The following is a 115,343-nucleotide window of genomic DNA, read 5'->3' on the forward strand; positions in this document are numbered from 1 at the left end:
ACCGCCGGGTTCCAGGGGTTGACGGTCGCGCCGTACAGGTCGTTCTCGGTGGTCCAGCGGGTGGCGAACGGCGGGCTGTTGGTGCGGCCGACGAAGATCGCCCCGGCGTCCAGCCAGCTCGACACCTGCGGGTCGTTCTCGGTCGCGACGTGCCCGGTGTAGGCGGCGACCCCTTCGGTGGTGGGCAGCCCGGCCACGTTGGTGTTCACCTTGAAGGTCACCGGCACGCCGTGCAGCGGGCCGAGCGGCGCGCCCCGGCGCAGGCGGTCGTCGGCCGCCCGCGCGGCGTGGAGCGCTTCGTCCGCGCGTACTTCGACGAGCGCGTTCGCCTTGCCGTTGACCTGCTCGATCCGGGCGAGCACCGACCGGGTCGCCTCGGCCGACGAGAAGGCGCCGGTACGCACTCCACGGGCCATGTCCATGGCGGACATCTGCCAGATCTCCATGCCGCGCCGCTCCTTGCTGATCCGCCGGCTGGGGTACAGCCCCGACCCTAGGAGCGGGCAATGATTATGGCCAGTGCATCTTTGGTAGGGGTAAATTTACCCTGGTGCAATTGGATTTGAATCTGCTCACCGCGCTGGACGCCCTGCTGGAGGAGAACAGCGTGGCGGGGGCGGCGGAACGGCTCAATCTCTCGGCCCCGGCGATGAGCCGGACGCTCGGCCGGATCCGGCGCATCATGGGCGACCAGATCCTGGTGCGCACCGGCCGTACGATGATCCCGACACCGCACGCCCTGGCGATCCGCGACGAGGTCCACCACCTGGTGCAACAGGCGCGCGGACTGCTCCAGCGGGAACACGAACTCGACCTCGCCCACCTGAACCGGGTCTTTTCGGTACGCGGCCACGACGCTGTGACGGCCGTGATCGGCCCCGGCCTGACCACCGCCTTCCGCGAACAGGCCCCCGGTGTGTCGATCAGGCTGCTGGCCGAGGCCACCACCGACACCAACGAGCTACGGCACGGCCGGGTCGATCTGGAGATCGGCTCGACGGAGCCCGCCCTGCCGGAGATCAGCCATGTCACGGTCGGTCACGACCGGCTGGTCGCGGCGGTCGGGCCCGGCCATCCGCTGGCCACGGGCGATCTCACCGCCGAACGGTTCGCCGGGGCGGACCACATCATCGTCTCCCGGCGCGGCAGGCTGAAGGACCCGCTGGACGACCTGCTCAAGCAGCGCGGGCTGCGCCGGCGGGTGGTCGCCTCGGTGCCCTCCAGCACCGCGGGGCTGTACATGGCCGCGGGCAACGAACTGGTGGTCGCGGTGCCCGAGCACATGTGCGCGCCCACGATCGGCATGCTGGGCCTGCGCGTCCGGCCGCTGCCGTTCGACCTGCCGCCGGTGCCGATCATCATGGCCTGGCACCAGCGCTACGACAACGACCGGGCGCACATGTGGCTGCGCGACCGCATCCGCGACGCGCTGGCCTTCTACGAGCGCGGCGAGACGGGCCAGGACACCTGATCAGAAGGGTCTGGGCCGCACGAACGCGCCGAGGTGGGCGTCGAGGTCGGTGCCCGCGGGGACCACCTCGACGAACAGGCCGATGAGCTTCCCGGCCAGCTCGGCGTTGAGGCCGCCGTCCCCGATGCCGCCCCGGTACTGCGCGGGTGGCACGGCGACCACGGCGTTGCCGTTCTCGATGCGCGCGTCGACCACCTCGGCCGGGCGCATGGCGTTCATCAGGTAGGTGCGCGGGTCGCTGGAGTACATGATGATCTCCAGCTTCTCCCAGGTGTGCGCGGGCCGGCGGATCTTGTGCCGGTTCAGCAGCTTGTGGGCGGCGGCCAGGCGGTAGGGGTTCTCCCCGGCGCCGAGGCAGGCGCCGACGGCGTCCAGGCGTGGCACCGTGGGCGCGACCGCCAGCTTGGTGCGGCTGCCCGGCTTGCGGGCGACGTCCTTGACCACGATCGCGCCGTCGATCACCTCCGGGACCTGCGTGGCGAGCGCGCGCACCGCCAGTTCGGGCTCGGTGATCGAGAGCCGGCAGGACCCGGCCCTGCCCGGTGTCCCCTGGTGGAACTCGGTGACCAGGGCGGTGACGCCGTCCCCCGGCAGGAGTTCGACGCCGGCGACGCCCGGCGGCAGGTTGGCGGTGTCCGGGCGCCAGATGACCGCCTCCCTCGGGTGCCCGATGCCCGCGTCGTAGATCACGCACTCGAACCGGTCGGGACGGCCCCCTGTGACGTACGCGGTGACGAGCGTGCCGGGACGCGGCGGCGTGACCAGTTCCGGGCGGCGGTAGCCGGGCGCGGGGCGGTCGATGACGCAGTCGAGTTCGAGGATGAGCGCGGCGGCCTCGTCGGGGGTGATGTCCAGCGCGCGGGCGACCAGACCGGCCGGGGGGAGGCTGTCGGCGTGGCAGGACAGGCACCTGGCCCGGTTGCGCCGGATACGCAACAGGGCCGGGAGGGTGGGGTCGTGGCCGGCCTCGGGGCAGGTCCACACCACCGGATCGTCCGTGGCGGCCGAGCCGAGCCGGGTCAGGACCGCCTCGATCGGGGTGGCGTTCGCCTCGGCCGGCCGGCGGTAGCGCGCCGGGTCGGCCGCCGGGACGATCTCGTACTCGTGGCTTTCGCGGCTCCTGCGGTGCCTGGCCGCCACCCGCACCACTTCGTACACGTCGATGCCCTGGCCAGGGGAGTTCCGTGCGACCGGTTCCGGTTCGCGGCCGGTCGAGAGGAAGGGGAACCGCTCCCGCCCCACGTGCCGGATCCCCGCCACGCGGGCCAGGCAGGCGAACGCCGCGCCGGTCGGGGCGGGCGGGACCATGCGCAGCCGGGCGCTGTACCGGATCAGTGACACGGCCTGCGGGGAAGGCACGCCCCCGGGCTCCAGTACGGCGTGCGGCAGCCCCTCCGGCGGGTCCTCGCCCCCGGCCTGCGCCCACATCAGGTGTTCGGCCCGCCGCCCGGCGTCCGGCAGGGCCCGGCTCTCCTCGTAGATCCGCTGGAAGTCCACCGGCACGCCGTCCACGTGGACGTCCACCCAGCGGTTGGTCAGCCCGTAGAGCACCATGTAGTAGACGAGGGCGTCGGGGGCGTCCCCCGCCTCGAACCGCATCGCCGAACGCCGGTCGGAGACCGCCAGTCCCTGCCCCGTCCAGGCGCCGAGCAGCGCGGCGACGTGGTCCTCCGGACCGGCGGGCAGCCGCACGATGATCGGATCGGAGGACATGGCACCCATCGGCTCGGTGACGACCACCTGGCTGACGAGAGTTGCCATCGGATCCTCCGGGTCAACGGCTTTCCCGGCATAATGCCACGAAACCCTCTTCCCTCGGAGGTACGGTGATCGAGCTTTCCAGGGTCGTGCAGGAGTTGCGCGGGGAGCTGACGAAGGCGATGCAGGCCGCCGAGGGCGAGCCGTTGCGCTTCGGCGTGGGCCCGGTGGAGCTGGAGGTGACGATGGTGATCACGCGGGAGGAGGCGGCAGGCGGCAAGGTGCGGTTCTGGGTCCTGGAGGCGGGGGCCGACGCCAAGGAGACCGACGAGCGCACGCACCGGGTGACGCTCACCCTCACGCCGGAATTCGAGGGCGGCCCGATGCGCGTCGGCGGCGCCGCGGAGGAGGGCGAGGACTGAGAGGCGACCGGGCCGGGCAGGTCATCGTCGCTCGGCGCGACCTCCCCACGTACTACGGTTCAGGCTATCGGGTGGCCGGGGACGTGGTCCTCACCGCCGCCCATGTGATCGAGCATCACCAGAGCATCCACGTGCGCTTCCCCGGCGGGTCCGGGCGCAAGGTGCCCGCCCGGTGGCTGTGGAGCGAGGGCGACATCGCCGTACTCGCCCTGGAGGACGACGACGGCGCCGGAGACGAACTCCAGCCGGTGCCCTACGGGCTCGTGGAGAAGCGCGGCGGCGGGCTCGCCTGCGGGGCGGTCGGCTTCCCCGCGTTCAAGATGCGCGACCGGCGGCGGGACAGCGTGCAGCTCAGCGGCACCATCTATCCGCTGTCCAACCTCGCCACCGATACCTTGCACATCGTCGTCGACAACGCCCCTGGCGGGGCTTCCGTCACCTCCTGGCAGGGGATGTCGGGTGCCGCCGTCTTCGTGGGCTCCCGGCTGGTCGGTGTCGTCACGGAGGTGTTCGAGCGCGAGGGCCCGCGGCACCTGACGGCCAGGCGTGCCGAGTGGGACTGGACGCCGCGGCGGCGCGACCGGATCGGCTACCACCGGCCGGTGAGCGTCAACCCCGCGCCCCCGCGCGACCTCGGCATGTACACGGCGCTGGTCCGTGACCTGGCCCCGGCGGGCGGGCTGCGCGACCGTGAGCGCGAACTCGCCGAGCTGGCCGCCTTCTGCTCCGGCGAGGAGGTCTATCAGCACTGGCAGGGCGAGCCGTGGTCGGGGAAGACGGCGCTGATGTCCGCCTTCGTACTCGATCCGCCGCCCAGGTCGCGGGTGGCGGCGTTCTTCGTCAGGGGCCGCCTGGGACACCAGCACGGCGACGTCTTCCTCCAGGCCGTGTGCGAACAGCTCCTGGCCATCGCCGGGGAGTCGCCGGGCGTGGCGGCCGGTACGTTTCGTTCCTGGCACCTGAGCGGCCTGCTGGAGCGGGCGGCCGACCGCTGCCTGGAGAACGGGGAGCGCCTGTTGCTCGTCGTGGACGGGCTGGACGAAGGGCCCGGCGTCGCCGCGTTGCTGCCGCGCCGCCCGCCGGACAACCTCCGGGTGCTGGTCACCGGCCGTCCGCGTCTCGAACTCCCGGCGGACCTGCCGCCCGACCACCCGTTGCGCACCTGCCGGGTCAGGACACTGACGCCCACCGGCCAGGCCGCGCACCGGGAGTACGAGGCCACCAGTGAGCTGGGGCGGCTGCTGGGGACGCGGCGGAAGGTCACGCTGCTGGGGTTCCTGGCCGCCGCCGGGGACGGCCTGACCGCGCGGGAGCTGGGCGAGCTGGCCGGGATGCCACGGGGAGAGGTGGAGTCCCTGCTGGACGGCCCGGTCGTGGCCAGGACGGCGGGGTACGCCTCCGACGCCGAGATGTTCGTGTTCGCCCACGAGACCCTGCTCCGCACGACCGAGCATGAACTGGCCGCCGACCTGCCCGGCCACCGGGCCCGCATTCACGAATGGGCCGACTCCTACCGGGCCCGCGGGTGGCCGCGGGACACGCCGCAGTACCTTCTGGGCGCGTACGGCGGGCTGCTGACCGACACGGGCGACGCCTCGTGGAGCGAGGAACGGCTCACCGCCTACGCCCTGGACGCGGCCCGCCACGAGCGCATGACCCGCCTGGTGGGCGGGGAGGCCGCGGCGTTGCGCGAGATCGCCGCGGCCCGGAGGCCGGCCCTCGATCGCCCGCGGGCCGATCTGGCGGCCCTGGTACGGCTGGCGATCGCGGGCGACCGCGTGCACGGCGCGGGCGCCTCCGTGCCCGCCGAGCTGCCCGTCCTCTGGGCCAGGCTGGGCCACGGCCCCCGGGCCGCCTCCCTGGCCCAGGCGATCATGGACCCGTCCGAGCGCGCCCGGGCACTCGCGGCCGTGGCCAAGACCCTCGCCGGCGAGGGCGACCCCGCCACCGCGGAAACCGTCGCGCGCACCATCGAGGCACCGGAACGGCGGGCCTGGGCGCTGGCCGCGATCGTCCACGCCCGGGCCACGGCGGGCGACCTCACCACCGCCGAGTCCCTGGCCGAATCCATCCGGACCCCCGAACGACAGGCCTGGGCCCTCGCCGCGATCGCCAGAGCCAGCCCACCGGACCGCCCGCGGCCACCTGGCCACGCCGAGGGCGTCGCGGACGCGCGCCCGCCGGATGCGGCGCGGTTGCTGGAGCGGGCTGAGGAGGCGGTGCAGGATGTCGTGGATCTGCGTCGGCGGGCATGGGCGCTGGCCGCTCTGGCCGAGGCGGCGGCCGTGTGCGGGGACGTGGAGCGGGCGGAGAGGCTGGCCGATCGGATCCCGCTCGCCGATCACCGGGTGCGGGCCCTGAGCGCGATCCTGAAGGCGACCGCCGGGGAGGACCCCGCGCTGACCCGGGCCGTGCTGGGCCGCGCGGAGGCGACGGCGCAGGTGATGGTCGGCGTGGGCGGGCAGGGCTGGGCGCTGAGCGCGCTGGCCGAGGCCGTCGCCCACTGTGGCGACACCGCGCGAGCCGAGGCCATGGCGCGCGGCCTGCCCACGCCGTACGAACGTTCCCACGCGCTGGCGGCCGTGGCGGGCGTCCTCACCGAGGCCGGAGACACCGAGCGCGCCGAGCGGGTGGCCGACTCGGCGCCCGTGTCCCTCCTGCGCGCGCAGGCGCTGGCCGCCGTGGCCGAGGGGATCGCCGGGCGGGGCGAGCGCGCACGGGCGTCGCGGGTGACCGAACGGGCCGCGGCCCTCGCGTACTCACTCGCGAAAGGGGGCAGAGGCGGGCGGGCCCTGGTCGCGGTGGCACGGTCCTTCGGCGCGTGCGGGGACGGCAGGGCCGAGCAGGTGGCCCGTTCCATCGACGCCCCGCACTACCGGGTCCAGGCACTGATCGCGGTGGCCGGGGCGGCCCTGGAGCGCGGCGAGCAGGAACGGGCACTGGCACTGGCCGGGGAGGCCGAGGACCTGGCCAGGTCCGCCACCCCCGCCTCGCGGCAGGCGCAGGCCCTGGTGGCCCTCGCCCAGGCCGTACGGGACCCGGCGCTCGCCGAGACCTTCGCCTGCGCGATCCCCCGCCCGGCCGTGCGTGCCAGAATCCTGGTCGAAGTGATCCGGACGATCGCCGCGAGCGACCCGGCGAAGGCCGAGGCGGTGGCCCGCGCCCGGTTCCCCGAGCGGGAGGAACGCGAAAGGGCGCTGACGGCGGTCGCGGAGGCGCTCGCCGTACGGGGCGACTTCGATCGCGCCGAGCGGCTGGCCCTGTCGCTGCGCGGCGCGACCGGCCGCGCCCAGGCCCTGGCCACGCTGGCGCGGGCGCTGCCCGACCCCGACCGGGCCTGGGCGGTGGCCGGGAAGATCCCGCACGCCGACCGGCGCGGGCAGTCGTGGGCCGGGGTGATCGAGGCCATGGGCGCGGCCGGGTCGCTGGGCCGGGCCGTGGGGCGGCGGCTGCGCGCGTTGCAGGCCCCCGACCAGCGCGCCCAGGCGCTGATCGGGCTGGCCAGGGTGGCCGCCGGGCAGGGCAGGGCGGCGCTCGCAGGGCAACTGGCCGAGGAGGCCGAGCCGTTGATCGACCGCACCGCCACCCCGGGCCGGAAGGTCAAGCTGCTCGCGGCGCTGGTGAAGGTCCACCTGCGTACCGGCCGGGAGGACCAGGCCAGGCGCCTGGCCCGCCGGATCTCGCCGCCCGAGGCCCACGCCGCGGCGCTGGCGGAGGTGGCGGCGGCGTCCGCCGTGCGCGGGCGGGTGAACCAGGCCCTGCGCGTGATCAGAAGGATCGAGGCCACGGAGCACAGGGCGCGGGCGTACGTGACGCTGGTCAAGGCGCTGGCGGACGGGGGCGAACCGGCCACCGCCGCGTCCATCGCCCGCAGGAGCATCCCCACGGCCGACCACATGGCCCGCGCGCTGGCCGTACTGATCCGCGCCGACCCCGGCGGCGGGCGAGTCGCCGCGGCGGCCGTCGAGCAGGCCGGGCTGCTGGTCCCCGCGCGTGTCACCAACCCGGGCGAACAGCTCATGGCCTTCACCGACCTGGTGCGGGTGATCGCGGACGGCCCCGGCCCGCGGGCGGCGGGTCCGCTCGCGGACAAGGTCGCCGCGATGGCCGAGACCGTCGAGGACCCCGAACGGCGGGCGCAGATCCAGATCGCCCTGGCCCGGGCGGCCGATCCGGACCGCGCCCGCCGCCTGCTCGCGGACGTCCTGACCGGCCCGTCCTGGGCGGCGGCGCTGGCCGCCCTGGGCGACATCGACCCGGACGCCCTCGCCGTGGCCGCCGGGGAACTGCGCCCGCCGCCGGACGGAGGTGACGGGCGGTGACATCGAGGAGGGTCTCGGCTACGCGCTGGAGGACGACCCGGCGGTGGCCGCCGCGACCCGCGAGGAACTGCTCGCGGGCGCGCGGCGGCGCGGTGCCACGCTCGCGACGGCCCATCTGACCCGCCCGTTCGTCGGCGCCGCCGAGGCCGGTGTCCAGAGGCAGGTGCCTAGCGGTACACCCTGGCGCGCTTGATCTCGGCGGGGAGCACCGGCTTGCCGTCCACCGGCGGGGTCGGGCCGTCGGGCGTGGGCTGGATGCCGCCCGCCGCGATGCGGTCCAGGGCGCCGAGCCCGGCGGCGTCGACCGTGCCGAAGACGGTGTACAGCGGCGGCAGCCCCGAGTCGCCGTAGACCAGGAAGAACTGGCTGCCGTTGGTGTCGGGCCCGGCGTTGGCCATGGCCAGCACGCCGCGGGCGTACGTCTTGCGGGTGCCCGTGGTGTCACCCGGCCACGGCGGCAGGTCGGTGGGCAGTTCGTCCTTGTAGCGGTAGCCGGGGCCGCCCTCGCCGGTGAAGCTCGGGTCGCCGCACTGCAGGACCTTCAGCCGGTCGTAGGCGGTGAGCCGGTGGCAGGCGGTGAAGTCGTAGAACTTGTGCCTGATCAGGTGGACGAAGCTCTGGACGGTGCAGGGGGCCTTGGCCGCGTTCAGGGTCAGGCCGATGGGGCCGTGGTTGGTCTTGAGCACCGCGTGGACGGGCCGTACCGGGGTGCGGCGCGGGTCGGGCGGCAGCGGCACCCTGCGCACGGGCGGGTCGTCGGGGGTCTGCGTGTAGGCGCAGGGGCCCTTGGTCGTCCTGGGCGGCTTGGGCCCGCCGGCCGAGGCGGGCAGCGCGCCCGCGGCGACCAGCGACCCGGCCGCCACCGCGGTGACCGCGAGTCGTAACAGCGCTCTGCTCGGCATGGTGTCCTCCATGGGGGGTGGCCCGACGGCTCCCTGAGGTTTATTCGATCTATTGCACGCCGTCAAGGGTCCCTGTCTCCGGGCCGTCGGCGAGGCGGGTCAGAGGTACGCCGGGCCTGCCGCCGAGGGCGGCGCTGACCAGGCCGCTGACGCCGGGCAGGGCGGTCAGCCGGATCCCGGCCCGGCGGACGAGCAGGCCGGCGGGCGAGGCGGGCAGGAACCAGGCCGCTCCGCGCCGGGCGCCGCGCTGCCGGGAGGCGACGATCGGCCGCCAGACGCGCTCGTAGGCGGCGAGCGCGGCCTGGACACCGCCGGCGGTCTCCAGCCGCCGCGCCAGCAGGTGACCGCCCGCCAGCGCGAGCGACGCGCCCTGGCCGGCCAGCGGGGACACCGCCGCGCACGCGTCGCCGAGCAGGGTGACCCTCCCCCGGCTCCACCGGGGCAGCTCGATCTGGGCCATCTGGTCGTAGTAGACGTCCCTGGCGGTGGGGAGCCGGTCGAGGGCGCGGGGCACGATCCAGCCCAGCGACCCGTACTCCTCGCGCAGTGTCCTGCGTACGTCGGCGGGGAGGCTGGGGTCGCCGGTGCGGTGCACGGCGAAGGCCGCCACCCTGCCGTCCGCGACGCCGTACACGCCGAGTTGCCTGCCGTAGGAGTCGGTGCAGCAGAACCGGCCCGCCAGCAGCCGGTGGACCTCCGGGTCCTCGAACAGCCAGGCGGCCATGTGGAAGCCGAGGTGGCGCAGGTGACGACGCTCCGGCCCGAAGATCATGCCCCGGACCGCGGAGTGGACGCCGTCCGCGCCGACCAGCAGGTCGGCCTGCTCCGCCGTGCCGTCGGAGAGGGTGAGGCGCACCGGGCTGCCCGCCTCGCCGGTGTCGTCCACGGATGCGATCGTGCGGCCGTAGCGGAGGTCGACGTCTCCGGCGATCCGCTCGCGTACCGCCAGTTCGATGTGCGGGCGCAGCACGGTCAGCAGCCGCCCGCGCATGGCCTTGGAGAAGCCGCGCTGGTCCAGCCCGGCGACCCGGACGCCGGACGCGTTCACATAGGTCCATTCGCGGACGGGGTGGCTCAGCTCCTTCAGCCGGGGCAGCGCGCCCATCAGCTCGGCCGCGTCGTATCCCAGGCCCCAGAAGTCGATCATGTAGCCCTGCTCGCGCGGCGCGGGGGCCTTCTCCACGACCACGACCCGCCAGCCCTGCGCGCCGAGCCGCTGGGCGAGGCCGAGCCCGGCGATTCCCGCGCCGCAGATCACGGCCTTCATCGGGATCGCCCTTCGGACGGGCGGCGGGGAACGAACCGCACGAACGCGATCCGGCGTCCCACCTCCTCGAAGTCGGCCGGGCCGCCGTCCACCTCGAACCCCATGAAGCGGGCGAGCCTGCCCGCCAGGCGGGGATGCCTGCTCCCGTAGCGGGCCATCAGGCGCACGCCCTCCTCGGGTGACAGCGGCTCGGCGGTCATGGGGCGCGGGCGCGCGCCGAGCCGCACGACCACCTCGGGGGTGCGCACGACGTTGCGGTACCAGTCGGAGCGGATGCCGTAGCCGGACGGGCCGATGTGCGCGCCGGTGGCCGGGTCGTGCTCGATCGCCTCGATGACGACCTGGCGGGGCTTGCCGCTGACCCGGCCGATGTGGGTGAGCAGCATGAGCCGCCCGCCGAACAGCCCGCCGAGGCCCGCCCGGAACAGCAGGACGGGCAGCCGGAACGCCAGCCGGCGCAGGCCGGTGGGCGGGGCCGGTGTCGCGATCCGCCTCATGATCACCTCCTGGTGGCTTTCTTGGACGTCCGCCTTGGGCAGTTGCCCAAAGACTAGCATGGCCTCGCCCGGTGCTACTTTCAGGCGACCGGGTGCGAGGAAGGGCGGAGATGGCGGAAAGATCGGCGGATCGGGGGCGGGCCACCCGGCAGCGCCTGCTCGTGGCGGCCGGTCCCCTGGTCGGCGAGGTCGGCTGGGGCGGCGTTACCACCCGGCTGGTCGCCGAGCGGGCGGGGCTCGCCCCCGGCCTGGTCCACTACCACTTCGCCTCGGTGACCGACCTGCTGATCGCCGCCTGCACGGCGCACGCCCGCACGATGCTCGACGAGACCGCGCGGCGATTGACCGCGCACACCGACGTGGCCGCCGGGATCACCTGGCTGCTCGGGGAACTGTCCCGCTACACCGGGGCCGACCCGTCCTCGCTCCTGCTCAACGAGGCGTTCATGGCCGCGGCCCGGGTGCCCGCGCTGCGGGCTGAACTCGCCGGGCTGCTCGCCGACTTCCGCGCTGAGGTCACCGGCTGGCTCCGCCGCGAGCGGCCCGAGGCGGACGCCGAGGCGCTGGCCGTACTGCTGGCCGCCGTGATCGACGGCATCATGCTGCACCGAGCCGTCGACCCCACGACCGACCTGCGGGCCCTGGAAGAGCCGCTACGCCTGCTGTTCACCGGACACGCCTGACCCCCCGGGACACATCGCACGCCAGGGCCGGACGCCGAAGCGCCGACCGTACTGCCGACCGCCGCCGATAACGGCACCATGCCGCACTGAGCCGTCGACCCCGCGGCCGAAAGGCCCCTGCGCCTCTGCTCACCGGACACGGCCGACCCCCCGGATATCGCACGCCGAAAGCGGGCGCCCCGGCCGATCTCGTGACCGATCTGCGGGCTCTGCTCGAAGCCGGCCGCTGGTCATATCGCCCGGCGATAACCGAAATGGATTGTTGACCGGCCTCTGACCCCCACCTAGCATCCGAGCCGCAAGGTCGATCGGCCGGAGCGGCATGTCCGGCCCCCTGTCGCGGCGGCCGGAAAGAGGCATCGTGAGGTCTTCCAAGGCATCGGCGGCGGCGTTCGCGCTCACCGCGGGAATCGGCGTCGCGGCGGTCCCGGCGCAGGCCGCGGCGGACGGCCCGGTCACGGTCACCGCGTCCGGCTACCACAACGGCCCGGTGCGGATCGACGTCACCGAGTCGGGCGACAACTACATCCTGAACGACCTGACCCGCCCTGGCACCCGGTGCGGCGCCGCGGACGGCAGGCCGTTGTCCGTCCCCAAGGACAGCCTCCCCGGGCCGGTCAACGAGACCTTCGCGGCCTGCGTGGACATCATGTACGGCGCGCAGCGCCAGTGGGACATGCTGCGCGACTGGCTGGGCCGCAACGGCCCGCAGGGCAACGGCCGCAACGCGCCCGCGGTCTACGACCCCAGCGGGCGCGGCCCGATCTGGGGCGGGTACGTGGTGTTCACCACCATGCCCACCGGCGGGCGGGCGCCCGCGACGACCCTGGATCTGGTCGGCCACCAGTTCGGCCACGTCATCTACCAGTCCACGCCGGGAGGGACGGGCTCGGGCAACGAGAGCGGCGGCCTGTTCGAGGGCGCGGCTGACATCTTCGGCGTGCTCACCGACCACTACGCCGACCATCCGCGAAACCGGCCCAACTACCTGATCGGCGACTCCCCCAGCCTGATGGGGGACCGGCCGCTGCGCAACATGTACAACCCGAGCCTGCTCGGCGACCCGAACTGCTACTCCACCGCGATCCCCAGCACCGAGGTGCACGCCGCGGCCGGCCCGCTGAACCACTGGTTCTACCTGCTGGCCGAGGGCGCGAACCCGGGCGGCGGGAAGCCGTCCAGCCCGGTCTGCGCCGGCGAGCCGACGGCCGTGACCGGCATCGGCATCCGGCAGGCGGGCCGGATCGTGATGAACGCGCTGCTGCGGAAGACCTCCCAGTGGAACTACGCCAAGATGCGGGTGGCCTCGGTGTCCGCCGCGATCGATCTGTTCGGTCCCGGTTCGCCCGAGTGCCCGGCCACCAAGGCGGCCTGGCGGGCCGTCAACGTGCATCCGCAGCCGGGTGAGCCGTCCTGCGCCGACCCCTCCCCCGCTCCCTAGCGGGCGCTCCCGCCGTGCCCGTCCGGCGAATGCGGCCGGAAACGGGCGATGGAACCGTTACGCTGTCGGCCCGAGGACTTTCAACGGCCGACCAGCCGGGCTCGCCATTCCGTGATACGCGCTAGCATTCCATTAAGCGGAATTGCGAGGAGAGAATGCAGTGGCTGATGCCCAGTCCCCCGTGGGGAGCGTCGATCGTGCCCTGTTGATCCTGCAGGAGATCGGCAAACACAGCAGAGGGATCACGCTGGACGAACTCGCGACCCGGCTCGGCCTGCCCAAGAGCTCCCTGCACCGGCTGCTCGGCGCGCTCAAGCACCGCGGGTTCGCCGCGCAGCCGGAGAGCAGCGGACCGTACTTCCTCGGCACCGAGATGCTGGCCACGGCCTTCCGGTTCTACGAGACGATGGACCTGCGCACCCTGGTCCGGCCGCTGCTGCTGCGGCTGAGCGAGGAGTTCGCCGAGACCGTGCACATGGCCACGCTCGACGGCGGCGAGGTCGTCTACCTGGACAAGGTGGAGGCGATCCGGTCGATCACGATGACCTCGGTGATCGGCGGGCGCAACTCGGCGCACTGCACCGGCGTGGGCAAGGCGCTGCTGGCCTGGACGTACCCGACGGACGAGGCGCTGCGGGCGTGGGCGGACCGGTACGGCCCGCTGGGCACCCGGACCCGCAGCACCATCACCAACCCCGCCAAGCTGGCCACCCACCTGGACCAGGTCAGGCAGCGCGGCTACGCGCTGGACCTGGAGGAGAACGAACCGGGGGTGCGGTGCGTGGCGGCCCCGGTGTTCATGGGCCGGTCCGCCCCGGTGGCCGCGGTGAGCGTCACCGCGATCAAGGACCGCATGTCCCCGGCCAGGATGGAGGAGGTCGGCCAGGGCCTGCGCCGCGCGATAGCCGAGCAGGTCTGAGCCCGCGCACAAAGGGGCCGTATGCGGCGGGGCGGGGTCCGGCGCCCCGGCCCCGCCGCGTGTTCAGCCCTTGACCGCGCCGGTCAGCGCCTGGACGAAGCGGCGCTGGCCGACCAGGAACACCACCAGCACGGGCAGCGTGACCATGACCGCGCCGGCCATGACCGCGGGCCAGTTGGCCCGGTGCAGCCCCTGGAAGGTGGTCAGGCCCACCTGAAGGGTGTAGTTGGCCTCGGAGTTGATCGCCACGAGCGGCCAGAACAAGTCGTTCCAGGCGGTGATGAACGTGATGATGGCCAGCGCGGCCAGCGCGGGCCGCGCCACCGGAAGCACGACCCGGAAGAGCACGCCGAGCCGGGAGCACCCGTCGATCCGCGCGGCCTCCTCCAGTTCGCCGGGGAAGGACCGGAAGAACGACGTCATCAGGTAGATGCCCACCGCCGAGCTGAGCTGCGGCACGATCAGCGCGCCCAGCGTGTCGGTGAGCCCCACCTTGTTGAAGATCAGGAAGGTGGGGATGACGGTGAGCTGGAACGGGATCAGCGAGGTCGCGATGACCAGCACCAGCGCGACCCTGGAGCCGATGAACCTGATCCTGGCGAACGCGTAGCCCGCCATGCTGCACAGCACGACCTGCGCGAGCACGATCGAGGCCGACACGATCAGGCTGTTGAGGAACCAGCGGGGGAAGTCGGAGCGCTCCACGACGCTGCGGTAGCCGTCCAGGTCGATGGCCTGCGGCCAGAACGCCGGGGGGAAGCGGTTCAGCTCGGTCTGCGTCATCACCGAGCTGAGCAGCAGCCACACGAACGGCAGCACGGTGACGATCGACATCGGCAGCAGGATCAGGTGCCACTTGCTGGGCAGCCTGAGGCGCCGCTCGCGTCGGCTCATGCCTTGGCCCTCCTTCGCAGCAGGACGACCAGCCCCGCCAGCAGCATCAGCAGCAACATCCCGGCGAACAGCGTGTACGCCACGGCCGCGCCGTACCCGGCCGCCGAGAACTTGAAGACCAGCTGCCAGACGTAGTAGACGATCGTCACGGTGGAGTTGGCCGGGCCGCCCTGCGTGGTGGTCATCACCAGGTCGAAGAACTGAAGCGCGTCGATCACGCCCCAGACCGCCAGGAAGATCGTCATCGGCCGCACCGACGGCACGATGATGTGCCGGAAGGTGGTCCACCGCCCGGCGCCGTCCATCGCGGCGGCGTCGAGCACCTCCTTGCTGATCTCCTGGATGGCGGCCAGGTAGATGACCACGGTGAACCCGAAGCGGGTCCACAGGAACACCGCGGTCAGCACCAGCATGGCCTGCGACGGGCTGCCGAGCAGGCCCTGCACCGGCAGCCCGAGGGTCGCCAGCACGCCGTTCAGCAGCCCGAAGTCACGGTCGAAGATGTAGCCCATCAGCAGGCCGACCGAGGTGGCCGAGACCACGTACGGGACCAGGAAGCAGGTGCGGTAGAAGCCGATCCCGCGTACCTTGCGGTTCAGCAGCACCGCGACCGCCAGCCCGATGACCAGCGACGCCGGGATGTAGAGGACCACGATGAGCCCGGTGTTGCGCAGCGCCTGGAAGAACACCGGGTCCTGCAGCAGCGCCTGGTAGTTGGCGGCCCCGACGTTGTTGCCGTCCCGCATCAGGTCGGAGTCGGTGAACGACAGGGCCAGCGCCCAGGCCATCGGGATCAGCGAGAACCCCAGCAGGATCAGCGTGGCCGGGCCCGCGAACGACCAGCCGGCCACGTGATCACCCAGCTTGCGCCGGTTCCAGCCGAGCGCGTGGCGGGCGGCGGGGGCGCCGGCCGCTATGCCGCTCACGATCCCGGTACGGCCAGCGCCGCCTCCGACTTGCGGACCGCCTCGTCCAGCGCCGTCTTGACGTCGGACCTGCCGAGCAGGGCCTGGGCGACGGCCTCGGCCACGAAGGAGGACACCCGCGGGTACTTGGTGGTCGGCGGCCGGACCCGCTTGGCGTTGGCCAGGTTCTCGGAGATCACCTCAATGCCCGGATATTTCGCGAGATAGTCCTTGTATCCGGGCAGCTTGCCGATCGATTCGCGGATGGGCAGCGAGCCGGTGTCGGTCATCCACACCAACTGCCGCTCCGCCGAGGTCAGCCAGGTCAGGAAGTCCGCGGCGGCCTTCACCCGGCGCTCGTCGTGCTTGAACACGACCCAGTTGTCGGGTCCGGAGACCGTCTCGTGGTTGCCCGCGGTGCCCGGCAGCCGCACGACGCCGTAGTCCAGCTTGGCCGCCTGCAGGTCGGGCAGCACCCACGGGCCGGACAGGAACATGCCGATCCGGTCGGACTCGAACAGCTTCTGCGACTTCTCGGCGGGCGTGCTGTCGAGGTAGATGGACTTGTCGACGACCGCCATGTCGCGCAGCAGGCCGAGCGCCTTCTGCCCGGCCGCGGAGTTGAACACGGCCTTCTTGTGGTCGGGGGACAGGATGTCGCCGCCGTTCTGCCAGACCAGCGGCCAAAGGCCCCAGACCGCCTCCTCGCCGCCGGTGATCGGCCAGGTGGTCCCGAAGGCCCCCTTCTTCACGTCGGTCGTCTTCTTGGCGGCGGTCCTGAAGTCCTCCCACGTCCAGTCGGGCGTGGGCTCCTTGACGCCCGCCTTGGCGAACATCTTCTTGTTGTAGAGGACGACCATGTTGTCCACCACGGCGGGAAAGCCGATGACCTTCCCGTCGATGGTGACCGCCTCGCGCTCGCTGGCCCAGAAGTCCTGCCAGCCCACGGCCGGGCTCTTGACGAACTCGGTGAGGTCGGCGGTCTTGGGGTTCCTGGCCACGTTGGGCGCCCAGGAGCCGTAGAGGTAGGCGATGTCGGGGTAGGCGTCGGAGGTCAGCGCGGCGGTGATCTTGGGCAGCATGCCGTCGGGGGTGACGCCGCCGGACTCGGCGCGCACCTTGACGCCGTGATTTCCCTTGTTGTACTCCGCCACCAGCTTTTCGAGCGACTTGGCGGCCACTCCCGGCTGGCCGTGCCAGAGCGTGATCTCCACGGGGCCGTTCGCGGGCTGCTCGTCTCCTCCACCGCAGCCCGCGACGGCCAGGGACAGGGCGGTCAGCGCGGCCAGTACGGCCGGCCGTGTCGCGCCCCGCCTCATCGGACGCCCTCCGGCATGAGGTCGCCGTGGGCGGCGATCATCTCGTCCACGAGGTCGTGGATCTGCTGGAGGGTGAGCGTGGCCGAGGCGTTCGGGTCCATCATCGCCGCGTGGTAGACGTGGTCCCTGCGGCCTTCGAGCGCGGCCCTGACGGTGAGGTCGCCGACGTTCAGGAACGTCTGGTTCAGCGCGGCGAGCTGGGGCGGCAGTTCGCCGACGCGGGTCGGGCGCACCCCCGCCCGGTCCACCAGGCAGGGCACCTCCACGCAGGCGTCGGGCGGCAGGTTGGTGATGAGCCCGTCGTTGCGGACGTTGCCGTGCAGGACCCGGGGCGTGCCGGTCTCGATGGAGTGGATGACCTCCGAGGCCAGCTCCATCATCGGCTCGATCTCGACGCCCTCTCCCGCGTCGAGCCTGCGCCTGGTCTCGGCGTAGGTGTCGAGATTCTCCTCCGACCAGCGTAGGTAGACCTCCACCGGGATGCGGAAGTGGGCGACCTGGTCATCGTGGTGCAGGAACCACGGAAGGTACTCCGAGCCGTGCTCGCTGGACTCGGTCGGGAAGTGGCCGAAGCGGCGGTACATCTCCACCCTGACGGTCCGGCGCAGCTCGGGGTCGCGCTCGATGACCTCGTCCAGGACCGGGTAGAGGTCACGGCCCTGGTGCTCGAAGCGGAGGACGAACGCCTGGTGGTTGGCGCCCGCCGTGACGAAGGAGACCTCTTCTTCCGGTACGCCGACCAGCGAGGCGAGCCGTTTCTGGGTGTCGCGCACCGAGTGGCACAGGCCCACCACGCGCTTGAACGGCGTGCCCTGGTAGACAGCGCGGGGGATCATCGCCATCGGGTTGGTGTAGTTGAGCAGCAGGGCGTCGGGGGCCAGTTCCGCCAGGTCGTTGCCCAGCCCGACCATGACCGGGATGGTGCGCAGCGCACGGAAGATCCCGCCGATGCCCAGGGTGTCGGCGATGGTCTGGCGCAGGCCGTAACGGCGCGGGATCTCAAAATCGGTGCGGGTGGCCGCGTGGCCGCCGACCGCGATCTCGTTGATCACGTAGTCGGCGCCCGCCACGGCGGCGCGGCGGTCGGCGTGCGCCTCCACCTTGGCTCCGCCGCCCAGCTCGGCGACCATCCACTCGGCCATCGCCTCGGCCGTGGCGAGCCGCTGCGCATCGATGTCGTGCAGGACCAGCGTGGACTCCCCCAGCCCGGGGAGGGTGAGGATGTCGGAGAGGACGTTCTTGGTGAATTCGACGCTGCCCGCGCCGATGAAGACGATGCGTGCCACGAGGTACTTCCCTCCACAGAGCACGGCGGGCATTTGGGGCCGCCCGCTGCGTGCGGTGAGTATAGCCATCCATCCGCCATGCAGACCAGAATTCCACATCACGGAAAGATTGATTGAACGTTCAGCGAACAGGTGGATCTAGCCGTCTATCAGGTAGACGGATCTCTTGACGTCAAGGTATTCATTGACAACATCCTTTCTCCGTGTATTTTTCTAGATCACGGAACTTATTTCCACGACACGGAATGAGAGTGAGTGCATGGCCAGTCCTCGGAAGCTCTTCACGCGAGTGGCGATGGTCGCGGCCCTGGCCGCCGCCATGGGCCCGCTGGCGACCTCCACGGCCGCCGCGGGCACGGACCCCGCGCCCGCGAAGGGCCCCGCGGCCGGGAACGCCATCTGGCGCCCGCCCCTGGACAGCCGCTGGCAGTACCAGCTCCAGGGCAACGGTGACTTCCCCGCGACGGGCGGCGTCAACGTCAACGTATGCAAGGTCGTGCAGCCCGGTGGCGAGTGCGTGCGGCCCACCGTGTTCGACATCGACCTGTACGCCGCGCAGGAGGTCACCGGCAACAACCACACGCTCAACACCGCCGCCGTCAAGGCCATCCATGCCAACGGGGCCAAGGCGATCTGTTACGTCGACGCGGGCAGCATCGAGAACTACCGGCCCGACTACCAGCAGTTCCTCGACTGGCACAACGCCCATGGCAAGTCGCTGCTGGGCAAGCCGTTCGACGAGCACTTCCCCGACGAGCGCTGGGCGAACATCAACAACGACAAGGGGCAGCGCGACTTCCTGCTGAAGATGATGGCGGCCCGCGTGGACAAGTGCGTCCAGGCCGGTTTCGACGGCGTCGAGTACGACGTCGTGCACGCGTACGAGGAGGAGAAGACCACCACCGGCTGGAAGATCTCCTACGACACTCAGCTCATCTACAACCGCGCGCTGGCCAAGATCGCCCACGACCGGGGGCTGTCCGTCGCGCTGAAGTACGACCTCGACCAGATCAAGGACCTGTTGCCCGACTTCGACTACGCCGTCGACGAGTCGTGCTACCTCCAAAACGAGTGTGCCAAACTGCTGCCCTTCGTCAAGGCGGGCAAGCCGGTGTTCCATGTCGAGTACCAGAGCGATCCGGCCGAGTATTGTTCCGACCCGATCGTCCGGCAGTTCAACTCGATCAAGAAGCCCGAGGACCTGAGCCTCTACGACGACTTCCAGCCCTGTAGCTGACCCCGCACGGTGGCCCCGCTCCGCGCGGGGCCGCCGCCGTGCGCCGGCACCGCACGGCCGGTGCCGGGCAAGGGGGCGTCCGCTGTGCTTCACGGGATGAGCAGCGCCTTCACCGGTACGGTGCCGCCGTTCATCAGCTCGGTGAAGACCTTGGCGCCGTCTTCGAGCGGGAAGGTGCCCACCCAGCTCAGGTCCCAGCCGCCGACCAGCTCGGTGGCGGCGGCGAAGTCGGCGTCGCCGTACGCGAACGACCCGAGCACCCGCTGCTCGCCGCGGACCAGGCCCGCGGCGTCGAAGCCGGCCGTCGCGTCGGCGAGGCCCAGCCAGACCGCGGTCCCGCCGGGCCGCAGCAGCGCGAGCGAGGCCCGGTGGGTGCCCGCCGTGCCGACGGCGTCGAAGACCACGTCGTACTCGCCGGTCAGTTCGTCCACCGCCGCGTGCGCGCCCAGCCCGGCCGCGATCGACCTGCGGTCCTCGGCCCGGTCGGCGACCTCCACGCGGGCGGCCCCGCCGGAGAGCGCGACCTGGGAGCAGGCCAGCCCGATCGCGCCCGCGCCGATGATCCCGACGCGGGCCCCGGCCGGCGCGCCGGCCAGCGACCAGGCGTGCACGGCGTTCGCCACGGGTTCCACCACGCCGGCCGCGGTCCAGGACAGGCCCGCGGGCATCTCGGTCAGGGCGCCGGCCGGTACGGCCACCCGCTCGGCGAACCCGCCGGGCGTGTGGACCCCGACGATCCGCCGCCGCCTGCACACGTTGCGCAGGCCGAGCTCGCACACGTCGCAGTCGCCGCACGACAGGATCGGGTTGACGATCACCTGCCGCCCGTCGTCGGTACGGCCCGCGAACTCGTGCCCCATCACCAGCGGGGGCACCCGGAAGCCGGGCGTCTTGACCCCGTGGAGTTCGCTGCCGCAGATGCCCGAGGCCATCACGTGCACCAGGACCTCGCCGGCCCCGACCTCCGGCTCGGCCACGTCGCGCATCTCCACGGTGCCCGGCGCGGTGAAGACCAGCGCCCTCATCGACGGCCTCCCGCCACAGGATCGGCCGGCCTGGCGAGTCTCATACACAACCCCGATTCCGTATAGCAGAATACGATTCCGAATGAGCGATAGAACACCAGCAAGCAGTGTCGCTGTCAAGAGTCATCGCAGCTTCACCACATGTTCCGTTATATGGAACGCTAGTGCATGATACGGAATCAGATGCTAGCTTTCAGGGGATGAGGAAGGGAACGTCATGCGCGGACTCGCCGGCAAGAGAGTGCTGATCAGCGGGGGCAGCAGCGGCATCGGCGCGGCCACCGCCCGCCGGTTCCTGGAGGAGGGCGCCCACGTCGTGCTCGGCGGCCTCGACCAGGCCGAGGTGGACCGCACGGTGGGCGAGCTGTCCGTGCTGTCCGTGCCGTCCGGCTCGGTGAGCGTGACCGGCCTGGCCGGTGACGTCAGTTCGGAGGGCGGCGCGGCGGCGCTGGTGGACGGGGCGATCAGCGCGCTGGGCGGGATCGACGTACTGGTCAACAACGCGGGCACCGCCTGGCGCGAACCGTTCCTGGAGATCACCCCCGCGCACTGGGACCGGATCATCTCCGTCAACCTGCGCGGCATGTTCCTGGTCGCCCAGGCCGCGGCCCGCCACATGGTCGAGCGCGGCGCGGGCGGGGTGATCCTCAACATGTCCTCCACCAACGGGCTCGGCGGCGAGGCGGACTACGCCCACTACAACGCCTCCAAGGGCGGCGTGCTGCTGCTCACCAAGACCATGGCGGTCGAGCTGGGGCGGCACGGCATCAGGGTCAACGCGCTGTGCCCCGGTTACATCAAGACCCCGCTCAACGCGCAGATCTCGTCGGGGCTGGCCGACGACTTCGTCTCCGGCTACGAGCGCGACCACATCCCGCTCGGCCGGGCCGGGCTGGCCGAGGAGGTCGCGGCCGGGTACGCGTTCCTGGCGTCCGACGACGCCTCGTTCGTCCACGGCACCGAGCTGGTGATCGACGGAGGCCAGCTGGCGATCATGTGATCGCCCGTCGCCGTACGGACCCGCGGGTGTGGCCCGGCCCCGCAGCCTATATGATCACCGGAGCCATCGGACGAGCTGGTACGGAGGTCATGGAATGGCCGACGAAAGCGCCTCGACGCCACCCGCCACACCGGAGGGCCGGTCCGCGCCGAAGATCAACACCAAGGTGGCCCACCCCGCCCGTATCTACGACTACTACCTGGGCGGCAAGGACAACTTCCCGGCCGACCGGGAGGCCGCGGAGAAGATGATCTCCGCCACCCGGGGCGGCGTCCGGGCGGGCGCGCGGCAGAACCGCGCGTTCCTGGTGCGCGCCGTACGCGCGCTCACCGAGGCCGGGATCACGCAGTTCCTGGACATCGGCACCGGGATTCCGACCTCGCCCAACGTCCACGAGGTCGCCCGGCAGGCGGTGCCCGACGCCCGGGTGGCCTACGTGGACAACGACCCCATCGTCCTGGTTCACGCCCGCGCGCTGATGACCGGCACCGGCGGGACCAGCATTATCCAGGCCGACCTGCGCGAGCCCGACGCCATCCTTGAGGACCCGCAGACCCGCGCCACGATCGACTTCGACCGGCCGGTGGGCGTCCTGCTGGTGGCGGTGCTGCAGTTCTTCACCGAGGGCGACGACCCGCACGGCCTCGTACGCCGGCTGCTGGCCGCCGTCCCCTCGGGCAGCCACCTGGTCATCTCGCACTACACCGCCGACTTCAACCCCGCCGCGGCGACGCGCGGCGCGGTGAGCGCCTACGACAAGGCCACCGCTCCCCTGGTCCCGCGAGGCCGCGAGGAGGTCGGCCGCTTCTTCACCGGGCTCGACATGCTCGAACCCGGTGTCGTGCAGGCCTCCCAGTGGCGGCCCGACGGCCCGGTACCGGACATCCCCGGCGGCCACCCGTGGGTGTGGGCGGGCGCGGGCGTCAAGCCCTGAGCGGCGGGGGGCTCAGCCCGGCTCGGTGGCGCGGGCCAGCACGATGCCGCCCACGATCAGCGCGAGGGCCGCGGCCCGGGCGAGCGTGACCGGGTCGCGGTGGATTACGACGCCGAGCACGACGGCCCCGACCGCCCCGATGCCGGTGAACGCCGCGTAGGCGGTGCCGACCGGCAGCGTCCGCATCGACAGCGACAGCAGGTAGACGGCCGCGGCGGCGAGCGCGAAGCAGATCAGCGTGGGCAGCGGCCTGGTGAAGTTCTCCGTCGGCTTGATGCTCTGCGACCAGGCGATCTCCACGGCTCCCGCGGCCAGCAGCAGGGCCCAGCTCATCAGTGCTCACCTCCCAGCGTGCGGGCGGCGCGCAGCGCGGCGGCGTAGGACTCCTCATGCTCGGCCCGCAGGTGGGCGAGCGCGGGATCGACGCGGGAGTTGGTCAGTTCGGCGTTGACGAAGACGGCGTCCCGCACGGAGAGGTGCCCGGCGAGGAAGTCGCGCAGGTAGCGCTCCTGGTGGTCGTAGGGCTCCTTCGGGGTGCCGGGGCCGTACGCGCCGCCGCGCGCGCTCGCGATCACGAACCGGCGGCCGGCCAGCGACATCCTGGGGAACGTCACCTGGTCGATCCACGCCTTCAGCGTGGCCGGGACCGAGTAGTTGTACATCGGCGTGGCGATCAGCACCACGTCGGCGTCGACCAGCTCGGTGAGAAGTGGTTCGACGATCGCCCAGGCGGCCTCCCCGGCCGGGCCGCGGACCGCCTCCTTGAGGCGATCGAGGTCGGTGATGCCGTGTTCGAGGACGTGATCGCACAGCTCGGTCCATGCCTCGCCGGGCGGGGGGACGGGGTGTTCGTGCAGGTCCCGGTAGGTGTAGTCGCCGTCGGGGTGGGCGGCTCGCCAGGCGTCGGCGAACGTGCGTCCGAGGTGGCGGCTGAGCGAACGGCGGCGGGCGCTCGCGTCCAGGTGCAGCAGTGCGGGCATGGGTGGCTCCTTGCCGTACAAGTGGACACTATGTCCGCTTGAGACTGTAGCGGGCAACCGGACATTGTGTCCAGTTCTCTGGTTGGGCTACAGTCACCGGCATGCGACGCCGTACCGACCTGCTGTCCGCAGAGCCGGCACCCGAGCGGGCGGACGCCGCCCGCAACCGGGCCAAGGTCCTGCGCGCCGCCGCCGGCCTGTTCGCCACCCGCGACCCGCGCGATGTCACCATGGACGAGATCGCCAAGGCCGCGGGCGTGGGGCGCGGCACCCTGTACCGGCGCTATCCCGACACGGGCTCGATCGCGCTCGCCCTGCTCGACGAGCACGAGCGCGACCTGCAGGGACGACTCCTGCGCGGCGATCCTCCACTGGGGCCCGGCGCGCCACCGGGACGGCGGCTGGCCGCCTTCTACGCCGCGATGGTCGAGCTGCTGGAAAAGCACGGTCACCTGGCGCTCGGCGCGGAGGTGGGGCGGCTGCGATACACCAGCGGCGCGTACGGCTTCTGGCACGCCCACGTCCGCGCACTCCTGGTCGCCGGAGCGGTCCCCGACCCGGACGCCCTCACGGACACGCTCCTCGCCCCGCTCGCCGCCGAGGTCTACCTCCGACAACGCGAACGCGGGCTCACCCCCGCCCGGATCGCCACCGCACTGGCCCGCCTGGCCGAGGGCGTACTCCCGCCGGACTGAGCCGCCCGGTCAGGCCGGGCGCGGCAAGCACATGGTCATACCGCATGAAAAACGGCTACGCCTCCTGCTGGGCCGGTCGCTCATATATGAATGAGAGGACGACTCGCAGACAGGAGACCCCACGATGCGGGAAGTGATCGGGGCGGGCATCCCGGGGGGCGCGGCGTGACCGTCGGCAGAGCAAGCGGCTCCTGGGCGGGCGCGGCGATCGTACTGGCGGTGGCCTTCGGGGCGGGCCTGGCACTCCAGCCGCTGCTCCCGGGGCTGCGGGTCTCCCTGTGCGAACTCGTCGCCGTACGGCGGGCGGCGGTCCCCGTCCCCCCGCAGAACGCCACGCCCCAGGAGACCGTCACGGCGTACCTGCGCGCGGTGGCGGCCAGGGACGACGACGCGATCCAGGAGATGAGCACGCCTTCGTTCCTGCGCGCGCATGGGGCGCGGGGGCACGGCTGCGAGTACCAGAGCCTCACCCGCATCCGGGTCGGCGAGCCGCACCCTGACACGGTGCCGGGGTTCCGGCTGGGAGCGGGTGTTCCGGCCGAGTGCTGGGTCATCCAGGTCGACACGGGCCCAGAGCCCGACGGCCCCCGTGCCTACACCTTCCTCGTCGCCCGCGACACCCCCGCCGAACGCTGGCGAGTAGCCGACTTCAGCCACGGCTGACCCACCCGGGCCCAGTGCGGACAAGGATCGCGCCCCATGACCGGGGCCATTGCGGCGATCACCTATATTCCCTACTATTTCTGTCGGTTTTACTTTAGCTGTCGGAAAAGAGGGAAATATGGGCAGCGAAGACCGGAGCGTGAGCAGGCGGGAGATCGCCGTCAAGGCCGGGGGCGTGGCTGCGGCGGCGGCCGCTGGAGCGGTACTGCCGGGCGGGGCGGCCGAGGCCGCGCCGGAGGAGCAGGAGTTTCGTGCCGCGCCGGGCAAAGGCCGCCCCGCGCGGCCCAATGTGCTGGTCATCCTCGGGGACGACCTGGGATGGGCCGACCTCGGCTGCTACGGTTCGCCGCACATCCGCACCCCGAACCTGGACCGGCTGGCCCGCGACGGCGTCCGCTTCACGAACGCCTACTCGGCCGCGGCGGTCTGCTCCCCCACCCGGTTCGCCCTCTACACCGGCCGCTACCCCGGACGCCTGCGCGGCGGCCTGGAGGAGCCGATCGCCCGCCCGGGCGAGCAGCTCGGCATCCCGCCGGACCACCCCACCCTCGCCTCCCTGCTCAAGGGCGCCGGGTACGCCACCGCGATGTTCGGCAAGTGGCACTGCGGCTTCCTGCCCTGGTACAGCCCGCTGAAGTCGGGCTGGGACGTCTTCTTCGGCAACCTCTCCGGAGCCGTGGACTACTACTCCAAGATCTCCTCCACCGGAGTGGACCTGTACGAGGGCGAGGTCCAGGTCGAGTCGCTGGACTACTACACCGACACGATCGCCGACCGCGCCGCCGAGTACATCCGCCGCAGGCACGACGGACCGTGGCTGCTCAACCTCAACTTCACCACCCCGCACTGGCCCTGGGAGGCCCCGGGCGACCGCGAGGTCAGCGCGGAGATCACCGCCAGGGTCAAGGCGGGCGACTCGGGCGCGCTCACCCACCGCGACGGCGGATCGCTCGCGACCTACCGCAAGATGGTCCAGAGCCTGGACTCCGCGGTCGGCCGCGTCCTGGCCGCGCTGCGCTCCTCCGGCGCCGAGCGCAACACGATCGTGCTGTTCAGCAGCGACAACGGCGGCGAGCGCTGGTCCTACCAGTGGCCGCTGAGCGGCGGCAAGGGCGGCCTGAACGAGGGCGGCATCCGGGTGCCCAACATCCTGCGCTGGCCCGCCGCGATCCACCGGGGCCAGGTCGGCCACGTCCCGGTGATCACCCACGACTGGACGGCGACGATCCTGGAGGCGGCGGGCGTACGGCCTGCGGCCGGGCACCCGCTCGACGGGCACAGCCTGCTGCCGTACCTGCTCGACGGGGCCCGGCCGCCCCGGCGCGACCTGTTCTGGCGCACCAGGTCCGCCCGGGCACTGCGCCGCGGCGACTGGAAGTACCTGCGCACCGGCTCCGGCGAGGCATTGTTCAACCTGGCCGCCGACGTACGCGAACAGGCCGACCTCGCCGAACGCGACCCCGCCCTCCTGACCGACCTGCGCACCACCTGGGAGAACATCGACAAGACCCTCCTGCCCTACCCCACCTGAACGCCCCCGGCCTGACCTATGACCTCAGGCCCCGACAAGCCCGGCTGACGGGGCGCGGCCCGTCAGCCGCCAACGGCGATCGGCCCCGCATCGGGTCGGGGACCGGCCGGAAGTACTGGGGGTGGGGGTGGGGATCCTGCTTTTGGTCGTGGTCGGCGGTGGGGTGGGATCGTACGGTCAGGTCTCATGTCACTTGACGACCTTTCAGGCGTCGCGCGTGCTCAGGGCACTGCGCCGCCGATGCGGCGGGCGCGTGTCGTGGCGCTCGATGTTCTGCGTGGGTTCGCGTTGTGCGGGATTCTGCCGGCCAATGTCGCGCCGATCGCCAATACCGGTGAGGCCGTGCGGGCCGTCACCGCCGGGCATGGTGTCGATCTGCTCGCGCTCCTCGTTCACCAGCGGTTCTTCCCGATCTTCTCGCTGTTGTTCGGGATCGGGTTCTCGCTGCTGCTGGAGTCGGCGGGTGACCGGGTCGAGCGGCCGCGCGTGCTGCTGCTGCGCAGGCTGCTGGTACTGCTGCCGATCGGGCTCGCGCACATGTTCCTGCTGTGGCCCGGCGACATCCTGACCGTGTACGCCCTCGTCGGTCTGGTGGTGCTGCTGCCCTCGACGTGGCTGCCGCGCTGGGCCGTGGCCGGGCTCGGGGCGGTGTTGGTCGTGGCGTCGCTGGTCGTTCAGGGTGGGCACTACTCGCTGGTGCCGGGGCTGTTCCTGCTGGGCTCGGCGTTGACCAGGTACGGCGTGATCGCACGGATCGAGCGGCGCACGTGGGTCACCGTGGTGCTGTGCGCGGGCTTCGCCGTCGCGGCGGCGCCGTTCGTGGTGGCGCAGGTGGCGTCCCCCGACGCCCGGGTGTTCACCGTGGCGGGGCTGCTGCTGGCCGCCGCCTACGTGACCGGGCTGGTCTGCCTGATGGGCACGCCGCTGCGGCCGGTGCTCACCGCCGTGTTCGCGCCGCTGGGCAAGATGGCGCTGACCAACTACCTGAGCGCCACGGTCATCGTCAAGGTGATCGCCCCGGCCTTCGGCGGTACTCCCGCGGCCTGGCCCGCGGAGCGGATCGTGCTGATCTCCTTCGTCGTCCTCGCCGCCCAGTGGGCGATCTCCACCGTGTGGCTGCGGATGTTCCGGTACGGGCCGGTGGAGTGGCTGTGGCGGTGGGCGACCTGGCTGCGCAGGCCGCCGCTGGCGCGGCGGCCTTGACCACACCCGAAGCGAGCGCTCAGCGGGACGTGTTCTGGTCGCCGGGCGTCGCGACCTCGATGCGCAGCCAGGACGGCAGCAGCCGCTGCACGCTCGCCAGCGCCATCACCCGCGAGACCGCGCCCGCGACGGTGAGGGCCCCGGCCACCCAGGGGATGGTGTCCCGGATGCCGGTGGCGGCCACGATGCCGGGCAGCGCGACACAGATGCCGACGAACGCCTGCAGGGCCGTGCGGATGGCGCGTTTGTTGTCGTCGCTCACACTGCTCACCTCCGCCGGGGCGGCGACGGCCCTTCGTCACCTTCGCGTCTACCCGACTCGATGGTAACCCAAGGTCATGATTACTTTACCGTTAGTAGTAGGTGCGGGTCAGCCCGGGGCCTGGCGGCTGAGGTGTTCCCAGGCGCGGTACTCCTCGGTCCTGGCCTGGTTCATCTGCTCGACCAGGTCGAAGGACCGGCTGCCGACGATCAGCCGGAGCGGCGGGTCGGGCAGGTCCACGAGCCGCATGACGACCGGCGCGGCCGTGCCCGGGTCCGGCCCCGCGTCATCGCCCCACATCTCGGCCAGTTCGGCCCGCAACTTCTCGTAGGCCGGGTGCGGGGTGGTGGCCGTGGTGCCGATCGTGAACAGGCCCGTGTCGTAGCCGCCCGGCTGGACGATGGTGACCTTGACGCCGAAGGGGGCGACCTCCATCGCCAGCGCCTGGCCGAGGGAGTCGATGGCCGACTTGCCCGCCGCGTACATCCCGGCCGAGGCCACGCCGCCGCCCGTGCCCATCGTCGTGACCAGGAGGATGTGCCCGGAGCCCTGGGCCCGCAGGTGGGGCAGCACGGCCTGGGCGACCCAGATCTGGCCGAGGACGTTGACGTCGAAGTGCGCTCTGATCTGGTCCTCGGTGGCCTCCTCGACCATGCCGTACAGCATCGTCCCGGCGTTGCTCACCACGATGTCGAGCCTGCCGAACGCGGCCACCGCGCGCTCCACGCCCTCGTGCACCGCGGCGCGGTCGGAGACGTCGAGCGGGACGCAGGCCAGTGCGTCAGGGTGGCGGCCCTGCAACTCCGCCAGCGGCGTGAGGTCGCGGGCCGCCGCCACGACCCGATCTCCCCTGTTCAGCGCCGCTTCCGTGAACGCCCTCCCCAGGCCCCTGGACGCGCCCGTGATGAACCAGACACGCACCGGCACCCACCCCCCTGCCGTTTCGTCGAGACAAGCTTGAAACCGGAAGCATATGGCCTCACCTGCGACGGCACGGCACGGGGGTGCGGGCGGCGGCGGTCAGGGGCCGGCGGTCTGGTGCAGGCGGCTGGAGCGGCGGGCGATGGACTGGACGATCTCGCCGGTGCGCACCGCCGTCATGGACAGCAGTGAGGAGGCGATGCCGTGCGTGCCCTCGGTGGCCCCCTGCAGGTAGACGCCCCAGGTGTGCCCGGGCTCGGTGGCGATCCGGTAGTCGCGTTCCACCACCGGCCCGCCGTCCTCGCGCAGCCGGCAGAACGCCCCGGCCTCGCCGAGCAGTTCGAGCGGGTCGCGCTCGCGGTAGCCGGTGGCGAAGACGATGGCGTCGGCCTCCAGGGCGGTCGTCTCGCCCGTGGGCAGGAAGCGGACGGTGGCCCGCACCGAGTCGGGCCCGGCCAGTATCCCGGTCAGCCGGGAGGCGTTCATCACCCGCAGCCGCTCGCGCCCGGCCACCTTCTCGGCATAGGACCGGCGGTACAGCTCGTCGATGAGGTCGAGGTCCACCACCGAGTAGTTGGTGTTGCGCGAGTAGTCGAACAGCATCCGCTTCACGTCGTCGGGCGCGGAATAGTAGTGGTCCACGGCCTCGGGGTCGAAGATGCGGTTGGCGAAGGAGCTGTCGTCGGCGGGCGAGTAGCCGTACCTGGTGAAGACCGCGCAGACCTCCGCCTCGGCGTGGCTGCGGTGCAGGTGCTCGACCGCCTCGGCGGCGCTCTGTCCCGCGCCGACGACGACGAACCTGCGCGGCTCGGGATCGGGCAGCGCCGCCAGCCGGGTCAGCAGTTCCTCGGTGTGCCAGACCCGCCCGCCCTGCTGCACGCCCTCGGGCAGCACCGGGTCCAGGCCGACGGCGATCACGATGTTGCGGGTCAGGCAGGTGTGCAGCTCGCCGTCGCGCTGCACGACCACCTCCAGCGTGCCCGAGTCGGCGGGCCGTACCGAGACGACCTCGGACCCGTAGCCGACCTGGTGCTCGAAGGCGGCGGCGGCCCACTCCAGGTAGTCGTGGAACTCCAGGCGGGTGGGGAACATGGTCTTGTGGTTGATGAAGTCGATCAGCCTGCCCCGGTCGTGCAGGTACGCCAGGAAGGAGTGCCTGCTCGTCGGGTTGCGCAGGGTGACCAGGTCTTTGAGGAAGTGCACTTGCATGGTCGCGCCGTCGATGAGCATGCCCCGGTGCCAGCCGAACCGCGGCTGCTTCTCGAAGAAGACGGCGTTCACACCCGAGCCGTACTGCTCTTCGAGTGCCACCGCGAGTGCGAGGTTGGACGGCCCGAAGCCGATGCCCACTACGTCATGGACCTGGCCATGTAACGATTTCGACATGTTCGCCCTTCGTGCGAAAACCGGCTGGGCCGACCTCTTTCTTAGGCAAGGCTCACCTAACTTAGCAATCCTTTACCTTCATGTGAAGCGGTGGGCCAGGTCCTCGGCGATGACCTTGATCAGGGCGTCGCGGCCCGGCACGAGGTAGAAATGGTCGCCCGGCATGGGGTGCAGCGTGAAGCCCGCGCTGGTGTCGGCCGCCCAGGCGGAGATCCGCCCGGCGTCCACCGTGTCGTCGTGGTCGGCGCCGAACGCCGTGATCGGCACCGGCAGCGGGGCGGCGGGCCCGCGCCGGTAGGTCTCGATCAGGTGGTAGTCGTTCCTGACGATGGCCAGCACGATCTCGCGCAGTTCGGGGTCGTCGAGGACGATCGGGCTGGTGGCGCCCTGCGCGAGCAGGTCGGCGGCCAGGGCGCCGTCGTCCAGCAGGCGCCGGGTCTTGCCGGTCACCGGGCCGGGGGCCGGGCAGGCCGAGACGTACAGGGCCGCGGGTGCGGCGGCGGGGCCGGTGAGCAGCCTGCGGGTGGTCTCGTAGGCGACGGCCGCGCCCATGCTGTGGCCGAACAGGGCGGCCGGCAGGTCGCGGGCGGTCGCGGCCAGGGCGTCCGCGACGCCGTCGGCGAGCGGGCCGATGTCACCGATCAGGTCCTCGGCCAGCCGGTCCTCCCGGCCGGGGTACTGCACGGCCCATACTTCGAGCCAGGGCGGCGCCGCCTGGCCCCAGCCGCGGAAGAAGCTCGCCGCGCCTCCGGCGTGCGGCAGGCAGATCAGCCGTGCCGTGGCCTCGGGCCGCGGGGTGTGGACGCGGATCCATGGACTGTCAGGCGGGGTGCTGGGCGTCATGCCCCCCATGCTCCCCCATCCGCGCCACGTCACCCCCGGGACGCCCGGCCGCGCGGGCCAGCGCGGCCTCCAATGCCGGCGCGGAGAACTCCGGCAGCACGGCGGCCAGGTGACCGTCCGGGCGTACGAGGTGGACGCTGTCCGGACTCGCCCGGAGCGCCGCGGACAGTACGCCGCCGGGGTCGATGTCCGGCAGCGCGTACACCCGCGCCGGGACCCCGGAGAGGTGGCCCGCGGCCTGCCGGGCGGCCCCGGCCCGGTCGCCGCGGGCCACCAGCACGGTGAACGCCGGGCCGAACAGCCGGCGCAGCCGGGTGCGCTCGCCGTCCACGACGGCGGGGCCGTCCGGGCAGATCACCCCGGGCACCGGCGGGCGGTCCGCGCCCGGCTCGCCGGGCACCTCCCCGGCCGGGGTGGTCAGCGGCGAGCCGGTGTACCAGTAAGGCTCGGCCAGCCTGCCGGAGTCGATCAGCCGCCGGGCCCCCGGATCGCGTACCGCCCTGGACAGCACCGACCGCCGCCAGGCCCGGCGCTCCTCGTTCTGCGGCACCAGGAACTCCATGGTGTCGCCGGTGACCTTGAGGTTGACCAGCGCCGCCGCCCGCCGTTCGGCCTCGTAGGCGTCCAGCAGCGCGCCGCCCGCCCCGCCCGTGCGGGTAAGGCCGAGCTTCCAGGCCAGGTTCTCCGCGTCCTGGACGCCGGAGTTGAGGCCGCGCGCGCCGAACGGCGCGTACAGGTGGGCCGCGTCGCCCGCCAGGAACACCCGGCCGCGCCGGAAGGCGGCGGCCACCCGCTCCTGGAAGCGGTACACGCTCAGCCACACGATCTCGTACGGCAGGTCGCCGGTGATCCGCCGGATCATCGCGTGGACGTCGGCCTTCGCCGGGTCGAACCCCGCCGGGACCTGCCAGTCGATCCGCCAGACCGACCCGGGGCAGTGGTGGACGAGGACCTGGCGGCCCGGGTTCCACGGCGGGTCGAAGTAGAACCGGCGCTCGCTGGGGAACGGCAGGTCGGCCCGGATGTCGCAGATCAGGAAGCGGTCGTCGAAGGAACGGCCGGGAAAGCCGATCCCGGCGAGGTCCCTGACCGTGCTGCGCCCGCCGTCCGCGCCGACCAGGTGGCTGCCGTGGATCACGCTGTCCCCGGCCACCACCTGCACGCCGGTCGCGTCCTCCCGGTAGCCGGTCACCGGATGGTCGTACCTGAGGTCGATCAGCGGCTCGGCCGCGGCGCGCGCCCGCAGCAGTTCCTCCACCCGGTCCTGGGAGATGTTGATCCACGGCGGGTGGCCTTCGCCCCGGTAGCCGGGGAAGGACACGGTGAACAGTTCGTGCTCGCGGTAGTAGGTGCGCCCGGTGGTCCAGGTCACGCCCTCGGCGACCATCTCGCGCGCGCAGCCGGCGCGCTCCAGTACGTCGAGCACGTCGCCCTGGAAGCAGATGGCCCGCGACCCCGTCCCCGCCCGCCGTTCCCTGGCATCCGCGACCAGGGTGGGCACGCCCCAGCGGGCCAGCAGCAGCGCCGTCACCAGCCCGACCGGGCCGGCGCCGGCGATCACGACTGGAGCCGGTCCCATACCGCCCGGTCCCGCTCGGCGGTCCAGATCGCCGGCCGTTCGACGCCCGACAGCTCGTCCCACAGCCGCGAGACGTTGAACGGCAGGCAGTGCTCGAAGATCGGCCAGCCGCCGTAGCGCGGCGCGAGCGCCGCGTGGGCCGCCTGGAAGGCGTCCTTGAGCGTGCCGCCGCGCTCCCGCGCGCCGCCCACCTCGCGCCGCATCACCCGCAGGAAGTCCCTGGTCTGCGCGATGGCCGCGGCCACCGCCGGACGGCCCCGCACGACCGCGCCGCGCCCGCCGACCAGTACCTCGGCGGGCAGTTCCGCCACGCGGTCCAGCGTGCCGCCCGCCCAGTCGGCGTGGTAGGCGTCGCCGGTGTAGAGCGCCGCCTGGGCCTCGACCAGGTCACCGGCGAACAGCACCCGCTGCCGGGGCAGCCAGGCCACGATGTCGCCCTCGGTGTGGCCGCGGCCGAGGTGGCGCAGCTCCAGCGTCCCCCGGTCGCCGCCCAGGTGGATGGTCATCCGGTCGGAGAACGTCACGTCGGGCCAGGTGAGGCCGGGGATGGAGGCGGGCTCGCGGAACAGGCGGGGCATCCTGCCCAGTTCGGACTCCCAGTCCTGCCTGCCCCGCTCGGCGATCAGCGCCCGGGTGTTGTCGTGGGCCACGATCGTCTGCGCGTCGAACGCCGACGCGCCCAGCACCCGCACCGCGTGGTAGTGCGACAGCACCAGGTGGCGTACCGGTTTGGCGGTGTGCTCGCGCAGCCTGGCCAGCCACGCCCGCGCCGCCACCGGCGTGGCCAGCGCCTCGAAGCAGACCAGGAAGTCCTCTCCCTCCACGGCCCCCACGTTCGGATCGCCCTCGGCGGTCAGCGCGTACACGCCGTCGGCCAGGACCTCCATGCTCTGTTCCTTCTCCGCCAGGTCCGCGGAGGAGGCGAACGCCTTCTGCACCATTGGGCGAAACTCCATCGATCGCGACATCCCCTCCTTCGACTCTCTCTCGTCACGGCCGTTCGCGCCAGCGCGGCACGGGCGTCACCGTTATGGGGGTGTTCATGTCGAACTGGATCTGCGCCGGGGTCAGCGCCTGGTCGTACAGCCGGACCTCGTCGATCTCCCCCGCGAAGAAGTCGCCCCAGAACGCGTTCCCGCCGATGAACAGGTCCCACCCGGTCGAGACCCGGATGTCGCCGGTCACCGCCTGCGAGCCCGCGAGCGTGCCGTTGACGTACAGCCGCAACGCCGACCCGTCGTACGTCGTCGCCAGGTGCGACCACTCCCCCGCCGTCAGCGCCGACGCGCCGAACGTCTCGGTCTCCCCCGAGATGCTCACGATCGACGAGGGCCGCACGTTCGAGGTGGACCCGAACAGCCCGTACGACAGCCCGCTGGGATGCTCCTTCACCACCACCGTGTCGTACTCGTCACCCACCGAGACCGGGCGCACCCACGCCTCCACGGTCATCGCGCCCGTCAGCCGCAGCGCCGCCGCGTCCGCCACCCGCACCCAGCTCGTCGAGCCGTCGAAGGACAGCCCCCGGCCGTGCCGCCCCTCCGTCCAGGCGGCGTTGCGCGCGGTGCCGGTGTGGCCGTTGCCGGAGGCGTCGGCGACCGACGTGCCGCTCCCCTCGTCCATGCCGTAGGCGGCGACCAGCCCGGTGGGCCGCGGAACGGTCTGGTAGGTGGCGGTATAGGTGGCCGCCGTCGCGGGCGCGGTCACGTTGTGGCTGGCCGCGCCGCCGTCGGACCAGGACAGGAACCCCTGGTCGCCCTGCGGGAAGGGGGCCGAGATCGAGTTGCTGGAACCGGCGATCACCGTCCGGGTGAACGGCGCTGTGCTCTCCTCCCCGTTGAAGCCCAGCCGCAGGCCCGCCGGGACGGTCTGGAAGGTCAGGTCCACCGTCTTGGGCTGGAGCAGGACGCTCTTGGTGTCGGTCAGGCCCTGGGCGTCCCGCACGGTCAGGCGCAGCTCCAGGTGGGAGGGATATTCGTGGTCGGGGGCCTGGAAGGTCCCGCTCGCGCCGGTGAACGTGGTGATCTGGTGCTCGTGGCAGGTGCCCGGGCAGTGGTGCAGGATCAGCGTCCAGGTCATCCGGGAGCCGGGGATCGTGCCGTCCTGGGCGTCGGCGCCGGTGCCGGAGAAGTTCACGGTCTCGCCGACCGCCCACGTCACCCCGGCGCCCGGCGCGTCGATCCGGGCGGTGGGGGCGCTGTTGTCCACGTTGACCGTGACCGTGGCGTCGCCCTGGCCGCCCCTGCCGTCGCTCACCCGCAGGCGGACCGCGTAGGAGCCGGGCTGGGCGTAGGTGTGGGACGGGGCGGCGGCGGTGGAGTCGTCGAGGTCGCCGTCGCCGTCCAGGTCCCAGGCGTACGTGAGCGGGTCGCCGTCGGCGTCGGTGGAACCGGCGGCGGAGAAGGCGACCGTCAGCGGCGCGGTGCCGGAGGTCCGGTCGGCGGTGATGACGGCGGCGGGCGGGGTGTTGGCGTAGATGTAGCGCAGGATGCGGCCGTTGTTCAGGTCCACGGCGAACAGGTCGCCGCCCGGGCCGGTCTCCAGTTCGACCACCGGGGTGGCGGAGTCGAAGGTGGCCACCGAGGCGGGCGCGGGCAGGCCGTCCGCGCCCTTGGGCATCACCCAGACGCAGCCGCGGCTGTAGTCGGAGAAGAACAGCGCGCCGTCGTAGGAGGCGGGGTAGTCGCCGCCGTCGTAGAAGGCCACGCCGCTGGCCGAGGAGCCGCCGGGCGGGCAGGGCTCGCCGGGCACGACGCGGGCGCTGTGCCGCCAGGCGAAGTACGGGGCGGAGTGCGCGCCCGCGCCCGCCGCGTAGAGGGTCTCGCACAGCGTCAGGTTGACGTTGTCGTAGCCGCCCTGCCGGTTCGGGCCCTCGTAGCAGGGCCAGCCGAAGTTCTGGACCTGGCCGGTGGGGTCCACGACCCTGCCGATCTCCTCGTAGGTGTCCCAGCCGACCTCGCCGTACCAGATCTCGTCGGTGCCCGGCCGGTGGGTGATCCGGTAGGGGTTGCGCATGCCGTGGGCCACGACCCGGGCCAGGTTGGCGTCGGCGCTGCCCGCGTTCGGGTTGCCCGCCGCCGCCTGCCCGGTGTCGGGGTCGATCCTGATCAGCGAGCCGTTCAGCCCGGCGGGGTCGGCGGTGGTCCGTACGTCCTGGGCGCGCAGCGCGCCGCCCTCGGCGTTGGGCGGGGTCAGCGCGGTACCGGCCGGGGACGGCGGGTCGCCGCAGGGATTGTCCGGGGTGATGTCGGAACGGGGGTAGTTGTCCTGGCCATAGTCGGCGAAGTTGAAGCTCGCGCCGTCGCCCGCGGACGCGTACAGCGCGCCGTCCCTGCCGAACTCCAGGTCGCCGACCGAGTGGCTGGGGTACTGCTGGCACCAGTCGGTGACCAGCGGGGTCTCCGCGCCGGTGGCCGACAGCACCGACAGCCGCCCGCTGACCAGGCACCCGTCACTGGTCGGCCCGGGCGGCGTGGGGCACGGGTCGTCGGTGGCACCGGCGGTGCCCCAGCGGGGGGCGGTGCCGCCGGGCGGCGCGTCGTAGGTGTACAGCACGTAGATGCGCGGATCCTGCGGGAAGTCGGGGTGCAGGGCCATGCCCAGCAGCCCGCGGTCCCAGAAGTTGTGCACCTGGGTGCGCAGGTCGGCGAAGACCTGCGGCGTGGTGTCGGCGAGCGAGTCGAAGACCTTGATCAGGCCGCTCTTCTCGGCGACGAAGATCCGCCCGTCGGCGGCGAACTCGACGTTGGTGGGCTGGGTGAGGCCGCTGAGCGCGACCTGCTTCCTGAATTCGGCCGGCAGCGCGGCCGCGGGCCGGGCGGTGAGCACGATCAGGCCCGTCATCAGCAGCAGGACCGATAGGAGGGCATGGCGGACACGCGTCATGGGTTCTCCCGGAGGTGAGCTGGAAACCGCCCGCGGCGCCCTCTGATCACCTCGGCGCCTAAGAAGATTTATCCGCCCCGGACGGTGCGATGCCAAACAAGTGACCACATGTGGTCATCGGCGGCGGCGTGGCGCGGCGGCCTCACAGGCCGGGGCCGGTGAGGCGGCGGTCGCCTTCGGTGGTGACCACGTAGACCTGCCAGGAGTGGTACCGGTAGAAGCTTCTGACGTCGCGTTTCATCTGCGCGGCGTGCAGCAGGACGGCGTTCACGTAGCGCTGTGAGTGGTTGTAGGCGAACAGCGCCCTGCGGTAGTCGCGGGGCGCGCCGGAGGCGTGCAGGTAGTTGGCCGCGGCGAGGATGGCGTCGCCGGTGTCGTGGACGTCGCCGCCCATGCCGTACGCGGCCCAGGTGCCCGGCATGAACTGCATGGGGCCCTTGGCCCCGGTGTGGCTGGGCGAGCGGACCCTGCCGAACTTGGTCTCCACGAACATCACGGCGGCGAGCACCTGCCAGGACACGCCGAACCTGCGTTCGGCCCGCTTGAAGTGGCGCAGCAGCGCCGCCGCCTGCTCCGGCCCGCGGACCCGGAACTTCGCGCCGCCCTTGAGCGGGCGCACCAGGGACAGCAGGTCGCGGGCGGCGGTGACGTCGTCCCTGGTCTGCCGGGCCAGTGCGGCGGCCAGGCGCGGGTAGGTGCGGGTGGCCAGGCCGGGCTTCCTGGCCAGGTGGCGTACGATCCGCTGCTGGCGCAGCGCGAGCAGCACCACGGCCTCGGGCGGGTCGCCCTGGCGATCCCAGGCGTCGATGGCCGCGCGCAGCGCCTTGGCGGTGGCGGTGAGGTCGGCGGCGAGCCCGGCGGCGTCCTTGGGCAGCGGCGCACCGGCCGCGGGCGCCCCGGGGTCCTTCGGGGCGGCGGCGGTGGTGGGGGTCGCGTTCCCGGGTACGGCGGGCGGGGTGGGGGCCGTCGTGCCGGAGGAGGCCGCCCCGCCGCACCCCGCGAGGACCGCCCCGGCCAGGACGGCGGCCAGCGCCGCCCGCAGTGCCCCGCCGTCCGCTCGCTGATCGCTCATCGGCCCCAAGGTATCGAACCCGCTCACTCCACGACGGCGTCTTCGGGCGCGCTCCTGGCCAGGGCGGCCAGGGTGTCGAGGGCCGACACCAGCGTGGGCACCGCAGGGGCGGCCAGGGCCAGCCGTACGGCGTTGGGGGCGTGGCCCGAACCGGCCGCGAACGCCGCCCCCGGGGTCACCGCGATGCCCTGCCGCGCGGCGGCGGCCACGAACGTGTCGGCCCGCCACGGCTCGGGCAGCCGCCACCAGCAGTGGTAGGCGTGCGGGTCGGCCGACACCTCGAACCCCGCCAGCCGCTCGGCCGCGATCCGCTGCCTGGCCGCCGCGTCCAGCCGCTTGGCCGCCTCTAGGCGGGCGGTGACGCCCTCGCTCATCCAGCGGGTCGCCGCGTCCAGCGCGAACGGCGAGGCCGCCCACCCGCCGGAGCGAAGCGCCGAGGCCAGCGGCCCGGCGAGCGCGGCGGGCGGCATGACGAACCCGACGGAAAGGCCCGGCGCGACCCGCTTGGACAGGCTGTCCACCACCACGACCCGGTCGGGCGCGGCGGCGGCCAGCGGCGGCAGGTCATCGCGCAGGAAGGCGTAGATGCCGTCCTCGATCGCGTGCAGGTCGTGGTCGTACAGCAGCCGGGCCAGGTCGAGCCGGCGATGCTCGGGGGCGGTGACGCCCAGCGGGTTGTGCAGCGCGGGCTGCAGGTACAGGGCGCGCAGCGGCGGGGCGGCGCGCACCGCGCCGGGGACGAGCCCGTGCTCGTCGGTCGCCAGCGGGACCAGGGTGATCCCGAGCCGGGTCGCCACGCCTTTGACGATCGGATAGGTCAGGGCCTCCACGCCGAGCCGTTCGCCGGGCGGTACCAGGGCGGCGACCGCGGCGGCGATGGCCTGCCGCCCGCTTCCGGCGAACAGCAGGTGGCGGGCATCGGGGGCCCATCCGCCGCGGGCGAGGGCCGCAGCGGCGGCCTCGCGGGCGGCCGGGGTGCCCGCCACGCCCATCGGCCGCAGCGCGGCGGCCAGCGCGTCGTGCCGCAGCATGCCGCCGAGCGCGGGCGCGAGCAGTTCGGGCTGCTCGGGCAGCACCGAGAAGTTGAGCTCCAGGTCGATGCGGGCCCCGGCGGGCTCGGCGAGCGCCGGATCGGCGCTCGCCCCGGCGGCCCGCACGAACGTGCCGCGCCCGACCTCGCCGACGGCCAGGCCGCGCCTGATCAGCTCGGCGTAGACGCGGGCGGCGGTGGAACCGGCCACCCGGTGCTCCCTGGCGAACCGGCGCTGTGGCGGCAGCCGGTCGCCAGGGAGCAGCTCGCCCGCGGCGATGCGGGCGGCGAGGGTGTCGGCGATGGCGCGGTAGTCCCGGTGGTCGTCTGCCATGCCCCCATTAAATTGCACCGAGAGCATTTTGGCAATTGCTCCGAGCAAACGCGCCGAATAGCATCGGAGCATGAGCACCGGGAAGACCGCCGCGGTCAATGGGATCACCATCGCTTACGACGACGAGGGCGACGTCGGCGCGCCCGCGCTGGTGCTCGTCCACGGGCACCCGTTCGACCGGTCGATGTGGCGTCCGCAGATCGGTGGGTTCGCCGGCGAGGGCCTGCGGGTGATCGCGCCCGACCTGCGCGGCTACGGCCGCAGCACGGTCAGCAGGGGGATCACCCCGCTGCCGGTGTTCGCCGCCGACATCGCCGCCCTGATGGACCATCTCGGCGTGCCCCGCGCCCTGCTCGCGGGCCTGTCCATGGGCGGCCAGATCGTGATGGAGTTCCATCGGTCCTACCCCGGCCGGGTCCGCGGCATGGTGCTCGCCGACACCACCGCCAGGGCCGAGAGCCCGCAGGGCAGGTGGGACCGCGCGATGACGGCCGACCGCCTGCTGCGCGAGGGCATGGACGGGTACGCGGCCGAGGTCCTGAACAAGATGATCTCCCCGGCCAACGTCGCGGCACTGCCCGAGGTGGCCGCCCACGTCCTGGCCATGATGCGCGGCACCGCGCCACAGGGCGCGGCGGCGGCCCTGCGCGGGCGGGCGGAACGGCCCGACTACCTCGGCTCCCTCGCCCGGGCCACGGTGCCCACACTGGTGATCGTCGGCGCGGACGACGAGTACACCCCGATCGCCGAGGCCCGGCTGATGCGCGAGCACATCCCCGGCGCCACGCTGACCGTGATCGAGGGCGCCGCGCACCTGCCCAACCTGGAGCGGCCCGCCGACTTCGACCGCGCACTGGGCGAGTTCCTGTCACGCGCGGTACCGCCCACGGGCGGCTGAAAGTCCGGCAGCGGATGCGACACGGACCCCTGAGAGGTGCCTTCTGATCGCATGCGGGCCCGGATGGGTCCATAATCCCGGTGGTTCTTCGTTTCACCTCCGGCCGGAACGGCCTCATGGCCCCGGCGGCGGAGCCCGATGACGCCCCGAAGGAGTCAGCCATGCGCGCAGCCCCCGCGCCGCCGTACCGGTCACGGTGAAGCCCTGAGCCGCCCGGCGCGCGATGTCGTTCGGACGTCGTCCCGTCGCCGGGAAGCCGCCGGCGGTTAACGATCAGCGGCTACACTCCCGCCGACCCTCCCCATCGAAGCGGAGCACATGAACCACCACTCCCCCACCCGCCGTGCCTTCCTGGCCGGAGCGGCCGGCGGCCTCGTCGCGACCTCGGTCATGGGCGCTCCGGCCGCAGCGGCGGCGGCGCCCGCCAGAAGGCCCAACTTCGTGATCATCCTGGCCGACGACCTGGGCTGGGGCGAACTCGGCTGCTACGGCCAGAAGATGATCGAAACCCCTCATCTGGACCGGCTCGCGGCCGAGGGGATCCGCTTCACCAGCGCCTACTCCGGCGCCCCGCTGTGCGCGCCGTCCCGGGCCTCGCTGCTCACCGGGCTGCACACCGGCCACTCCACCATCCGGGAGAACCCCGAAGGGGGTCCGCAGCTGTCCATGACGTCCGCCGACCTGACCTTCGCCGGGCTGCTCAAGCTGACCGGGTACCGCACCGCCTGCATCGGCAAGTGGGGCTTCGGGCCGGAGCAGCCGCGTCAGCCCTCGCATCCCAACGCGCGCGGGTTCGGCGAGTTCTTCGGCTTCATCGGCCACCGCCACGCCCACCAGTACTGGCCGGACTACCTGTGGCACAACCGCGAGACGGTGGACCTCGGCGGCGACTCGTACGCCCCCGACCTGTTCCTCGACCGCGCGAAGCGGTTCATCCAGGACGCGGCCGACTCCGATGACCCGTTCCTGCTGTACCTGCCCACCACGCTGCCGCACGCGCCGAGCGAGGTGCCCGGCACGGCCGGGCGGTACGAGGACAAGCCGTGGACGCGCGCCAACCGCAGGCACGCGGCGCAGGTCACCCGGCTCGACGCGCACGTGGGCGAGGTCATCCGGACACTGCGCGAGTCCGGCGTCGCCGACTCCACGATCGTGCTGTTCACCAGTGACAACGGGCCGCACCGGGAGAAGGGCGTCACGCCCTGGCTGTTCGACTCCAACGGCCCCTACCGCGCCGACAAACGAGACCTCTACGAAGGCGGCATCCGCGTGCCGCTGATCGCCTGGTCGCCGTCCCTGCTGCGCGCGGGGGCGGTGGAGAACGAGCCGGTGGCCTTCTGGGACGTGCTGCCGACCCTCGCCGACTTCGCCGGCGCCCCGATACCCGATCACCTGGACGGCCTGTCCATGCGCGGGCTGCTGACCGGGGCGGGCGGCTTCGCCGGGCACCCGCACCTGTTCTGGAACCGGCCGCGCAAGGCGCAGGCCGTACGCCGGGGACACTGGAAGGCCGTGCGCTTCGCGCCGCACATCGCGGGCGCGGGGCCGGACGGGCGGCTTGAGCTTTACAACCTCAAGACCGACCGGGGCGAGAAGCACGACCTGGCGGCCGAGCGGCCCGAGCTGGCCGCCGAACTCGACGCCCTGATGGACGCCTCGGTGGCGCCCGACCCGCGCCTGCCGTACGGGATGCGGCTCGCCGGGAAGGTCCAGGCGCACGGCGGCCGGACGCAGGAGCTGGTGGTCACGCTGCACAACGGGTCGAAGGTCTCCTGGGACGACCTGCGGATCGACCTTTCCGTGCCGAAGGGCTGGCGGGTCAGCAGGAGCACCGCCCGGCGCGTGCTGAAGCCGGGCGCCTCGGCCAAGGTGGTGTTCCGGGTGACGCCGCCCGCCCAGGCCGCGCCGCCCCGGAGGATCACCTCGACCGCGCGCTTCTCGGCGGGCGGGCGTTCGGTCCGCTTCCTGGCGCACCGCAAGATCGCCGTGGCGGCGGCCGACGCGGACCGCTGACACGACAGGACTTCCGGCCGCTCCGGGCTCCGCGCCCGGGGCGGTCCGGTACTCCCCGCCGGGGTACATCTGGGCCGAAACCCACCCCCGGGCTGGCGCAGGAGCGATGGGGATCGCAGACTGGAAGGTGACATCACTGGGCAATACGCATGGAGTGTGCCGTGCACGATCAGCAGACTCAAATGCCCGCACTGGTTCCCACCTTGTCGCGGGGCCGGCACCGAAATCCGCGTAAGGGCGCCTGCTTCATGGAACTGGCGTCCTACCTCGCGGGAGAGCGCTGGAGCGACCACCCGGCGTGCACGCACCCTCTGCTCGCCGCGCTGGCCCGCCTCGTCAACGACTTCACCACCGACGGGGCCAGGAACCAGCTCGCCCCGCTGATCCCGTCCGTCATCGGGCTCACCAGCGACGACCTGCGCGTGGACGCCAGGCTCGCGCTGCGCGCCGCGACCACGGCGCTGCCGGTGGTGGCCGCCGACCTCCAGCTCGCCATGGCCGTCTCGGTGCTCGCCGCCGAGCAGATCCTGGCCGAACTGGACGGGCGGACGGACGGCGAGCTGAGCGAGGAGAGCGAGCGCGCCCTGGCACAGGCCCCGCTCGCCGCGGAGGGCGCGCACAAGCTGCGCCGGGGCATCCGCGTCTCCGTACGCGGCTTCCGCCGCTTCGCCGCCCCGAACACGGTCCAGCTCGCCGCCCGGGGCATCGCCAACGCCTGCGTCGACGACGCCGACGCGCTCCTGCGCGGCCTGCTCGCCGACGCCATCAACGACTGCCGCGCCCTGATCGGCGCTCCGGCCCCACAGCACCGCACCCCGGTCCTCACCGACGCCTGACCCGCCTTCCCGGCGGGCCGCTCAGCGCGAAGGGGTTTCGGGACCCCGGTTCCCTGGAGGCAGGGACGGGCTTTCCGTGCGGGGCCCTTGCGGGCCACGGCCCCGAAGGAACCGGCGCGGCCGGGAGGTCCGGCGTCCCGGGCCGCGCGGGGTCAGGGGGCGGGGATCTCGGCGCCCCAGGGCCAGCGGGGGTGCGGGAGGCGGGCCATGATGTCGCGGACGGCGGCGACGGCCGGGGAGGCGACGCCGTCGGAGCGCCACCACAGGGCCACGACGCGCTCGCAGTGGGGGTCGGCGATCGGGACGAGGGTCACGCCCTCGATGTTGGCCGTGGTCATCGCCAGGCTGTTGGTGACGCCCGTGCCCATCCCGTGGCGGACCAGGGCGACCAGCGTCTGCGGCTGGTTGGTCTGGGCGGTGATCGTCGGGGTGAGGCCGGCACTGGCGAAGGCCAGGTTGGTCTCGTACTGCCGCCCGTTGCCCTCACCGCTCTCGCCGATGCTGATCAGCGGCAGGGCGGCGATCTGGGACAGCCGTACGTAAGGGCTGCGGGCCAGCGGGTGGTCGTCGCGGAAGACCGCGACCAGGGGTTCGCGCCACAGCAGCCGGCTGGACACCCCGTCGCTGCCGATCAGCGGCAGCAGCGGGCGCAGCACGAGGTCCAGGTCGCCGCTGGTCAGCGCGGCGCCCAGCGCCACGCTCGGCCCCTCGCGCAGCACGAGCCGCACCCGCGGGTGGTTCTCCCGCAGGGCCCGTACGGCGAGCGGGTAGAGGTAGGCGGCGGCGCTGGGATAGGCGCCGAGGCGTACCTCCCCGCGTACCGCGCCGCCCGTCATGTCCGCGAGGACGCCGAGCCGGCGCAGGATCTCCTCGGCGTGCGGGAGCAGCGCGCGCCCCTCGGGAGTGAGCACCGCCGGGTGCACCGACCGGTCCAGCAGCTTGGTGCCCAGCTCCCGCTCCAGGTCGGCCACGTGGCTGCTGACCCGGGGCTGGGAGCGGTAGAGCGCCTTGGCCGCCGCCGAGAACCCACCGTGGTGGGCCACCGCGACGAAGCTGACGATCCAGTCGATCCGGTAGTGGTACACACTCCTGAGGTCCATCAGCCGCTCCTTCGCCGATGGACACAGACCCTATACGGGCATTTTTCCGGAAATAAAGTCGAAAACCGTGTTTATCTCAGCAGCCTCAGCGGATGAACTGATCGACGTACCCCGCGCCCAGCCCCACCCGCTCGTAGTGCGCCCGGCACATGTCGATCTTGGTGAAGGTGTCCTCGTACCCCACCTGCACCCCCTCCTCGTCCACGTAGGCCATCGCCCCCGAGATGTTGAAGAAGGTGATCATCTCGTCGCAGTCGTCCGGCACCGCCAGCGTGTGGATCTCCCCCGGCGGCTCGTACACGAAGTGCCCCGCCTCGGCCACCCACGGGTGCTCGTAGTAGTGCCACTTGCCCTTGATCACGTACCCGAACACCGCCCCGGGGTGCCGGTGCCGCGACACGATCCCCGCCGCCGTCACCTTCAGCAGGTTGCACCACTGCCCGAGCACCGTGTTGAACATCAGCGGCCGGAACCACACGTTCGGCGCCTGCGGCACCCACACCCGCTCGTCCTCCGGCAGCGCCGCCACCGCGATCTCCGGCGGCACCACCCCGGACTGGGCGATCACCGGTCCGCGCGCGTTCGTCGTCATCGTGCCCTCACTCCTTCTCGCTCCTGGTCAGGCGGCGAGGTAGCCGCCGTCCACCGGCAGGACCACCCCGGTGATGAACCGGGCGTCGGGACCGCACAGGAACGCCACCGCCCCCGCCACGTCCGACGGCTCGCCCCAGCGCCGCATCGGCGTGCGCTCCACGATGCGCCGCTCGGTCTCCGGGTTCTGGTGCAGGTCGGCGGTCAGCGCGGTACGGATCCAGCCGGGCGCGACCGCGTTGACCCTGATGCCCTCGGCCGCCCACGCCACCGCCAGCGCCTTGGTGAGCTGCAACACCCCGCCCTTGCTCGCGGTGTAGGCCGGGACCAGCGGGCCGCCCAGGAAGCTCAGCATCGACGCCACGTTCACGATGCACCCGCCGGAGCGGGCCAGCAGTCCCCGGGCGGCGACGCACGCGCGCATCGCGCCGTTCAGATTGATCTCGATCACCCGCGCGAAGACCTCGGGGTCGTACTCCGCGCCGCGCCGCAGCACCCCGGCCGCGTTCACCAGCACGTCCAGCCGCGACAGCCCGGAAAGAAACCTCTCCAGGTCATCGCCGCTGGTGAGATCCAGCTCCACGGTCCGCGCGACCGCCGCGGCGGGCGAGTGCTCGGCGCGCAGCCCGGCGGCGATCACCTCCGCCCCCGAGGCGGCGAACCGCTCGGCTATCGCGGTACCGATCCCGCTGGTGCCCCCGACGACCACGACCGTACGGCCGGCGGCCTGCCCGGCCCCGGATGGATCCCGCCCGCTCTGCCCGCCCACTACCGTCCTTCCGCCGATCGCCGCTGGTGACGGGCACGATTCAACTCGCCGCCCGGCCGGTCGGTCACCGATCATGCGGTAGCGGGATGACGGTCATTCGGAATGAGCGGGTGCGCCGCGGGGATCAGTCCAGCATCGGGATGAGGTCGGCCACCGAATCGACCACCAGCGAGGGCCGGAACGGGAAGCGGTCGACCTGCTGGCGCGGCGTCACCCCGGTCAGCACGAGGATGGTGAACAGCCCCGCCTCCATGCCGGAGACCACGTCGGTGTCCATCCGGTCGCCGATCATCGCGGTGGTCTCGCTGTGGCCGTCGATGGCGTTGATCGCGCTGCGCATCATCATCGGGTTGGGCTTGCCCACGAAGTACGGCTGGACGTCGGTCGCCTTGGTGATCATGGCCGCGACCGCCCCGCACGCGGGCATCGAGCCCTCCGCGGACGGCCCGATCGGGTCGGGGTTGGTCGCGATGAACCTGGCCCCCGACTCGATCAGCCGGATCGCCTTGGTGATCTGCTCGAAGCTGTAGTTGCGCGTCTCGCCGAGCACGACGTAGTCGGGGTCGATGTCGGTGAGCACGTAGCCGACCCGGTGCAGGGCCGTGGTCAGGCCCGACTCGCCGATCACGTACGCCGAGCCGTCCGGCCGCTGGTCGGCCAGGAACTGGGCGGTGGCCAGCGCCGAGGTGTAGATCGACTCCTCGGGCACCTCAAGGCCCGCCGCCCTCAGCCGCACGGCGAGGTCGCGCGGCGTGTAGATCGAGTTGTTGGTGAGGACCAGAAAGCGCCTGCCCGACTCGCGCAGCCGCGCGATGAACTCGGCCGCGCCGGGCACCGGCTGCCCTTCCTTGACCAGGACGCCGTCCATGTCGGACAGCCAGCACTCAATGGGTTTGCGATCGCTCACCCGGCCATCCTACGCAGGCCGGCCCCCCGTCTCAGGGCCGCCCACCCGGCGGGGGTGCTGGTCGCGAGCGCCCGGAATGGGAACAATGCAGTGCATGTCGCTTCTAGAGAACGCCAGGGAAATGGCCGAAGACCTGGCACGGCTACGCCAGGACCTGCACACCGAACCCGAACTGGGCCTGCACCTCCCACGTACCCAGGAGAAAGTCCTCGCCGCCCTGGACGGCCTGCCCCTGGAGATCACCACCGGTGACGCGCTCAGCTCGGTCACCGCCGTCCTGCGCGGCGGGCGGCCCGGCCCCGCCGTACTGCTCCGCGGCGACATGGACGCGCTGCCGGTGACCGAGCGCACCGGCCTGTCGTACTCCTCGCGCCTGCCCGAACGGATGCACGCCTGCGGCCACGACCTGCACACCGCGATGCTCGCCGGGGCCGCGCGGCTGCTCGCCGACCGCAGGCAGGACCTCGCCGGAGACGTGATCTTCATGTTCCAGCCCGGCGAGGAGGGCTGGGAGGGCGCCAAGGTCATGATCGACGAAGGCGTCCTCGACGCGGCGGGCGAGCGCCCGGTCGCCGCCTACGGCATGCACGTGCTGTCCACCGTGCTGCCCGGCGGCCTGTTCACCAGCCGGGGCGGGCCCATGCTCGCCGCCGCCGACGCCCTCACCGTCACCGTGCGCGGCAGGGGCGGCCACGGCTCCACCCCGCATCTGTCCGCGGACCCGATCCCGGCGGCCTGCCAGATGGTCACCGCGCTGCAGACCCTGGTCACCCGGGAGTTCGACGTGTTCGACCCGGTCGTGGTGACGGTCGGCGCGTTCCACGCGGGCACCGCCGGCAACATCATCCCCGACCAGGCGGTCTTGGAGCTGACGGTCCGCACCTTCAGCGACACCAACCGGGAGAAGATCCAGAAGCGGATCATCGAGCTGCTGATGGACACCGGCACGGCGTACGGCCTGACGGTCGACGCCGCCTTCGGCAGGGGCTACCCGGTGACGGTCAACGACGCCAAGGAAAGCGCCTTCGCCGGCGACGTGGTGGGCGAACTGCTCGGCGCGGACCGCTACGCGATCGCCCCGCGGCCCATCACCGGCTCGGAGGACTTCTCCTACGTGCTGGAGGAGGTGCCGGGGGCGTTCATCGCGCTGGGGGCCTGCCCGCCGGACCTGGACCCGGCCACCGCCCCCTACAACCACTCGGCCGAGGCGGTGTTCGACGACGCGGTGCTCCCCGACGGGGCGGCGATCTACGCGGCCCTGGCCGAGCGCCGCCTGTCCATGGCGGAGTGAGCAGCAGGTGAGCGACAGGGCGGCGGGTACGGCCGAGACGGAGATGGACGCCTGGGTGGTCGCCCGCCCGGGGCCGATCGGCAGCGGGCCGCTGGAACGCGTCCGGCTGCCCGTCCCCCGCCCTGGACCGGACGAGGTGCTGGTCAAGGTGGAGGCGTGCGCGGTCTGCCGTACCGACCTGCACCTGGCCGAAGGCGACCTCCCGCCGCGCCGCCAGCGCACCGTGCCCGGCCACGAGGCCGTCGGCCGGGTGGTCTCGGCCCCGCCGGGCACGTTCCCGGCGGGCGCCAGGGTCGGCGTGGCCTGGCTGCGCTCGACCTGCGGCGCCTGCCGGTACTGCCGGCGCGGCCTGGAGAACCTGTGCCCGCACTCCACCTACACCGGATGGGACGCCGACGGCGGCTACGCCGGATACCTCACCGCCCCCGCCGCCTACGTCTACCCGCTCCCCGCCGGCCCGCCCGCCGCGCGGCTCGCGCCGCTGCTGTGCGCCGGGATCATCGGCTACCGCGCGCTGCTCCGCGCCGACCTGCCCGAGGGCGGCCGGCTGGGGATCTACGGATTCGGCGCGTCAGCGCACCTGACCGCCCAGGTCGCCCTCGCCCAGGGGGCGACCGTGCACGTACTGACCCGATCCCCCGCCGCCAGGAGACTGGCACTGGACCTCGGCGCGGCCTCGGCGGGCGACGCCCGCGACGCGCCGCCCGAACCGCTGGACGCCGCCATCCTGTTCGCGCCGGTGGGCGACCTGGTGCCGGTCGCGCTGGCCGCGCTGGACCGGGGCGGCGTACTGGCCGTCGCGGGCATCCACCTCAGCGACATCCCCGTCCTGGATTACGACCGCCACCTGTTCCAGGAGCGCACGCTGCGCAGTGTCACCGCCAACACCCGGGCGGACGGCCGGGCCTACCTCGCGGCGGCCACCGCGCACCCGCCCCGGGTGAGCACGGTGGCCTACCCGGCGGACGCGGCCGACCGCGCGCTCGCCGACCTGGCGGCCGACCGGATCAACGGCGTCGCGGTGCTCCACATGTCCTGAGGAGACTACGGCGCCAGCGCCTCCAGCGCCTCTTCGGCGCGGCGCATGGCGTCCGCGGGGTCGACGTCCGGCGCCCCGAACTCGCCGACGAAGTTGAGGTCGTGGAAGACCTCGGTGACGCCGCTCGCGGCCAGTTCCGCGACGTCCTGGCGGATCTCGTCGTAGGAGCCGGTGAGCGGCCTGCGGCCGGGCCGTCCCGCCGGGCCCGGCGTGGTCACGCCGCGGCAGACGATCCGCAGGGAGCCGGGGTCGCGCCCGGCCTCACGGGCCGCCTCCTTTACAACGTAGATCCGTTCTTTGATCCCCGACAGATCCTCCTGGCTGGAGCTGACCCAGCCGTCGGCCAGCCGCCCCGCGCGGCGCAGCGCCACGTCCGCCATGCCGCCGAGCAGGATCGGCGGCGGCCCCGGGACCGGCTTGGGGTCCTGGTGGGAGGCGGGGACGCGGTAGAACTCGCTCTCATGGTCGATCACCTCGTCGTTCCACAGCTTGCGCAGCAGCTCCAGGTACTCCTCAGAGCGCGCCCCGCGCCGCTCGAACGACAGGCCGGAGGCGGCGAACTCCTCCTTCAGCCACCCCAGCCCGAGCCCCGCCGTGAGCCGCCCGCCGGACACCGTCTGCAGCGTGGCGAGCTGCTTGGCCAGCAGCGCGGGTGAGTAGAGGGGGAGGTTCAGCACGGCCACCCCGAGCCCGATCCGGCTGGTCACCCCGGCCAGGTAGGCCAATGTGACGGTGGGGTCCTGCACACTGCGGTAGATCGGCCCCATCGGATGTCCCACGGGCATGAGCAGCCGCTGGAAGGTCCATATGTCGCTGTAGCCGAGCTCTTCGGCGCGGACGGCGATCCGCGCCATGTTCCCGGGGGTCGCCCAGGCTCCTGAAACCGGCACTCCGTATCCGATCCTCATGGGGTTCAATCTAGATTGGCCCGCATGCCTTCCCCCCCGTTGCCCCCGCTCGCGCGCCGGCTCGCCGCGATCGGCCGGGCGCACGCCGGACCGGACGCCCCGGCCGAACTCATCCCCACCAGGCCGGACGTGATGATCGTGCGGGTGGGCGCGCTCGTGGTCAAGGCGCATGCCCCCGGCATGGACGCCACGCTGCTCGCCCCCCGGGTGGCGGCCTCGGCCCACCTCCCCGGGATCATGCTGCCGCCCGCCGACACCGGCATCACCCAGGTGGACGACCGGCTGGTGTCGGTGTGGCCCGCCGGGGAGCCGGTCGACTCCGGCGATCCGGACGCCGCGCCGTGGGAGGAGGCGGCCCGGCTGCTGGCCGCGTTGCACGCCGTACCGGTCGCGGCGCTGCCGCCGCTGCCGCCCGCGGGCGGCCCCGGGCGGATGGCCAGGACCGTGGCCGCCCTGAACGGCGGCGGCCCCGAGGAGGACATCGTGCGCGCGGCGGCGGCCTCGCTGCCCGCGGGCGCCGCGCGCACCGGGCTGGCGCACGGCGACTGGCACCTCGGGCAGCTGGTGCGCCACCCGCCGGGCGCGGGCGAGTGGACGCTGATCGACGTGGACGACCTCGGCGTCGGCGACCAGGCATGGGACCTCGCCCGACCGGCCGCGTGGTTCGCCTGCGGGCTGCTCGACCCCGCCGTCTGGGACCGGTTCCTGACCGCCTACCTGGACGCCGGGGGCCCGGCGCTGGCCGGGGCGGCCGACCCGTGGGAACGCCTGGACGGACCGGCCAGGGCCTTGACCGTGCAGCTCGCCGCGGGGGCGCTGACCACCGCCAGGCGCGAGGGACGGCAGGTGGACGAAGTGGAACGAATGCTGGTGGACGCCTGCGTGCGGATCGCCGGAACGGATGTTCGCCCGCGCGCGCCGCACACGCAGTAGGTTGTGCTCAGAAAACCCTGAACCAAGGGCAAGGAGACCATTGATGCAGTGCCCTAAGTGCCGCGGCAATATGCGCACTTACGAACGCAATGGCGTGCACATCGAGCAGTGCGAGAACTGCCGCGGAATCTTCCTGGACTACGGCGAGCTGGAGACGCTGACCCGGCTTGAGTCGCAGTACTCCCAGCACGCCCCGCCCCCGCCGCCGCCGCCCGCGCATGGCGCGCCCGCCTGGGGCGCCCCGCACGGCGGATACCACCACGGGCACCGCCAGCGCAGCTGGGTCGGAATGCTCTTCTCCAGTTGACGGACGCGAGCGGTCCCCGGCCCGGTGGCCGGGGACCGGTTCAGCGGCCGGGCCGGGGGCGCGGGCTCACTGATCCCACGGTTCCTCGGTCAGCTCGCCGTCCGCGCCGACGCGCAGGGTCCTGGTGATCCCGATCTCGCCGAGGAAGGCCAGGTCGTGGCCGGCCACCACGAGGGCCCCCCGGTAGGCCGCCAGCGCCTCCACCAGGCGGCGGACGCTCGCCAGGTCCAGGTTGTTGGTCGGCTCGTCCAGCAGCAGCAGTTGCGGCGGCGGCTCGGCGCACAATAGCGCCGCGAGCACCGCCCGGAACCGCTCGCCGCCCGACAGGGTGCCCGCGAGCTGGTCGGCCCGGTCCCCCCGGAAGAGGAACCTCGCCAGTCGCGACCTGATCGTGTTGTCGCTCGCGGCGGGCGCGAACCTCCGCACGTTCCCCAGCACGCTCAGCGAGTCGTCCAGCAGGTCCAGCCGCTGCGGCAGATAGCGCACCCCGGCCACGCCGGCGCTCACCGACTCGACCGGCACGCCCCGGCCCGCCGCGCCGGGGGCGATCTCCCCCGCGACGGTCCGCAGCAGCGTGGTCTTGCCCGCGCCGTTCGGGCCGAGCAGCGCGATCCGCTCGGGGCCGCGCACCACCACCTCCCGCTCGTCGGCGATGCCCAGGGTCAGCACGGTACGACCGGCGGGGACCTCGGTGCCCGGCAGGTCGATCCGGATCTCCGCGCTGTCCCTGACCGACTCCTCTGCCTCGGTGAGCCTGCGGCGGGCGTCGTCCAGCCGTTCGATGTGCATGTTGCGGTGCTTGCCCGCGGCGACCTGGGCCTGCCGCTTGCGCTCGCCCATCACGATCTTCGGCTCGCGCTTGTTCTCGCTCATCTTCTTGCCGTAGCGGGCCCTGCGGTCCAGTTTGGTCCTGGCCTCGATCAGCTCGCGCTGCTGGCGGCGCACGTCGGCCTCGGCCACCCGGACCATCCGCTCGGCGGCCTCCCGCTCGGCCGCCAGGACCTCCTCGTACGCCGACAGGTTGCCACCGTAGATCCGGATCTCGCCGTCGGCGAGGTCGGCCACCCGGTCGACCAGGTCCAGCAGCTCGCGGTCGTGGCTGACGATCACCATGACCCCCGGCCAGGACTCCACCGCCGCGTAGAGCCGCCGCCTGGCGTCGAGGTCCAGGTTGTTGGTCGGCTCGTCCAGCAGCAGTACGTCGGGGCGGCGCAGGAACTGCGCGGCCAGGCCGACCATGACGGTCTCGCCGCCGGACAGGGCGCCGACCGTGCGGTCCAGCTCGATCTCGGTGAGGCCGAGCCGGTCGAGTTCGGCGCGGGCGCGTTCTTCGACGTCCCAGTCGTCGCCGACGGCGGCGAAGTTCTCCTCGTCCACCTCGCCCCGCTCGATGGCGTGCAGCGCGCGCCGGGCGGCGCTGATCCCGAGCAGGTCCGAGACGGTGGCCGCGGTGCCGAGCGGCAGGTCCTGCGGGAGGTAGCCGACCTCGCCCGCCACGGTGACCGTGCCGGAGCGCGGGCGCAGCTCCCCGGCGATGATCTTCAGCAGGGTGGACTTGCCCGCGCCGTTGACGCCGATCAGGCCGGTCGCGCCGCCGCCGAGGGCGAGGTCGAGGCCGTCCAGCACGGGCGTGCCGTCCGGCCAGGCGAAGGAGATGTCATCACAGACGATGGCAAAGGACATAAGGCGGCTCCCCACGGTGGTTTCTCCGGCATTCGGTACCTGCTGGACACCGCGGGCGGTACGCCCGGCGTAGAAGATCGCCGTCCATTGTCGAGGGCGGTCATCTGAGGTCAGACGCGCACGGGCCACAGAACGGGCCACCGGCGCGGTGTCCGGACCTCAGATCCTCAACGGGCTCCCCTTGGGACGGCAATAGAGCGACGGCAGCCTACCCGATGTCGCGAAGCACGGCAAGCGCCCGGGGTCGTTTGGTGAACGCCACCGGCCCGCCAACGGTGAACGTCTCGCCGTCGCAGGCCAGGCGCACCTTCCCCGAGGGGGTCGTGACGTGCAGGGTGTCGGCCTTCCACTGGTGGTAGTGGCGGGACAGGCCGAGCCGCCCGCCGATCACGCTGGTGAACGCGCGCAGCCGGGGCAGCCGCCCGGTGGCGGCCAGCAGCCGGATGTCCAGCACGCCGTCCTCCAGCCTGGCCCGCCGGGTGGGCGCGGCGCCGCGCACGTCGTAGCGGCAGTTGCCGACGAACAGCAGCCACGCCCGGTACGGCGTGCCGTCCACCTCCACCTCGATCGGCCGGGCCCCGCCCGCCAGCAGTTCGCCCAGCGCCCACAGCAGCGCGGGCCACTTGCCGATCCGGTGCTCGCGGGCCTCCCTGCGGTCCACCAGCGCCGGGTAGAGGCCGAGACCGGCGTTGTTGAGGAAAACCCGGCCCGCCGCCTCGCCCACGTCCACCGTGGCGGCCTGCCCGGACCGGTAGGCGGCCACCGCCTCCTGCGGGCTCTCGATGCCGAGCGTGCGCGCGAAGTGGTCGAAGGTGCCCGCGGGCACCACCAGCAGCGGCCGGCCGTGTTCCAGGGCCGCGGCGGCGGCCCGGCTCGCCGTGCCGTCGCCGCCCGCGACGGCCAGCACGCTCGCCCGCCCGGCGGCCTCCCGCATGACCGCGGCGATGTCGGCGTCCGGCCCGGGGGTCACGATGTCGGCGGCGGGCAGCCCGGCGCGCAGTTCGTCCGCGACCTGCGCGGTCTCGGCCGACGGGTTGATCACCGCCACCACCCCGGCCCCGCGCGGGTCGAGGTCGAGCAGCGGCGCGGTCGCCGCCGCGCGCGCCCGCCCGGCCTCGGCGGCGTCGGGCCACAGCCGCCGGGTGAGCAGCCCGGTGGCGACCCCGATGCCCGCCCCGGCGAGCACGTCGCCGGGATAGTGGACCCCGGTGTACACGCGGGAGAAGCACACCGCCGCCGCCACCAGGGCGACCGGCACCGCGACCCGCGCGGGGGCCTCCATCGCCACGGCGGTGGCGAACGCGGCGGCCGAGGCCGAGTGGCCGGACGGGAACGACGTGGAGGTCGGCATGGCCAGCAGCCGGGCCAGCGGGAGGTTGACCCCGGACGGCCGGCTGCGGCCGAACGCCTGCTTGGTGGCGAGGTTGACCAGCGGGCTGGCCAGGCTGACCGCGAGCAGGCCGCGGGTCGCCGCCCGGCGCAGCCGCCGCCGTCCGCTCACCGCGAGCCCCGCCGCGAACCCGGCCCACAGCAGCGAGTTGTCCGCCGCCCGCGACAACGCGGGCAGCACCCGATCCCCGCCCGGCCAGTCCGCCCTGGCCACGGCGGCGAACAGCCGCCGGTCCAGCGCGCCGAGCCGGGACCTCGCCCGCGAGGCCCACTCCCGCCGGGAGACCGGCGCCGCCGGGCGGGCCGCCGCTGAGGACATCGCTGAGGACATCGCTGAGGACATCGCTGAGGACATCCTTGAGGACATCCTTGAGGACATCGCCTCGATCATCCGATTCGTCCGCATGGCCGACTCCTTCCCGTCCGGCGGGCCGGTAAAGGTCAGCGGACCGCCAGCCGGGAGCGGTAGATCGCGCGCGCCCTGTCGTAGAGCGCCACATGGTCGGCGAAGTGCCCCGGCTCGGGCAGCCGGCCCTCCTGCCCGACCATCTCCTCCAGCCGGTCCAGCCAGTCCAGGCACCAGCGCACGTCCTCCTCGCGCGCGACGTGCGCCCCGGCGAGATCGACGTAGACCGGGCTGGTGCAGGCGTAGACGTCGGCCCGCATCGCGCGCGGGTGCGGGCCGCCCTGGGCGATCGCCAGTACGTAGGTGGGCTCGGTCACGTCGAGCACGACGGCAAGGCCGTCGGGCGGCCCTTCGGCGGCGGTGCCGCTCGCCGTGCGGACGGCCAGGCGCTCGACCTCCGGGCCGATGGCCCGCACGGTGACCCTGACCCGCCCGCCGCGCTCGTCCAGGTCGAGCGTGTCGCCGGGGCCCAGGCCCTCGACGTCGAGTTCCAGCCATGGGCCGGTGGTGGCGAAGGTACGGCCGGCGCGGATCGCCGCGGCGAAGGACCCGGCGCTCAGCGGCCCGTCCACCTTGGCGTAGACGCGTCCCCAGCCCGGCGGCGCGGACTGGCTGCCGCGCCGGGTGAAGGAGATCATCGTGTCGGTGCCCGCGGTGACGGCCAGCCGGTTGCCCGCGCCGATCAGCCTGCGGTAGACGGCCGCGGTGCCGGTCACCGAGGAGTGGTTGACCACGTCGAGCGCGTCGACCAGGCCGAGCGCGGCGTCGGCGACGATCTCCCTGGCCGCGCAGCAGCGCCCGGAGTCCAGCGGCCGTTCGGGGCCGTCGTGCTCGTCCGCCACCTGGTGGAAGGGGTGGCTGTAGCCGAGGACCGCGCCGAGGCCGCGCAGTTCGGCGCACCCGGCCTCGTTCGGCGGCCAGTCCGGAGCGCCCGCGAAGCCGGTGTGGAACCTCTCCGGCGGCGCGCTCACCCCGAAGGCGAACAGGTGGCCGAGCAGGTCGTTGCGGTATTCGACGCCCATCCTGGCGACGTGGGTGGCGTCCGACCACGGCAGGTCGCGCCCGGCCCAGTGCGCCAGCGCCTCGGCGTCGTAGACGCGGGGGGTGGCGATGTTGCCCGCCACCAGGTTGAGCACGTGCAGGTCCTCGCCGTGCTGGACGGCGGCGGCGTCGGCCGGGGTGCCGACCACGTCACCGGCCCAGTTGAGGTGGACGTGCATGTCGCCGCCGTACCAGCCGCGGGCCGCCGCGTCGTACAGCCGCGCCGGGGACATCTCCACCACCGTCTCCCGGCCCGGCGGGGGGATCACCACGGTCTCGGCCGTGCCGTACTCCATGCCGCGGGTCACTCGCAGGGTGAGCGGTTCGGCGGGCACGTCGAGCACGATGTCGTCGCCGTGGAAGTAGGGCATGCGGTGGTAGTCGCGGCGGTGCGGCGCCCCTTCGGGGTACCAGCCCTGGTCGTTGCCGCCGAGCACGCTCCACCGGCAGGGGAACCCGGCTCGCAGGCGCAGCCTGGCCGCCTCCGCCCGCCGGGTCAGCACGGCAAGGCCGACCTGGCCGCCGTCCACCTCCACGGTGGACTTGGAGGTGATCCGCACCATCCGCGCCCCGCCGGGCCGGACCTCGTGCGGCACGCCGTCCACGGTCACCGTGACGGGCCGGTCCCGCGAGGAGTCCAGCAGCAGGCTGGTCGCGAACGGCCGGCCGGGCAGCACGGCCTGCGGCATCGCCTCCACGAACACCCGTCCCGGGGAGATCCGCAGCGCGGCCATGTTGTCGAGGATCTCGCCGCGCAGCGCGTTGCGGATGACCTCGTCCATGTCGAGTTCGGCGATCCGGTCGTCCAGCTCGCTCTCCGGCGTGCCGGGGTGGGCGGCCAGGACCAGCTTGCTCGCGACGCCGTAGAAGTCGTGCCTGCGGGTCAGGTACGGATTTGTCAGCATTTGCTGGACGAACATGATCGGCGCCTCGCCCCAGGTGGGCCCGTGCTCGTCGAGCAGCGCCCGGTATTCGCCGAGCGACCGTGCCACGCGCTCGGGCAGCGGCGGATCGTGGTCCACGACAGCCTCCCGTGATCGGTTCGCTGGCAATCGTCACACAATGACAGCGGACCGTGACGGAAGCGGGATGCGGAAACCCACCTCGTGAATACGATGCTTGCCACCGTGGGAGGCGGAACCTCTCCGCCCGGAGAAGCCGGCGGGAGAAGTCAGCGGGTGAAGGCGGCCAGGATGCGATCGGCGGCCAGCGCCGGGGTGAGCCTGCCGGACAGGACCTCGCGTTCCACCTCACCGGCGATGGCCGCGACGTCGGGGTGGTCGCGCAGCTCGGTCAGCAGCCGGTCGCGTACCAGCGTCCAGGTCCAGCCGACCTGCTGGCGGCGGCGGCGACCTGCCACGTCGGAGTGCTCCTGATGGGCGATGACCTTCGCCCACAGCTCATCCAGCCCCGCGCCGGTCATGCCGCTGCAGGTCAGCACCGGTGGCGGCGAGCCCTCCCCGCGGAGCATGCGCAGTGCCCCGGCCAGCTCCCTGGCGGCCTTCCTGGCGGCCAGTTCGTGATCGCCGTCGGCCTTGTTGACCGCGATCACGTCGGCCAGCTCGACCACGCCCTTCTTGATGCCCTGCAACTGGTCGCCGGTGCGGGCCAGGGTGAGCAGCACGAAGGTGTCCACCATGTCGGCCACCGCGGTCTCGGACTGCCCGACGCCGACGGTCTCCACCAGCACGGTGTCGAACCCGGCCGCCTCGACCACCACCATGGCCTCCCTGGTCGCCTTGGCCACGCCGCCGAGCGTGCCCGCGGTGGGCGAGGGCCTGATGAAGGCGGCGGGGTCGGCGGCCAGGCGGGCCATCCGGGTCTTGTCGCCCAGGATGCTGCCGCCGCTCCGGGTGGAGGAGGGATCGACGGCGAGCACCGCGACGCGGTGCCCCTCGCCGGCCAGCCGCACGCCGAGGGCGTCGATGAACGTCGACTTGCCCGCCCCCGGCACCCCGGAGATGCCCACCCTGCGGGCGTTGCCGGACAGCGGGGTCAGCTCCACCAGCAGCTTCTGCGCCAGCTCCCGGTGGTCGGGCCGGGCCGACTCCACGAGCGTGATCGCCCGCGCGATCCACGCCCGGGAGCCGTCCTTGACTCCTGCCACGTAGTCGTCAAGCGTCATGACCCAGCCGATGCGCCAGCTCGCCGAGCAGGCCGAGCGCGGCCTCGGAGATGACGGTGCCCGGCGGGAAGATGGCCGACGCGCCCGCGGCGCGCAGCGCGTCGTGGTCGCCCGGCGGGATGACCCCGCCGACCACGATCGTGATGTCCGGCCGCCCGGCCGCGGCCAGCGCGTCGCGCAGCGCGGGCACCAGCGTCAGGTGCCCGGCCGCCAGGGAGGACACGCCCACGATGTGGACGTCGGCCTCGACCGCCTGGCGGGCCACCTCCTCCGGCGTCTGGAACAGCGGGCCCACATCGACGTCGAAGCCGAGGTCGGCGAACGCGGTGGCGATCACCTTCTGGCCGCGGTCGTGGCCGTCCTGCCCCATCTTGGCCACCAAAATCCTGGGCCGCCTGCCCTCGGCGCGCTCGAACGCGGCGCACGCGGCACGGACCGCCTCGGTCGCGTTGCCCACCTCCTCGCGGTACACCCCGCTGATGGTACGGACCTGGCCCGCGTGCCGCCCGAAGACCTTCTCCAGCGCGTCGGAGATCTCCCCCACGGTCGCCTTGGCGCGGGCGGCGTCCACCGCGAGCGCGAGCAGGTTGGCGGTGCCCGCCGCGCCCTCGGTCAGCGCGTCCAGCGCGGCCCGCACCGCCTGCGGATCGCGTTCGGCGCGCAGCCGGGCCAGCTTGTCGAGCTGGCGGCGGCGCACCTCGGTGTTGTCCACCTTCAGGACCTCGATGTCCTCGTCGGACGTGGCCCGGTAGAGGTTGACCCCGATGACCGGCTGGCGCCCGGAGTCGATCCGGGCCTGGGTGCGGGCGGCGGCCTCCTCGATGCGCAGCTTGGGCAGCCCGGCGTCGATCGCCTTGGCCATCCCGCCGGCCGCCTCCACCTCGGCGATGTGGCCCCACGCGCGGCGGGCCAGCTCGTGGGTGAGGCGCTCGACGTAGTAGGAGCCGCCCCAGGGGTCGATGACCCGGGTGGTGCCCGACTCCTGCTGGAGCAGGAGCTGGGTGTTGCGGGCGATCCTGGCGGAGAAGTCGCCGGGCAGCGCCAGCGCCTCGTCCAGGGCGTTGGTGTGCAGCGACTGGGTGTGGCCCTGGGTGGCGGCCATGGCCTCCACGCAGGTGCGGGCCACGTTGTTGAAGACGTCCTGGGCGGTGAGCGACCAGCCGGAGGTCTGGGAGTGCGTACGCAGCGACAGCGACTTGGGGTTCTTCGCGCCGAAGCCGGACACGAGCCCGGCCCACAGCAGCCGGGCGGCGCGCAGCTTGGCGACCTCCATGAAGAAGTTCATTCCGATGCACCAGAAGAAGGACAGGCGCGGCGCGAAGGCGTCGACGTCCAGTCCGGCGCCCACCCCGGCGCGCAGGTACTCCACGCCGTCGGCCAGGGTGTAGGCCAGCTCCAGGTCACAAGTGGCCCCGGCCTCCTGGATGTGGTAGCCGGAGATCGAGATCGAGTTGAACTTCGGCATCCGCTCGCTGGTGTAGGCGAAGATGTCGGAGATGATCCGCATCGAGGGGGCGGGCGGATAGATGTAGGTGTTGCGGACCATGAACTCCTTGAGGATGTCGTTCTGGATGGTCCCGGCCAGCCGCTCCGGCGCCACCCCCTGTTCCTCGGCGGCCACGATGTAGAGCGCGAGCACCGGGAGCACCGCGCCGTTCATGGTCATCGAGACGGTCATCCGGTCCAGCGGGATGCCGTCGAAGAGCTGCCGCATGTCGTAGATGGAGTCGATCGCCACGCCCGCCATGCCGACGTCGCCGGCCACCCGCGGATGGTCGGAGTCGTAGCCCCGGTGGGTGGCCAGGTCGAAGGCGATGGACAGGCCCTTCTGCCCGGCGGCGAGGTTGCGCCGGTAGAACGCGTTGGACTCCTCGGCGGTGGAGAAGCCCGCGTACTGGCGGATGGTCCAGGGCTGGTTGACGTACATCGTCGGGTACGGGCCGCGCACAAAGGGGGCCGACCCCGGGTAGGTGGACGGGAAGTCGAGCCCGGCCAGGTCGGCGGCGGTGTAGAGCTGCTTCACGCCGATCCCCTCCGGGGTCTCCCAGAGCAGGTCGGCGGGGTCCTTGCCGGTCTCCTCGCGGACCGCGCCGGTCCATGCGGCGAGGTCGGCGGGCGTCGTGGGGACGTCCAGGTCGATCTTTGAGAAGTCGGGTATCACCGGCTCACCTCCAGGTGATCGAAGGTGGCGCGAAGGACGCCGAGTGCGTCGCACCCGGTGTAGATGGTGCCGTCCACGCCCTCGTACTCTCCCTTCCCCGCCAGCCAGACGTACTGCGCGCCCGCGGCGCGCAGTGCCGCGGCCACCGGGGCGGCGTGCTCGTCGTACAGCTTGTCGCTCGCGCACAGGCAGGCGACGCGCGCGCCGCTGCCCACGAAGGCCGCGGCGATCTCGCGGGGGCCGGTGCCCGTGCCGATCACCGGGCCGCTCGCCGGGGTGGCGAACCCGCCCGCCTGGAACAGGTTCGCCGCGAACGTCGCCCGCGCGGTGTGCGCGGCGGGCGGCCCGATGGTGGCCAGGAAGACCGCGGGCCGTTCGGGGAGGGCGTCGGCGCGGTCGCGCAGCGCCTCGAAGTCCTGGGCGTACCTGATCCGGGGCAGCCCGCCCGCGCGGACCTCGGGGGCGGGCGGGCGCACCGGCCGCCGTTCGGCGAGGTCGGGAAACTCGCTGACGCCGGTGATCGGGTCGCGGCGGTGCGCGATGTCGCTCCTGCGCCGCTCCCAGGTGCCCGCCAGCCGGTCGGCGACCAGCCCGGACCGCAGCGCCGCCGCCATCCCGCCCGCCCGCTCGATCTCCTGGAACCACGCCCAGGCGGCCCGGGCGAGGTCGGCGGTCAGCCGCTCGGCGTACCAGGAGCCGCCCGCCGGGTCGGCGACCCTGGCGGCGTGCGCCTCCTGCTGGAGCAGCGATTGGGTGTTGCGGGCGATCCGGCGGGAGAAGTCGTCGGGCAGGCCGAGGCAGGTGTCGAAGGGCAGCACCGTCACCGCGTCCGCGCCGCCGACGCCCGCCGCGAAGCAGGCCAGCGTGGTGCGCAGCATGTTCACCCACGGGTCGCGGGCCGTCATCATCGCCGGTGAGGTGACCGCGTGCTGCCGCTGTCCGCTGGTCGTGGTGGCCCGCACGGCCCCGGCCACCCGGTCCCACATCAGCCGGGCGGCGCGCAGCTTGGCGATCGTCGCGAACTGGTCGGCGGTGGCCGCGTAGCGGAAGTCCAGCTGGCCGAGCGCGTCGTCCACGCTCAGCCCGGTCTCGGTGAGCGCGCGCAGGTAGGCCACGCCGGTGGCCAGGGCGCAGGCCAGCTCCTCGGCGTCGGAGCCGCCCGCCTCGTGGTACGGGAGGGCGTCCACGGTGATCGCGCGCAGCCCCGGACGGCCTGCGGCGCAGCGCGCGGCCAGGCCGGCGGCCACCCGCAGGCCCTCGGCCACGGTGGGCTCCGAGGCGTCGCCCGTGCGGGCGGCCAGGCCCAGCGGGTCGGCCCCGAGGTTGCCGCTGACGCCGTCGGCGAGGGCGAACAGCGCCTCGGCGGCCTCCAGGGTGTCGGCCCCGGCGTCGAGCACGACGGGGGCCAGGTCGAGGTAGACGCCGTTGAGCACGCGCGGCAGGTCGCCCGGCCGGATGCCGCCCGGGGTCAGGGTGAGCCAGACCGAGTCGACGCCGTTCTCCAGGTCGGCCAGCACCGCCTCGGAGTCGGCCGTGCCGTGGCGCTGCCGGATGTCCCAGCCGGGCAGCGGCCGGCCGCCCCTGGTGTACGGCGAGGCGCCGGGGACGCCCTGCTCGCCGGGCGCATCGGAGGCGTCGTACAGCGGAAGCACCGTGACGCCGTCGTGGGTCGTGGACGCGAGCGCGTGTTCCGGATCATCGGTCTGCACGCCTGACTTGCGGAGCACCGCGAGCGCGGCCGCACGCCAACCCTCCCGTGTCACGGGCGGGAAGCCCGCCGCGAGCGGCGGATCCACGGACGTGTACTCCTGCGGTGGCACCGTCATGTTGGGATGGTAATCGGTGCCCGATCAGCGGCTCGCGGGGGGCGTCGATGTCAGGGGTCGGGCAGGGGTGGGCCCGGCTCCGGCAGGGGTCGCGGCGGCCTTGGCGGCTCGTCTCAGGTGATGGGCTTCTCCCAGGTGGCGACCCAGGTGACCTGATCGACCGCGCCGGTGACCGAGAGATCCTTCTCGCGCTGGAAGGACTCGCAGACCTCACGGGAGCGCGGGCCGTAGGCGCCGTCGACGTCGAGGCTCCAGCCGCGCTCGCGCATCCGGGCCTGCCAGGTGCGGACGTCGTCGCCACGCATGATCGGCGGGAACTTCAGCACCCGGCCCGGCCACTTCGGGGCCTTCTCGTCCCCCGGGTCGGGCTCACCGCCCGAACCGGGGCGCGGCGCGCCCTTCTTGACCCAGGCGTACAGCTTGTCGCCGGGGCAACTGGTGGCGTAGCCGTCGCGGTGCCCCTTGATCTCCTTGCCCGCGCCGCCCTTGTCGCGCAGGTGGTCGATGGCGTCGAGGATGGCGTGCAGCATGTCGTCGGGCGGGGTCACCAGCCCGGAGTCGCCGACCAGGCCGAGCACCGCGTAGTGGCCGGAGTTGAGGCCGGGGCCGTTGGCGGCGGGCAGGTGGCCGGGGCCGCGCCCGACGTACACCTTGCGGTGCGGGCAGGCCACCATGCTGTAGCCGATATCCATCCATCCGTTGCCGTCCATGTGCTGCCTCTGGATGGAACGCACCACGCCTGTGCACTTGGCGTGGTCATCGACGATGGCCGGGTCGACGCGGCCTCCGGTGTAGTGGACCTTGACGCCCTTGGTGGAGCTCAGCGCGGTATATGAGCCGCGGGCCTTGCGGGCGCCCCATTCCTTACGAGAGACGAGATCGATGGGCACGGGGGTCTCCATATGCGATTGAGGGACAACTCAGCGTAACCCTTTTCGGTCCTCTGCATCGATGTTTCCCGAAGAAAGCTATACCGGGCTCATACCGAAACCGATGGACACACGCGGGCCCGGCGCCACCGAGGCCGGCCTCCGGCCGGTCCGCTCGGTCATGGGATCGGCCGGGTCGATGCTCCGCACGCTTCGACGGTACTCCTGGCGGGCTCGGCGCGTGCGGACATTGAACCCGCACCATCGGTAACGTATGCCGCATGCCTCTCCCCCTCACGCCCGGCGATCCGCCGTCCCTCGGCGAGTTCCGGCTGGCCGGACGGCTGGGCGAGGGCGGCCAGGGCGTCGTCTACCTCGCCCACGACCCGTCCGGCCGCCAGGTCGCGGTCAAACTGCTCAGCCGGGTCGACCCGGAGTCGCGCGCCCGCCTGGAGCGGGAGCTGACGGCGCTGTCCAGCGTCGCGTCCTTCTGCACGGCGCGGCTGCTGAAGGCCGACGTGACCGGGCGGCGGCCGTACGTGGTGAGCGAGTACGTCGAAGGCCCCGCGCTGGACCGGCGGGTCGCCGAGCGCGGCCCGCTGCGCGACGGCGACCTCGAACGGCTGGCGGTGGGCACGGCCACCGCGCTGGCCGCCGTGCACGCCGCCGGGGTCGTCCACCGCGACTTCAAGCCCGCCAACGTGCTGCTCGGCCCGGACGGGCCGCGCGTGGTCGACTTCGGCATCGCGCGGGCGGAGGGCGCCTCCACGCTCACCTCGGGTTTGATCGGCACCCCCGCCTACCTGTCGCCCGAGCAGATCGCCGGCACCCCGGCCACGCAGGCGTCGGACGTGTTCGCGTGGGCGTCCACGGTGCTGTTCGCGGCGACGGGCGCGCCGCCGTTCGGGGCCGACACGGTCGCCGCTGTACTGAACAGGATCATCAACCACCAGCCGGACCTGTCGGTGCTGCCGCCGCGGCTGCGCGGGCTCGTCGGGGCCTGCCTGAGCAAGGCCCCAGCGGCCCGGCCCACCGCGCGCGAGTTGATGGTCGGCCTGGTCGATCCGTCCGGCGGCACGCCCGGCACGGGGCCGCTGCCGCGGGACGTGGCGGAGCAGGGCGCGCGGATCGCGGCGGGGGCGACCGAGCCGAGCCGGCGATCGGCGCCGGCCGCACGCAGGCGCGGGCCGCTCCTGGCCGGGGTCTCGGTGGCCGCCGCCCTGCTGGTGGCCGGTGGCACCGCCGTCTGGCTCACCGGCCTTCCCGAGACCTCCGCGGAACGGCCTGCCTCCACCGCCGAACCGTCCCAGCCGGGGACCGGCGTGCCCAGTGAGCCGGCCACCGGCCCGGCCGAGATCCCCGATGCCGTCGAGGGCGTCTGGGGCGGGTTCATCACGCCCAACATCGCCCTCGGCCTGCAGGAGCACGACGTACAGGTGACCCTGGAGTCGGGCGAGACCACCGGGAAGTGGGCGGAGGCCGACACCGGCTGCGTCGGCAAACTCACCGCGCTCGGATCCGGCCGCAACACCGTGACCATGTCGCTGACCGACGCCGGCCAGTGCGTCCCGGGCACGCTCACCCTGACCAGGAAGGGCGACCGGCTCGGCTACCACTGGACCGACGGCATCGGCTTCGGGTCCACCTACACCGGATGGCTGACCAGGCGATGATCCCGGCACGTCCGGGAGGGGATACGTAAACCATCCGATGTGCCACGAACAGCACGAAACCACAATCGGCGGGGTGGTCACCCTGTTGCCTGCCGATCTGAGCCGCGTCGTGCTGCACCGCTTCACCGCCGTGCTGCCGAGCGCGGCGGGGACCGCCGAGTACCTCGATCCGTTCGGCAACGGCGGCGCCGCCCACCCGTTGCGGCGCTGGGAGTCGGAGGAGCGGGAGATCGGCTTTCCCGCGACCGAACTGGTGCCCTCCTGGTCCGCGGTGACCCCGCCGGGCACCTGGCTCACGGTCGAGCTGCGCGGCCGGACGGCCGGCGGCGGGCTCACCAAGTGGTACGTCATGGGCCGGTGGGCGCACGGCGAGGAGACCATCCACCGCACCTCGCTGCCCGGCCAGGGCGACGAGGACGCCGACGTGGCCGTGGACACGCTGGTCGCGCGGCGGCCGTGGGTGGCGTTCCGGCTGCGCCTGACGCTGCACGGCGAGGGCGGGGCGGCGGTGACGGCGGCCGGGGTGATGGCCTCCACCGTACGGCCGCGCGGCGCGCGGACCGCCGTACGTAGCGACGGCCCGGACGGCGCGCGGGGCGTGGAGCTGGCGGTCCCCCGCCGGTCGCAGAAGCTGCACGCCGGTCACTACCCGCAGTGGGACGGCGGGGGCGACTCCTGGTGCAGCCCGGCCGCCGTGACGATGGTGCTGGAGTACTGGGGGCGCGGCCCCGGCCCCGAGGAACTGGCGTGGGTGCGGCCGGACGACCCGTGCCCCGCGATGGACCACGCCGCCAGGCACATGTACGACCACAGCTACCAGGGCACCGGCAACTGGCCGTTCGGCGTCGCCTACGCCTGCCGGTACGGCATGGCGGGCTTCGTCACCCGGCTGCGCTCGATGGCCGAGCTGGCCCGGCTGATCGCGGCCGGCATCCCGGTGATCACCTCGCAGTCGTTCAAGGAGCACGAGCTGCCCGGGGCCGGCTACTCCACCAGCGGCCACCTGATGGTCGTGACCGGCTTCACCGGCGACGGCGACGTCGTCGCGAACGATCCCGCCGCCCCGCACGACGAGACGGTGCGGCGGGTCTATCCGCGGTCCGCGTTCGAGGACGTGTGGCTGCGCGGCTCCAGCGGGGGAATCGTCTACGTCGTTCATCCGCCGGAGGTTCCCCTGCCCCCTTCCGACGGTAATTGGTGACCATGCCCGAGCCTTCCGCAGCTTCCGCGCTTTCGTCCATCAGCCCCGCCGACGTCGCCCGCGTGGACGACCGCCCGCTGTGGGTGGAGATCCACGACGGCGAGGTCTGGTGGGACGAACCCCGCCCGCAGGAGGGCGGACGCCGCTGTGTGGTCCGCCGCGGCTCCGACGGGCGGACCAGGGACGTCCTGCCGCCGGGCTGGAACGCCCGCAACCGGGTGATCGAGTACGGCGGGCGGTCATGGCGGCCCATCGGCGACGGCGGGCTCGTCTTCACCAACTGGGCCGACCAGCGGATCTACCGCCATTCGGGGGACGGCACGCCCGTGCCGCTGACCCCGGAGGGCCCCTACCGCTACGCCGACCTGTACCTGCCGCCGGGCCGCGCCGAGGTCTGGGCGGTCCGCGAGACCCACCACGGGACCGGCCGCGAGGACGTCCGCAGGGACCTGGTGGCGGTCCCGCTGCGGCCGGACGGCGAGGTCCGCCCGATCGCGCGCGCCCAGCACTTCCTGATGAACCCGCGCCTCTCGCCCGACGGCCGCACCATCGCCTGGATCGGGTGGGACCACCCGCGCATGCCGTGGGACGGCACCGAGCTGTGCGTTGCCCCGCTCGGCGAGGACGGCACGGCGGGCCCGTACCGGGTCGTCGCGGGCGGCCCGCGGGAGTCGGTCATCCAGGCCGAGTGGCGCGACCCCGGCGGCCTGTACGCGATCACCGACCCCGACGGCTGGTGGAACGTCCACCTGGTCGGCCTGGACGGCGAACCGCCGCGCAACCTCGCCCCGCTCCCCCTGGAGTTCGGCGACGCCCCCTGGAAGCTGGGCGGCACCTGGTTCGCCCTGGCCGGGGACCGCCTGGTGGCGATGTACGGCACCGCCGACGGCAGGCACCTCGGCCTGCTCGACCCGGAGACCGGCGAGATCACCGAGATCGGCGGGACCGCGACCTACTGGGCGCCCACGATCGCGGCGGACGCCACCCGGGCCGTGGGGGTGGCGGCCTCGCCGTACACGCCCTTCGAGGTGACCGAGATCGGTCTGCGCGACGGCGCGCGTTCGGTCCTTTCGCCAGCCAAGCGGTTGCCCGTCCGGGCGCTGCTGCCCACCCCGGAGGCCGTCACCATCGAGGGGGTGCACGCGCACGTCTACCCGCCGCGCGGCGCGGCGGCCGGCCCCTCGCCGTACGTGCTGTTCGTGCACGGCGGCCCGACCGGGGTCAGCCCGCTCACGCTGGACCTGGAGATCGCCTACTTCACCAGCCGCGGGATCGGCGTCGCCGACGTCAACTACGGCGGCTCCACCGGATACGGGCGCGCCTACCGCGAGCGGCTGCGCGACCAGTGGGGCGTGGTGGACGTGCGCGACTGCGCACAGGTCGCGGTCGGCCTGGTGGCGAGCGGCCGGGCCGACGCCTCGCGGATCGCGATCAGGGGCGGCAGCGCGGGCGGCTGGACGGCGCTGGCCGCGCTCGTGCACGGCGACGTCTTCTGCGGCGCGGTCGCCCACTACGCGATCACCGACCCGGAGAGCTGGGCCGCCGAGACGCACGACTTCGAGTCCCGCTACCTGGACGGGCTGATCGGGCCGCTGCCCGCCACCCGCGAGCGCTACCTGGCCCGCTCCCCGCTGCTGCACGCCGACCGGGCCTCGGGGCCCGCGCTGCTGCTGCACGGCCTTGAGGACGCCATCGTGGACCCCGCGCAGGCCGAGCGCTTCGTACGCGAACTCGACCGGAACGGCACCCCGTGGGCCTACCGGACCTTCCCCGGGGAACAGCACGGCTGGCGGCGGGAGGAGACGATCGTCGCGGTGCTGGAGGCGGAACTGGCCTTCTACGGCCTGGTCTTCGGCATCCCGACACCGGAGGTGCCGCCCCTGGAGCTGAGCCGGCCGATCACCCCGAGAGGGTAGAGACGGGCCACAGCGGGCATGCCCGGCAGTGATCCCGCCCCCCGGCGACGAACCAGAGCACGACGGATGAGGAGTGGTCACCCGCCATGAGCGAGGTCGCGCAGATATGTTCCGATCTCATCAGGATCGACACGACGAACCCGGGCGGCGGTGAGCGGCTCGCCGCCGAGTACGTGGCCGGGCTGCTGTCCGAGGCGGGCCTTGAGCCGGAGGTGTTCGAGTCCGCGCCCGGCCGGACGAACGTCGTGGCGCGGGTCTCCGGCGACTCCCCCCAGGCGCTGCTGATCCACGGGCACCTGGACGTGGTGCCCGCCGATCCGCTGGAGTGGCGGGTCCACCCGTTCTCCGGGGAGATCCAGGACGGCTGTGTGCACGGGCGCGGCGCGGTGGACATGAAGGGCTCGCTGTCGATGACGCTCGCCGCGGTCCGCGGGTGGGCCCGGCGCGGCGTACGGCCCAGGCGGGACGTGGTGCTGGCGTTCCTGGCCGATGAGGAGGCCACCGGCGAGTACGGCTCGGGGTACATGGCCGAGAAGCACGCCGGGCTGTTCGAGGGCTGCACCGAGGCGATCAGCGAGTCCGGGGGCTTCAGCGTGCAGCTCCCCGGCGACGCGGGGACGCGGGTGTACCCGGTGGGGGTCGGCGAGCGCGGCACGGCCTGGATGAAGGTCACCGCGCGGGGGGTGGCCGGGCACGGCTCCAAGCCCGCCGTGGACAACGCCGTGGCCGAGCTGTGCCGGGCCATGGTCCGGCTGGCCGACCACCGCTGGCCAGTACGCCTGACGCCCGCCGTGGCCGCGCTGATCACCGCCCTGTCGGACGTGCTCGGCGAGCCGATCGACGTGGACCGGCTGGAGGAGGAGGCGGTCCGGCTGGGCCGGGTCGGCGCGCTGTTCAAGGCCCAGATCCGCAACTCCGCCAACCCGACCATGCTGAACGCCGGCTACAAGGTCAACGTGATCCCCGGCACGGCGGAGGGCCACGTGGACGGGCGGTACCTCCCCGGCCACCGGGAGGAGATGCTGGAGACCGTGGACAAGCTGCTCGGCCCGAAGGTGACCCGCGAGTTCGTCAACCTGTCCGGCGCGCCGTCCGCGCCCTACCCCGCGCCGTTCTTCGACGAGATGTGCGCGGCGCTGGTCGCCGAGGACCCGGCCGCCCGGCCGGTCCCGTACGTCATGGCCGGTGGCACCGACGCCAAGTCCTTCTCGCAGATCGGCATCCCGAGCTACGGTTTCGCGCCGCTGCTGCTCGACCCGACCCTGGACTACTTCGGGATGTTCCACGGCGTGGACGAGCGGGTGCCGGTGGCGGGGCTGGAGTTCGGGGTGCGGGTGCTGGACCGGCTGCTCACCTGCTGACCGCTCAGCCCGGCCGGCGCCGCCACCACAGCACGGCGGCGGCCCATCCGGCCGCCAGCAGCACGCAGGCCAGCGCCGCGAGCCGGAAGGCCCGGGACGCGCCCGCCGCCCGGCCGGCGCCCTCGGCGGCGCTGTAGACGCTCTGGCCGCCGATCTCCGCGCCGATCGCCTTGACGGTGTACTCCGCGGCGGGGAAACGGCCCGCCCGCTGGACGGTCTCAGCCGCGTCGGGGGGCAGCTCCAGCCGCACGGGGGTGCCCTGGGGCACCCCGCCCGGAGGCGGACGTTCCAGGCGGAAGGTCACGTTCTCCGGGAACTCCGCCAGTTTCAGCGCGAACACCACCACCGTCGTGGTGCGGTTGCCGCTGCCCGCCCGGTCGGTGAACGTGCGGTAGTCCGCCGCCGTACCGCGCACCTGGTGCACGGCGGGCGCATCGGCCGCGGGCTCCCGGCTCGCGGCCTGGCCGTTGAGGAACAGCGCCATCCCGGCGAGCACCAGCACCGGGATGAGCAGTGCGCGCCACGATGAACCCGATCGCATCGGCCCTTCATACCACGGAAAGGATCAGCGCAGGCGGGGGTCCAGGGCGTCGCGCGCCACGTCGCCGAGCATCAGGAAGCCGAGCACGGTGGTGGTGAGGAAGAGCGACGGGAAGATCAGCAGATGCGGGTGCTCGGTGAAGAACGACCGGGCCGCGTTGAGCTGCAACCCCCAGGAGACCTCCGGGTACTGCAGGCCGACGCCGAGGTAGTCCAGGGTGGCCTCGCCCGCGATGACGTTGCCGACGTTGAGCATGGCCAGCACGAACACCGGGGCGATGGCGTTGGGCAGGATGTGCTTGACCATGATCCGCAGGTGGCCCGCGCCGAGCATGCGGGCCGCCGCCACGAAGTCCATCTCGCGCACCGCGATGACCTGGGCGCGCATCAGCCGGGTCATGGTGGTCCAGCCCAATACGACCAGGACCAGGGTCATCGCCCATACGCCGTGACCGGGGAAGGCAACCAGGATCACGGTCGCGCCGAGCACGAACGGGATGCCGAAGAAGATGTCGGTGATCCGCGAGATCAGGGCGTCGGCCCAGCCGCCGAAGTAGCCGCCGAGCAGGCCGAGCACGATCGCGATGAGCAGCGCGAAGATCGTGACGGCCAGGCCGATCAGGATGGAGGCCCGCGCGCCGTGCACGATCTGCGACCAGTAGTCGCAGCCCTGCAGGTCGTACCCGAAGATCGCGCCCTCCTGCGGCGGGCGCTTGGACATGCGCAGGTCGCAGCCGCGCTGCGGGCCGCCGAGCGCGGCGAACGGGCCGGGCAGCAGCGCCATCGCGACCGCGATCAGCAGGATCACCGCGGACAGCCAGAAGACGACCTTGCGGCGCAGCTCGTACCACGCGTCCCACCACAGGGAGGCGCGCGCCTTCGGCGCGGGGGCCTGGGCGGCGGTGCCGAGGTCAAGCACGGCCGATCCTCGGGTCGAGCACGCCGTACAGCAGGTCCACCGCCAGGTTCACCACGATGAAGATCATGACGAGCACGGTGACCGCCCCCACCACCACGGGGCCCTCCTGGAGCTGGATGGACTGGAACACCTGCTGGCCGATGCCGGGCAGGTTGAAGATGCCCTCGGTGACCACGGCCCCCGCCATCAGGTTGCCGAAGTCGACGCCGAGGAAGGTCACCACCGGGATCAGCGAGTTGCGCAGCGCGTGCCTGCCGATCACCCGGCGTCTTCGCATCCCCTTGGCGGTGGCGGTGCGCACGTAGTCGGCGCGCAGGTTCTCCGCCAGGCTGGTGCGGGTCAGCCGGGCCACGTACGCCAGGCTGAAGGAGGCCAGCACCATGCCCGGCAGCAGGTAGCTGCCCGGCCAGCCCTGCTCGGTGCCCGCCGTGGGGAACAGCCCCAGGTTGAGGCCGAGCACGATCTGCGCGGCGTAGCCGACCACGAACACCGGCACCGCGATCACGAACGTGGTGCCCGCCAGCACCGCCGTGTCGGCGATGCCGCCCCTGCGCAGCGCGGCCACCACGCCCAGCAGCACGCCGACGGCCAGTTCCAGGACCCAGGCGGTGACGGCGAGCTGGGCCGTCACCTCCCAGCGGCCCGCCAGCATGTCGGAGACCTGCTGGCCGGTGAAGGACTCGCCGAGGTCGCCGCGCAGCAGCCCGAGCATGTACAGGCCGTACTGGACGATAAGCGGGTCGTTCAGGTGGTAGCGCTCGCGCAGGGTGTGCAGCGTCTCGTCGGAGATCGGCTTGTCGCCCGCGAGCGCCAGGATGGGGTCGCCCGGCAGCGCGAACACCATCGCGTAGATCAGGAAGGTGGTCGCGAAGAAGACCGGTACGGCCTGCAACAGGCGCTGCGCGGCGTATCTCATCGGCTGAGGTTCTCTAGCGGGGTTCTCTGGCGGCGTTCACCGGCCGCGGGCAGGGTCACTTGACGGTGATCGTGTCGAGGTTCGGGCTGTAGGCGTCGATCCGCACGTTGGTGATCTTGTCGGAGTGGCCGGCCTGGTCCTGCCAGTTCCACAGCGGGGCCATCGGCATCTCGGCCAGGGCCAGGTCCTCGGCCTTCTGGTACAGCGGGATGCTCGCCTCCATGGTGGGCGCCGAGTTGGCCTGCTTGATCAGGTCCAGGAACTCGGGGCTCTTCCAGCCCATCCGGTTCTCCGTGCCCCACATGGACTCCAGGTAGTTCTGCGGGCTCGGGTAGTCCATCACCCAGTTGTTGCGGAAGGGCCCGTCCTGCTTGTGGGCGCGCAGGGTGGCCAGGTAGTCGGCGGAGGGGATCTTGCGGAACTTGATGTCGGCGATGCCGAGGTTCTGCTTGAGCTGGTTGGCGACCGCGGTCATCCACTGCTCGTAGCTAGGGTCGGCGTTGGAGAAGTAGAGGTTCAGCGTGCCGGTGAAGCCGCCCGCCTTGTCGTACAGCGCCTTGGCCTTGGCCGGGTCGTAGGCGCAGCTCTCCCCGCAGGCGGTGGCCCGGTAGCCGGGCACCAGCGGGGCGACCAGGGAGGACATCGGCTTGAACGCGCCGTTGAAGACCGCGTCCACGATCGCCTGCCGGTCGATCGCCATGGAGATCGCCTTGCGCAGGTCGGCGCCGGCGAACCGCTTGTCGTACACGGGGAAGCCCAGGTAGTCCATGGTCCCGCCGGGGATGGACACGAACCGGTCGCCGAGCAGCGTCTTGGCCTCGGAGGTGCTGGCCGGGGGGATCGTCTGGAGCAGGTCCACGTTGCCGGCGCGCAGGTCGGTGTAGGCGGTCTCGCGGTTGGCGTAGATCTTGAAGTCCACGCCCGCGGACTTGGCGGGGCGCGGGCCCGCGTAGCCGTCGAACCGCTTGGTCCTGATCAGCTTGTTGCGCTCCCACTGGCCGTCCATCATGAACGGCCCGTTGCCGATGGGGGCGATGTCGTAGGCCGCCGGGTCCTTGAGCGCGGCCTTGGGCATCGGGGCGAAGCCGGTGTAGGCCAGCATGATCGGGAACTGGCTGAACGGCGCGGTGAGGGTGACCTCCAGCGTGGCAGGGTCCACCACCTTCAGGCCGCTCAGCTTGTCGGTCTCCGGCTTGGGGGCCTCCTCCGAGCCCTCGGGGGCCTCGGGGTTGAGCTTGTCGAAGCCTTCGACGCCGGCGAAGTAGTAGCCGTTGGTCCAGGCGTTGGGGCCGTAGGCGGCGGCGTTCCAGGCGTCGGCGAAGCTCTCGGCGGTGACCGCCTCGCCGTTGTGGAACTTCTGGCCCGGCCTGATCTTGATCGTCCAGACCTTCTGGTCGTCGCTGGTGACCGACTCGGCGGCGCGCATCTGCGGCTTGCCGTCCGGGCCGATGGCCACCAGGGTGTCGAAGAGCGCCCCCAGGACGCTGATGGAGTAGCTGCTCGAGGTGTTGCCCGGGGTCAGGTGGTCGGGCTCGGTGAGGGCGACCGAGAACCGCTTCGGCGCGGCTCCGTTCTTCCCGCCGGATGTACCGCTCCCTCCGCCGCCGCACGCGCTGAGCGCCAGGAGCGCGGAAAGGAGGACGGCGGCGCCGCGCGTCCTCATCAAGACCGTCACGTTATGTCCGCCTCTCCGTATCTCCGGCGTGATGCCGGAGAGGGTAAATATCTGTTCAGGGCGAGACATCGGAAGGTTTACGTATTCCCGCGCTTTCTCCGCTCGGGCACGCTTGAGCCCAGGTACGGCTCGGGGGGAGGAGGCGGTGTGGAGGCGGACCAGATCACGCTGAGCCCGCGTCATCTCCACGCCTTCGCCGAGGTGGGGTTCCAGGTCGCCGGACGCCGTGGCGCGCAGGGCGCGATGGCCGCGCTGCGGCGGGTGATCCCGATGGACGCTTATGAGTTCGTCGCCTTCGACCCGGCCACCGGCCGCCACCAGAGCCTGATCGCCGACGGATACTCCCGGGTCGACTCCGACGCCGCCGAGGAGTACGCCCGGCTCGACCCCTACCGCGCGGCCATGGCCAACCGCGAGCCGCTGCTGATGGGCGCCCCCGGCACCGAGCGCTACTACCGGCGCCACCTGGAGCCGTACGGCTGGCAGGCCGGGCTGACCACGCCGCTGTTCCTGGACGAGGGCCGCTACACCGGCCTGCTGCACCTCGGCGCCCGCGATCCGGGCGCGTTCTGCGCGCGGGCCGCCGCGCTCGTCAACGCGGTCTCCCCCACGCTGGCGCATGTGACCGACCTGCGGCGGTGCCTGATCGAGACGGGCGGGCTGCCGCCGGGCTTCCACGCGATGTCCTTCGACCGGACCGGCACGCGCCGCGAGGTGGCCGGGCTGCCGCCGTCCGAGGCCATCGCGGCGGCTCCCGGGATGGCCGCGCTGGCCAGGGAGTTCATCGACTCACGGGAGCTGAGCAGGCGCGGCCTGTGGCCGGACGCCGAGGGCCGGTGGCGCGAGGTGCGGCTGATGCGGGCGGGGGTGGGCTTCCAGGGCGCGATCCAGGGGGCGCTGATCGCCGAGCGGCCCTGCGCCCTGCCGTACGACCTGACCGGCCGGGAGGTGGACGTGCTCACCCGGGTCGCCAGCGGCGACTCCAACCCGCAGATCGCCGCCACCCTGGTGCTCAGCGTGCGGACCGTCACCACGCACCTGGAGCACATCTTCGCCAAGCTCGGCTGCGACAGCCGGACCAGGCTGACCACCAAGGTCCTGGCCGAAGGGCTGTGCCGGCTGGACGTCCCGCAGGGCTAGCCGCGGTACAGCCGGCCGTTCGGCGGCGCGGCGGAGACACAGGCCAGGTCGAGGGCCAGCTCGAACCACACCCGGTTCGCGCCCGCCTCGCGGATCACGCCCCACCTGCGGGCCAGCGTGTCCAGCAGCGGCAGCCCGCGGCCCCCGATGGCATGCGCGGCGGCGTGGGCGGCCCCGCAGGTGCAGGGCGGGGCGAGGGAGCCGTCGTCCTGGACGCAGACCCGGACGGTACCGGCGGAGTAGCTGACCCTGAGGGTGAACGTCCCGCCCCGGCCGGAGTCGGAGTGGACGACCGCGTTGGTGGCGACCTCGCTGGTGAGCAGGACGCAGTCGTCGTGCAGCGGGTGGTCCACGCCCAGCGCGCGGGACACCAGGCGGCGTGCCCTGGCGACCTGGTCGGCGGTCCCGGCCAGGCGGAACATCCTGTCGTCGATGTCCTTCCCGGTGTCCTCGTGCGTTTCGTTTCCGCCGTCCATCGTGACCCTCCCGATCGCCCCCGCCGTACGGGGAGCCGTCCTCCTATGGACGCCGGGCCCCGCGGGCTCGATGTCACCGGAAAGTAGGAATACGATCACCGGGAGGTTAGCCGGGCGCGCGAGGGCCGGGCGATCGCGGGTACCGGCGGACCGGACGCCCTCGGGCGAACGCTAGTCTGCGAGTGTCCGCGAAGTGGCGGGGTCCGCGCCGCGCGCGGGCCGCGGCGAGAAGGGGATACGCGTCGTGAGCAGGCTGGAAGCGGTCTGGGTGATGCCGTACGACCAACCGGGGGCGGCCGTGGTCACGGGCGCCTTCGACATCTTGCACGTTGGCCATGTCCGCTTCCTGCGCGCGGTGCGCGATCGCGGGCTGCCGCTGCTGGTCGGCGTGGAGGACGACGCCAGGGTGTCCTACTGGAAGGGCCCTGACCGGCCGCTGCACACCGCCGCCGAGCGCGCTGAAGTGCTGGCGGCGCTGCGCTTCGTGGACGGCGTGTTCATCGTCACCGGGCCGCCCGAGCTGAACAAGCCCGCCGAGTACATCAGACTCTTCGCCCCGATGCACCCGGGCGCCCTGGCCCACACCGCCGGCGACCCCCACGCCGAAGGCCGCTGCGCGGCCGCCGACGTCCTCGCCGCCGAATGCTGGGAGCTCACCGCCATCCCCGGCCGCTCCACCACCCGCATCCTCAACGCCGTCACCACTCCCCCGCCCACCCCCTAGACACGGCGGGCCGGGGCCCGGTGGGGTCAGCGGACCACGGCCACGGGGCGGGAGACGTTGTGGAGGACGCCGTGGCCGATGGAGCCGAGTACGGCTCGGGCCACCTCGCCCCGCCTGCGCGCGCCCACCACGACCAGGTCGGCCGACTCCGCCGCCGCCGAGATGGCCGTCACCGGGTGCCCGCCGGTCACCGTTTCCACGATCTCCAGGTCGGGGTGGCGGGCCCGCCATTCGGCGACCACCTTCTGCACCACCGTGATCTCGGCCTCCAGCGCCGATTCGCTGACGTCCGGGTAGTAGGTCATCAGGGCGGGCGAGACGGGCGGCTGCCAGGCGTGCACCACACGCACCCGCGCCCCCCGCTTTCGGGCCTGCTCCGCGGCGTACGCGAAGGACACCTCCGAATGCGGGGACAGGTCGAAGCCCACCACGATCTCACCGGTGGGCGGACCCGGCGGCTCGCGTACCACGACCACCGGGATCTCGGCGTTGGCCGTCACACTCAGGCTCACCGAGCCGAGCAGCAGCCCGGTCAGGCCGCCCCGGCCGCGGCTGCCGATCACGATCTCGCTCGCCCTCGCGGCCTCCTCCAGCAGGATGGGCGAGGCCGGGCCGGACAGGGCCTCGCTCGTCACCTCCACGCCGGGAGCGCGCTCCCGTACGGCCCGCTCGGCGTCGCGCAGGATGTTCGCCGCCTCCTCGGACAGCGCGTCCGCGAGCCCGGCGACCTCGGCGTACGGCGCGGCAAGACCCTGCGGCCCCACCACGTGCAACACCCGCAGCCCACGCCCCCAGAGCGCCGCCTCGTCCGCCGCCCACCGCACCGCCGCCGACGCGGGCTCCGACCCGTCGGTCGCCACCAGGATCCATTCGCTCATGATCTGCCCCTGCCCTGGACCACCCGGTTGACACGGGCGGCCTGGCAGTCCTGGCCATCACGAAATATCCCATATAAGGTTAATTGTCGCTACAAATAGGATTCTTTATCCGCGAACCCCAATGAGCAGTGGGACGAGGGAACGCGCGTGGCTACAAGACGCTGGGCAGGCGAGAACGGCGTCGAGATCGAAACAACGATCTTGAACGGCCGTGAGGTGTACCGGCTGAGCAAGGACGGCTACTTCATCGCCTACTGCGCGACCATGGACGACGTCGCCGCCATCGTCCCCCCATCCGGCCTCATCGAGATCGTCGACCTCACCCCACCCCCGGAAGACGCCCCCGACCCCGAGGAACCCCCCTCCGGGCCGCTCTAGGAGCGGTTCTTGCGTTTGCGGGGGCGGCCGCCGACGCCGCCGAAGAGGGCGAGGCCCCTGACGGTGAGGACGGGGGCGGAGGGGTCGGGGTGGGAGGAGCCGCGGACGTCGAAGCCGCCGAAGATGCCGCTGCCCTCGGAGCGGACCTCGACGCCCTCGGGGACGCGGATCTCGACGCCGCCGAAGAGGGCGAAGATGCGGAGTTCGACCTCGCGGGACTCGAAGGTCGCCTCGCTGAGGTCGAGTTCGATGCCGCCGAAGATGGCCGTGCAGAGCAGGCGGCGGCGCACGCGCCAGTTGCCCTTGCGGTGGGCGCCGCCGAAGACGGCGACCACGTTGTCCTGGTCGGTGTCGCTCGCCGGGGCGTAGGAGAAGGGCGCGCCGCCGGGGGCCGGCATCGGGGCGGGTCGCCCGCCGGGCTGGAGGTCGCGGGTGAGGAGTTCGAGCTCGCCGAGCGTCTTGGCGGTGTAGAGGCTGTCCAGGCGTTCGGAGTATTCGTCGTGGCTCAACTGCCCGGTGGCCATGGCCTCGCCGAGCATCGCGGCCACCTGCTCCCTGTTGCTGTCGGAGGCGCGCACCTGCGACGACCTGTCGCCGCGCTCGGGGAGATTCTGCATGCTGGTCACGATAGTACGTGTTCGCCGGATATTGCACGGAGCCAGGCCGGAGGGCGGCGCCCAGAGCGTTGTTCTAGGATTCCGGTAGCCCGGAACCTAGCGGAGAAGATGAGGCGCGTGACGCAGACCGAGCAGCCCCCGGCGTTCTTCACCGAGCGCGACGGAGAGTTGATCCCCTCCCCGGCCGCGCAGAGCCCCTGGTCGGCCGACATGCTGCACGGGAGGCTGATCGGCGGGCTCGCGGCCCGGGGCGTGGAGCGCGGGCATGTCACGGAGGGCCTGCGGGTGGCGCGCGTCACGGTCGATCTGTTCCGCGGCTCGCCGCTGGTCCCGCTGCGGGTGGAGTCGCGCACGGTGCGCGACGGCCGCCGGATCCGGGTCGTGGACGTGGAGATCGCCTCGGCGCAGGGCGCGATCGGGCGGGCCTCGGTCGTACTGCTGCGCGGTGGCGGGACGATGCCCGGCGAGGTCGCCGTCGTACCGCCCCTGGAGATGCCGCCCCCTGCGGCCATGAACGCGGGGCCGGGGCGGCTGATCGGCTGGCGTCCGCCGTTCGACCTGCACTGGCGGCTCGGCACCGACGGCGACGGCGACGCCCGCCGGGTGGCCTGGACGCGCGAGATCCACCCCCTGGTGGCGGGCGAGCCGGTCACGCCGCTGATACGCGCCGCGCTGGCCGCCGACTTCGCCAGTCCGCTCAGCAACTTCGGCCCCGAAGGGCTGTACTACATCAACGCCGACTACACCCTCACCCTCAGCAGGCCGCCGCTCGGCGAGCTGGTCGGCCTGGAGGTCACCGGCCGGCTGAGCGAGGAGGGCGTCTCGACCGGGGTCTGTGTGGTGCACGACGAGTCCGGGCCGATCGGCCACTGCGTGGTCACCGCGCTGGCCAACCCGCGGATGGGCGACTGAACCCATCGGTCTGCGCGGGCCTTCCCCTGACGGGGCCCGCGATGTGATGGACTCGGAGTATGAGTCCCAAAAGCCGCGGACGCCCGAAGGGGCGAGGCAGACAGAGACGACCACAGCGCACCGTGGCCCGGTTGCGGCTGTCGGAACAGATCGTGCTCGACGCTCGCGGCCTGGCCGGGGACGACGCCGACGCGCTGGCCGCGGAGGTCTGGGCGAGCGGTCACCTGGGCGAGGTGTGGCTGGCCGCGCCGCCCGGCGAGACCGAGCCGGAGCATCTGATCTGCACCGAGGTCGCGGGGCGGGCGACGGCCCGGCCCTCGGTTCCGGCGATGGCGGCCGTGGCCGCGCTCGCGCGCGTCGCGCCCGCGAGCGAGCGGGAGATGCTGGCCCAGGCGACCGACATCCTGTCGGCGTCCCAGCCGCGGCCCGGGTGGGCGGACGCGCCAGGCTGGGAGCCGACCGGCGCGTACCGGGGCACCGACGTCTGGCGGCGTGAGCGGGTGCTGTTCGTCGAGTACGACGCGGAGCCGCGCCCGCACACGCTGATGGCCGTCATCGTGGACGAGGCCGAGCCGGTGATCGCCGCGCTGCGGCTGGTGGAGCCGGGGGCGCACGAGGAGTGGGAGCGGCTGCGCGGCCCGGACGACCCGCCGATGCCGGTACACCCCGCGGACCCGTCCGCCGTGCTGGCGGAGCTGGCCCTGGCGATGCGGGAGACCGACATGGCCTGGCCGCACCAGGAGGAGGGCGGTTACGCCGAGCTGCGGGCCCTGGCCTGGACGCGCGGACGCGCCCACCTGCCCGCCTGGCCCGACTGGTCGCCCACCCCCGCCGCCGAGCGGGAGGAGCTGGCCGCGGAGTTCGTCCGGCACAGCGGCCTGCCCGACGACGACGTGACGCACTCCCTGGCGAGCCTGTTCCTCGACTACGGCGACGGCTACATCCGCCCCGGGCCGCTCGCGTGGAGCCCCGGCAGGGTGGCGTTGTTCCTGGCCGACTTCCTGCCGCGCAAGGTGATGCTCGACGCGGCACAGCGCGAGCGGCTGCCCGAGGCGCTGCGGCACTGGGTGCGCTTCGCGCTCGACCGCACGGGCATGGAAGAGCGCTGGATCGAGCCGGTGGCGGCGGCGGTGGACACCTATCACGCCGTGTTCGAGAAGGCGTTCGACGACGAATCGGTGTGGGGCCCGGCGAAGCGGATCGTGTCCGGCCACCAGGAGCAATAAAAGCGACTTATCGCCTCATGAATAGCGTTGCCCACCATTAACGACGCAGCGAGCGTCGCGCCCACCGGGGCCCCCACCTGCGCGGAGGCCGTTCCCGGGGCGCGGCGCGGGCGTCCGCGGGCCGCGGCAGATCATCTGAAAAAGATTCACAATTAGCCGCGGATCACAACCTTATAGCACGGCTCAAGATTCCACCACAAATGCCGACCGGGGGGATATCTTTTCTTCTGGAGGCGGCGGCTGCACGGCGGTTCAGAAGGCGGTGGCATGCGACGGCTGGGCACATCGGGGCCGATGGTGCTCATGCTGCTCATCCTGGTCCTCGCCGCGCCCGCGCACGCCGGCTCCGACGATCCCGACGAGGCCGACCGGCTACTGGTCTACTGTCTCGCCGCGCGGCAGCGGGCCGACCTCGCCGCCGCCGCGACCACCCTCGGGCTGGTCTCCCCCGGGTCCGCACCGGAGGAGGTACGGCTGGCCGGGCGGCCGCTCACCCTGGAGCGGTGGCGGACGCTGCGCCCCGGCGACTTCGACCGGGCGTGCCGGGCGCTGGCCGCGGCCGACCCGGACCTGCGCGAGCCGGAGAGCCCCGGGCCGCTCGCCGCGATGCTGTCGGTGCTCATCCCCGTCATCGCGGGCGCGCTGCTGACCCTGGCCACCACCGAGTGGCGGGCCGCCGCCGGGGCGGGGGCCCAGACCGGGAACGAGCTGTTCGACGCCGCCACCGTGTTCGCCGCCGCGCACGCGGTCTTCCTGGTGGGCTGGCGGCGCGGCGATGCCGACGTCGCCGCGCTGGAGTCGGCCCGCGAGACGCTGGCCGCCAAGATCGGCAACGCCGCGCTGGCCCGCCCCTCCTGGACCGAGCCGGCGCGGCTGCTGGCCATGCTCGGCGGGCTGACCGCCCGCTCGGAGAACGACTGGAGGAAGGTGCCGATGGAACTGCGGGCCGAGATCGCCAGGCGGGAGGCCGCGAGCGCCGCCGCCTTCACCGCCCGGACGGCGGCGATGGCGGTCCGGCTCAGAAGGCCCTGGCTGCGGCACTCGGCGATGCGGCGGCCCGCCACCCCGGGCGCCGCGTCATGACCCGCGAGTGGTGCAACCCGTTCCATCCGACGGGCGAGGCGGGCAGCGCGCGGGACGCACCGCTGCGGATCTGGCAGATGCAGGTGCGCAAGGACCTGTTCATCTTCCTGGACGACACCCGCCGCCAGTACCTCCGGTTCACCGAGATGCTCAAGGAGCGCGACCGCCGGCCGCTGCGCGGCCAGGTGGTGTACGTCGCCGGCCGCGCCGGCGCCGGGAAGACGAGTTTCATCGAACATTGCGTCTATCACATTCTCCGCAATCCCCCGCAGGAGTCCGACGATAGGGGCGAATTAACCGATTCCGCGGTAAGAACCGTCGATCTCAGCGGTTCCCCGGTGCCATCCGATCATTCCGAGGCCGCTTTGACCGCCTTCTGCCAGGATGTTTACAACGACACCCTGGCACAAGTGGCGGTGGACGATAACGGCCTGTGGCTGAGCGACGATGAATGGTCGGAGCTGGAGGGCCACACCTTCAAGAACGGCTTCTTCAAGCTGCGTTCCACCCTGCAGAAGCGGGCCGCCGTGGTGGTGGTGATCCTGCCGCCGCAGATCCCGCTCGTCTGGGTCAAGGAGTTCGTCGCGGCGGCCTGGCCGCGGGTGACCTTCCTGATCGAGGGCGACGACATCACCAAGCCCACGTTCGACTCGGTCGTCGGCACCGCGCAGAACCGCACGACCTTCTTCGCCAGGGTCGGCCTGCTCCAGGACGGCGACGTCGCGGAGTTCGTGCGCTCCCGCTGGGAACGCACCGACCTGCCGCACGGATTTCCCGACATCCCGGCGCCCACCCTCAACTACATCATCAAGAACATGAGCTATATGCCGGAGCCGGTCATCCGGGTTTTCGACAACCTCTTCAAGATCCTTATCGACACCGCGATAGAAGAGAATGTCGAGAAGGTAGATGAAGCCTTTTTCCATCGGGTGTTGTACAAGAGGATAATCTCCTGGAACCATCTGGTGCGGACACCACGGGAGGACGAGGCATGAGGACGTCCGGAGGCGAAGGCGAAGGTGGGCACATGCTCCTGCCGGTCACCTTCACCACCCGCCTCGCCGACCAGGAGAGCCTGCACGACCTGACCGTGGCGACCCCCGCGGTCCGAAGCGCTCTCCAGTACGTCGCGGCCTACCTGAGCGGCCCGCCGCCCACCTCCCCCGCCGAGGCGGGTCGGGCCATGGCCATCGTGGGCGGCTACGGCAGCGGCAAGACCCACCTGGCGATCCGGATCAAGGAGACGGCGGCGGAGGTGCCGGGGGCGGAGTCCAAGGTCCTGGCCATCGACGCCTCACAGCGGCGCTTCAGCTACCTCTACCGCAACACCATCTTGGACATGCTCGGCAAGGCCGACGTCCGCGACCTGGTGACCGACTACTTCTCCGAGGTCGTGGCCAGCTCGCTCGACGAGATACAGATCTTCCGCGAGGTCGCCGCCGGGCTGCGGGAGCGCGCCATCGACCCGGAGAAGGTCGTCGCCAGCCTCCACCTGTCCGCGCCCGCCCTCCAGGCCGACCTGAAACGCCGGTTGCGCACCGAGGTCGAGTACGCGAAGTTCGGGCGGGCGCTCGCGCTGCTGGCCACCGACGAGTACGCCGACGCGGTGTGGGAGTGGCTGAGCGGGGAGCCCCCCGGAGAGGAGCTGCGCGCCCTCGGCGTGCACGACCGGATCTCCAGCGACCTCGACGCCTACGACGCGCTCAGCGTGCTGACCTTCCTCTACAGCAGGAAGAACCGCCGGGTCGTGCTCATCATCGACGAGTACGAGAAGCTGCTCGGCCACCCCGGCGAGTGGAACGTCAGCGCGGTCAACGCCTTCGAGCAGCTCATCAAGGTCTTCATCAGCGTCGGCGGCCTGCTGGTGTTCTGCGGCATGCCGGAGAGCCTGTCCAAGCTGCCGCAGAGCATCCACCAGCGGATCGGCGTCGCCCGGCTGGACCCGTTCACCCCCGAGGAGACCCTTGAGCTGCTGAGCAGGCGGCGCCGCCCCGGCCAGCCGGACGTCTCGCTGGACATCGCGGGCTACATCCGCTCGCTCAGCGGCGGCCTGCCCCGGATGAGCCTCACCCTCTACCGGCGCGCGGCCGACCTCGCCGAGGAGGAGGGATCGGCCACGATCACTCCGGCCATCGTGCGCTCGGCCGTACGGCGGCACTACGAGCGCGCCGGGCTCGACTACGTCGCCGGGACGATCCGCCGGCTGATCGAGGCCGGCGGCTGGGACTTCCATGCCGAGGTGATGCTGGGCGAGAACACCACGGTCGACTTCTGGATCTCCCGCGGCGAGGGCGGCGCGGGCGTGGCCGTGCTGATCGGCCGCTCACTGCTGCGCGCCGAGGACGTGGACGCGCTGCGCGGGCAGATCGAGGCGGTGCGGGTGGCGACGCCGTCCGCCGAGGTCATCGTGGTCGTCAACGGATACGTCTCGGCGACCCTCCAGGGCGAGGTCTCGCACCTGATCGGGCGGCAGCCGCTGGTCTTCGACGAGAGCCGGTTCGGCGCCGACTTCCGCGCGGTGATGCACAACGCGGTACGCCGGCTCGACCGCAGCGAACGCGGCTACACCCTGGAGAGCCTGAGCCGCAATCTCGAACGCCTCAGCCTGCAGCAGTCGGCCACGCAGAGCATGCTGGAGGCGCTCAGCGGCAGCGTGGGCAGCCTGCAGTCCTCCATCGCCGCGCCGCAGTCCGGGCACGACGAGGACACCGCCGCCGAACGGCTGCTGCCGCCCCGGGTGGCCGAGCACTTCGACCGCGCGCTGGTCGCGGTGAGCACGCTCGGCGGCATCGACGCCGAGCTGCGCGCGGCCTTCGCCGACCCGGGCAGCGCGGGCACCCGGCTGCGCAGGCGGCTGGCCTCCCGCGAGCTGTTCGAGGCGGTCGGCGTGGCCATCCTGCTGCGCAAGCTGGTGGAGACCTTCCGCTCCCGGGTCGCCGACTACATCCAGAACGTGCAGCTCGCCAGCGGCCACCGGCCGGTGGTCTCCCGCGCCCAGGAGGAGGAGCTGCGGCTGATCTGCCGCACCTACGAGGCCACCGCGGAGGCGCTGCCGCTGCTCCGCCTGGAAAGCCTCGCCCTGTCCGCCCCGGCCGCGGGCCAGTCCGGCCCGGTCGAGCTGGCCACCCGCGCGCGCCGGCGCAGCGAGGCGGTCGGCGCGCTCAGCGGGCTGAGCCAGCGGGTCTTCGACACCGTCACCGCCGCGCTGCGCGGCTAGCGCGCCGCCAAGCGGCTCAGACCCCGGCCACCGCGCCGGCCAGGGCGCGGGAGATCCGGGCCGTGGTGGTGGTGACCGCGCAGCGCTGCGCGGCGTACTCCAGCGCCATCTCGTGATGTTCCGGGGAGAAGTCGGCCACCGCGTCGGCCACCACGAAGGGCCGCACGTCCCGCATGAACGCCTCGCACGCCGTCATCAGCACGCCGATGTGGGCGTACACGCCGCACACGATGAGCTGGTCGCGGCCCAGCTCGGTCATCAGCTCGGCCAGGCCGGTGCGCTGGTAGGCGCTGTAGCGCCACTTGGTGAGCAGGACGTCACCCGGGCGCGGGGCCAGCTCCGCCACGATCGCGGCGTCCTCGGGGTCGGGGCCGATGCCGTCGCCCCAGAAGTCCAGCAGCAGGCCGCGCTGCTCGGAACTCTGCCCGCCGGGCTGCGCGGAGTAGACCACCGGCACGCCGAGGCCCCCGCACAGCTCGCGCAGCGCCAGCGCGTTGGCCATCAGCTCCACCAGCGGCGAGGCCCCGGGCGTGAAGGCGCGCAGGAAGTAGTTCTGCATGTCGTGGATCAGCAGGACGGCGCGACCGGCGTCGGGTTCCCAGGCCACGCGGTTGGCGGGGGTCTCGGCCGGCATCGGATAGGGGGCGATCGCCGGGATTGCCATGGTGGGTCATGTCCTTTCGCGAAGGTGGCGCTTGCTGACCTTGCCGACGGCGGTGGCGGGCAGGGTCTCGGCGAACGCGAACTGGTCGGGGATCTTGTAACCGGCCAGGCCGCGCTCGCGCAGGAACGCGCGGAGTTCGGCGCCGGTGACCGCGGCGCGGGCCACGATGTGGGCGCGGGTGCGTTCGCCGAGGTAGTCGTCGGGGACGGCCACCACCGAGGCGTCGTGCACGGCGGGGTGGGCGAGCAGGTGGTTCTCGACCTCCGCGGCGGCGATCTTCTCCCCGCCCCGGTTGATCTGGTCCTTGGCGCGCCCCTCCACGACCAGGTACCCGGCCGGGGTGACCCGGACGATGTCGCCGGTCCGGTAGAAGCCGTCGGTGGTGAAGGCCACCGCGTTGTGCTCGGCGGCGCGGTAGTAGCCGCGGATGGTGTACGGACCGCGGGTGAGCAGGTGGCCGGGCTCGCCGTCGGGTACCGGGGCGTCCTGGTCGTCCACGACGCGGATCTCGTCGTCCGGCGAGATCGGGCGGCCCTGCGTGGTGAGGGTGATCTCCGGGGGGTCGTCCGGCCGGGTGTAGTTGACCAGCCCCTCGGCCATGCCGAACACCTGCTGCAGGACGCAGTCGAACACCCCGCCGACCCTGCGGGCCGCCTCCTCGGTGAACTTGGCCCCGCCCACCTGGAGGATCTCCAGGCTGGACAGGTCGTGCCGGGTGCGCCCGGCGGCGTCCGCCCACAGCAGCGCCATCGGCGGCACCAGGCCGGTGATCGTCACCCGCTCGCTCTCGATCAGCGGGAAGCAGACGTCGGGCGCGGGGTTCGGGGCCAGGACCGAGGTGCCGCCCGCCGCCATGGTGCCGAACACGCCGGGCGAGCTCATCGGGAAGTTGTGCGCGGCGGGCAGCGCGCACAGGTACACCGACCGCTCGGACAGGCCGCAGATCTCGGCGCTGGCCCGGAAGCTGTAGATGTAGTCGTCGTGGGTCCGCGGGATCAGTTTGGGCACGCCGGTGCTCCCGCCGGAAAGCTGCAGGAAGGCGACGTCGGCGGGTTCGGGGCCGGGGGCGGGCGGGAGGGGGTCGGCGGCGCGGAGTTCGTCCAGGGCGAGGTACGGCCCGGGGTCGCCGTCCACGAGCACGTTGGGCACCTTCAGCCCGGCGGCCAGTTCCCTGTGGTCGAACCCGGCGTGCGTGCCGGGCGCGATGTAGGCCACGGCCTCGGTGAACTCGCAGAAGTAGCCGATCTCCGCCGCCCGGTGGGCGGGCAGCGCGAAGACCGGCAGCGCCCCGATCCGGAACAGGGCGAAGCACACCTCGTAGAACGACGGCCGGTTGGGCAGGTGGACCACGACCCGGTCGCCGGGGCGTACCCCGAGGCGGGTCAGCCCGGCGGCGAGCCGGTCGGCGCGCTCGTCGAGCCGCCGGTAGCTCCACCGTTCGCCGTCGCCGACGAGGGCGGTCCGCTCGCCGTGCGCGGCGGCGAGGTCGCGGAGCATCCCGCCGAAGGTCTCCCCGCGCCAGTACCCGGCGGCGCGGTACCTGGCGGCGAACTCCGGCGGGTAGGGAACGACGTCCATCGCGGTCCCCTCACTCCCCCGCGGAGACGGCGAGGGCGGCCCGTTCGTCGAGGCCGAGGGCGTCCATCAGGGTGCGGAACTTGGCGGTGGTCTCGGCCAGTTCGTCCTCGGGCACGGAGCCGGGCACGATGCCGCCGCCCGCGAACAGCCGTATCCCGTCCTGGCTCAGTTCGGCGCAGCGGATGGTGACCGCCCACTCGCCGTCGCCCGACGCGTCGCACCAGCCCACCATGCCGGTGTAGAAGCCGCGGTCGAAGGGCTCGATCTCGGCGATGGCGGCGCGGGCGTCGGCGGTCGGGGTGCCGCACACCGCGGGCGTGGGGTGCATGGCCACGGCCAGGCCGAGCGCGGTGGTTTCGGGGTCGGCGAGCCGTCCGGTGATCCGGCTGGACAGGTGCCACATGGTCGAGGTGCAGCTCAGCGAGGGCTCGTCGGGCACGCTCAAGGCCCGGCAGAACGGCGCCAGGGCGTCGGCCACCGCCTGGGTGACCAGGGCGTGTTCGCGCTGGTCCTTGGCCGAGCAGAGCAGGGCCGCGGCGCGGCGCCGGTCCTCGGCGGGGTCGGCGCTGCGCGCGGCCGAGCCCGCCATCGGCCCGGCCACGACGATCGGCCCGCTGCGCGAGACCAGCAGTTCCGGGCTCGCGCCGACCAGCGTGCGGCGGCCGGGCAGCGGGACGGCGAAGATGTGCCCGTCGGGGTCGCGGGCGGCCAGGCGTTCCACCATCGTGGTGACGTCCGGCGGGTCGGGGTGGGACAGTTCCAGTGATCGGGCCAGCACGACCTTGTCCAGCCGGCCCTGGTCCAGCAGGCGCAGGGCCCGCCGTACACCCGCGAGGTGGGCGTCGGGGCCGGGGACGGGAGTGATCCGCCACGGCCGCGGCGGGACGTCCGGGGCGACCGGCCGGGCGATGAACGGATCGGCCCACCGGACCCGCTCGGGCATCACCAGATGGGCGGAGGCGGGGTCGTCGAACGGCACTGCGCCGAGGACGAGCCTGCCCGCGTCCCGCACCTGCTCTTCCAGTGCCCGCAACGTGCCGGCCGGGCCGACGACGTCGCCGACGCCCTGCGCGAGCAGGGTGTGCTGCGGCGAGGAGAACAACGAGGAACGACCGGGGCGATACTCGCCGAGCAGTTCGGACGCGGTGACCGGCTCATAGGAGATGGTCAAGGTCTGACCCTTTCGGGGGTCTTGAGGGAACGGCCTGCGCCGCCGGCGGTGGCCGACTCATGGCCATTGATCAACTAAGGTAAGGCACACCTAATCTTTAGCGATTAGCCGCCGCTGTCAACCCCCGGACAAAGTGTCCTGCTTCACAAGATTTCACCTCTTGACTTCGCGGCCGGTCCGGTGAATCTTAGGTAAGCCTTGCCTTACTTAAACTCCATTCTTTCCGGTCCGAGAAGGTGGCGATCGAACGTGTCGTTGAGCCCTGAACGCGTCCGCGAGGACGTGGCCGAAGTGCTGTCCGCACCCGCCGCCGACATCCCCGAGGACGAGGACCTGCTCGACCACGGCCTCGACTCGATCCGGGTGATGACCCTGGTCGAACGCTGGCGCGAGGCCGGGGTCGACACCACCTTCGAGGAGCTGGCCGAGCGGCCCACCCTGTCGGAGTGGTACCGGCTCATCGGCGAGCGGCAGGAGACCGCCCGATGACGACGGCCGCCCGCGCCTAGCCCCGGCCCCGGCCCCGGCCCCGCAGCAGGAACAGCAGGAAGAGGTCCCCGTTGTCCCCCTCCCCCGATGTGCTCCCGCTCACCGGCGCCCAGCTCGGCGTCTGGTACGCCCAGCGGCTCGACCCGGCCGACCCCGGCTACAACGTCGGCCACTACGTCGAACTCACCGGGCCCCTGGACCCGGCCCGGTTCGAGCGCGCGGTACGGACCGCCGTGGGCGAGGCGCAGGCGCTGCACGTACGGATCATGGACGCCCCCGGCGGGCCCTGGCAGGCGCTCGAAACCGGCCGCGGCGAATGGCCGCTGCCGGTGCTGGAGCGCCCGCGCGGGCAGGCCCTCGCGGCCATGCGGGACGACATGGCCCGGCCGGTGGACCCGATCGAGGGGCCGCTGTTCGCCGGGGCCCTCTACCGGACCGGGCCGGAGACCTGGCTGTGGTACATGCGCTACCACCACATCGTGGTGGACGGCTACACCGTCGCGATGATCGCCAAGCGGACGGCGGACGTCTACACCGCCCTGGCCGCCGGGCGCGACCCCGGCGACGGCCCGTTCGGGCCGCTGTCCGCGATCCTCGGGCAGGAGCGGGAGTACCGGGCGTCGGAGCGGTACGAGCGCGACCGTGAGTGGTGGGCCGCGAAACTGGCCGGGGCACCGCAGGTCCCGGTGCTCGCGCCGGGCGAACCGGCCTACGGCTTCGTCCGGCACACCATCGCCCTGCCCGGCGACGCGCTGCTGCGCCTGGCCAAGGAGGCGGGCGGGACCTGGGCCGACGCGGTCACCGCGGTCACCGCGGCCTATGTGCACCGGATGACCGGACTGACCGACATCGTGCTCGGCATGCCGTTCGCCGGGCGGTTCGGCGGCCCGGCGATGCGCTCGCCGGGCATGGCGGTCAACGTGCTGCCGCTGCGGCTCGCCGCCGGTCCCGGCGACACCCTGTCGGTGCTGGTACGCCGGGCCGCCGCCGAGATCACCGCCGCCCGCGCCCACCAGCACTACCGCGGCGAAGACCTCCAGCGCGACCTGGGCCGCACCGAGCCGGGGCGGCGGCTGCACGGCCCTTCGGTCAACGTCAAGGCGTTCGACTACGGGCTGTCGTTCGCGGGCGTGCCCGGCGTGCTGCGCAACCTGGCCGCGGGGCCGGTGGACGACGTGGAGTTCTCCTTCTACAAGTCCCCGGGCGACGAACTGACCCTGGAACTGGACGGCAACGCGGGCACCTGCTCCGAGGAGGGCCTGGCCGCGCACGGCGAGCGGTTCGCGGCGTTCGCCGCCGCGCTCGCGGCCGACCCCGCCCGGCCGCTGGCCGGCGTCCCGGTGGCCACCGCCGCAGAGCGGGAGCGGGCCATCGCGGACGCCTCGGGCGGGGAGGCCGTCCCCGGGCCTTCGATCGCGGCGGCGTTCCGCGCGCAGGCCCGGCTGACCCCCGACGCGGTGGCGGTGCGCGACGGCGAAGGCGCGCTGACCTTCGCCGAACTGGACGAGACCTCCGACCGGCTGGCCGGGCTGCTGGCCCAACGGGGCGCGGCCCCCGAGCGGGTCGTGGCGCTGGACCTGCCGCGCGGCACCGGCATGATCGTCGCGCAGCTCGCCGCGCTGAAGTCGGGCGCGGCCCAGCTCGCGCTGACCGAGGACCTGCCCGCCGACCGCCGGGCGGTCCTGCTCGCCGACGCCGCGCCCGTACTGGTCGTCACACCCGGCACGCTCACCGAGGCCGACGCCGGGGTCGCGCCGACCGCCGACCGGGCCGGGGTACCGCTCGCGGACGCCGCCGGGGGCGTACCCGCTCCGCCGCTCGTGGAGCCGTCGGCCGCCTCGCTGGCGTACGTGCTCTACACCTCCGGGTCCACCGGTACGCCGAAGGCGGTCGCCGTCACTCACGGCTCGCTGTCGGCCCTGTGGCGGCATCACAACGCCGGGCTGCACGCCACCGGCGGGCGGCGCAGGGTGGCGCACTCCTACGCGCTGTCCTTCGACTCGGCCTGGGAGCCGTTCCTGTGGCTGGTGTCGGGGCACGAACTGGTCGTCCTGGACGAGCACCAGCGCCGCGACCCCGCCTGCTACACCGGCGTGGACGTGATCGACGTGACGCCCTCGCTGGCCGTCCGCCTGGCCGAGGCCAGTGCGCTGGAAGGCCCGGGGCGGCCGGGGCTGGTCCTGCTCGGCGGCGAGGCCGTCCCCCCGGGGCTGTGGCGGCGGCTGCGCGAGATCCCCGGGCTGGCCGCGCGCAACGTGTACGGCCCGACCGAGTTCACCGTGGACGCCCTGACCGCCGATCTGGCGGACGCCCCCGCCCCCGTCATCGGCCGCCCGGTGACCGGGGCCCGCGCGTACGTGCTGGACGCGCGGCTCGCCCCGGTGCCGCCCGGCGTGACCGGCGAGCTGTACCTGGCCGGGACCGGCCTGGCCCGGGGCTACCTGAACCGCCCAGGGCTCACCGCCGCGCGCTTCACCGCCGACCCCTACCAGGCCGGCGCGCGCATGTACCGCACCGGCGACCTGGCCAGGCGGCGGCCGGACGGCACGCTGGAATACCTCGGCCGCGCCGACGACCAGGTGAAGGTGCGCGGCCACCGGATCGAACTCGGCGAGGTGGAGGCGGCCCTGGCCCGGGTGCCCGGCGTGACCGGCGCGGCGGCGGCGCTGCGCGACGGCCTGCTGGTCGGCTACGTCACCGGCGGCGGGCTCGACCCCGCCGAGGTGCGCGGCGCGCTCGCCGCCGGGCTGCCCGCCGCGCTGGTGCCCGCCGCCGTCGTGGCGCTCGATGACCTCCCGCTCACCCCGCACGGCAAGCTGGACCGCGCCGCGCTGCCCGCCCCCGAGTTCACCGCCGGGGGCCGCGCGCCGCGCGACGAGGTGGAGGCCGCGCTGTGCGGGGTCGCCGCCGAAGTCCTCGGCCTGCCCGGCGTCGGCATCGACGACAACTTCTTCGAGCTGGGCGGGGACAGCATCCTGGCCATCCAGATGTGCGGCAGGGCGCGCAAGGCGGGCCTGCTGATCACGCCCAGGCAGGTGTTCGAGCGGCGTACGGTGGCGGCGCTGGCGTCCGTCGCCGAGGCGGTCCCCGCCCGCCAGGCCGACGACGGCACGGGCGTCGTCCCGGTGACCCCGCCGGTGGCCTGGCTGCGCGAGGCGGCCGGGCCCGGCCGCACGCCGCCCGCCTACACGCACTCGGTCACCCTGGACGTCCCGGCCGGCCTCGATGAGGACCGCCTGGCCGGGGCGGTGCGGGCGCTGCTGTCTGTCCACGACGCGCTGCGCGCCCGGCTGCTGCCCGACTGGTCGCTGCTGGTCCCGCCGCCGCACGAGACGCGCCCGGCCGGCCTCATCGGCCCGCCCGGCCTGATCGACCCGGCCGCCGGGCGGATGGCCGCCTTCACCCTCGAACCCGGACGGCTCACCGTGACCGTCCACCACCTGGTGGTGGACGGCGTGTCGTGGCGGATCCTGCTGCCCGACCTGCGCGCCGCGCTGGCGGACCGGCCGCTGGAGCCGTCCGGCACCTCACTGCGCACCTGGGCGCGGACGCTCGCCGAACGGGACTTCGCCGACGAGGAGGCGTACTGGACGGCGCTGCTCGACCGGCCCGCCTCGCCGCTGCCCGCATCGGCGGCCGGGGACCCGGACGCCACGCTGATCACCAGCGTCCCCGCCGGCCTCACCCGCGACCTGCTGGCCGCCGGCGCGCGTTGCCGGGCCAGGCCGGACGAACTGCTGCTCGCCGCGCTGGCCCTGACCGTCGGCGGCGATGACCTGCTGGTCCAGGCCGAGGGACACGGCCGCGACCTGGACGACCGGCTGGACCTGAGCCGCACGGTCGGCTGGTTCACCGCCGAGCACCCGCTGCGCGCGGATCTGACCGGCGCGGACACCCCCGGCCAGGTGCTGCGCCGGGTCAAGGAGGCCGTGCGCGGCGTCCCGTCGCGCGGCGTCGGCTACGGGGTGCTGCGGCACCTGCGCGGCAGGCTGGGCGGGCTCGCCGAGCCGCGGATCCTGTTCAACTACCTGGGGCGGTTCGCCGCCGGGGCCGCCTTCTCGGCGGCCGGTGAGCCCGCCACGCCGTACGCGCTCACCGTCAACGCCTTCCTGCACGACGAGCCGGACGGGCCGCGCCTGGCCGTCCACTGGGCCTCCCCGGACGGGACGGCCGACCTCGCCCACATCACCGGGCGGTGGGCCGCCGCGCTCGCCGAGGTGGCCGCGGCCCCCGGTGCGCTGATCCCCGCCGACCTGCCGCTGGTGTCCCTCACCCAGGACCAGATCGACCGCCTGCCGCCGGGCACCGCGGACGTGCTGCCGCTGTCGCCGCTCCAGGAAGGGCTGCTGTTCCACGCCGCCCACGACGAGACCGACGTCTACACCTCGCTCACCTGGCTGGACGTCGAAGGCCCCGCCGAGGCGCTGCGCGCCCGGATGGAGGCGCTGCTGGCCCGGCACGACGCGCTGCGCGCCGCGTTCGTGACCGGCGACCTGGACCGCCCGGCGCAGGTCGTCCCCGCCCAGGTGGAACTGCCCTGGCGGGAGGTGGACCTGGGCGACGCGCCCGAGCGCCTGGCCGAGCTGGAACGCGAGGAACTGGCCCACCGCTTCGACGTGGCCGCGCCGCCGCTGGTGCGCTGTGTCCTGGTACGACTGGCCCCCGGCCGCCACCGGCTGCTGATCGTGAGCCATCACCTGGTGGCCGACGGCTGGTCCACCCCGCTCATCGTGCGCGAGCTGGTGTCCGGCCCGCCCGCGCAGGCCGCCCCGCCGTACCGGCGCTACCTCGCCTGGCTCGCCGGGCGGGACCGGACGGCCGACGCCGAGGCGTGGCGGGCGGCGCTGGCCGGACTGGAATCCCCCACCCTGCTCGGCGGGGCCGGCCGGGCCCGCACTCCGGCCGCCCCTGCCGACCTGCGAGTCCGCCTGCCCGAGGGTGTCGCGGACGGCCTGCGGGAGCTGGCCCGCACGCACGGCCTGACGCTGAACACGATCTTCCAGTACGCCTGGGGCCTGCTGCTGGCCCGGCTCACCGGACGCGACGACGTCGTGTTCGGCGCGACCGTCTCCGGCCGCCCCGCCGACCTGGACGGCGTGGAGGGCATGATCGGCCTGTTCAGCAACACCGTGCCGGTGCGGGTGCGGATCGCCCCGGGCGAGCCTGTTGGGGCGGCGCTCGCCCGGGTGCAGGCCGAGCAGGCCCGCCTGCTCGCCCACCAGTACCTCGGACTGGCCGAGATCCAGGCGCTCACCGGGATGAACCCGCTGTTCGACACGCTGCTCGTGTTCGAGAACTACCCGGCGGGCACCGCGCGGTCCGGCGACCTGCGGGTCACCGGCGCGGGCAACCGGGGCTACACCCACTACGCGCTGACCCTGCTCGCGCTGCCCGCGGGCGACCCGGTGCTCGGGGCGGGCGGCGACGATCTCGGGCTGGTGCTGGAGTACCGGGCGGACCTGTACGACCGCGAGCGCGCCCGGACGCTCGCCGACCGGCTGGCCCTGGTCCTGGCGGGCATCGCCGCGGGCGATCCGGCAGGCCGGATCGGCGTGCTGCTGCCCGGGGAACGCGAACGGCTGCTCGGCGAGTGGATCGACACCGCCGCCGACGTGCCCGGCGGCACCGTGGCCGACGTGTTCGAGGCCGCCGCGCGGGCGACGCCGGAGGCCACCGCGCTGGTCACCGGTGACGGCGCACTGACCTTCGCCGAGCTGAACCGCCGCGCCAACCGGGTCGCGCACGCCCTGATCGCGCTCGGGGCCGGGCCGGAACGCCTGGTCGCGCTCGCCCTGCCGCGCACCGCCGACCTGGTGGTCGCGCTGCTGGCGGTACTCAAGACCGGCGCGGCGTACCTGCCGGTGGACCTGGACCACCCGGAGGAACGGCGGCGGCTCATGCTCGCCGACGCCGATCCGCTGCTGGTCCTGACCAAACTGCCCGGCACCGCCGACGGGGACGCGTCCGACCCCGTGGTGGCCAGAGACCCCCGGCACCGGGCGGCGGTGATCTACACCTCCGGCTCGACCGGCCGCCCCAAGGGCGTGCAGATCGAGCACGCCGGGCTGATGAACCTCTACCGCGACCACCGGGACACGATCTTCGCCGCCGCCGTGGCCGCCGCCGGGGGCCGCAGGCTACGCGCCGCGCACACCGCGTCGTTCTCCTTCGACTCCTCCTGGGAGCAGTTGCTGTGGCTGCTGTGCGGGCATGAGCTGCACCTGTTCGACGAGGAGACCCGGCGCGACGCGGAGGCCACGGTCGAGCTGGTGCGGCGGCACCGGATCGACACGCTGGACGTGACGCCGTCGTTCGCCGCGCAGCTCGTGGAGTACGGGCTGCTGTCGGGCCCGCACGTCCCCGGGCTCGTGCTGCTCGGCGGCGAGGCCGTGCCGAAGGCGCTGTGGCGGCGGCTGCGCGGCACCCCCGGGCTCCTGGCGCACGACTTCTACGGGCCGACGGAGTTCACCGTGGACGCGTTCGGCGCGCGGCTGGCCGCGAGCGAGGACCCGGTGATCGGCCGGCCGATCGCCAACACCCGGGCCTACGTCCTGGACGGCGGGCTGCGCCCGGTCCCGCCCGGCGTGCCCGGGGAGCTGTACCTGGCCGGGACCGGGATCGCCAGGGGCTACCTGAACCGGCCGGGCCTGACCGCCGCCCGGTTCGTCGCCGACCCCTTCGGCGAAGGCGGCCGGATGTACCGCACCGGCGACGTGGCCAGGTGGCGGTCCGACGGCACGGTGGAGTTCCTGGGCCGCGCCGACGACCAGGTGAAGCTGCGCGGCTACCGGATCGAGCCGGGCGAGGTCGAGGCGGCGCTGCTCGCGCTGCCCGGCGTCACGCGGGCGGCGGTGGTCGTGGTGGAGGACCGGCTGGTGGCCTACGTCGTCTCGGCCTCCGAGATCGATCCGGGGGCGCTGGGGCTGCCGTCGTACATGGTCCCGGCGGTGGTCCGGATGGACGAGCTGCCGATCAACGTGCACGGCAAGCTGGACCGGGCCGCGCTGCCCGCGCCCCAGGGCACCACGGCGGGCAGGGCCACGCGGGACGAGCGCGAGGAGATCGTGCGGGGGGTGTTCGCCGACCTGCTCGGCGTGCCGGGGATCGGTCCCGGCGATGACTTCTTCGGGCTCGGCGGGCATTCGCTGCTGGCCGCCCGCGCGGTCAACCGGCTGCGCAGACTGCTCGGCGCGCCGGTCGGGATCAGGGACCTGTTCGAGTCGCGTACGGCGGCGCGGCTGACCTCCCGCCTGGGCCGTGGGTCCGTGGAAGGCGGCGCGACGCCCATCGCCGTGGCGGCCAGGCCGTCGCGGGTGCCGCTGTCGGACGCGCAGCGCCGGCTGTGGTTCCTGTTCAAGCTGGAGGGCCCGAGCCCGGTCTACAACATCCCGCTGCGGTTGCGGCTGCGGCCGGGGGTGGAGGAGGCCGCGCTGCGGGCCGCGTTCGGCGACGTGACCGCGCGGCACGAGGTCCTGCGCACGGTCTACCCCGACGAGGGCGGCACGCCGTACCAGCGGGTCACCGAGGCCGTCCCGCCGTTCGAGACGGCCGAGGTCACCGCCGGGGAGCTGCCCGCCGCGCTGGCCCGCGCCGAGGCGCACGCCTTCGACCTGGCCGCCGAGCCGCCGCTGCGGGCGACCCTGTTCCGCCTGCCCGGCGGGGCGGCCACGCTGTCGGCGGTCTTCCACCACATCGCCTCCGACCAGTGGTCGGAGGGGGTCTTCCTGCGCGACCTGGCCACGGCGTACGAGGCCAGGCGGCAGGGCCGCGCGCCCGCGTGGGACCGGCCGCCGGTCCAGTACGCCGACTACGCCCTGTGGCGGGCCGGGCAGGACGGCGTGGCGTCGGCGGAGTACTGGCGGCGGGCGCTCGCCGGGATCCCCGACGAGCTGCCGCTGCCCGCCGACCGGCCGCGCCCGGCCGTCCCGTCCTACCGGGGCGGCACCGTGCGGCGGCGGCTGCCCGGTGAGGTCCACGAGGGCGTCGCCGCCCTGGCCAGGGCCACCGGCACGACCCCGTTCATGGTCCTTCAGGCCGCCGTCGCCGTGCTGCTGTGCCGCCTCGGCGGCGGGACCGACGTGCCGCTCGGCGTACCCGTGGCCGGACGCCCCGACGACGCGCTCGACGACGCCATGGGCTGCTTCGTCAACACGCTCGTGCTGCGCGCCGACGTGAGCGGCGACCCGGCCTTCACCGAACTGCTTGAGCGGGTGCGCGAGACCGAACTGGCCGCGCTGGCCCACCAGGACCTGCCCTTCGAGAAGCTGGTCGAGATCGCCGCGCCCGCCAGGTCGCTGGCGCGTCACCCGCTGTTCCAGGTCCTCACGCAGTACCACCGCGCGGGCGGGCCGGCCGCGCTCGGCGAGGTTGAGCCGGACCTCAGCGTGCACGCCCGGTTCGACCTGGCCTTCACCGCCGTGGACGACGGCGAGGCCACCCACCTGTCGGTCATCCACGCCCGCGACCTGTACGACGAGGAGACCGCCGGGCTGCTCGCCGACCGGCTGATCCACCTGCTGCGGCAGGTGACCGCCGACCCGGGGCTGCGGGCCGCCGCCGTGGACGTGCGGTCCCCCGCCGAGGGGGCGCTGATCGCCCGGGTCGGCGCGACCGGGCGGGACGTGCCGGAGGGCACGGTCAGCGGGCTCATCGCCGCGCGGGCCGCCCGTACCCCGGCGGCCACGGCCGTCGTCGCGCCCGACGGCCGCACGCTGACGTACGCGGAGCTGGAACGGCGGGCCGCGCGGGTGGCGCAGACCCTGGCCGAGGCGGGCGCGGGGCCGGAGACCATCGTGGGCGTCGCGATCCCGCGTTCGGCCGAGCTGATGGTGGCGCTGGTCGCGGTGCTCAAGTCGGGGGCGGCCTACCTGCCGATCGACGCGGAGCTGCCCGCCGTGCGCCGGGAGTTCATGCTGGCCGACGCGCGGCCGGTGCTGGTCCTCACCGCCGAGGGCGTACGCGCGGCGTGGGAGAGCGGGGAGGCGTCGTTCGAGGATCGGTCCGGGCCGGGCCACCCGGCGTACGTGATCTACACCTCGGGCTCGACCGGCGCCCCGAAGGCCGTCGTCGTCGAGCACCGGGCGATCGTCAACCGGCTGGCCTGGACACAGGCCGAGTACGGGCTGACCGCCGATGACCGGGTGCTGCAGAAGACCCCGGCGAGCTTCGACGTGTCGGTGTGGGAGTTCTTCTGGCCGCTGTGCGCGGGGGCGGCGGTGGTGCTCGCCCCGCCCGGCGCGCACCGCGACCCGGCGGAGCTGACCCGGCTCATCCGGGAGCACGCCGTCACCACCGCGCACTTCGTGCCGTCCATGCTGCGCGGGTTCCTGACCGATCCCGGCGTGCCCGGCTGCTCGGGGCTGCGCCGGGTGCTCTGCTCCGGCGAGGCGCTGCCCGCCGACCTGGCCGCCGCCTTCCGCGCGGCCCTGGACGTGCCGCTGCACAACCTGTACGGGCCGACGGAGGCGGCGGTGGACGTGTCGGCGCAGCCGTACGACGGCGATCCCGGCGGGCCCACCGTGCCGATCGGCCTGCCGGTGTGGAACACCCGCCTGTACGTGCTGGACGCCGCGCTGCGGCAGGTGCCGGTGGGCGTACCGGGCGAGCTGTACATCTCCGGACACCAGCTCGCCCGGGGCTACCTCGACCGGCCCGGCCTGACCGCCACGCGGTTCGTCGCCGACCCCTTCGGTGCGGGCGAGCGCATGTACCGCACCGGCGACCTGGTCCGCATGCGCCGCGACGGCGCGCTTGAGTTCCTGACCAGGACCGACGACCAGGTGAAGATCCGCGGCCACCGCATCGAGCTGGGCGAGGTCGAGACCGCGCTCCGCGCCCTGCCGGACGTCCGCGACGCCGCCGCGGCGGCGGTGGACGGCCGCCTGATCGCCTACGTCGTGGCCGCCGGCGCGGACCCCGCCGCCCTGCGCCAGGAGCTGACCACCAGACTCCCCGCCCCCGCCGTCCCCGCCCTGATCATCCCGCTGCCCGCCCTCCCCCTCACCCCGAGCGGCAAACTGAACCGCCGCGCCCTCCCGTCGCCGCCCTCCCCCGGCACCGCGCCGGGCGGGCCCGGGGCCGAGGCCGCGTCGGATCCGTTCGTCGCGGCGTTCGCGGAGATCCTTGGGCTGGAATCGGTCGGTCGCGACGACGACTTCTTCGGGCTCGGCGGCGACAGTATCATGTCGATCTCCCTGGTCGCACGCATCCGGGACGCTGGGCTTGAGATCACCGCCAAGGAGGTGTTCGAGCACCCGACCCCGGCCGGGCTGGCCGCCGTCGCCCGCGGGCGGCAGGCCCCCGCGCCCGGCGGGGAAGTGGCCGAGCCGATTGAGGGGCCGGTCCCGCTGCCGCCGGTGGTGCACTGGCTGCGCGAGCAGGGCGTACCGGTGCGGGACTTCCACCAGGCGCGGCTGCTCCAGGTGCCCCCCGGCCTCGGCACCGAGGCGGTGGCCGCCGCCTTCGACGCGCTCCAGCGCCGCCACGACGCGCTGCGGCTGCGGCTGTCCCGGCCGCATCCGGCCGTCTGGTCGGCCGAGATCGCCGATCCCGTCCCCGCCGAGGTGCGCCGGGTGAGCGGCCTGGCCGATCTCGCCGCCGAGTACCGCGCCGCGGTGGACCGGCTCGACCCCGGAGCGGGCCGCATGCTCCAAATCGTCTGGTTCGACCTCGGCGACGGGCCCGGACGGCTGCTCGTCGTGGCCCACCACCTTGTGGTGGACGGTGTGTCCTGGCGGGTGCTGCTGCCGGAGCTGGCCACCCTCCTGCGCGGCGGACCGCTTTCCCCGGTGCCCGTCCAGTACGCCCACTGGGCCCGGCGGCTCATCACCGAGGCCCAGGAGCCCGCCACCCTCACCGAACTCGACCACTGGCTCACCACCCTCACCCCCGGCACTCATCGCCTCCCGGCGGACACCCCCGGCGCACCCGCCGTGCACGAGAGCGCCACGCGGACCGCCACCACTCGCGCGCTGCTGGGCTCGCGGGTCGGGATGAACGCGTTCCTGCTCACCGCCCTCGCCCTGGCCCTGCCCGCCGAGGGCCCCCTGGTCGTGGACATGGAGGGGCATGGGCGCGAGCACGGCCGGCTGGACCTGTCGCGCACGGTCGGGTGGCTGACCGCCGTCTACCCGGTCCGGGTGGACGCCGGCGGGCACGGGCCGCTGGACGCGCTCATGGGGATCAGGGAGGCCCTGGCCGCGGTGCCGCGCGGCGGCCTCGGGTACGGCCTGCTGCGCCACCTCAACCCGCAGACGTCCGCCCTGCTCGCCGCCGCCCCCCGCCCCGAGATCCTCTTCAACTACCTGGGCCGGTTCGCCGCGGGCCGGGCCGAGGACTTCGGCGTCGCCGCCGAGCCGCTGCCCGCCGATCCGGCCGTCTCGCCGTACCGGCTGGAGCTGGACGCCGTCACCCACGACCTCCCCGAAGGCCCCGAGCTGCAGGTCACCTTCACCTCCACCGCCCTGCCCGGACCCGAGCTCGCCGCCCTGGCCGGACGCTTCCACGCGGCGCTCACCGACCTGGCCGCCGCCATCGTGGAAGGCGACCCGCTCACCCCCTCCGACCTGCCGCTCGTCTCGATCACCCAGCGGCAGATCGACGCGCTGCCGCCCGGCACCGCCGACGTACTGCCGCTCGCGCCCCTGCAGGAGGGCCTGCTGTTCCACGCGGGCACGGACGAGGGCGCGCTGGACGTCTACACCGTGCAGAACGTCCTGGCCCTGCGGCGCGCGCTCGACCCCGACCGGCTGCGCGCCGCCTGGCGCAGGCTCACCGAGCGGCACCCCAACCTGCGCGCCGGGTTCCGGCACGACGGGTTCGACCGGCCCGTGCAGTTCGTGCCGCGTACCGTCGAACTGCCGCTGACCAACGTGGACCTCACCGGCCTCGCGGGCGGACCGGCGGGCGACGCGCCGGAGGCGGGCATCGACCTGGACTTCGTCGCCGACCCCGCGCAGCGGGCCGCCGTGGCCCGGCTGCTGGCCGCCGACCGGGCGGAGAGGTTCGACCTGGACCGGCCCCCGCTGGTCAGGTTCACCCTGGTCGAGCTGGCCGAGGACCGCTGCCTGCTGGTCATGATCCACCACCACATCCTGTGGGACGGCTGGTCGGAGGGCCTGTTCCTGCAGGAGCTGTTCGCGCTCTACGAGGGCGAGGAGCCGGGGCCCGCCGCGCCGTACCGGGACTACCTGGCCTGGCTGTCCCGGCAGGACGAGGACGCCGCCAGGCAGGCGTGGCGCACCGCGCTGGACGGGCTCGCCGAGCCCACCCTGCTGGCCCCCGACGACGGCGCGGGCGGCCTGACCGCCGTCATCCCCGAGGCCGTGCTCGCCGAGCCGCCCGCCGAGCTGGGCCCGGCCCTGCTCGCCCAGGCCCGCGCGAACCGGCTCACCCTGCACACGCTGCTGGCCGCCGCCTGGGGCATGGTCCTGGCCGGGGCCACCGGCCGCTCCGACGTGGTGTTCGGCGCGACGGTCTCCGGGCGGCCCGCCGACATCCCGGGCGTGGAGTCCACCATCGGGCTGTTCCTCAACACCGTGCCGGTCCGCGTGACGCTCGACCCCGCCGAACCGCTGCTCGGCCTGCTCACCCGCCTGCAGCGGGCCAGGGCGGACGTGCTGCCGCACGACCACCTCGGGCTGGGCGAGATCCAGCGGGCCGCCGGGCTGGGCCGGCTCTTCGACACGCTGTACGTGCTGCGCAACTTCGGCGCGGACGAGGAGGAGCGGGCCCGGATCACCGAGGCGTACGGCATCGCCGCCATGGACGGCGTGGACGGCACCCACTACCCGCTGACCCTCGTGGTCACCCCGGACGATCCGCTGCGGGTGTCGCTGGCCTTCCGCCCGGACCTGTTCGACCGGCCGTCCGCCGAGGCGCTGCTGGCCCGGTTCGTACGGCTGCTGGAACAGATCGCGTCCGACGTCTCGCTGCCGGTGGGCCGCCTGGACCCGCTCGGCCCGGACGAACGGCGGCTGCTGACCGAGTGGAACGACACCTCCCACCCGCTGCCGGACACGACCGTCGCCGGGCTGCTCGAAGAGCAGGCCGCCCGCACGCCGCACGAGATCGCGCTCGTCTTCGGCCCCGAGCGGCACACCTTCGCCGAGCTGAACGCCCGCGCCAACCGGATCGCCCGGATGCTGGTGGCCAGGGGCGCGGGCCCGGAACGAGTCGTGGCGCTCGCGCTGCCCCGCTCGGCCGACATGGTGGCGGCCCTGTTCGCGGTGCTCAAGACCGGCGCGGCGTACCTGCCGCTGGACCTGGACCTGCCCCCGGCCCGCGCGGAGGAGATGATCGGCGAGACCCGCCCGGTGTGCGTGCTCACCCCCGCCGAGCTGCGCGATCTCGACCATCTGCCGGGCGATGACCTGGGCGTCGAGTTCCCGCTGAGCCACCCGGCCTACGTGATCTACACCTCCGGGTCCACCGGGCGGCCCAAGGGCGTCGTGGTGCCGTACGCGGGGCTGACCAACATGCAGTTCAACCACCGGGCGGAGATCTTCGGGCCGGTGGTGGCGGCGGCCGGGCGGCGGCTGCGGATCGCGCACACGGTCTCCTTCTCCTTCGACATGTCGTGGGAGGAGCTGCTGTGGCTGGTGGAGGGGCACGAGGTGCACGTCCTTTCGGAGGAGATGCGCCGCGACCCGCAGGCGCTCACCGCGTACTGCGCCGGGCACGCGATCGACGTGGTCAACGTGACCCCCTCCTACGCGCAGCAGCTCATCGAGCACGGCCTGCTCGACGGGCACGTGCCGCCGCTGGTGCTGCTCGGCGGCGAGGCCGCGGGCCAGGCCCTGTGGGACCGGCTGCGCACGACCGAGGGAACGCTCGGCTACAACCTGTACGGCCCGACCGAGTACACCATCAACACCCTGGGCGGCGGCACCGCCGACAGTGTCACGCCCATCGTCGGGCGGCCGATCTGGAACACCCGCGTCCACGTCCTGGACGACCGGCTGCGCCCGGTGCCGGTGGGCGTGGCGGGCGAGCTGTACGTCGCCGGCACGGGCCTGGCCCGCGGCTACCTGCGACGGCCGGGCCTGACCGCCGGGCGGTTCGTCGCCGACCCCACCGGCGACGGCGAGCGGATGTACCGCACCGGCGACGTGGTCCGGTGGCGGGCCGACGGCAACCTGGACTTCCTGGGCCGCGCCGACGACCAGGTGAAGATCCGCGGGTACCGGGTCGAGCCCGGCGAGGTCGAGGCCGCGCTGAGCGCGGAGCCCGGCGTTGGGCAGGTCGCGGTCATCGCCACGCCCGGCCCGGTGCCCCGCCTGGTGGCGTACGTCGTCCCGGCCGGGGACGGCCCGGGCGACCTGGCGGCGGCGCTGCGCGAGCGGCTGCCCGCGTACATGGTGCCCTCGGCCTTCGTCACGCTGCCCGCCCTGCCCCTCACCGGCAACGGCAAGCTGGACCGCAAGGCCCTGCCCGCGCCCGATCTCGCCGCGCGGACCCGCGGCCGTTCCCGGCGCGCGCCGGGCGGCGGGCGCGAGGCCGTGCTGTGCCGCCTGTTCGCCGACGTGCTCGAACTGCCCGACGTCGGCCCCGAGGAGGGCTTCTTCGACCTCGGCGGCCACTCGCTGCTGGCCATGCGGCTGGCCGCCAGGATCAGGGCAGAGCTGGGCGTACCGCTCAAACTGTCCACGCTGATGTCCGCCCAGACCCCCGCCGAGCTGGCGCGGCGGCTCGGCACGGAAGGCGTGGGCGGGTTCGAGCCGGTCATCGCGCTGCGCTCCGGAGGGGACCTGCCGCCGCTGTTCTGCGCGCACCCGCCCGCCGGGTTCGCCTGGCCGTACGGCGGGCTGGCCCCCTACCTGGACCCGCGCCGGCCGATCCACGGCCTGCAGGCCCCCCAGTTGTCCGGCCTGGACTTCCGCCCGGAGAGCCTGCGCGAGCTGGGCCGCGACTACGCGGCGCGGATCGCCGAGGTACAGCCGCGCGGCCCCTACCACCTGCTCGGCTGGTCCTTCGGCGGCCAGGTCGCCTACGCCGTGGCCACCGCCCTGCGCGAACGCGGTCAGGAGGTCGCCTTCCTCGGCGTCCTGGACGCCTTCCCCATGGACGACGGCCAGGAGCCCCGGCCCGACGCCGCCGAACTGGACCGGCTGAGCAGGGCCGAGACCGAGGACTTCCTGGCCGGGCTGCGCGAGTCGGCCGCGTTGTCGCCGCTGCTCGCCGAGTTCGACACGGCCACGGTCGAACGCGTCGCCCGCGTCCACCGCGGCTGCATGGAACTCCTGCTACGCGCCTCCTACGCCCCCTACGACGGCGACCTGCTGGTCGTCACGGCTGTCCGGGACCGCGCCGAGACCGATGACCATCTGGCCTGGTCGCGGCACGTCTCCGGGGCCGTGGTCAACCACGAGGTGGACTTCACCCACGCCGAACTGCTCAGCCCGCGCGCGCTCGCGGTGATCGGCCCCATCGTGAACCGCGCGCTCCACCCCACCGATGCACGAGATGAGGAGACCACCCGATGACCAACCCGTTCGATGACGACGAGGCGCAGTTCCTGGTCCTGCTGAACACCGAGGGCCAGTACTCGCTGTGGCCGGTGTTCGCCGACACGCCGGCCGGCTGGGAGCAGGTCCACGGCCCGTCCTCCCGGGCGGACGCGCTCGCCTTCGTGGAGGAGCGGTGGACCGACATGCGCCCGGCGAGCCTCATCGCCGAGATGGACGGCTGAGGCTTGCGCACCCACCCCCCCGACCTCGACCCGCGGGACCTGCTGCGCCGCTGCCTGCGCCTGCGGTGGCGTCCGCTCGCCGCGGGCTCGGCCACCGCGCTGGTCCGCCAGGTGGCGCTGCTGTCGCTGCCGCTGTGCGCGCAGCGGGCGATCGACGACGGCATCACCCGCGGGGACCTGGGCGTCACCGCGTGGTGGGCGGTCGCGGTCGTGGCGGTCTCGGCCGTGCAGTGGGCCGGGCTGGCGGGCTGGCAGTGGTGGGCCAACACCGCCGACGCCCAGGCGGGGGCCTACCTGCGCACCCGGCTGGCGGAGCGGCTGGCCGGGCTCGGCGACGGCGACGTCCCCGGCGGGCGGGGGGACCTGGCGCTGCGCGCGACCAGGGACGTGGACCTGGTGCGGATCTGGGTCCACGGGCTGCCCACCTGGGTGGTCATCGCCACCACGTTCGCGTTCGTGCTGCCCGCGCTGGCCGCGCTCGCGCCGCTGCTGCTCTGGGTCACGCTGGCCTGCCTGCCGCCGCTGGTCCTGGTGAACGTCTGGTTCCCGCGCCGCTTCGAACCGGCGCTGGACGCGCTGTCCGTCGCGCACGCGGCCCGCGCCGACGCCGTGGCGGATCTGCTGGCCGCCGCGTCGTCGGTGCGCGGCCTGGGCGGCGGGCAGGTGCTGGTGCGCCGCCACCACGCGGCGAGCGCCGCGGTGGCCGCGGCCACGATGCGGGCCGCGCGCGTGTCGGCGGCCTGGTCGGCCGCCGGGCCGCTGATCCCCCGGCTGGCCATCGTCGCGGGGGTCGGCTTCGGCGGTACGGCGGTGCTGAACGGCGACCTCACGGTCGGCGGGCTGGTCGCCTTCACCTCCTGGATGGTCACGGTGACGATCGCGGTGCGGGTGGCGGTGGACCGGTTCGCCGACCGGGGGCAGGCGCGGGTGGCCGCGCGTCGGATCGCCGAGATCCTGGCCGCGCGTCCCGCTCTGCCCGACCCGCCGGACCCGGTACCGCTGCCCGAGCGCGGCACGCTGGAGTTCGACGGCGTGCTCGCCCTGCCCGACGGGCGGCCGGGCGGGCGGGTGTCGGTCGAGGTGCGGCCCGGCGAGATCGTGGCGGTGACCGGGCCGACCGGGTCGGGCAAGTCGGTGCTGCTGCGGCTGCTGGCCCGGCGCACGACCGCCTGTTCCGGCGCGGTCCGGTACGGCGGGGTCGAGCTGACCGCGGCCGGGGCCGAGGAGTGCGCGCGCCGCCTGGTGCTGGTGCCGCAGCGGCCGGTACTGGTGTCCGGCACGATCGGCGACAACCTGCGGCTCGGCCGCGACCTCGCCGACGCCGAACTCACCCGGGCCTGCCACGCCGCCGCCGTCGATCTGCCGCTGGACGCGGAGGCGGGCGAGCGGGGCGGCGCGCTGTCCGGCGGCCAGGTACAGCGCCTGGCGCTGGCCCGCGCGCTGCTGGCCCGCCCGTCGGTGCTGCTCCTGGACGACGTCACCTCCGCCCTGGATCCCCTGATCGAGCGCCGCCTGCTGGCCGGGCTGCGCGCCTGGTCGCCCGGCATGACGATCGTGTTCGCCACCCACCGCGAGGCCGTGGCCGCCGCCGCCGACCGCGTGCTGGACCTGACCGGCTCCCGCGAGGAGGTACGCCATGGCTGACGTGCCGAGGCTCGCCGAGGCCCCCGAGACCCGCGGTCTGTCGCGCCGCGCCGCGCCGTTCCTGCGTCCGCACCGCGGCAGGCTGGCCGGGGCGCTGGCGCTGAGCCTGCTGGAGAGCGCGGCGCTGGTGGGCATCGCGCCCGCCGTCGGCGCGGCGGTGGACGCGCTGCTCACCCGGGACGGCGGCGGCTTCGCGGCGGCGGTGACGCTGCTGGCCGCCATGGTCACCGGCGTGGCCGTACTCGGCGGCCTGGCCGCCACCACCCTCGCCGACGCGGGCGAGCGGATCGTGCGGGACCTGCGCGAACGCGTCGCCGAACGGCTGGCCACGGCCCCGCTGCGCTTCCTGGAGGCGCACCGCGGCGGGGCGCTGCTCCAGCGCGCCACCGGCGAGGTCGCCGAGCTGGCGCTGTTCGTCAGGGAGGCGCTGCCCGGCCTGGTCAGCGCCACGCTGACCCTCGGGCTCACCATCGTGCTGCTGGCCGGCTACTCCTGGGCGCTGACCCTCGCCGTGGTCGCCGTGTTCCTGCCCCCCGCCCTGCTGATCACCCGGTGGTTCGCCCGGCGGGCCGGAGCGGTGTTCGGCGCGCACGCCGAGGCAGAGGCGGTCATGGCCGCGACGTTCACCGAGACGCTGGAGGCCAGGGAGGACCTTCGGGCCACCGGCGGGCTGCCCGCCTGGATGGCCAGGTGCGCCGCTGACAACGCGGCGGCCGTGGCCGCGCAGCGCCGTACCGCGGCGGTGGAGAACCGCGTCGGGTCGATCTCCCTGGTGGAGGGCGCGGCGCTGGGCCTGCTGCTGGTGGCCGGGGCGTGGCTGGCCGCGGGCGGGCACATGAGCGTCGGCGCGGTCGTGGTGTTCGTACTGGCCGCGCGCAACCTGTTCGAGGGCTTCGGCGACCTGTCGCAGCTCGCCGGGGAGGTGCAGACCATGCGTACGGGCCTGGCCCGGCTGCTGGACCTGCTGGGCGCGGCGGCCCCGCCCCCGCGCGGCGACCGGCGGCTGCCCGCGCGCGGCGTGCTCGCCGCCGAGGACGTGGTCTTCCACTACGAGGCGGACGCGCCCGCGCTGCGCGGCGTGTCGGTGCGCTGCGCCGAGGACGACCACGCCGGCCTGGTCGGCGAGACCGGCTCGGGCAAGACCACCCTGTCCAAGGTGCTCAGCGGCCTGTACGAGCCGGACGGCGGGCGGGTCACCTTCGCCGGGATCGACCTGCGCGAGGTGCCCGAGGAGGAGGTACGCGCCCGGATCGCCCTGGTGCCGCAGGACGTGCGCACCGTGGCCGGTTCGGTCGGCGACAACCTCGCCCTGGCCCCCGGCGAACCGGACCGGGCGCGGATGCTCGCGGCGTTCGACGCGCTGGGGCTCGCGGACTTCGCGGCGGGCCTGCCGCAGGGGCTGGACACCCCGGCGGCCGACCTGTCCGGCGGGGAACGGCAGATCATGGGCCTGGTCAGGGCGGTACTCGCCGACCCGGCCGTACTGATCCTCGACGAGGCCACCGCCGACGTGGACCCTGTCACCGCCCGCCGCCTGGAGACCGCCCTCGCCCGGCTGCGGCGCGACCGCGCCCTGCTCGTCATCGCCCACCGCCCCGCCACCGTCGAACTGCTGCCCCGCCTGGTCAGGCTGCGCGCGGGCGCGGTGGCCGGGCCCTGAAACCCCTACCGAAACGAATCAAGGAGAAGGACACATGTTCGTCCACAGGGCCGTCGCGGGCCTGCTGGCGGCGGGGGCGATGCTCCTGGCCGCCGCCTGCGGCTCATCCGGCTCCGGGGCCGCGCCCACCGACGGCGCGGGCGCTTCCGCGGCCACGCGGGTGGTGCAGGCGGCCAACGGGCCGGTCACCGTCCCCGCGCGGCCCCAACGGGTGGTCTCGCTGCTCAACACCACGGCCGCGGTGCTCGAACTCGGCATCACGCCGGTCGGCGTGCTCCAGGAGGTCGAGGCCGACTACTCGCCCGCCGACTGGGCCAAGGTGAAGGCCATCCCGGTGGTCGGCGCGGACGAGACCTCCATCAACTACGAGCGGCTGGCGCAGTTGCAGCCGGATCTGATCGTCAGCACCCAGCGCCGGGCCGAGGACTTCGGCTACGACAAGCTGTCGGCCATCGCGCCGACCGTGTTCTTCGTGACCGAGAACCCCGCCGAGGTCCGCGACGCGCTGCCCAAGATCGCCGACGCGGTGGGCAAGGCCGACGTGTCGGCGGGCAAGTCCGCCGCGTACGCCAAGCTGGTCGCCGACATCAAGGACCGGCACGCCGGCGTCCTGCGCAAGACGACCTGGGACTACGTGGAGGGCGGCCCGGAGGGCTTCGTGGCCAACTCGCCGGTGTCCTGGCCGGGGCTGTTCATGGAGCAGGCCGGGCTGACCTTCTCCAAGGTCGCCACCAAGGAGCGGGCCAACCGCGGCGTGCGCCTGTCCTACGAGCAGATCTCCACGCTGTCGGGCACCGGCGTCATCCTGTACGGCGCGACGCCCGACGGCCAGGCCGAGGACGCCACGCGCAAGCTGCTCGACCAGAACGCCTTCAAGCTGCTGCCCGCCGCCAAGGCCGGGCACGTCTACCCGATCAAGTACGGCTACCAGTACAGCTACACGGGGATCACGGAGATCCTCGACCAGATCGACGCCGTCCTTTCCAAGCTCGCCGCCTAGGGGTTTCGCATGTCCGACGACACCTATGTCGAATATCCGCTCAAGCCACGGCTGCTCACCGTCAGCCGGGTGGCCCGGCTCGGCCCGGTGACCGTGCGGGTCACGCTCACCGGCCCTGACCTGGAAGGCTTCCAGCAGGGTGCGCCCGCCGACCACGTCAAGCTCTGCTTCCCCGAGCCGGGGGCCGAACTGCCGGTCATGCCGCTGGTCGGGCCGGACGGCCTGGAGCCGCCGCCCCCCGGCGCGCCCCGGCCGATCTTCCGTGACTACACGATCCGCTACCACCGCCCGGAGGCGCAGGAACTCGACATCGACCTGGTGATCCACGGGCACGGCCCCGGTTCGCACTGGGCCGCGAACGTCGAGCCCGGCAAGCGGATCGGGGTCATCGGGCCGCGCGGCTCGATCCTGGTGCCGCTCGACCTGGACTGGTACCTGCTCGGCGCGGACGAGACGGCGCTGCCCGCGCTCGGCCGGTGGCTGGAGGCCCTGCCGGCGGGGGCCAGGGCCATCGCGTTCGCCGAGGTGCCCGACGCCCGGGAGGAACAGCGGATCGACAGCGCCGCCGACGTCACACTCACCTGGCTGCACCGCGACGGGGCCGCCCCGGGCACCGGCGACCTGCTGGAGAAGGCGATCCGGGGGGTGGAACGGCCGCCGGGCGAGGGCTTCGTGTGGGTGGCCGGGGAGGCGGGGGCGCTCAAGCCGATCCGCCGGTACGTGCGCCAGGAGTTCGGCCTGCCGCCGGAGCGCATCGACGTGGACGGCTACTGGAAGCGCGGCGTGGTGAACATGGACCACCACGAGGAAGACGACGAGGACTGACCCCCGGTGACCACCCCGCAGTCCCGGGCGGCCCCCGCGCCGCGGACACGGCCCCTCGACACCCCGGCCCGGCGGCCGGGGCGGCCCGGCGTGATCCGGGCCGGAGGGGCGCTGGTGGCCGCGGGTCTGCTGGTGGCCGCGGCGGTGGCCAGTCTGGCGATCGGCTCCAAGGCGATCCCGCCCGGCGACGTACTGCGGCTGCTGCTGCACCCGGACGGGACCGACGCGGCCTTCGTCGTCCACGACATGCGGGTGCCGCGCACGCTGCTCGGGATCGGCGTCGGCGCGGCGCTGGCCCTGGCCGGCGCGCTGATGCAGGCGCTGACCCGCAACCCGCTGGCCGACCCCGGCATCCTCGGCGTGGAGGCCGGGGCGGTGATCGCCATCGCCGTCGCCGTCGGCCCCTTCGGGCTGCACCACCTGCCGGGGTTCATCTGGTTCTCCTTCGCCGGTTCGGCCGCCGCCGCCACGGTCGTCTACCTGATCGGCTCGGCCGGGCGGGGCGGCGTCACCCCGGTACGCCTGGCGCTCGCGGGCATGGCGGTCAGCGCCGCGCTCGCCTCCTCCACCCAGGCGCTCGTCCTGCTCGACCCGGCGGCGTTCGAGCGGTTCCGGCACTGGGGCACGGGCGCGCTCAGCGGGCACGACCTGTCGGTCGCCGTCCAGGTCGCGCCGTTCATGGCCGTCGGCACCGCCCTCGCGCTCAGCCTGGGCAGGCCGCTGAACCTGCTGGCCCTCGGCGACGACGCCGGGCGGGCGCTCGGCGCGCGGCCCGGACGCACCCGGCTGCTCGGCGCGGTCGCCGTCACCCTGCTGTGCGGCGCGGCCACCGCCGCGGCGGGCCCGATCGGCTTCGTCGGCCTGGTCGTGGCGCACGCCGCCCGCCTGCTCGTCGGCCCGGACAACCGCTGGTCGCTGCTGTACGCGGCGCTGCTCGGGCCGGTGCTCGTACTGATCTCCGACATCACCGGGCGGCTCGTGCTTTGGCCCGCCGAACTGGAGGCCGGAGTGGTCACCGCGCTGATCGGCATGCCGGTCTTCATCGCGCTGGCCCGCAAACGACGGCTGGCCCGGCTGTGACCGCGCCCGCGCGCGCCCGCCGCGCCTTCATCACGCTGCGCCCGCCCGGCGGGATGGTGCTGCGCGCCGAACGCCGCTCGGTGCTCGCCGCCGTCGTCGTCGCCGTGCTGCTCGCGGTTGCGTTCGTGGTCGCGGTCGGTACCGGCACCTACCAGATCTCCCCGCCCGACGTACTGCGGGTCCTGGCCGGGCACGGGCCGCCCGCGCACGAGTTCATCGTGCTGACCCTGCGGCTGCCCCGGGTGCTCACCGCCGTGCTGACCGGCGCGGCGCTCGCCCTGGCGGGCGCGGTCTTCCAGAGCCTGACCAGGAACCCCATGGGCAGCCCCGACGTCATCGGGTTCACCACAGGTGCCTCGACCGGGGCGCTGCTCCAGATCATCGTACTGGGCGGCGGCACCGCCGCCATCGCGGGCGGCGCGCTCGCGGGCGGCCTGCTCACCTCCCTCGCGGTCTACCTGCTGGCCTTCCGCAACGGCGTGCAGGGCTACCGGCTGATCCTCGTCGGCATCGCGGTGAACGGCGGGCTCGTGGCACTCAACGTCTACCTGATCGCCCGCGCCGAGTTCGCCGACGCGCACGTGGCCGTCACCTGGATGACCGGCAACCTCAACGGGCGGACCTGGGGACAGGTCCACCTGCTCGCGGCGACGCTGGCCGTACTGGTCCCGGTCACGCTGCTCGCCGGGCGGCGGCTGGCGCTGCTGGAACTGGGCGACGAACTCGCCGCCGCCCTCGGGGTCCCGGTGGAGCGCACCCGGCTCACGCTGATGGTGCTGGCCGTCGGGCTCACCGCGATGGCGACCGTCGCCGCCGGGCCCGTCCCGTTCGTGGCCCTCGCCGCGCCGCAGCTCGCCATCCGCCTGGCCCGCCCGTCCGGGCCGGTGCTGGTGACCTCGGCCCTGATGGGGTCGCTGCTGCTGGTCTGCGCCGACCTCGCGGCCCAGCGGCTGCTGGCCCCCGTGCAGCTCCCCGTGGGGGTGATGACCGGGTCGCTCGGCGGCGCGTACCTGGCCTGGCTGCTGATCTCTGAGTGGAGACGCTGAAGGAGTACGGATCATGAAAGGTGTCGAGGGGCGGATCGCCCTGGTATCGGGGGCCGCGGGAGGGATCGGGGCGGCCGTGTGCGCCGCGCTGGCCGGGGCGGGGGCGAAGGTCGCCGCAGCGGACACGCAGGCGTCGGCGCAGCCCGGGGTCGCCTCCTACCTCCTCGACGTGCGCGACGCCCGCGCGGTGGAGGCGGCGGTCGCCGCGATCGAGCGCGACCTCGGGCCGATCGAGATCCTGGTCAACGTGGCGGGGGTGCTGCGGGCGGCCTCGGTACGCGAGACCGACGACGAGACCTGGCGGCAGTCGTTCGCGGTCAACGCCGACGGGGTGTTCAACCTGTCCCGGGCGGTCACCCGGCACATGGCGGTGCGGCGCTCGGGCGTCGTGGTCACGGTCGGCTCCAACGCGGCGTCGGTGCCACGGATCGGCATGGCGGCGTACGCGGCCTCCAAGGCGGCGGCGGTGATGTTCACCCGCTGCCTGGGGCTGGAGCTGGCGGGGTACGGCGTGCGCTGCAACGTGGTCTCCCCCGGCTCCACCGACACCCCGATGCTCCGCGGCCTGCCCGGCGGCGACGCGCCGGGGGCGTTCGAGGCGGTACTGGCGGGCGAACCGGCCGCCTTCCGCGTCGGCGTACCGCTCGGCCGGGTCGCGCTGCCCGAGGACGTCGCCGAGGCCGTGCTCTTCCTGGCCTCCGACCACGCCCGGCACATCACCATGCACGAACTGATGGTGGACGGCGGCGCCAGCCTCCGCGCCTGACCTGCGTCTTCGGGGTTAGAAGGCGGGCGACCCGGATACAGGGGTTCGGTGAGGAGGGGGGACATCATGCGGCACGACCAATTCATCGGGCAGGTCCAGGCCAGGGCCCGGTTGCCCGACCGCGCGCACGCCGAACGCGCCTGCCGGGCCACGCTGGAGACCCTGGGCGAACGGGTGCCCGAAGGGCTGGCCGACAACCTCGCCGCGCAACTGCCGCACGAGATCGGGGAGAACCTGAGACGCACCGAGGTCTACGGCGGCATGGGCAGCGGGACGGGCTTCGACCGGCACGAGTTCATCCGCCGCGTGGCGGACCGCGCGGGGGTGAAGGAGCCGCAGGCGGCCTACCTCGTACGGGTCGTGATGGAGGTCGCGGCGGAGGCCACGACGGGACGGGTGCTGGACAAGGTCGGCGAAAGCCTTCCGCCCGACATCCGCCCCTTGGTCCTCTCCGGCAGCCACGGCTCCATCGAGTGACCACCGCCGCTCAGCGTTCGCCGAGGACGGCCCGAAGGTCCGCGGCGGCAGGTGAGGTTCGCTGCTCCGGTGGCACGGCCTGCAGGACGAGCCGAGCGGTGTAGGTGACGGTATTGGTCCGATGGCCCGGTGCCACACCATCGATGATCTCCATCGCCGCTGCCAGCCCTTCCGCGATCCCGCCGTTCGCCACTGTGGCCAGCGCACCATGCAGCCGGGCGGCGGCCCGGTACTGGTAGTCCTTATGGCCGAACACCGTTGTCCTGGCCTGCGCCGAACGGGATTCATCGCCGACCGTCGCATAGACCAGGCTGGCCGTCCACTCGGTTGGGCAGGCGTCATTCCAGTAGGACGGCATCACACTGGGCACAGGGAGTTCGGCACCGCCGACCAGAGTCTCGGCCTGACGGAGCGCCGCCATCGCCTCGTCGTGACGCTGGAGCACGGCGGCGGCCCGGGCCTGCGCACAGAGCACATAGACCAGACCCCAGCTCGGCACCCCATCGGCGAGTCCGCGCGCGGCCTGCGTCAGCTCCAATACGACGCCCGGAGATCGCTGCCCATAGAGGGCATTACCCGCCTCGGTCCCTCGGATCCCGACCGCCAAAGACTGGTCTTTCGACGCATCGGCCGCCTGACGGGCCGTACGCCACCACCGCAGGGAGGCTTCATGCTCGCTCAGCCGCCCCAGCGCATTCGCGTAAAGGGCCGCCAGGGCCGCCTGAATCCTGAGCAGATCCTCTATGCGTGCCGGGGAGGCCCGCTGGCGTTCCCTCAGCAGCGCGTCCAGCTCGACGCCGATCGCCTCCCGAACCTTGCCGACAGGCTGCGTGCACAGCCGTTGCCGCAGGTTCCCACAGGTGCGCTCCCAGTCCTCCACGCTGCGGCCCTCGTCGCTCAGCGCGAGCAGTTGCCTGACCCGCTCCTGGTTTTCCATCGCGGTCAGACCGACACCGAGTGCGGCGGCCTGAATAAGACGGCGGCGCTCCATGTCCTCATCATTTCCGCCACCACGCTTTTCACCATTCCGGCGAAGTGACGAGTCCGTACCGAGGCGCGCTGTTCAGACATCCATCCCGAGGGTCGCACAAAGCTCTAGGGCGGCGGGTGAGGTTCTGTGCTCCCGTGGTACGGCATTCAGCACGATCAGAGCGGTGTGGGTCACCACATTGGTGCGATGGCCGGGGGGCGCGGCGTCGATGATCTCCGTCGCGGCGGTCAGCCCTTCCTTGATCCCGCCGTTCGCCACCGTGCAGAGCGCCGTGTGCAGTCGCGCGGCGGTCCGGTATTGGTAGTCCCGGTTGTTGGCGACCACCATGTCGGAGGCCCACGTCGAGCGCTCCTCATCCCCCGCCCCGGCGTAGACCATACTGGACGTCCACTCCGTGGCCCGGCCTCCGTTCCAATATGTGGGCATCACGCTGGACATGGGCAGTTCAGCACCACCGACCAGGTCCTCGGCCTGGCGTAGCGCGGCCAACGCCTCGTCATGACGCTGGAGTACGGTCGCCACCCGGGCCTGCCCGCATAGCACATAGACCAGACCCCAGCTCGGCACCCCCCTGGCGAGCCCGTGAGCTGTCCGGGTAAGTTCCAGCACGGACTTCGGAGATCGCTGACCGTAGAGGGTGTTACCGGCCTCGGTCGCCCGGATACCGATCGCCAGGTGCTGATCTTTCGACGCGTCGGCCGCCCGGCGGGCCGTGCGCCACCACCGCAAAGCGGCCTCATGCTCACCCAGCCGCCCCAGTGCATTTGCATACAGGGCTGCTAGAGCGGCCTGGATCCTGAGCAGATCGTCCCTGCCAGCCTGGGAAGCCCGCTGACGTTCCCTCAGCAGGGCGTTCAGCTCGATGCCGATCGCTTCCTGGATCTTGGCGGCAGGCCGTACGCGCAGCCCGTGCAACAGGTCTTCGCAGGTACTCTCCCACTCCTCCACACTGCGACTGTCATCGTCCTGATCCAGCGAGAGAAGTTGCCGTACCTGCTCATGATTTTCCATCGCGGTAAGACCGACGCCCACTGCGGCGGCCTGAATGAGGCGACGACGCTCCATATCTTCATAATCACCGTTTTCGTGATTTTTACCGCCTTTGCGAGCTTGATCCCTTAAATCGGCCGCAGCCTCACGAAGCCGGATCAACTCCCCCTCGGCCCCGTAGAGCGCGTCCAGCCGGGCGACGGTGTCCCGTGGCGGAATCCGCAGCCCTTGTTCGTACCGCCACAGCACGCTGTGGTGGGTCCGAGCTCCCAGCGCCACCTCGCGCAGGGTGGTGTCGCCACGGTGGCGGCGCAGTTCGTCGGCCAGCAACCGGGCGACATCAGGCGAATCCGGGTCAGGCATACCGCTTCTCCTGTCGCCAATCCTGGCACCGGCCCATCCGGCGACAGGTAACCGTTGGTGTGCGGAGAGTCACGAGACCACTATGACAGGGCAGCCAGCGCTGCACGGGATCTCCGGCTCAGATCACCCCACACTGCCGGGCCCCGGCCGGCTCTTCCCACCGGCCGCTGATCCCGTGGCCATGGCCCCGGGTTCGTCGTGCTCCGGGGTCATGGCCACCACTTCGCTCCCCGAGTCCACGCGACTCACCGCACGAGGAGAACCGCGCATGTACCAGTCGTGTGCTCACCCGCGCCCGCTCAGCGAGACCTTGTTGCTGGTCTGGGAGGTCCGCGAGCCGGGTCACCATGTGTCCGGCGTGACCGACGACCCGGCGAGCGCCCTGGTGAACCTCGTCCAGGAACTGCGCGCCTGCCTGGGCGAGGCCAACGCCATCATGCGCCCGGCCCGCCTGCACCCCAGCGGACGCCCGGAGTACGCCTACGGCCCGATCCTGATCCAGTTGCACCGCGACCCGGCCACCGGCAAGGTCAAACACCTCTGACGAAATGCGCGGGGCGGCGACTCAGGATCGGCGTCTGTGACAACGGCGCGGCATGCGCGGCCGGGGCGGTGACCGTGACCACCGTGGTGAGGGTGGTCACCGTCATCATCATGAGCAGCGCCGAGCACCACCGGCGCAAGCCCGTCGATAACTTTCGCAAGGAATACTCCAAGTCGTATGTTTTCGATGCACGATTTGGATGCACTCCGGGGCACAGAGGTTCGGAACAGGAAATGCATTGTCCACTTTTGGACACTGCTTCAGGTGATGGCGGCAGCCATAATTACCATTGAGCCTTTTCAGGCTCAAGTTCCCTGGTCAGAGGCGGTAAGCGGGACACCAAAGCCGCATGATCAGGCGCCCTGTCGGGGGCTGCCGGGCCCGCCCCGAGCCCAGCACAGACACCCCTGACCTGCTTCAAGCGAACAATTGAAAAAAGCTCATTCTGACCACGCGCGCAGTCGGTGACGTTGGCGACTGTCCGGAATCACCGTGGCCCCTCAGTCCGCAGGCCACAGATCAAACCCAGGCGGAAGGTCAGGCTGCGGGACCTCCGTCGTACAGCTCGCTGGTGAACCGCCCATGCGGGCCGGAACCACCCTCCGCCGGAACGCGGGATGCCCGGGTAGGGGGCACCCCGCGCGAGAGGCGGCGGCCGACTGTCAGTGGGCGGCGGGGGCCGGTTCGGTGCGGCGGTGGGTGCGCTTGGGCTCGCTGGTGATGACGAGGGCGTCGTTCTTCACGGCGACCTTGACGACCTGACCCGGGCGCAGGTCGCCGTAAAGGATCTTTTCCGACAGCGCGTCTTCCAGCTCGCGCTGGATCGTCCGCCGCAGCGGCCGGGCGCCCATCAGCGGGTCGTAGCCCCGGTCGGCCAGCAACTGCCTGGCGTCCTTGGTGACCCGCAGGCCGAGGTCGCGGTCCTTCAGGCGCTCGGCGAGCTGGTCGAGCATCAGATCCACGATCTGCAGCACCCAGTCCCTGGTGAGCTGGTGGAACACCACCGTGTCATCCACCCGGTTCAGGAACTCCGGCCGGAAGTGCTGCTTCAGCTCCTCCTGAACCTTCGCCTTCATCCGGTCGTAGTTGCTCTCCGCGTCGTTGTTACGCGCGAACCCGACCCCGATGCCCTTGGAGATGTCCCGCGTGCCCAGGTTGGTGGTCATGATGATCACCGTGTTCTTGAAGTCGACCACCCGGCCCTGAGCATCGGTCAGCCGGCCGTCCTCCAGAATCTGCAGCAGCGAGTTGAAGATGTCCGGATGCGCCTTCTCGATCTCGTCGAACAGCACCACCGAGAACGGCTTGCGCCGCACCTTCTCGGTGAGCTGGCCGCCCTCCTCATACCCGACATAGCCGGGAGGAGAGCCGAACAGCCGCGAGACCGTGTGCTTCTCCATGAACTCCGACATGTCCAGCATGATCAGCGCGTCCTCGTCGCCGAACAGGAACTCCGCCAGCGCCTTGGACAGCTCGGTCTTACCCACACCGGACGGACCGGCGAAGATGAACGACCCACCCGGACGCCGCGGGTCCTTCAACCCCGCACGCGTACGCCGGATCGACCGGGACAGGCCCTTGATCGCGTCGTCCTGGCCGATGATCCGCTTGTGCAGCTCATCTTCCATCCGCAGCAGCCGCTGCGACTCCTCCTCGGTGAGCTTGAACACCGGGATGCCGGTCGCCGTCGCCAGAACCTCCGCGATCTCCTCCTCGGTGACCTCGGCCACGACGTCCATGTCGCCGGCCTTCCACTCCTCCTCGCGCCGCTCGCGCACCCGCTGGAGCTCGTTCTCCCGATCGCGCAGCGCTGCGGC

General features: G+C 73.1%; 91 protein-coding genes and 1 pseudogene (2 of these 92 running past the window's edge). 46 read left to right on the forward strand and 46 right to left on the reverse strand.

All coding sequences use genetic code 11. From position 1 onward, the window contains the following. Positions 1-446, reverse strand: partial view of an amidase gene (locus DP939_RS32290; RefSeq protein ID WP_113984626.1) — the 5' end (the start) only. Its footprint begins 991 nt before the window's first position; 446 of the gene's 1,437 nt are visible here — the first part of the coding sequence; the start codon lies at positions 444-446; its stop codon lies off the left edge, out of view. 110 nt (positions 447-556) lie between these two features. Here DP939_RS32290 and DP939_RS32295 point away from each other — a divergent pair, with 110 nt between their 5' ends. After that, positions 557-1,471 carry a LysR family transcriptional regulator gene (locus DP939_RS32295; RefSeq protein WP_199565561.1) on the forward strand — a complete coding sequence of 305 codons (915 nt, stop codon included), beginning with the start codon at positions 557-559 and terminating at the stop codon, positions 1,469-1,471. Here DP939_RS32295 and DP939_RS32300 read toward each other — a convergent pair whose 3' ends face one another. Then, positions 1,472-3,232, reverse strand: coding sequence for a hypothetical protein (locus tag DP939_RS32300; protein WP_113984628.1), 1,761 nt, complete (start codon positions 3,230-3,232; stop codon positions 1,472-1,474). It abuts the gene before it with no gap. Between the two features lie 65 nt (positions 3,233-3,297). Here DP939_RS32300 and DP939_RS32305 point away from each other — a divergent pair, with 65 nt between their 5' ends. From DP939_RS32305 to DP939_RS32315, 3 genes are read left to right on the forward strand one after another with little or no spacing between them, the layout of a single operon-like run. Further along, complete coding sequence (locus DP939_RS32305; RefSeq protein WP_113984629.1) at positions 3,298-3,591, forward strand: trypco2 family protein; 294 nt, start codon at positions 3,298-3,300, stop codon at positions 3,589-3,591. Between the two features lie 23 nt (positions 3,592-3,614). After that, positions 3,615-7,913 (forward strand): trypsin-like peptidase domain-containing protein, encoded by a 4,299-nt coding sequence (locus DP939_RS32310; protein ID WP_263972362.1) that lies wholly within the window; start codon positions 3,615-3,617, stop codon positions 7,911-7,913. After that, a complete protein-coding gene (locus DP939_RS32315) occupies positions 7,900-8,106 on the forward strand; it encodes a hypothetical protein (protein ID WP_199565562.1) in 207 nt (68 codons plus the stop codon). The genes DP939_RS32310 and DP939_RS32315 overlap by 14 nt, the downstream gene beginning before the upstream one ends. On the opposite strand, the gene DP939_RS32320 is transcribed toward DP939_RS32315, so the two are convergent. The 3 genes from DP939_RS32320 to DP939_RS32330 are packed head-to-tail and all read right to left on the reverse strand — an operon-like array spanning position 8,081 to position 10,579. Then, positions 8,081-8,815, reverse strand: coding sequence for a peptidylprolyl isomerase (locus tag DP939_RS32320; protein ID WP_113984706.1), 735 nt, complete (start codon positions 8,813-8,815; stop codon positions 8,081-8,083). The genes DP939_RS32315 and DP939_RS32320 overlap by 26 nt on opposite strands. Before the next feature lie 49 nt (positions 8,816-8,864). Next, a complete protein-coding gene (locus DP939_RS32325) occupies positions 8,865-10,082 on the reverse strand; it encodes an FAD-dependent monooxygenase (protein ID WP_113984631.1) in 1,218 nt (405 codons plus the stop codon). Continuing rightward, positions 10,079-10,579: a nitroreductase family deazaflavin-dependent oxidoreductase gene (locus tag DP939_RS32330; protein ID WP_113984707.1), complete on the reverse strand. Its 501-nt coding sequence runs from the start codon at positions 10,577-10,579 to the stop codon at positions 10,079-10,081. Before DP939_RS32330 ends, DP939_RS32325 begins: the two co-directional genes overlap by 4 nt. Before the next feature lie 110 nt (positions 10,580-10,689). On the opposite strand from DP939_RS32330, the gene DP939_RS32335 reads away from it, so the two are divergent. The 3 genes from DP939_RS32335 (at position 10,690) to DP939_RS32345 (ending at position 13,622) form a co-directional block, all read left to right on the forward strand. Further along, positions 10,690-11,262 (forward strand): TetR/AcrR family transcriptional regulator, encoded by a 573-nt coding sequence (locus DP939_RS32335; protein WP_113984632.1) that lies wholly within the window; start codon positions 10,690-10,692, stop codon positions 11,260-11,262. A gap of 361 nt (positions 11,263-11,623) precedes the next feature. Next, complete coding sequence (locus DP939_RS32340) at positions 11,624-12,703, forward strand: M4 family metallopeptidase (protein WP_158578811.1); 1,080 nt, start codon at positions 11,624-11,626, stop codon at positions 12,701-12,703. 160 nt (positions 12,704-12,863) lie between these two features. Continuing rightward, entirely contained in the window at positions 12,864-13,622 is a 759-nt protein-coding gene (locus tag DP939_RS32345; protein WP_158578812.1) for an IclR family transcriptional regulator, read from the forward strand. Positions 13,623-13,685: 63 nt separating this feature from the next. Here DP939_RS32345 and DP939_RS32350 read toward each other — a convergent pair whose 3' ends face one another. The 4 genes from DP939_RS32350 to melA are packed head-to-tail and all read right to left on the reverse strand — an operon-like array spanning position 13,686 to position 18,026. Continuing rightward, positions 13,686-14,516 (reverse strand): carbohydrate ABC transporter permease, encoded by an 831-nt coding sequence (locus DP939_RS32350; protein WP_113984635.1) that lies wholly within the window; start codon positions 14,514-14,516, stop codon positions 13,686-13,688. Beyond that, positions 14,513-15,442: a carbohydrate ABC transporter permease gene (locus DP939_RS32355; RefSeq protein WP_113984636.1), complete on the reverse strand. Its 930-nt coding sequence runs from the start codon at positions 15,440-15,442 to the stop codon at positions 14,513-14,515. Before DP939_RS32355 ends, DP939_RS32350 begins: the two co-directional genes overlap by 4 nt. After that, complete coding sequence (locus tag DP939_RS32360) at positions 15,439-16,740, reverse strand: ABC transporter substrate-binding protein (RefSeq protein ID WP_113984637.1); 1,302 nt, start codon at positions 16,738-16,740, stop codon at positions 15,439-15,441. The genes DP939_RS32355 and DP939_RS32360 overlap by 4 nt, the downstream gene beginning before the upstream one ends. Continuing rightward, entirely contained in the window at positions 16,737-18,026 is a 1,290-nt protein-coding gene (gene melA, locus DP939_RS32365; protein ID WP_225878635.1) for an alpha-glucosidase/alpha-galactosidase, read from the reverse strand. The genes DP939_RS32360 and melA overlap by 4 nt, the downstream gene beginning before the upstream one ends. A 259-nt stretch (positions 18,027-18,285) precedes the next feature. On the opposite strand from melA, the gene DP939_RS32370 reads away from it, so the two are divergent. After that, the gene (locus DP939_RS32370; protein WP_113984639.1) at positions 18,286-19,263 is read left to right on the forward strand and encodes an endo alpha-1,4 polygalactosaminidase; all 978 of its coding nucleotides are present in this window, start codon (positions 18,286-18,288) and stop codon (positions 19,261-19,263) included. Positions 19,264-19,352: 89 nt separating this feature from the next. On the opposite strand, the gene DP939_RS32375 is transcribed toward DP939_RS32370, so the two are convergent. Further along, positions 19,353-20,288, reverse strand: coding sequence for a zinc-binding dehydrogenase (locus DP939_RS32375; RefSeq protein ID WP_113984640.1), 936 nt, complete (start codon positions 20,286-20,288; stop codon positions 19,353-19,355). Between the two features lie 217 nt (positions 20,289-20,505). Between DP939_RS32375 and DP939_RS32380 the strand changes: the two genes are divergently transcribed. Beyond that, on the forward strand, positions 20,506-21,288 hold the full coding sequence (locus DP939_RS32380) for an SDR family NAD(P)-dependent oxidoreductase (protein ID WP_113984641.1): 783 nt from the start codon (positions 20,506-20,508) through the stop codon (positions 21,286-21,288). A 94-nt stretch (positions 21,289-21,382) separates the two neighbouring features. Further along, positions 21,383-22,222 (forward strand): SAM-dependent methyltransferase, encoded by an 840-nt coding sequence (locus DP939_RS32385; protein WP_113984642.1) that lies wholly within the window; start codon positions 21,383-21,385, stop codon positions 22,220-22,222. Positions 22,223-22,234: 12 nt separating this feature from the next. Here the strand turns inward: DP939_RS32385 and DP939_RS32390 are convergent, their stop codons facing one another. Both DP939_RS32390 and DP939_RS32395 read right to left on the reverse strand, forming a co-directional pair. Next, positions 22,235-22,555: a DMT family transporter gene (locus DP939_RS32390; protein ID WP_113984643.1), complete on the reverse strand. Its 321-nt coding sequence runs from the start codon at positions 22,553-22,555 to the stop codon at positions 22,235-22,237. Further along, a complete protein-coding gene (locus DP939_RS32395; RefSeq protein WP_113984644.1) occupies positions 22,555-23,202 on the reverse strand; it encodes an FMN-dependent NADH-azoreductase in 648 nt (215 codons plus the stop codon). The genes DP939_RS32390 and DP939_RS32395 overlap by 1 nt, the downstream gene beginning before the upstream one ends. A gap of 101 nt (positions 23,203-23,303) precedes the next feature. On the opposite strand from DP939_RS32395, the gene DP939_RS32400 reads away from it, so the two are divergent. From DP939_RS32400 to DP939_RS32415, 4 genes are all read left to right on the forward strand, one after another. Next, a complete protein-coding gene (locus DP939_RS32400; RefSeq protein WP_113984645.1) occupies positions 23,304-23,897 on the forward strand; it encodes a TetR/AcrR family transcriptional regulator in 594 nt (197 codons plus the stop codon). 165 nt (positions 23,898-24,062) lie between these two features. Next, a complete protein-coding gene (locus tag DP939_RS32405; protein WP_113984646.1) occupies positions 24,063-24,560 on the forward strand; it encodes a hypothetical protein in 498 nt (165 codons plus the stop codon). Positions 24,561-24,678: 118 nt separating this feature from the next. After that, positions 24,679-26,091, forward strand: coding sequence for a sulfatase-like hydrolase/transferase (locus tag DP939_RS32410; protein ID WP_113984647.1), 1,413 nt, complete (start codon positions 24,679-24,681; stop codon positions 26,089-26,091). A 186-nt stretch (positions 26,092-26,277) separates the two neighbouring features. Continuing rightward, positions 26,278-27,294, forward strand: a complete 1,017-nt coding sequence (locus DP939_RS32415; protein WP_113984648.1) for a DUF418 domain-containing protein — start codon at positions 26,278-26,280, stop codon at positions 27,292-27,294. Between the two features lie 19 nt (positions 27,295-27,313). On the opposite strand, the gene DP939_RS32420 is transcribed toward DP939_RS32415, so the two are convergent. The 9 genes from DP939_RS32420 to DP939_RS32460 form a co-directional block, all read right to left on the reverse strand. Beyond that, entirely contained in the window at positions 27,314-27,556 is a 243-nt protein-coding gene (locus tag DP939_RS32420) for a hypothetical protein (protein WP_113984649.1), read from the reverse strand. Between the two features lie 108 nt (positions 27,557-27,664). Then, entirely contained in the window at positions 27,665-28,483 is an 819-nt protein-coding gene (locus tag DP939_RS32425) for an SDR family NAD(P)-dependent oxidoreductase (RefSeq protein WP_225878636.1), read from the reverse strand. A 93-nt stretch (positions 28,484-28,576) separates the two neighbouring features. Then, the gene (locus DP939_RS32430; protein ID WP_199565564.1) at positions 28,577-29,863 is read right to left on the reverse strand and encodes a lysine N(6)-hydroxylase/L-ornithine N(5)-oxygenase family protein; all 1,287 of its coding nucleotides are present in this window, start codon (positions 29,861-29,863) and stop codon (positions 28,577-28,579) included. Between the two features lie 78 nt (positions 29,864-29,941). Then, complete coding sequence (locus DP939_RS32435) at positions 29,942-30,706, reverse strand: thioesterase II family protein (RefSeq protein ID WP_158578814.1); 765 nt, start codon at positions 30,704-30,706, stop codon at positions 29,942-29,944. Further along, positions 30,684-32,267, reverse strand: a complete 1,584-nt coding sequence (locus tag DP939_RS32440; protein ID WP_263972360.1) for an FAD-dependent monooxygenase — start codon at positions 32,265-32,267, stop codon at positions 30,684-30,686. Before DP939_RS32440 ends, DP939_RS32435 begins: the two co-directional genes overlap by 23 nt. Continuing rightward, on the reverse strand, positions 32,264-33,226 hold the full coding sequence (locus DP939_RS32445) for an MBL fold metallo-hydrolase (RefSeq protein ID WP_113984652.1): 963 nt from the start codon (positions 33,224-33,226) through the stop codon (positions 32,264-32,266). Before DP939_RS32445 ends, DP939_RS32440 begins: the two co-directional genes overlap by 4 nt. Positions 33,227-33,275: 49 nt before the next feature. Next, the gene (locus tag DP939_RS32450; RefSeq protein WP_113984653.1) at positions 33,276-36,170 is read right to left on the reverse strand and encodes a LamG-like jellyroll fold domain-containing protein; all 2,895 of its coding nucleotides are present in this window, start codon (positions 36,168-36,170) and stop codon (positions 33,276-33,278) included. Between the two features lie 142 nt (positions 36,171-36,312). After that, positions 36,313-37,242, reverse strand: a complete 930-nt coding sequence (locus DP939_RS32455; protein WP_113984654.1) for a lytic transglycosylase domain-containing protein — start codon at positions 37,240-37,242, stop codon at positions 36,313-36,315. Between the two features lie 23 nt (positions 37,243-37,265). Continuing rightward, positions 37,266-38,606, reverse strand: a complete 1,341-nt coding sequence (locus tag DP939_RS32460; RefSeq protein WP_113984655.1) for an aminotransferase-like domain-containing protein — start codon at positions 38,604-38,606, stop codon at positions 37,266-37,268. Positions 38,607-38,676: 70 nt separating this feature from the next. Between DP939_RS32460 and DP939_RS32465 the strand changes: the two genes are divergently transcribed. From DP939_RS32465 to DP939_RS32475, 3 genes are all read left to right on the forward strand, one after another. Next, on the forward strand, positions 38,677-39,504 hold the full coding sequence (locus DP939_RS32465) for an alpha/beta fold hydrolase (protein ID WP_113984656.1): 828 nt from the start codon (positions 38,677-38,679) through the stop codon (positions 39,502-39,504). 318 nt (positions 39,505-39,822) lie between these two features. Further along, the gene (locus DP939_RS32470; RefSeq protein ID WP_113984657.1) at positions 39,823-41,517 is read left to right on the forward strand and encodes a sulfatase-like hydrolase/transferase; all 1,695 of its coding nucleotides are present in this window, start codon (positions 39,823-39,825) and stop codon (positions 41,515-41,517) included. A 248-nt stretch (positions 41,518-41,765) separates the two neighbouring features. Further along, positions 41,766-42,353, forward strand: coding sequence for a hypothetical protein (locus tag DP939_RS32475; protein WP_199565565.1), 588 nt, complete (start codon positions 41,766-41,768; stop codon positions 42,351-42,353). Between the two features lie 152 nt (positions 42,354-42,505). On the opposite strand, the gene DP939_RS32480 is transcribed toward DP939_RS32475, so the two are convergent. The 4 genes from DP939_RS32480 to DP939_RS32495 form a co-directional block, all read right to left on the reverse strand. After that, complete coding sequence (locus tag DP939_RS32480) at positions 42,506-43,453, reverse strand: LysR family transcriptional regulator (RefSeq protein WP_113984659.1); 948 nt, start codon at positions 43,451-43,453, stop codon at positions 42,506-42,508. An 85-nt stretch (positions 43,454-43,538) separates the two neighbouring features. Continuing rightward, on the reverse strand, positions 43,539-44,045 hold the full coding sequence (locus DP939_RS32485; RefSeq protein ID WP_113984660.1) for a 2,4'-dihydroxyacetophenone dioxygenase family protein: 507 nt from the start codon (positions 44,043-44,045) through the stop codon (positions 43,539-43,541). Positions 44,046-44,072: 27 nt separating this feature from the next. Then, a complete protein-coding gene (locus DP939_RS32490; RefSeq protein WP_225878637.1) occupies positions 44,073-44,813 on the reverse strand; it encodes an SDR family NAD(P)-dependent oxidoreductase in 741 nt (246 codons plus the stop codon). Between the two features lie 124 nt (positions 44,814-44,937). Next, complete coding sequence (locus DP939_RS32495) at positions 44,938-45,681, reverse strand: HAD-IIA family hydrolase (protein ID WP_404828617.1); 744 nt, start codon at positions 45,679-45,681, stop codon at positions 44,938-44,940. Between the two features lie 133 nt (positions 45,682-45,814). On the opposite strand from DP939_RS32495, the gene DP939_RS32500 reads away from it, so the two are divergent. Both DP939_RS32500 and DP939_RS32505 read left to right on the forward strand, forming a co-directional pair. Further along, positions 45,815-47,011 (forward strand): M20 metallopeptidase family protein, encoded by a 1,197-nt coding sequence (locus DP939_RS32500; RefSeq protein WP_113984663.1) that lies wholly within the window; start codon positions 45,815-45,817, stop codon positions 47,009-47,011. 7 nt (positions 47,012-47,018) lie between these two features. Continuing rightward, positions 47,019-48,050, forward strand: coding sequence for a zinc-binding alcohol dehydrogenase family protein (locus DP939_RS32505; protein WP_404828616.1), 1,032 nt, complete (start codon positions 47,019-47,021; stop codon positions 48,048-48,050). A 5-nt stretch (positions 48,051-48,055) separates the two neighbouring features. Here the strand turns inward: DP939_RS32505 and DP939_RS32510 are convergent, their stop codons facing one another. Continuing rightward, on the reverse strand, positions 48,056-48,958 hold the full coding sequence (locus DP939_RS32510) for a TIGR03619 family F420-dependent LLM class oxidoreductase (RefSeq protein WP_113984664.1): 903 nt from the start codon (positions 48,956-48,958) through the stop codon (positions 48,056-48,058). A gap of 24 nt (positions 48,959-48,982) precedes the next feature. On the opposite strand from DP939_RS32510, the gene DP939_RS32515 reads away from it, so the two are divergent. Together DP939_RS32515 and DP939_RS32520 are read left to right on the forward strand one after the other, a co-directional pair. Continuing rightward, a complete protein-coding gene (locus tag DP939_RS32515) occupies positions 48,983-49,891 on the forward strand; it encodes a phosphotransferase family protein (protein WP_113984665.1) in 909 nt (302 codons plus the stop codon). A 43-nt stretch (positions 49,892-49,934) separates the two neighbouring features. Next, the gene (locus DP939_RS32520) at positions 49,935-50,198 is read left to right on the forward strand and encodes a TFIIB-type zinc ribbon-containing protein (RefSeq protein ID WP_111168749.1); all 264 of its coding nucleotides are present in this window, start codon (positions 49,935-49,937) and stop codon (positions 50,196-50,198) included. 66 nt (positions 50,199-50,264) lie between these two features. On the opposite strand, the gene DP939_RS32525 is transcribed toward DP939_RS32520, so the two are convergent. The 7 genes from DP939_RS32525 to DP939_RS32555 form a co-directional block, all read right to left on the reverse strand. Further along, positions 50,265-51,881, reverse strand: coding sequence for an ABC-F family ATP-binding cassette domain-containing protein (locus tag DP939_RS32525; RefSeq protein ID WP_113984666.1), 1,617 nt, complete (start codon positions 51,879-51,881; stop codon positions 50,265-50,267). A 208-nt stretch (positions 51,882-52,089) separates the two neighbouring features. Then, positions 52,090-53,613, reverse strand: a complete 1,524-nt coding sequence (locus DP939_RS32530) for a bifunctional phosphatase PAP2/diacylglycerol kinase family protein (RefSeq protein WP_158578816.1) — start codon at positions 53,611-53,613, stop codon at positions 52,090-52,092. A gap of 98 nt (positions 53,614-53,711) precedes the next feature. Then, positions 53,712-55,739: a CehA/McbA family metallohydrolase gene (locus tag DP939_RS32535; RefSeq protein ID WP_113984668.1), complete on the reverse strand. Its 2,028-nt coding sequence runs from the start codon at positions 55,737-55,739 to the stop codon at positions 53,712-53,714. A gap of 149 nt (positions 55,740-55,888) precedes the next feature. Then, complete coding sequence (gene meaB, locus DP939_RS32540; protein WP_113984669.1) at positions 55,889-56,842, reverse strand: methylmalonyl Co-A mutase-associated GTPase MeaB; 954 nt, start codon at positions 56,840-56,842, stop codon at positions 55,889-55,891. Then, the gene (gene scpA / locus DP939_RS32545; protein WP_113984670.1) at positions 56,832-59,003 is read right to left on the reverse strand and encodes a methylmalonyl-CoA mutase; all 2,172 of its coding nucleotides are present in this window, start codon (positions 59,001-59,003) and stop codon (positions 56,832-56,834) included. The genes meaB and scpA overlap by 11 nt, the downstream gene beginning before the upstream one ends. Continuing rightward, positions 59,000-60,829: a methylmalonyl-CoA mutase family protein gene (locus DP939_RS32550; protein WP_113984671.1), complete on the reverse strand. Its 1,830-nt coding sequence runs from the start codon at positions 60,827-60,829 to the stop codon at positions 59,000-59,002. Before DP939_RS32550 ends, scpA begins: the two co-directional genes overlap by 4 nt. 113 nt (positions 60,830-60,942) lie before the next feature. Beyond that, complete coding sequence (locus tag DP939_RS32555; protein ID WP_113984710.1) at positions 60,943-61,719, reverse strand: peptidoglycan recognition protein family protein; 777 nt, start codon at positions 61,717-61,719, stop codon at positions 60,943-60,945. A gap of 260 nt (positions 61,720-61,979) precedes the next feature. Here DP939_RS32555 and DP939_RS32560 point away from each other — a divergent pair, with 260 nt between their 5' ends. The 4 genes and pseudogenes from DP939_RS32560 to DP939_RS32575 form a co-directional block, all read left to right on the forward strand. Continuing rightward, the gene (locus DP939_RS32560; protein ID WP_113984672.1) at positions 61,980-63,371 is read left to right on the forward strand and encodes a serine/threonine-protein kinase; all 1,392 of its coding nucleotides are present in this window, start codon (positions 61,980-61,982) and stop codon (positions 63,369-63,371) included. Positions 63,372-63,444: 73 nt separating this feature from the next. Continuing rightward, complete coding sequence (locus DP939_RS32565; protein WP_225878638.1) at positions 63,445-64,572, forward strand: C39 family peptidase; 1,128 nt, start codon at positions 63,445-63,447, stop codon at positions 64,570-64,572. Between the two features lie 2 nt (positions 64,573-64,574). After that, positions 64,575-66,488, forward strand: coding sequence for a prolyl oligopeptidase family serine peptidase (locus DP939_RS32570; RefSeq protein WP_113984674.1), 1,914 nt, complete (start codon positions 64,575-64,577; stop codon positions 66,486-66,488). 68 nt (positions 66,489-66,556) lie between these two features. Next, positions 66,557-67,849 (forward strand): annotated as a pseudogene (locus DP939_RS32575) (M20/M25/M40 family metallo-hydrolase); the annotation flags it as partial. A gap of 4 nt (positions 67,850-67,853) precedes the next feature. On the opposite strand, the gene DP939_RS32580 reads toward DP939_RS32575, so the two are convergent. From DP939_RS32580 to DP939_RS32595, 4 genes are read right to left on the reverse strand one after another with little or no spacing between them, the layout of a single operon-like run. Then, the gene (locus tag DP939_RS32580; RefSeq protein WP_113984676.1) at positions 67,854-68,390 is read right to left on the reverse strand and encodes a hypothetical protein; all 537 of its coding nucleotides are present in this window, start codon (positions 68,388-68,390) and stop codon (positions 67,854-67,856) included. 24 nt (positions 68,391-68,414) lie between these two features. Further along, positions 68,415-69,308, reverse strand: a complete 894-nt coding sequence (locus DP939_RS32585) for an ABC transporter permease (RefSeq protein WP_225878639.1) — start codon at positions 69,306-69,308, stop codon at positions 68,415-68,417. After that, positions 69,301-70,224 carry an ABC transporter permease gene (locus tag DP939_RS32590; RefSeq protein ID WP_113984677.1) on the reverse strand — a complete coding sequence of 308 codons (924 nt, stop codon included), beginning with the start codon at positions 70,222-70,224 and terminating at the stop codon, positions 69,301-69,303. The genes DP939_RS32585 and DP939_RS32590 overlap by 8 nt, the downstream gene beginning before the upstream one ends. A 55-nt stretch (positions 70,225-70,279) precedes the next feature. Then, on the reverse strand, positions 70,280-71,887 hold the full coding sequence (locus DP939_RS32595) for a peptide ABC transporter substrate-binding protein (RefSeq protein WP_225878643.1): 1,608 nt from the start codon (positions 71,885-71,887) through the stop codon (positions 70,280-70,282). A gap of 159 nt (positions 71,888-72,046) precedes the next feature. On the opposite strand from DP939_RS32595, the gene DP939_RS32600 reads away from it, so the two are divergent. Further along, positions 72,047-73,039, forward strand: a complete 993-nt coding sequence (locus DP939_RS32600) for a LuxR C-terminal-related transcriptional regulator (protein ID WP_225878640.1) — start codon at positions 72,047-72,049, stop codon at positions 73,037-73,039. Here the strand turns inward: DP939_RS32600 and DP939_RS32605 are convergent. Beyond that, positions 73,036-73,515, reverse strand: coding sequence for an ATP-binding protein (locus tag DP939_RS32605; RefSeq protein WP_113984679.1), 480 nt, complete (start codon positions 73,513-73,515; stop codon positions 73,036-73,038). The genes DP939_RS32600 and DP939_RS32605 overlap by 4 nt on opposite strands. 244 nt (positions 73,516-73,759) lie before the next feature. On the opposite strand from DP939_RS32605, the gene DP939_RS32610 reads away from it, so the two are divergent. After that, positions 73,760-74,239, forward strand: coding sequence for an adenylyltransferase/cytidyltransferase family protein (locus DP939_RS32610; protein ID WP_225878641.1), 480 nt, complete (start codon positions 73,760-73,762; stop codon positions 74,237-74,239). Positions 74,240-74,265: 26 nt separating this feature from the next. Here the strand turns inward: DP939_RS32610 and DP939_RS32615 are convergent, their stop codons facing one another. Beyond that, positions 74,266-75,117, reverse strand: coding sequence for a universal stress protein (locus DP939_RS32615; RefSeq protein WP_113984680.1), 852 nt, complete (start codon positions 75,115-75,117; stop codon positions 74,266-74,268). 147 nt (positions 75,118-75,264) lie between these two features. Here DP939_RS32615 and DP939_RS45610 point away from each other — a divergent pair, with 147 nt between their 5' ends. Further along, positions 75,265-75,495: a hypothetical protein gene (locus DP939_RS45610; RefSeq protein WP_147268224.1), complete on the forward strand. Its 231-nt coding sequence runs from the start codon at positions 75,265-75,267 to the stop codon at positions 75,493-75,495. On the opposite strand, the gene DP939_RS32620 is transcribed toward DP939_RS45610, so the two are convergent. Then, positions 75,492-76,112, reverse strand: coding sequence for a DUF1707 SHOCT-like domain-containing protein (locus tag DP939_RS32620; RefSeq protein ID WP_113984713.1), 621 nt, complete (start codon positions 76,110-76,112; stop codon positions 75,492-75,494). The two genes, DP939_RS45610 and DP939_RS32620, sit on opposite strands and share 4 nt — an antisense overlap. Before the next feature lie 117 nt (positions 76,113-76,229). Here DP939_RS32620 and DP939_RS32625 point away from each other — a divergent pair, with 117 nt between their 5' ends. From DP939_RS32625 to DP939_RS32645, 5 genes are all read left to right on the forward strand, one after another. Further along, entirely contained in the window at positions 76,230-77,024 is a 795-nt protein-coding gene (locus tag DP939_RS32625) for an acyl-CoA thioesterase domain-containing protein (protein WP_113984681.1), read from the forward strand. A 131-nt stretch (positions 77,025-77,155) separates the two neighbouring features. After that, the gene (locus DP939_RS32630; RefSeq protein WP_147268225.1) at positions 77,156-78,250 is read left to right on the forward strand and encodes a hypothetical protein; all 1,095 of its coding nucleotides are present in this window, start codon (positions 77,156-77,158) and stop codon (positions 78,248-78,250) included. Positions 78,251-78,517: 267 nt separating this feature from the next. Next, positions 78,518-79,333, forward strand: coding sequence for a hypothetical protein (locus DP939_RS32635; protein WP_147268226.1), 816 nt, complete (start codon positions 78,518-78,520; stop codon positions 79,331-79,333). Beyond that, positions 79,330-80,328, forward strand: coding sequence for a hypothetical protein (locus DP939_RS32640; protein WP_113984684.1), 999 nt, complete (start codon positions 79,330-79,332; stop codon positions 80,326-80,328). Before DP939_RS32635 ends, DP939_RS32640 begins: the two co-directional genes overlap by 4 nt. A 32-nt stretch (positions 80,329-80,360) precedes the next feature. Beyond that, positions 80,361-82,550 carry a BREX system ATP-binding domain-containing protein gene (locus DP939_RS32645; protein ID WP_113984685.1) on the forward strand — a complete coding sequence of 730 codons (2,190 nt, stop codon included), beginning with the start codon at positions 80,361-80,363 and terminating at the stop codon, positions 82,548-82,550. 16 nt (positions 82,551-82,566) lie between these two features. Here DP939_RS32645 and DP939_RS32650 read toward each other — a convergent pair whose 3' ends face one another. Genes DP939_RS32650 through DP939_RS32660 form a run of 3 tightly spaced genes read right to left on the reverse strand, consistent with a single transcriptional unit; the run spans position 82,567 to position 85,963 of the window. Then, entirely contained in the window at positions 82,567-83,214 is a 648-nt protein-coding gene (locus tag DP939_RS32650; RefSeq protein ID WP_113984686.1) for an isochorismatase family protein, read from the reverse strand. 6 nt (positions 83,215-83,220) lie between these two features. Beyond that, positions 83,221-84,792 (reverse strand): (2,3-dihydroxybenzoyl)adenylate synthase, encoded by a 1,572-nt coding sequence (locus DP939_RS32655; protein ID WP_113984687.1) that lies wholly within the window; start codon positions 84,790-84,792, stop codon positions 83,221-83,223. Between the two features lie 10 nt (positions 84,793-84,802). Further along, a complete protein-coding gene (locus DP939_RS32660) occupies positions 84,803-85,963 on the reverse strand; it encodes an isochorismate synthase (protein ID WP_113984688.1) in 1,161 nt (386 codons plus the stop codon). Positions 85,964-86,212: 249 nt separating this feature from the next. Here DP939_RS32660 and DP939_RS32665 point away from each other — a divergent pair, with 249 nt between their 5' ends. From DP939_RS32665 to DP939_RS32715, 11 genes are all read left to right on the forward strand, one after another. Then, positions 86,213-86,452: a phosphopantetheine-binding protein gene (locus DP939_RS32665; RefSeq protein WP_199565567.1), complete on the forward strand. Its 240-nt coding sequence runs from the start codon at positions 86,213-86,215 to the stop codon at positions 86,450-86,452. Positions 86,453-86,523: 71 nt separating this feature from the next. Continuing rightward, entirely contained in the window at positions 86,524-101,934 is a 15,411-nt protein-coding gene (locus tag DP939_RS48160; protein ID WP_113984690.1) for an amino acid adenylation domain-containing protein, read from the forward strand. Continuing rightward, entirely contained in the window at positions 101,931-102,140 is a 210-nt protein-coding gene (locus DP939_RS32675; protein WP_113984691.1) for an MbtH family protein, read from the forward strand. Before DP939_RS48160 ends, DP939_RS32675 begins: the two co-directional genes overlap by 4 nt. 3 nt (positions 102,141-102,143) lie before the next feature. Beyond that, positions 102,144-103,784, forward strand: coding sequence for an ATP-binding cassette domain-containing protein (locus DP939_RS32680; RefSeq protein WP_199565568.1), 1,641 nt, complete (start codon positions 102,144-102,146; stop codon positions 103,782-103,784). Further along, entirely contained in the window at positions 103,777-105,444 is a 1,668-nt protein-coding gene (locus tag DP939_RS32685; protein WP_113984692.1) for an ABC transporter ATP-binding protein, read from the forward strand. Before DP939_RS32680 ends, DP939_RS32685 begins: the two co-directional genes overlap by 8 nt. A gap of 34 nt (positions 105,445-105,478) precedes the next feature. Then, positions 105,479-106,444 (forward strand): ABC transporter substrate-binding protein, encoded by a 966-nt coding sequence (locus DP939_RS32690; RefSeq protein WP_113984693.1) that lies wholly within the window; start codon positions 105,479-105,481, stop codon positions 106,442-106,444. Positions 106,445-106,453: 9 nt separating this feature from the next. Beyond that, entirely contained in the window at positions 106,454-107,269 is an 816-nt protein-coding gene (locus DP939_RS32695) for a siderophore-interacting protein (protein WP_113984694.1), read from the forward strand. 6 nt (positions 107,270-107,275) lie between these two features. Continuing rightward, positions 107,276-108,349, forward strand: a complete 1,074-nt coding sequence (locus DP939_RS32700) for a FecCD family ABC transporter permease (protein WP_199565569.1) — start codon at positions 107,276-107,278, stop codon at positions 108,347-108,349. Next, complete coding sequence (locus DP939_RS32705; RefSeq protein WP_225878642.1) at positions 108,346-109,395, forward strand: FecCD family ABC transporter permease; 1,050 nt, start codon at positions 108,346-108,348, stop codon at positions 109,393-109,395. The genes DP939_RS32700 and DP939_RS32705 overlap by 4 nt, the downstream gene beginning before the upstream one ends. Before the next feature lie 13 nt (positions 109,396-109,408). Then, positions 109,409-110,161, forward strand: a complete 753-nt coding sequence (gene dhbA, locus DP939_RS32710; RefSeq protein ID WP_113984695.1) for a 2,3-dihydro-2,3-dihydroxybenzoate dehydrogenase — start codon at positions 109,409-109,411, stop codon at positions 110,159-110,161. Between the two features lie 66 nt (positions 110,162-110,227). Beyond that, positions 110,228-110,638 carry a DUF2267 domain-containing protein gene (locus DP939_RS32715; RefSeq protein ID WP_113984696.1) on the forward strand — a complete coding sequence of 137 codons (411 nt, stop codon included), beginning with the start codon at positions 110,228-110,230 and terminating at the stop codon, positions 110,636-110,638. Positions 110,639-110,648: 10 nt separating this feature from the next. Here the strand turns inward: DP939_RS32715 and DP939_RS32720 are convergent, their stop codons facing one another. Together DP939_RS32720 and DP939_RS32725 are read right to left on the reverse strand one after the other, a co-directional pair. Further along, the gene (locus tag DP939_RS32720; RefSeq protein ID WP_113984697.1) at positions 110,649-111,629 is read right to left on the reverse strand and encodes a hypothetical protein; all 981 of its coding nucleotides are present in this window, start codon (positions 111,627-111,629) and stop codon (positions 110,649-110,651) included. Between the two features lie 72 nt (positions 111,630-111,701). Then, positions 111,702-112,982, reverse strand: a complete 1,281-nt coding sequence (locus DP939_RS32725; RefSeq protein WP_113984698.1) for a helix-turn-helix domain-containing protein — start codon at positions 112,980-112,982, stop codon at positions 111,702-111,704. A 268-nt stretch (positions 112,983-113,250) separates the two neighbouring features. Here DP939_RS32725 and DP939_RS32730 point away from each other — a divergent pair, with 268 nt between their 5' ends. Together DP939_RS32730 and DP939_RS45615 are read left to right on the forward strand one after the other, a co-directional pair. Then, positions 113,251-113,526 carry a hypothetical protein gene (locus DP939_RS32730; protein ID WP_113984699.1) on the forward strand — a complete coding sequence of 92 codons (276 nt, stop codon included), beginning with the start codon at positions 113,251-113,253 and terminating at the stop codon, positions 113,524-113,526. Positions 113,527-113,600: 74 nt separating this feature from the next. Further along, on the forward strand, positions 113,601-113,819 hold the full coding sequence (locus DP939_RS45615) for a hypothetical protein (RefSeq protein WP_147268227.1): 219 nt from the start codon (positions 113,601-113,603) through the stop codon (positions 113,817-113,819). 369 nt (positions 113,820-114,188) lie between these two features. Here the strand turns inward: DP939_RS45615 and DP939_RS32735 are convergent. Then, on the reverse strand, positions 114,189-115,343 hold part of the coding region annotated (locus tag DP939_RS32735; RefSeq protein WP_147268228.1) for an ATP-dependent Clp protease ATP-binding subunit (this coding region is incomplete at its 5' end). 751 nt of the annotated region lie beyond the right edge of the window; 1,155 of 1,906 annotated nt are visible.

The organism is Spongiactinospora rosea (assembly GCF_003315795.1).
In the GTDB taxonomy this organism is placed as follows: domain Bacteria; phylum Actinomycetota; class Actinomycetes; order Streptosporangiales; family Streptosporangiaceae; genus Spongiactinospora; species Spongiactinospora rosea.

Excerpts from the sequence above, each read along its gene's own strand:
- DP939_RS32640 (WP_113984684.1), top strand. The coding sequence starts at position 79,330 with ATGACCCGCGAGTGGTGCAACCCGTTCCATCCGACGGGCGAGGCGGGC.
- DP939_RS32485 (WP_113984660.1), bottom strand. The coding sequence starts at position 44,045 with ATGACGACGAACGCGCGCGGACCGGTGATCGCCCAGTCCGGGGTGGTG.
- DP939_RS32400 (WP_113984645.1), top strand. The coding sequence starts at position 23,304 with ATGCGACGCCGTACCGACCTGCTGTCCGCAGAGCCGGCACCCGAGCGG.
- DP939_RS32715 (WP_113984696.1), top strand. The coding sequence starts at position 110,228 with ATGCGGCACGACCAATTCATCGGGCAGGTCCAGGCCAGGGCCCGGTTG.
- DP939_RS32685 (WP_113984692.1), top strand. The coding sequence starts at position 103,777 with ATGGCTGACGTGCCGAGGCTCGCCGAGGCCCCCGAGACCCGCGGTCTG.
- DP939_RS32725 (WP_113984698.1), bottom strand. The coding sequence starts at position 112,982 with ATGCCTGACCCGGATTCGCCTGATGTCGCCCGGTTGCTGGCCGACGAA.
- DP939_RS32465 (WP_113984656.1), top strand. The coding sequence starts at position 38,677 with ATGAGCACCGGGAAGACCGCCGCGGTCAATGGGATCACCATCGCTTAC.
- DP939_RS32590 (WP_113984677.1), bottom strand. The coding sequence starts at position 70,224 with ATGAGATACGCCGCGCAGCGCCTGTTGCAGGCCGTACCGGTCTTCTTC.
- DP939_RS32595 (WP_225878643.1), bottom strand. The coding sequence starts at position 71,887 with ATGAGGACGCGCGGCGCCGCCGTCCTCCTTTCCGCGCTCCTGGCGCTC.
- DP939_RS32690 (WP_113984693.1), top strand. The coding sequence starts at position 105,479 with ATGTTCGTCCACAGGGCCGTCGCGGGCCTGCTGGCGGCGGGGGCGATG.
- DP939_RS32395 (WP_113984644.1), bottom strand. The coding sequence starts at position 23,202 with ATGCCCGCACTGCTGCACCTGGACGCGAGCGCCCGCCGCCGTTCGCTC.
- DP939_RS32520 (WP_111168749.1), top strand. The coding sequence starts at position 49,935 with ATGCAGTGCCCTAAGTGCCGCGGCAATATGCGCACTTACGAACGCAAT.
- DP939_RS32460 (WP_113984655.1), bottom strand. The coding sequence starts at position 38,606 with ATGGCAGACGACCACCGGGACTACCGCGCCATCGCCGACACCCTCGCC.
- DP939_RS32385 (WP_113984642.1), top strand. The coding sequence starts at position 21,383 with ATGGCCGACGAAAGCGCCTCGACGCCACCCGCCACACCGGAGGGCCGG.
- DP939_RS32360 (WP_113984637.1), bottom strand. The coding sequence starts at position 16,740 with ATGAGGCGGGGCGCGACACGGCCGGCCGTACTGGCCGCGCTGACCGCC.
- DP939_RS32415 (WP_113984648.1), top strand. The coding sequence starts at position 26,278 with ATGTCACTTGACGACCTTTCAGGCGTCGCGCGTGCTCAGGGCACTGCG.
- DP939_RS32550 (WP_113984671.1), bottom strand. The coding sequence starts at position 60,829 with ATGACGGTGCCACCGCAGGAGTACACGTCCGTGGATCCGCCGCTCGCG.
- DP939_RS32450 (WP_113984653.1), bottom strand. The coding sequence starts at position 36,170 with ATGACGCGTGTCCGCCATGCCCTCCTATCGGTCCTGCTGCTGATGACG.
- DP939_RS32570 (WP_113984674.1), top strand. The coding sequence starts at position 64,575 with ATGCCCGAGCCTTCCGCAGCTTCCGCGCTTTCGTCCATCAGCCCCGCC.
- DP939_RS32430 (WP_199565564.1), bottom strand. The coding sequence starts at position 29,863 with ATGTCGAAATCGTTACATGGCCAGGTCCATGACGTAGTGGGCATCGGC.
- DP939_RS32500 (WP_113984663.1), top strand. The coding sequence starts at position 45,815 with ATGTCGCTTCTAGAGAACGCCAGGGAAATGGCCGAAGACCTGGCACGG.
- DP939_RS32380 (WP_113984641.1), top strand. The coding sequence starts at position 20,506 with ATGCGCGGACTCGCCGGCAAGAGAGTGCTGATCAGCGGGGGCAGCAGC.
- DP939_RS32620 (WP_113984713.1), bottom strand. The coding sequence starts at position 76,112 with ATGCAGAATCTCCCCGAGCGCGGCGACAGGTCGTCGCAGGTGCGCGCC.
- DP939_RS32330 (WP_113984707.1), bottom strand. The coding sequence starts at position 10,579 with ATGAGGCGGATCGCGACACCGGCCCCGCCCACCGGCCTGCGCCGGCTG.
- DP939_RS32655 (WP_113984687.1), bottom strand. The coding sequence starts at position 84,792 with ATGGACGTCGTTCCCTACCCGCCGGAGTTCGCCGCCAGGTACCGCGCC.
- DP939_RS32470 (WP_113984657.1), top strand. The coding sequence starts at position 39,823 with ATGAACCACCACTCCCCCACCCGCCGTGCCTTCCTGGCCGGAGCGGCC.
- DP939_RS32530 (WP_158578816.1), bottom strand. The coding sequence starts at position 53,613 with ATGTCCTCAGCGATGTCCTCAGCGATGTCCTCAGCGGCGGCCCGCCCG.
- DP939_RS32615 (WP_113984680.1), bottom strand. The coding sequence starts at position 75,117 with ATGAGCGAATGGATCCTGGTGGCGACCGACGGGTCGGAGCCCGCGTCG.
- DP939_RS32645 (WP_113984685.1), top strand. The coding sequence starts at position 80,361 with ATGCTCCTGCCGGTCACCTTCACCACCCGCCTCGCCGACCAGGAGAGC.
- DP939_RS32635 (WP_147268226.1), top strand. The coding sequence starts at position 78,518 with ATGCGACGGCTGGGCACATCGGGGCCGATGGTGCTCATGCTGCTCATC.
- dhbA (WP_113984695.1), top strand. The coding sequence starts at position 109,409 with ATGAAAGGTGTCGAGGGGCGGATCGCCCTGGTATCGGGGGCCGCGGGA.
- DP939_RS32720 (WP_113984697.1), bottom strand. The coding sequence starts at position 111,629 with ATGGAGCGCCGCCGTCTTATTCAGGCCGCCGCACTCGGTGTCGGTCTG.
- DP939_RS32410 (WP_113984647.1), top strand. The coding sequence starts at position 24,679 with ATGGGCAGCGAAGACCGGAGCGTGAGCAGGCGGGAGATCGCCGTCAAG.
- DP939_RS32325 (WP_113984631.1), bottom strand. The coding sequence starts at position 10,082 with ATGAAGGCCGTGATCTGCGGCGCGGGAATCGCCGGGCTCGGCCTCGCC.
- DP939_RS32675 (WP_113984691.1), top strand. The coding sequence starts at position 101,931 with ATGACCAACCCGTTCGATGACGACGAGGCGCAGTTCCTGGTCCTGCTG.
- DP939_RS32560 (WP_113984672.1), top strand. The coding sequence starts at position 61,980 with ATGCCTCTCCCCCTCACGCCCGGCGATCCGCCGTCCCTCGGCGAGTTC.
- DP939_RS32730 (WP_113984699.1), top strand. The coding sequence starts at position 113,251 with ATGTACCAGTCGTGTGCTCACCCGCGCCCGCTCAGCGAGACCTTGTTG.
- DP939_RS32495 (WP_404828617.1), bottom strand. The coding sequence starts at position 45,681 with ATGGACGGCGTCCTGGTCAAGGAAGGGCAGCCGGTGCCCGGCGCGGCC.
- DP939_RS32455 (WP_113984654.1), bottom strand. The coding sequence starts at position 37,242 with ATGAGCGATCAGCGAGCGGACGGCGGGGCACTGCGGGCGGCGCTGGCC.
- DP939_RS32335 (WP_113984632.1), top strand. The coding sequence starts at position 10,690 with ATGGCGGAAAGATCGGCGGATCGGGGGCGGGCCACCCGGCAGCGCCTG.
- meaB (WP_113984669.1), bottom strand. The coding sequence starts at position 56,842 with ATGACGCTTGACGACTACGTGGCAGGAGTCAAGGACGGCTCCCGGGCG.
- DP939_RS32605 (WP_113984679.1), bottom strand. The coding sequence starts at position 73,515 with ATGGACGGCGGAAACGAAACGCACGAGGACACCGGGAAGGACATCGAC.
- DP939_RS32390 (WP_113984643.1), bottom strand. The coding sequence starts at position 22,555 with ATGAGCTGGGCCCTGCTGCTGGCCGCGGGAGCCGTGGAGATCGCCTGG.
- DP939_RS32445 (WP_113984652.1), bottom strand. The coding sequence starts at position 33,226 with ATGGTGCAGAAGGCGTTCGCCTCCTCCGCGGACCTGGCGGAGAAGGAA.
- DP939_RS32695 (WP_113984694.1), top strand. The coding sequence starts at position 106,454 with ATGTCCGACGACACCTATGTCGAATATCCGCTCAAGCCACGGCTGCTC.
- DP939_RS32475 (WP_199565565.1), top strand. The coding sequence starts at position 41,766 with ATGGAACTGGCGTCCTACCTCGCGGGAGAGCGCTGGAGCGACCACCCG.
- DP939_RS32580 (WP_113984676.1), bottom strand. The coding sequence starts at position 68,390 with ATGCGATCGGGTTCATCGTGGCGCGCACTGCTCATCCCGGTGCTGGTG.
- DP939_RS32350 (WP_113984635.1), bottom strand. The coding sequence starts at position 14,516 with ATGAGCCGACGCGAGCGGCGCCTCAGGCTGCCCAGCAAGTGGCACCTG.
- DP939_RS32320 (WP_113984706.1), bottom strand. The coding sequence starts at position 8,815 with ATGCCGAGCAGAGCGCTGTTACGACTCGCGGTCACCGCGGTGGCGGCC.
- DP939_RS32435 (WP_158578814.1), bottom strand. The coding sequence starts at position 30,706 with ATGACGCCCAGCACCCCGCCTGACAGTCCATGGATCCGCGTCCACACC.
- DP939_RS32525 (WP_113984666.1), bottom strand. The coding sequence starts at position 51,881 with ATGTCCTTTGCCATCGTCTGTGATGACATCTCCTTCGCCTGGCCGGAC.
- DP939_RS32510 (WP_113984664.1), bottom strand. The coding sequence starts at position 48,958 with ATGAGGATCGGATACGGAGTGCCGGTTTCAGGAGCCTGGGCGACCCCC.
- DP939_RS32300 (WP_113984628.1), bottom strand. The coding sequence starts at position 3,232 with ATGGCAACTCTCGTCAGCCAGGTGGTCGTCACCGAGCCGATGGGTGCC.
- DP939_RS32650 (WP_113984686.1), bottom strand. The coding sequence starts at position 83,214 with ATGGCAATCCCGGCGATCGCCCCCTATCCGATGCCGGCCGAGACCCCC.
- DP939_RS32375 (WP_113984640.1), bottom strand. The coding sequence starts at position 20,288 with ATGAGGGCGCTGGTCTTCACCGCGCCGGGCACCGTGGAGATGCGCGAC.
- DP939_RS32370 (WP_113984639.1), top strand. The coding sequence starts at position 18,286 with ATGGCCAGTCCTCGGAAGCTCTTCACGCGAGTGGCGATGGTCGCGGCC.
- DP939_RS32515 (WP_113984665.1), top strand. The coding sequence starts at position 48,983 with ATGCCTTCCCCCCCGTTGCCCCCGCTCGCGCGCCGGCTCGCCGCGATC.
- DP939_RS32480 (WP_113984659.1), bottom strand. The coding sequence starts at position 43,453 with ATGGACCTCAGGAGTGTGTACCACTACCGGATCGACTGGATCGTCAGC.